This window comes from Phyllobacterium sp. CCNWLW183, assembly GCF_037203775.1.
GTDB lineage: Bacteria > Pseudomonadota > Alphaproteobacteria > Rhizobiales > Rhizobiaceae > Phyllobacterium > Phyllobacterium ifriqiyense.
Genome location: NZ_JBBCBN010000005.1, coordinates 1 through 115,343, shown reverse-complemented (window position 1 = coordinate 115,343; position 115,343 = coordinate 1). Strand labels below are relative to the sequence as shown.

The 115,343-nt window shown below is 54.3% G+C and carries 103 protein-coding genes and 1 pseudogene (1 of these 104 running past the window's edge); 57 read left to right on the top strand and 47 right to left on the bottom strand.

Going from position 1 to position 115,343, the window contains the following annotated elements:
- Positions 1-345: the beginning of a 4-oxalomesaconate tautomerase gene (locus tag V9K95_RS13025; RefSeq protein ID WP_115053720.1), read on the bottom strand. Its footprint begins 738 nt before the window's first position; 345 of the gene's 1,083 nt are visible here — the first part of the coding sequence; the start codon lies at positions 343-345; its stop codon lies off the left edge, out of view.
- A 108-nt stretch (positions 346-453) separates the two neighbouring features.
- Between V9K95_RS13025 and V9K95_RS13020 the strand changes: the two genes are divergently transcribed.
- Together V9K95_RS13020 and V9K95_RS13015 are read left to right on the top strand one after the other, a co-directional pair.
- Positions 454-1,362 (top strand): LysR family transcriptional regulator, encoded by a 909-nt coding sequence (locus V9K95_RS13020; RefSeq protein WP_115053721.1) that lies wholly within the window; start codon positions 454-456, stop codon positions 1,360-1,362.
- Between the two features lie 177 nt (positions 1,363-1,539).
- Complete coding sequence (locus V9K95_RS13015; protein ID WP_115053722.1) at positions 1,540-2,523, top strand: TerC family protein; 984 nt, start codon at positions 1,540-1,542, stop codon at positions 2,521-2,523.
- A gap of 268 nt (positions 2,524-2,791) precedes the next feature.
- Here the strand turns inward: V9K95_RS13015 and V9K95_RS13010 are convergent, their stop codons facing one another.
- From V9K95_RS13010 to V9K95_RS12975, 8 genes are all read right to left on the bottom strand, one after another.
- Positions 2,792-5,125, bottom strand: a complete 2,334-nt coding sequence (locus V9K95_RS13010; protein ID WP_336441963.1) for a penicillin acylase family protein — start codon at positions 5,123-5,125, stop codon at positions 2,792-2,794.
- An 18-nt stretch (positions 5,126-5,143) separates the two neighbouring features.
- Complete coding sequence (locus V9K95_RS13005) at positions 5,144-6,277, bottom strand: M20/M25/M40 family metallo-hydrolase (protein WP_336441964.1); 1,134 nt, start codon at positions 6,275-6,277, stop codon at positions 5,144-5,146.
- Entirely contained in the window at positions 6,274-7,455 is a 1,182-nt protein-coding gene (locus V9K95_RS13000; RefSeq protein WP_115053725.1) for an amidohydrolase, read from the bottom strand. The genes V9K95_RS13005 and V9K95_RS13000 overlap by 4 nt, the downstream gene beginning before the upstream one ends.
- Before the next feature lie 59 nt (positions 7,456-7,514).
- Positions 7,515-9,161, bottom strand: coding sequence for an ABC transporter ATP-binding protein (locus V9K95_RS12995; RefSeq protein ID WP_336441965.1), 1,647 nt, complete (start codon positions 9,159-9,161; stop codon positions 7,515-7,517).
- Between the two features lies 1 nt (position 9,162).
- On the bottom strand, positions 9,163-10,044 hold the full coding sequence (locus V9K95_RS12990) for an ABC transporter permease (protein WP_442958595.1): 882 nt from the start codon (positions 10,042-10,044) through the stop codon (positions 9,163-9,165).
- The gene (locus V9K95_RS12985) at positions 10,044-10,985 is read right to left on the bottom strand and encodes an ABC transporter permease (RefSeq protein ID WP_115053728.1); all 942 of its coding nucleotides are present in this window, start codon (positions 10,983-10,985) and stop codon (positions 10,044-10,046) included. The genes V9K95_RS12990 and V9K95_RS12985 overlap by 1 nt, the downstream gene beginning before the upstream one ends.
- A 90-nt stretch (positions 10,986-11,075) precedes the next feature.
- Complete coding sequence (locus V9K95_RS12980; protein WP_336441966.1) at positions 11,076-12,683, bottom strand: ABC transporter substrate-binding protein; 1,608 nt, start codon at positions 12,681-12,683, stop codon at positions 11,076-11,078.
- Positions 12,684-12,717: 34 nt separating this feature from the next.
- Positions 12,718-14,217 (bottom strand): M81 family metallopeptidase, encoded by a 1,500-nt coding sequence (locus tag V9K95_RS12975; protein WP_336441967.1) that lies wholly within the window; start codon positions 14,215-14,217, stop codon positions 12,718-12,720.
- Between the two features lie 126 nt (positions 14,218-14,343).
- On the opposite strand from V9K95_RS12975, the gene V9K95_RS12970 reads away from it, so the two are divergent.
- The gene (locus V9K95_RS12970; protein ID WP_336441968.1) at positions 14,344-15,195 is read left to right on the top strand and encodes an IclR family transcriptional regulator; all 852 of its coding nucleotides are present in this window, start codon (positions 14,344-14,346) and stop codon (positions 15,193-15,195) included.
- A gap of 215 nt (positions 15,196-15,410) precedes the next feature.
- On the opposite strand, the gene V9K95_RS12965 is transcribed toward V9K95_RS12970, so the two are convergent.
- Positions 15,411-16,763, bottom strand: a complete 1,353-nt coding sequence (locus tag V9K95_RS12965) for a formimidoylglutamate deiminase (RefSeq protein WP_336441969.1) — start codon at positions 16,761-16,763, stop codon at positions 15,411-15,413.
- Positions 16,764-16,855: 92 nt separating this feature from the next.
- Here V9K95_RS12965 and hutI point away from each other — a divergent pair, with 92 nt between their 5' ends.
- The 12 genes from hutI (at position 16,856) to V9K95_RS12905 (ending at position 29,439) form a co-directional block, all read left to right on the top strand.
- Positions 16,856-18,109 carry an imidazolonepropionase gene (gene hutI, locus V9K95_RS12960; RefSeq protein ID WP_336441970.1) on the top strand — a complete coding sequence of 418 codons (1,254 nt, stop codon included), beginning with the start codon at positions 16,856-16,858 and terminating at the stop codon, positions 18,107-18,109.
- On the top strand, positions 18,106-19,647 hold the full coding sequence (gene hutH / locus V9K95_RS12955) for a histidine ammonia-lyase (RefSeq protein WP_336441971.1): 1,542 nt from the start codon (positions 18,106-18,108) through the stop codon (positions 19,645-19,647). Before hutI ends, hutH begins: the two co-directional genes overlap by 4 nt.
- A 10-nt stretch (positions 19,648-19,657) precedes the next feature.
- Positions 19,658-20,479, top strand: coding sequence for an N-formylglutamate deformylase (hutG, locus tag V9K95_RS12950; protein ID WP_336441972.1), 822 nt, complete (start codon positions 19,658-19,660; stop codon positions 20,477-20,479).
- Positions 20,460-22,130 (top strand): urocanate hydratase, encoded by a 1,671-nt coding sequence (gene hutU / locus V9K95_RS12945; protein WP_336441973.1) that lies wholly within the window; start codon positions 20,460-20,462, stop codon positions 22,128-22,130. Before hutG ends, hutU begins: the two co-directional genes overlap by 20 nt.
- Positions 22,130-22,717, top strand: a complete 588-nt coding sequence (locus V9K95_RS12940; protein ID WP_336441974.1) for a HutD/Ves family protein — start codon at positions 22,130-22,132, stop codon at positions 22,715-22,717. Before hutU ends, V9K95_RS12940 begins: the two co-directional genes overlap by 1 nt.
- On the top strand, positions 22,714-23,466 hold the full coding sequence (hutC, locus tag V9K95_RS12935) for a histidine utilization repressor (protein WP_442958596.1): 753 nt from the start codon (positions 22,714-22,716) through the stop codon (positions 23,464-23,466). Before V9K95_RS12940 ends, hutC begins: the two co-directional genes overlap by 4 nt.
- A gap of 123 nt (positions 23,467-23,589) precedes the next feature.
- Positions 23,590-24,693 (top strand): ABC transporter ATP-binding protein, encoded by a 1,104-nt coding sequence (locus V9K95_RS12930; protein WP_336441975.1) that lies wholly within the window; start codon positions 23,590-23,592, stop codon positions 24,691-24,693.
- Positions 24,694-24,770: 77 nt separating this feature from the next.
- On the top strand, positions 24,771-25,907 hold the full coding sequence (locus tag V9K95_RS12925; protein ID WP_336441976.1) for an ABC transporter substrate-binding protein: 1,137 nt from the start codon (positions 24,771-24,773) through the stop codon (positions 25,905-25,907).
- 61 nt (positions 25,908-25,968) lie between these two features.
- Positions 25,969-26,790, top strand: coding sequence for an ABC transporter permease subunit (locus tag V9K95_RS12920; RefSeq protein WP_115053740.1), 822 nt, complete (start codon positions 25,969-25,971; stop codon positions 26,788-26,790).
- Positions 26,787-27,599 carry an ABC transporter permease gene (locus V9K95_RS12915; RefSeq protein ID WP_307275866.1) on the top strand — a complete coding sequence of 271 codons (813 nt, stop codon included), beginning with the start codon at positions 26,787-26,789 and terminating at the stop codon, positions 27,597-27,599. The genes V9K95_RS12920 and V9K95_RS12915 overlap by 4 nt, the downstream gene beginning before the upstream one ends.
- A 2-nt stretch (positions 27,600-27,601) precedes the next feature.
- Positions 27,602-28,645 carry a LacI family DNA-binding transcriptional regulator gene (locus V9K95_RS12910; RefSeq protein WP_336441977.1) on the top strand — a complete coding sequence of 348 codons (1,044 nt, stop codon included), beginning with the start codon at positions 27,602-27,604 and terminating at the stop codon, positions 28,643-28,645.
- A 20-nt stretch (positions 28,646-28,665) separates the two neighbouring features.
- A complete protein-coding gene (locus V9K95_RS12905; protein ID WP_336441978.1) occupies positions 28,666-29,439 on the top strand; it encodes a phosphodiesterase in 774 nt (257 codons plus the stop codon).
- Here V9K95_RS12905 and V9K95_RS12900 read toward each other — a convergent pair.
- Entirely contained in the window at positions 29,433-29,756 is a 324-nt protein-coding gene (locus tag V9K95_RS12900) for a helix-turn-helix domain-containing protein (protein WP_336441979.1), read from the bottom strand. The genes V9K95_RS12905 and V9K95_RS12900 overlap by 7 nt on opposite strands.
- Before the next feature lie 451 nt (positions 29,757-30,207).
- Here V9K95_RS12900 and V9K95_RS12895 point away from each other — a divergent pair, with 451 nt between their 5' ends.
- The 6 genes from V9K95_RS12895 to V9K95_RS12870 all read left to right on the top strand — a co-directional run bounded on the left by V9K95_RS12895 (position 30,208) and on the right by V9K95_RS12870 (position 35,595).
- On the top strand, positions 30,208-30,864 hold the full coding sequence (locus V9K95_RS12895) for a L,D-transpeptidase (protein WP_162802544.1): 657 nt from the start codon (positions 30,208-30,210) through the stop codon (positions 30,862-30,864).
- Positions 30,865-30,941: 77 nt separating this feature from the next.
- Entirely contained in the window at positions 30,942-32,138 is a 1,197-nt protein-coding gene (locus tag V9K95_RS12890) for an RHE_PE00001 family protein (RefSeq protein WP_336441980.1), read from the top strand.
- A gap of 277 nt (positions 32,139-32,415) precedes the next feature.
- On the top strand, positions 32,416-33,429 hold the full coding sequence (exbB, locus tag V9K95_RS12885) for a tonB-system energizer ExbB (protein ID WP_115053747.1): 1,014 nt from the start codon (positions 32,416-32,418) through the stop codon (positions 33,427-33,429).
- A gap of 10 nt (positions 33,430-33,439) precedes the next feature.
- Positions 33,440-33,892 carry a TonB system transport protein ExbD gene (gene exbD / locus V9K95_RS12880; protein ID WP_336441981.1) on the top strand — a complete coding sequence of 151 codons (453 nt, stop codon included), beginning with the start codon at positions 33,440-33,442 and terminating at the stop codon, positions 33,890-33,892.
- Positions 33,892-34,734 (top strand): energy transducer TonB family protein, encoded by an 843-nt coding sequence (locus tag V9K95_RS12875; protein WP_336441982.1) that lies wholly within the window; start codon positions 33,892-33,894, stop codon positions 34,732-34,734. Before exbD ends, V9K95_RS12875 begins: the two co-directional genes overlap by 1 nt.
- A gap of 60 nt (positions 34,735-34,794) precedes the next feature.
- A complete protein-coding gene (locus V9K95_RS12870) occupies positions 34,795-35,595 on the top strand; it encodes an ATP-binding cassette domain-containing protein (RefSeq protein ID WP_435530203.1) in 801 nt (266 codons plus the stop codon).
- Between the two features lie 65 nt (positions 35,596-35,660).
- On the opposite strand, the gene V9K95_RS12865 is transcribed toward V9K95_RS12870, so the two are convergent.
- Entirely contained in the window at positions 35,661-36,302 is a 642-nt protein-coding gene (locus V9K95_RS12865) for a LysE family translocator (protein ID WP_307275842.1), read from the bottom strand.
- Between the two features lie 78 nt (positions 36,303-36,380).
- Positions 36,381-37,502, bottom strand: a complete 1,122-nt coding sequence (locus V9K95_RS12860; RefSeq protein ID WP_336441983.1) for an LCP family protein — start codon at positions 37,500-37,502, stop codon at positions 36,381-36,383.
- 155 nt (positions 37,503-37,657) lie between these two features.
- Between V9K95_RS12860 and V9K95_RS12855 the strand changes: the two genes are divergently transcribed.
- A complete protein-coding gene (locus V9K95_RS12855; RefSeq protein ID WP_336441984.1) occupies positions 37,658-38,272 on the top strand; it encodes a flavodoxin family protein in 615 nt (204 codons plus the stop codon).
- A 139-nt stretch (positions 38,273-38,411) separates the two neighbouring features.
- Complete coding sequence (locus tag V9K95_RS12850) at positions 38,412-39,422, top strand: PAS domain S-box protein (RefSeq protein WP_307275835.1); 1,011 nt, start codon at positions 38,412-38,414, stop codon at positions 39,420-39,422.
- 17 nt (positions 39,423-39,439) lie between these two features.
- Here V9K95_RS12850 and V9K95_RS12845 read toward each other — a convergent pair whose 3' ends face one another.
- From V9K95_RS12845 to V9K95_RS12815, 7 genes are all read right to left on the bottom strand, one after another.
- Positions 39,440-41,260 carry an ABC transporter ATP-binding protein gene (locus tag V9K95_RS12845; RefSeq protein WP_336441985.1) on the bottom strand — a complete coding sequence of 607 codons (1,821 nt, stop codon included), beginning with the start codon at positions 41,258-41,260 and terminating at the stop codon, positions 39,440-39,442.
- A gap of 21 nt (positions 41,261-41,281) precedes the next feature.
- Positions 41,282-42,133: a sulfite exporter TauE/SafE family protein gene (locus tag V9K95_RS12840; protein WP_115053755.1), complete on the bottom strand. Its 852-nt coding sequence runs from the start codon at positions 42,131-42,133 to the stop codon at positions 41,282-41,284.
- A 52-nt stretch (positions 42,134-42,185) separates the two neighbouring features.
- Entirely contained in the window at positions 42,186-43,982 is a 1,797-nt protein-coding gene (locus V9K95_RS12835) for a gamma-glutamyltransferase family protein (RefSeq protein WP_336441986.1), read from the bottom strand.
- Between the two features lie 26 nt (positions 43,983-44,008).
- The gene (locus tag V9K95_RS12830) at positions 44,009-44,869 is read right to left on the bottom strand and encodes an ABC transporter permease subunit (RefSeq protein WP_115053757.1); all 861 of its coding nucleotides are present in this window, start codon (positions 44,867-44,869) and stop codon (positions 44,009-44,011) included.
- The gene (locus V9K95_RS12825; RefSeq protein WP_307275822.1) at positions 44,866-45,813 is read right to left on the bottom strand and encodes an ABC transporter permease; all 948 of its coding nucleotides are present in this window, start codon (positions 45,811-45,813) and stop codon (positions 44,866-44,868) included. The genes V9K95_RS12830 and V9K95_RS12825 overlap by 4 nt, the downstream gene beginning before the upstream one ends.
- A gap of 73 nt (positions 45,814-45,886) precedes the next feature.
- The gene (locus V9K95_RS12820; protein ID WP_336441987.1) at positions 45,887-47,389 is read right to left on the bottom strand and encodes an ABC transporter substrate-binding protein; all 1,503 of its coding nucleotides are present in this window, start codon (positions 47,387-47,389) and stop codon (positions 45,887-45,889) included.
- Complete coding sequence (locus V9K95_RS12815) at positions 47,386-48,165, bottom strand: FadR/GntR family transcriptional regulator (RefSeq protein WP_115053760.1); 780 nt, start codon at positions 48,163-48,165, stop codon at positions 47,386-47,388. Before V9K95_RS12815 ends, V9K95_RS12820 begins: the two co-directional genes overlap by 4 nt.
- 445 nt (positions 48,166-48,610) lie before the next feature.
- Here V9K95_RS12815 and V9K95_RS12810 point away from each other — a divergent pair, with 445 nt between their 5' ends.
- The 8 genes from V9K95_RS12810 to V9K95_RS12775 all read left to right on the top strand — a co-directional run bounded on the left by V9K95_RS12810 (position 48,611) and on the right by V9K95_RS12775 (position 58,483).
- On the top strand, positions 48,611-50,176 hold the full coding sequence (locus V9K95_RS12810; RefSeq protein WP_442958599.1) for an ABC transporter substrate-binding protein: 1,566 nt from the start codon (positions 48,611-48,613) through the stop codon (positions 50,174-50,176).
- 87 nt (positions 50,177-50,263) lie between these two features.
- A complete protein-coding gene (locus V9K95_RS12805) occupies positions 50,264-51,823 on the top strand; it encodes an ABC transporter substrate-binding protein (protein ID WP_336441989.1) in 1,560 nt (519 codons plus the stop codon).
- A 53-nt stretch (positions 51,824-51,876) separates the two neighbouring features.
- Positions 51,877-52,845 carry an ABC transporter permease gene (locus V9K95_RS12800; RefSeq protein ID WP_115053763.1) on the top strand — a complete coding sequence of 323 codons (969 nt, stop codon included), beginning with the start codon at positions 51,877-51,879 and terminating at the stop codon, positions 52,843-52,845.
- Positions 52,846-52,861: 16 nt separating this feature from the next.
- The gene (locus tag V9K95_RS12795) at positions 52,862-53,821 is read left to right on the top strand and encodes an ABC transporter permease (protein ID WP_336441990.1); all 960 of its coding nucleotides are present in this window, start codon (positions 52,862-52,864) and stop codon (positions 53,819-53,821) included.
- Positions 53,822-53,828: 7 nt separating this feature from the next.
- Entirely contained in the window at positions 53,829-55,022 is a 1,194-nt protein-coding gene (locus V9K95_RS12790; protein ID WP_336441991.1) for an amidohydrolase family protein, read from the top strand.
- Positions 55,019-56,512 carry an amidohydrolase family protein gene (locus tag V9K95_RS12785; protein WP_336441992.1) on the top strand — a complete coding sequence of 498 codons (1,494 nt, stop codon included), beginning with the start codon at positions 55,019-55,021 and terminating at the stop codon, positions 56,510-56,512. Before V9K95_RS12790 ends, V9K95_RS12785 begins: the two co-directional genes overlap by 4 nt.
- Positions 56,505-57,491, top strand: a complete 987-nt coding sequence (locus tag V9K95_RS12780; RefSeq protein ID WP_336441993.1) for an ABC transporter ATP-binding protein — start codon at positions 56,505-56,507, stop codon at positions 57,489-57,491. Before V9K95_RS12785 ends, V9K95_RS12780 begins: the two co-directional genes overlap by 8 nt.
- Positions 57,491-58,483 carry an ABC transporter ATP-binding protein gene (locus V9K95_RS12775; RefSeq protein ID WP_115053768.1) on the top strand — a complete coding sequence of 331 codons (993 nt, stop codon included), beginning with the start codon at positions 57,491-57,493 and terminating at the stop codon, positions 58,481-58,483. The genes V9K95_RS12780 and V9K95_RS12775 overlap by 1 nt, the downstream gene beginning before the upstream one ends.
- 10 nt (positions 58,484-58,493) lie before the next feature.
- Here the strand turns inward: V9K95_RS12775 and V9K95_RS12770 are convergent, their stop codons facing one another.
- Positions 58,494-59,171: a GntR family transcriptional regulator gene (locus tag V9K95_RS12770; protein WP_336441994.1), complete on the bottom strand. Its 678-nt coding sequence runs from the start codon at positions 59,169-59,171 to the stop codon at positions 58,494-58,496.
- Positions 59,172-59,298: 127 nt separating this feature from the next.
- Here V9K95_RS12770 and V9K95_RS12765 point away from each other — a divergent pair, with 127 nt between their 5' ends.
- The 3 genes from V9K95_RS12765 (at position 59,299) to V9K95_RS12755 (ending at position 61,350) form a co-directional block, all read left to right on the top strand.
- Entirely contained in the window at positions 59,299-59,928 is a 630-nt protein-coding gene (locus V9K95_RS12765; RefSeq protein WP_115053770.1) for a flavin reductase family protein, read from the top strand.
- Between the two features lie 20 nt (positions 59,929-59,948).
- Positions 59,949-60,689 (top strand): aspartate/glutamate racemase family protein, encoded by a 741-nt coding sequence (locus V9K95_RS12760; RefSeq protein ID WP_307275795.1) that lies wholly within the window; start codon positions 59,949-59,951, stop codon positions 60,687-60,689.
- 73 nt (positions 60,690-60,762) lie between these two features.
- Positions 60,763-61,350 carry a winged helix DNA-binding protein gene (locus tag V9K95_RS12755; RefSeq protein WP_336441995.1) on the top strand — a complete coding sequence of 196 codons (588 nt, stop codon included), beginning with the start codon at positions 60,763-60,765 and terminating at the stop codon, positions 61,348-61,350.
- Here V9K95_RS12755 and V9K95_RS12750 read toward each other — a convergent pair.
- Entirely contained in the window at positions 61,306-61,614 is a 309-nt protein-coding gene (locus V9K95_RS12750) for a hypothetical protein (RefSeq protein WP_336441996.1), read from the bottom strand. The genes V9K95_RS12755 and V9K95_RS12750 overlap by 45 nt on opposite strands.
- A gap of 369 nt (positions 61,615-61,983) precedes the next feature.
- On the opposite strand from V9K95_RS12750, the gene V9K95_RS12745 reads away from it, so the two are divergent.
- Positions 61,984-64,131, top strand: a complete 2,148-nt coding sequence (locus V9K95_RS12745) for a TonB-dependent siderophore receptor (protein ID WP_442958597.1) — start codon at positions 61,984-61,986, stop codon at positions 64,129-64,131.
- Positions 64,131-65,381 carry an MFS transporter gene (locus V9K95_RS12740; RefSeq protein WP_336441997.1) on the top strand — a complete coding sequence of 417 codons (1,251 nt, stop codon included), beginning with the start codon at positions 64,131-64,133 and terminating at the stop codon, positions 65,379-65,381. Before V9K95_RS12745 ends, V9K95_RS12740 begins: the two co-directional genes overlap by 1 nt.
- On the opposite strand, the gene V9K95_RS12735 is transcribed toward V9K95_RS12740, so the two are convergent.
- The 6 genes from V9K95_RS12735 to V9K95_RS12710 all read right to left on the bottom strand — a co-directional run bounded on the left by V9K95_RS12735 (position 65,359) and on the right by V9K95_RS12710 (position 71,456).
- Entirely contained in the window at positions 65,359-66,444 is a 1,086-nt protein-coding gene (locus V9K95_RS12735; RefSeq protein ID WP_115053774.1) for a sn-glycerol-3-phosphate ABC transporter ATP-binding protein UgpC, read from the bottom strand. The genes V9K95_RS12740 and V9K95_RS12735 overlap by 23 nt on opposite strands.
- Before the next feature lie 11 nt (positions 66,445-66,455).
- On the bottom strand, positions 66,456-67,268 hold the full coding sequence (locus V9K95_RS12730; protein ID WP_115053775.1) for a carbohydrate ABC transporter permease: 813 nt from the start codon (positions 67,266-67,268) through the stop codon (positions 66,456-66,458).
- 9 nt (positions 67,269-67,277) lie between these two features.
- Positions 67,278-68,180 (bottom strand): ABC transporter permease subunit, encoded by a 903-nt coding sequence (locus tag V9K95_RS12725; RefSeq protein WP_115053776.1) that lies wholly within the window; start codon positions 68,178-68,180, stop codon positions 67,278-67,280.
- A 72-nt stretch (positions 68,181-68,252) separates the two neighbouring features.
- Complete coding sequence (locus V9K95_RS12720) at positions 68,253-69,458, bottom strand: ABC transporter substrate-binding protein (protein WP_336441998.1); 1,206 nt, start codon at positions 69,456-69,458, stop codon at positions 68,253-68,255.
- A 65-nt stretch (positions 69,459-69,523) separates the two neighbouring features.
- Positions 69,524-70,420, bottom strand: a complete 897-nt coding sequence (locus V9K95_RS12715; RefSeq protein WP_307275771.1) for a sugar phosphate isomerase/epimerase family protein — start codon at positions 70,418-70,420, stop codon at positions 69,524-69,526.
- A gap of 13 nt (positions 70,421-70,433) precedes the next feature.
- Positions 70,434-71,456, bottom strand: coding sequence for a Gfo/Idh/MocA family protein (locus V9K95_RS12710; RefSeq protein ID WP_336441999.1), 1,023 nt, complete (start codon positions 71,454-71,456; stop codon positions 70,434-70,436).
- Positions 71,457-71,736: 280 nt separating this feature from the next.
- Between V9K95_RS12710 and V9K95_RS12705 the strand changes: the two genes are divergently transcribed.
- Positions 71,737-72,768, top strand: a complete 1,032-nt coding sequence (locus V9K95_RS12705; RefSeq protein WP_336442000.1) for a LacI family DNA-binding transcriptional regulator — start codon at positions 71,737-71,739, stop codon at positions 72,766-72,768.
- A gap of 34 nt (positions 72,769-72,802) precedes the next feature.
- Here V9K95_RS12705 and V9K95_RS12700 read toward each other — a convergent pair whose 3' ends face one another.
- The gene (locus V9K95_RS12700; protein WP_336442001.1) at positions 72,803-73,240 is read right to left on the bottom strand and encodes a helix-turn-helix domain-containing protein; all 438 of its coding nucleotides are present in this window, start codon (positions 73,238-73,240) and stop codon (positions 72,803-72,805) included.
- A gap of 71 nt (positions 73,241-73,311) precedes the next feature.
- Between V9K95_RS12700 and V9K95_RS12695 the strand changes: the two genes are divergently transcribed.
- From V9K95_RS12695 to V9K95_RS12645, 11 genes are all read left to right on the top strand, one after another.
- Entirely contained in the window at positions 73,312-74,520 is a 1,209-nt protein-coding gene (locus V9K95_RS12695; RefSeq protein ID WP_336442002.1) for an MFS transporter, read from the top strand.
- A 125-nt stretch (positions 74,521-74,645) separates the two neighbouring features.
- On the top strand, positions 74,646-75,233 hold the full coding sequence (locus V9K95_RS12690; protein WP_115053782.1) for an ANTAR domain-containing response regulator: 588 nt from the start codon (positions 74,646-74,648) through the stop codon (positions 75,231-75,233).
- A gap of 11 nt (positions 75,234-75,244) precedes the next feature.
- A complete protein-coding gene (locus tag V9K95_RS12685) occupies positions 75,245-76,501 on the top strand; it encodes a CmpA/NrtA family ABC transporter substrate-binding protein (RefSeq protein WP_336442003.1) in 1,257 nt (418 codons plus the stop codon).
- 345 nt (positions 76,502-76,846) lie between these two features.
- Positions 76,847-78,145: a CmpA/NrtA family ABC transporter substrate-binding protein gene (locus tag V9K95_RS12680; protein ID WP_336442004.1), complete on the top strand. Its 1,299-nt coding sequence runs from the start codon at positions 76,847-76,849 to the stop codon at positions 78,143-78,145.
- A 39-nt stretch (positions 78,146-78,184) separates the two neighbouring features.
- On the top strand, positions 78,185-79,048 hold the full coding sequence (gene ntrB / locus V9K95_RS12675) for a nitrate ABC transporter permease (protein WP_442958600.1): 864 nt from the start codon (positions 78,185-78,187) through the stop codon (positions 79,046-79,048).
- Between the two features lie 10 nt (positions 79,049-79,058).
- Entirely contained in the window at positions 79,059-79,856 is a 798-nt protein-coding gene (locus V9K95_RS12670; protein WP_115053785.1) for an ABC transporter ATP-binding protein, read from the top strand.
- On the top strand, positions 79,856-82,315 hold the full coding sequence (gene nirB / locus V9K95_RS12665) for a nitrite reductase large subunit NirB (protein ID WP_336442006.1): 2,460 nt from the start codon (positions 79,856-79,858) through the stop codon (positions 82,313-82,315). The genes V9K95_RS12670 and nirB overlap by 1 nt, the downstream gene beginning before the upstream one ends.
- Before the next feature lie 5 nt (positions 82,316-82,320).
- The gene (nirD, locus tag V9K95_RS12660) at positions 82,321-82,653 is read left to right on the top strand and encodes a nitrite reductase small subunit NirD (protein WP_336442007.1); all 333 of its coding nucleotides are present in this window, start codon (positions 82,321-82,323) and stop codon (positions 82,651-82,653) included.
- 8 nt (positions 82,654-82,661) lie between these two features.
- Complete coding sequence (locus V9K95_RS12655) at positions 82,662-85,313, top strand: nitrate reductase (RefSeq protein ID WP_336442008.1); 2,652 nt, start codon at positions 82,662-82,664, stop codon at positions 85,311-85,313.
- Complete coding sequence (locus V9K95_RS12650; protein ID WP_337345102.1) at positions 85,234-86,430, top strand: SAM-dependent methyltransferase; 1,197 nt, start codon at positions 85,234-85,236, stop codon at positions 86,428-86,430. The genes V9K95_RS12655 and V9K95_RS12650 overlap by 80 nt, the downstream gene beginning before the upstream one ends.
- Before the next feature lie 2 nt (positions 86,431-86,432).
- Positions 86,433-86,753 (top strand): hypothetical protein, encoded by a 321-nt coding sequence (locus V9K95_RS12645; protein ID WP_336442010.1) that lies wholly within the window; start codon positions 86,433-86,435, stop codon positions 86,751-86,753.
- On the opposite strand, the gene V9K95_RS12640 is transcribed toward V9K95_RS12645, so the two are convergent.
- On the bottom strand, positions 86,750-87,790 hold the full coding sequence (locus V9K95_RS12640) for an NAD(P)-dependent alcohol dehydrogenase (protein WP_336442011.1): 1,041 nt from the start codon (positions 87,788-87,790) through the stop codon (positions 86,750-86,752). The two genes, V9K95_RS12645 and V9K95_RS12640, sit on opposite strands and share 4 nt — an antisense overlap.
- Before the next feature lie 176 nt (positions 87,791-87,966).
- Between V9K95_RS12640 and V9K95_RS12635 the strand changes: the two genes are divergently transcribed.
- Positions 87,967-88,884, top strand: coding sequence for an AraC family transcriptional regulator (locus V9K95_RS12635; protein ID WP_336442012.1), 918 nt, complete (start codon positions 87,967-87,969; stop codon positions 88,882-88,884).
- A 27-nt stretch (positions 88,885-88,911) separates the two neighbouring features.
- On the opposite strand, the gene V9K95_RS12630 is transcribed toward V9K95_RS12635, so the two are convergent.
- The 3 genes from V9K95_RS12630 to V9K95_RS12620 are packed head-to-tail and all read right to left on the bottom strand — an operon-like array spanning position 88,912 to position 90,527.
- Positions 88,912-89,424 (bottom strand): nuclear transport factor 2 family protein, encoded by a 513-nt coding sequence (locus V9K95_RS12630; protein WP_336442013.1) that lies wholly within the window; start codon positions 89,422-89,424, stop codon positions 88,912-88,914.
- Between the two features lie 46 nt (positions 89,425-89,470).
- A complete protein-coding gene (locus V9K95_RS12625) occupies positions 89,471-90,205 on the bottom strand; it encodes an SDR family oxidoreductase (protein ID WP_336442014.1) in 735 nt (244 codons plus the stop codon).
- Positions 90,206-90,239: 34 nt separating this feature from the next.
- Positions 90,240-90,527 (bottom strand): Atu4866 domain-containing protein, encoded by a 288-nt coding sequence (locus tag V9K95_RS12620; protein WP_336442029.1) that lies wholly within the window; start codon positions 90,525-90,527, stop codon positions 90,240-90,242.
- A 202-nt stretch (positions 90,528-90,729) separates the two neighbouring features.
- Between V9K95_RS12620 and V9K95_RS12615 the strand changes: the two genes are divergently transcribed.
- The gene (locus tag V9K95_RS12615) at positions 90,730-91,626 is read left to right on the top strand and encodes a LysR substrate-binding domain-containing protein (RefSeq protein WP_336442015.1); all 897 of its coding nucleotides are present in this window, start codon (positions 90,730-90,732) and stop codon (positions 91,624-91,626) included.
- Here V9K95_RS12615 and V9K95_RS12610 read toward each other — a convergent pair whose 3' ends face one another.
- From V9K95_RS12610 to bglB, 7 genes are all read right to left on the bottom strand, one after another.
- Entirely contained in the window at positions 91,627-92,700 is a 1,074-nt protein-coding gene (locus V9K95_RS12610; RefSeq protein WP_115053795.1) for a sn-glycerol-3-phosphate ABC transporter ATP-binding protein UgpC, read from the bottom strand.
- Positions 92,701-92,710: 10 nt separating this feature from the next.
- Positions 92,711-93,763, bottom strand: coding sequence for a carbohydrate ABC transporter permease (locus tag V9K95_RS12605; protein ID WP_115053796.1), 1,053 nt, complete (start codon positions 93,761-93,763; stop codon positions 92,711-92,713).
- Positions 93,763-94,800: a carbohydrate ABC transporter permease gene (locus tag V9K95_RS12600; protein WP_336442016.1), complete on the bottom strand. Its 1,038-nt coding sequence runs from the start codon at positions 94,798-94,800 to the stop codon at positions 93,763-93,765. The genes V9K95_RS12605 and V9K95_RS12600 overlap by 1 nt, the downstream gene beginning before the upstream one ends.
- A gap of 84 nt (positions 94,801-94,884) precedes the next feature.
- The gene (locus tag V9K95_RS12595; protein ID WP_307275718.1) at positions 94,885-96,150 is read right to left on the bottom strand and encodes an ABC transporter substrate-binding protein; all 1,266 of its coding nucleotides are present in this window, start codon (positions 96,148-96,150) and stop codon (positions 94,885-94,887) included.
- A gap of 52 nt (positions 96,151-96,202) precedes the next feature.
- Complete coding sequence (locus tag V9K95_RS12590) at positions 96,203-98,686, bottom strand: hypothetical protein (RefSeq protein WP_336442017.1); 2,484 nt, start codon at positions 98,684-98,686, stop codon at positions 96,203-96,205.
- Complete coding sequence (kduI, locus tag V9K95_RS12585) at positions 98,683-99,519, bottom strand: 5-dehydro-4-deoxy-D-glucuronate isomerase (protein WP_115053800.1); 837 nt, start codon at positions 99,517-99,519, stop codon at positions 98,683-98,685. Before kduI ends, V9K95_RS12590 begins: the two co-directional genes overlap by 4 nt.
- Positions 99,516-100,616, bottom strand: coding sequence for a beta-galactosidase BglB (bglB, locus tag V9K95_RS12580; protein WP_115053863.1), 1,101 nt, complete (start codon positions 100,614-100,616; stop codon positions 99,516-99,518). The genes kduI and bglB overlap by 4 nt, the downstream gene beginning before the upstream one ends.
- Before the next feature lie 141 nt (positions 100,617-100,757).
- Between bglB and V9K95_RS12575 the strand changes: the two genes are divergently transcribed.
- Positions 100,758-101,801, top strand: a complete 1,044-nt coding sequence (locus V9K95_RS12575) for a LacI family DNA-binding transcriptional regulator (protein WP_336442018.1) — start codon at positions 100,758-100,760, stop codon at positions 101,799-101,801.
- A gap of 54 nt (positions 101,802-101,855) precedes the next feature.
- On the opposite strand, the gene V9K95_RS12570 is transcribed toward V9K95_RS12575, so the two are convergent.
- From V9K95_RS12570 to V9K95_RS12560, 3 genes are all read right to left on the bottom strand, one after another.
- A complete protein-coding gene (locus tag V9K95_RS12570) occupies positions 101,856-102,956 on the bottom strand; it encodes a porin (protein WP_115053802.1) in 1,101 nt (366 codons plus the stop codon).
- 565 nt (positions 102,957-103,521) lie between these two features.
- Positions 103,522-104,445 (bottom strand): hypothetical protein, encoded by a 924-nt coding sequence (locus V9K95_RS12565; RefSeq protein WP_115053803.1) that lies wholly within the window; start codon positions 104,443-104,445, stop codon positions 103,522-103,524.
- 116 nt (positions 104,446-104,561) lie between these two features.
- A complete protein-coding gene (locus tag V9K95_RS12560) occupies positions 104,562-105,173 on the bottom strand; it encodes a LysE family translocator (protein ID WP_336442019.1) in 612 nt (203 codons plus the stop codon).
- 110 nt (positions 105,174-105,283) lie between these two features.
- On the opposite strand from V9K95_RS12560, the gene V9K95_RS12555 reads away from it, so the two are divergent.
- The gene (locus tag V9K95_RS12555) at positions 105,284-105,745 is read left to right on the top strand and encodes an Lrp/AsnC family transcriptional regulator (RefSeq protein WP_336442020.1); all 462 of its coding nucleotides are present in this window, start codon (positions 105,284-105,286) and stop codon (positions 105,743-105,745) included.
- A gap of 470 nt (positions 105,746-106,215) precedes the next feature.
- Here V9K95_RS12555 and V9K95_RS12550 read toward each other — a convergent pair whose 3' ends face one another.
- Positions 106,216-106,872: a peroxiredoxin gene (locus tag V9K95_RS12550; protein ID WP_337345101.1), complete on the bottom strand. Its 657-nt coding sequence runs from the start codon at positions 106,870-106,872 to the stop codon at positions 106,216-106,218.
- Positions 106,873-107,774: 902 nt separating this feature from the next.
- Between V9K95_RS12550 and V9K95_RS12545 the strand changes: the two genes are divergently transcribed.
- Positions 107,775-108,245 carry a MarR family winged helix-turn-helix transcriptional regulator gene (locus V9K95_RS12545; protein WP_336442416.1) on the top strand — a complete coding sequence of 157 codons (471 nt, stop codon included), beginning with the start codon at positions 107,775-107,777 and terminating at the stop codon, positions 108,243-108,245.
- A 249-nt stretch (positions 108,246-108,494) separates the two neighbouring features.
- Here V9K95_RS12545 and V9K95_RS23700 read toward each other — a convergent pair.
- Both V9K95_RS23700 and V9K95_RS12535 read right to left on the bottom strand, forming a co-directional pair.
- Positions 108,495-108,737, bottom strand: a pseudogene (locus tag V9K95_RS23700) (1-aminocyclopropane-1-carboxylate deaminase); the annotation flags it as partial.
- A 1,109-nt stretch (positions 108,738-109,846) separates the two neighbouring features.
- A complete protein-coding gene (locus V9K95_RS12535) occupies positions 109,847-110,074 on the bottom strand; it encodes a hypothetical protein (RefSeq protein ID WP_336442415.1) in 228 nt (75 codons plus the stop codon).
- Positions 110,075-110,412: 338 nt separating this feature from the next.
- Here V9K95_RS12535 and V9K95_RS12530 point away from each other — a divergent pair, with 338 nt between their 5' ends.
- The 4 genes from V9K95_RS12530 (at position 110,413) to V9K95_RS12515 (ending at position 114,189) form a co-directional block, all read left to right on the top strand.
- Positions 110,413-110,709: a hypothetical protein gene (locus V9K95_RS12530; RefSeq protein WP_336442414.1), complete on the top strand. Its 297-nt coding sequence runs from the start codon at positions 110,413-110,415 to the stop codon at positions 110,707-110,709.
- Between the two features lie 67 nt (positions 110,710-110,776).
- Positions 110,777-111,079: a P-II family nitrogen regulator gene (locus tag V9K95_RS12525; RefSeq protein ID WP_336442413.1), complete on the top strand. Its 303-nt coding sequence runs from the start codon at positions 110,777-110,779 to the stop codon at positions 111,077-111,079.
- 279 nt (positions 111,080-111,358) lie between these two features.
- Positions 111,359-112,528 (top strand): cyclopropane fatty acyl phospholipid synthase, encoded by a 1,170-nt coding sequence (gene cfa / locus V9K95_RS12520; RefSeq protein WP_336442412.1) that lies wholly within the window; start codon positions 111,359-111,361, stop codon positions 112,526-112,528.
- A 434-nt stretch (positions 112,529-112,962) separates the two neighbouring features.
- The gene (locus V9K95_RS12515) at positions 112,963-114,189 is read left to right on the top strand and encodes an esterase-like activity of phytase family protein (protein WP_336442411.1); all 1,227 of its coding nucleotides are present in this window, start codon (positions 112,963-112,965) and stop codon (positions 114,187-114,189) included.
- A 287-nt stretch (positions 114,190-114,476) separates the two neighbouring features.
- Here the strand turns inward: V9K95_RS12515 and V9K95_RS12510 are convergent, their stop codons facing one another.
- Positions 114,477-115,196 (bottom strand): response regulator, encoded by a 720-nt coding sequence (locus V9K95_RS12510; protein WP_336442410.1) that lies wholly within the window; start codon positions 115,194-115,196, stop codon positions 114,477-114,479.
- Positions 115,197-115,343 lie beyond the last annotated feature (147 nt).

The window sequence follows — 115,343 nt, the reverse complement described above, 5'->3', positions numbered from 1 at the left end:
CGCCGCTACGAGCCCCGCCTCAATCGCAAAGGGTCCAACGGCTGCCAACATATTCCCGCAATTTGGCGAGGTATCGACCAATTGCTGATCAATCCGAATTTGCGCAAACAGATAATCAACATCCGCGCCAGCAATGCTGGAGGGTCCGACAATGGCCACCTTGCTCGTGACCGGATTGCCGCCCCCTATCCCGTCGATTTGAAGAGGATGTCCGGAGCCCATTAAAGACAGAAGAATCACATCACGCTCTGCGCTATTGGAAGGCAGGTCTGACGAAAGGAAGAAGGGTCCTTTTGAGGTGCCGCCCCGCATGAGAACACAGGGAATGGACATCAGGTCGTTCATTATTGCTTCACCTACCGATGTGATTTAGGTATCAATGGCCTTATTTGTTCCAGTAAACGGTATTATGATTGATATGTGAAATGCGAAAATCCGAGGGAATGATGCGTTATGAGCATTAATTGCGAAATTCTGGACTTGCGTGCTTTCCTGGCTGTTGTCGAACTGGAGAACTTCCATCGCTCGGCTGAGGCGCTCAATCTGTCTCAACCTGCATTGAGCCGACGCATTCAAAAACTCGAGCAGGCGATTGGGGGCCCACTGCTGGAACGTACGACGCGGCACGTTTCAACCACTGCACTTGGTGCTGAACTCATCCCACTTGTGCGCAGAATGCTGGAGGAGTTCGACACCTCACTTTTCGCAGTTCGGGATACGGGATCGCAGCGTAGTGGATTGGTGACCATTGCATGTCTTCCGACAGCCGCGTTTTACTTTCTTCCCACGGTAATCAAGCAGTTCAACTCGGAATATCCGCATATTCGTTTTCGAATCCTCGACCTGACCGCCACCGATGGATTGCAGGCAGTTGCGCGGGGAGAAGTTGAGTTTGGTATAAATATTATGGGGTTATCCGATCCCGATCTCATCTTTGAGCGCCTGATAGAAGACCCATTCGTGCTCGCTGCGCGCAACGATCATCCGCTGGCGGCAAAAACCGAATTGGAGTGGGGTGACCTGACGCCGTACCAGTTGATCACGGTTCACAGGTCCAGCGGCAATCGAACCTTGCTTGATGCAGCCCTTGCCAAATCCAATCTCAAGCTTCGCTGGTCCTATGAGGTGACGCATTTGTCGACATCGCTCGGGCTGGTTGAAGCCGGGCTTGGAATTTCCGTCTTGCCAAAATTGGCGACACCTCAGGAAGAACATCCCTTTTTGGTTACAAGACCAATCCGCAATCCAGAGATATCCCGAACAATAGGCATTGTACGTCGACGAGGCGGAACGCTGTCACCCGCTGCTGAGAGGTTTATGACGCTCCTTATCGGTACTTGGGCCGACCCTAACACCCCATAGCCCGTTGCGAGCAGTTGCACGCAATAGAAAATTTCTCTGCCTCCTGCCCTTGAATCGGGAACTGCGGCCGCCTAACTCTCCCCCAACCCGCTGGTCCGGGCCCCTCTGGCAAGTGCCCCGGCGAACTTGTGATGTCGGACCGTTTCCCGACAACGCACGCCGGTGGAGAAATCCTCAATGGAATTCGATTTTTTGTTCATCGACTGGCTGGGTAAGCCGGTCTGGATGTGGCTAAGCTTTTTTGGCCTCGTTCTCGCTATACTGGCATTCGATCTCGGCGTTCTTCACAAGGAAAACAAGGAGATCAATGTGGTTGAGAGCTTGAAGCTCTCTGTTCTTTATATTTCCCTCGGCCTCGCTTTCGGCGGGTGGGTCTGGTGGTATATCGGTGCTGATGCGGGTATGGCCTATATAACGGGCTTCGTCGTCGAAAAGACGCTCGCGCTGGACAATGTCTTTGTTATCGCCCTGATTTTCTCCTTCTTTGCCGTCCCCCGTCTCTATCAGCACCGGGTCTTGTTCTGGGGTATTCTCGGCGTCATCGTGCTGCGCGCCATCATGATCGGCGTTGGAGCAACGCTCGTTGCTGAATTTGCGTGGTTGCTTTATATCTTTGCGGCTTTCCTGATCTTCACCGGCCTGAAAATGCTGGTTATGGAAGAATCCGAGCCTGACATTGCCAATAATGCGCTGGTCCGCTTCATGCGCCGCCGGTTCAACGTGACCGAAACCCATCATGGCGAACATTTCTTCGTGCGGCAGGCGGACCCCAAGACGGGCAAGCTGATCTGGTTCATTACGCCGCTGTTCATGGCGCTTGTTCTGGTCGAGGTTGCCGATGTGATCTTTGCCGTTGACTCGGTACCAGCCATCTTCGCCATCACCACTGACCCGTTCCTAGTCTATACGTCCAATATCTTCGCCATCCTGGGGTTGCGCGCGCTTTATTTTGCTCTTGCGGCAATGATTCACCGCTTCCGCTATCTCAAACCAGCCCTTGCTCTGGTTCTGATTTTCATCGGTTCGAAGGTTTTCGTCGCTGATATGCTGGGCCTTGAAAAGTTTCCTGCCGCGCTGTCGCTGGGTGTCACCTTCGCGATCATAGCCGGCGGAGTGGTCTGGAGCCTGGTCAAGACCCGCAAGGATGAGGTTGAAGTATGACGAGCGACCAAGCCTCGAGCAGGCTTTGAGCGATGCAAATTGCGGGAGGGGGCGTTATGCCCCCACCTCTTGCCTGATCTCGTCCAGCACCTGTTCAATCCCTTCAGCCTTCCCGTGGGCATCAGCACCGTCAGCCTTGGCGGCTTTTACATGATCTGGCTGCTATTATGGGGAAGCTCATAAACTTCGCCCTGGGAATTATATTTTCGCTCCAGCAGGAGCAAGTCGCATGGAGCCGGCTGTTGGTGCATTGGCAGCCGGCTACGCCTCAAGCACTCAACAATATTGTCACTGTCGTCACTCTGTCTATTTGTTCTGCCGAGTACGATAATGGAACAGGGTCCCCGGCATGCCATGGCTTCAAGAGATCGATATAATGCGGAGAATCTGGCAATCCTGATTGTCCTGGATTATTGAGGAAAAAACTGTTGTCCCACGCTCCAACATCGATGACCATTCGAACCGATGGCCCTGAGATGACTGAGAAGTCGTTCAATCGGTAAGTGGCATAGTTAAGCGTGGAACTGCTCCCGCCCAAGGCGATTGGCCCAGTTGACCACTCTTTGTCCGTGAGCGCCTGTAGAGGATGGCGCAAGTGAAGCCTATGGATGGAACCCCACGGAGGGTTCGCGGCGCCCGCTTCCCCCAAGGCAGTATATTCCGTCCAAGCATCTCTAAGGCTTTGGCGAAGGGCTTTAGCAATCTCGGGACTATCCGGCGCTTTTTCCAGCCACGAAGCAATGCTTGGTGCATCAAATGGCATTAACAACGGAATAATTTCCGGTGCGGCCCCTGCCAGTCGAGCGACAAGAGGACCGAGATGCTTGCTGAACCATATCTCAAAAATTGCTGCGGGCGCGGAATGTGCAGCCAGATCGCCATCCCAATTCTGCAGAAGCCGCCACGCCTGTTCATTATTGTCATTGCCAAATACTCGTTGGACTCGCTTCAACACGCGGACGGCAATCGGTGACCGCGTTGAACTCTGAAGCGCTACGCAATCTTCGAGGGAAATCGGCTCGCTGCGGGAAAGCTCATTGTGGAGCGTGTCGTGCCTGCTGCTGTCGAGCCACTCATAGCCGATAGCTGGATTGGATGCGGTCCAAGCGACCGGTACATTCATAGCGTTGGCGGTCGCTATAAAACCGCGTGAAGGGTTAATCTCCAAGGGCCCCGATTGCGGTGACAGATAGCCATTCCATTCAAATCGCCCATCGCCAGGAACCGGAAGCAAGCCATCCCAATTGTTGCGAACTGGCGTGGCACCAGACGGCTTCCATGCAATTGTGTTGGCCGTATCAGCATAAATATGATTGACGGAAGGGCAGCCCCAGCCTTCCAGCGCGCTGGAATATTCAGTGTAGTTCGTCGCTTTCATCACGGAGAGGCTAGCCATATAGGGCGCCATGCCCGCGTCCATCCAAACAGTTCGCAAGCCGAAAGCGCGATGGTTTTTTTCATCCTCGTAGATGATCGGACCATGGCGGGTGAACTTTAATTCGACTTTTTGATCGGGGTATCCTTTGACGGGAATTGTCTCGGTGATGGTTTCGACCTGTTCCCAATCGTCTGCGTAGGCATATTGATCAGGATCATCTTTCTTCGTCTGATAGACATAGATATCCTCTTGGTCTGCACCGAAAATGGTAAGACCGAAGGCGATCTTGCCATTATGCCCCATCGATATTCCAGGAACCATCGGCTCACCTGCACCGATCACGTCTAGACCCGGCATGGTCAGGTGAACGACATATCGTATGGATGGCAAACTATGCGTGCGATGCGGATCGAGAGCGAGTATAGGGCGACCGGTTGTGGTTTTCTCCGCCGATATGGCCCAGTTGTTGGAGCCCTCTTCAAAAGAAGCGCGAACAATATCGCCAGTCGGAGCCACTGTCGTCCAAAGGGCTGCCTCATCCAATGTGGCAGCCAGCCGCTCTTTTGAAAATGTCGCGGGACTGATGGCAAGGTTGAAATCACGTAGCACCCTGTCCGTCATAATTGCCGGGTCAAAGCCTTCCACCGGCTTGGGCACAATGCCGTGGGACAAATCCTTGCGAAGCATGTCGAGCTTTGCGCCAAGCTCAATGCCCGCAGCAGCCATGACTTTGGAGCGTAAAAGTTCGGAGGATGCATTGCGCGTCAGCGAATGGGTGCGCACCCGCACAACATCTTCCGCCTTCCAGTGTTCTGGCCGATGACCAAGCAATAGGAACTCTGGCGGAAGCGCTATCGAGCCTGCATTGCAGGCATCGACATAAGCATTGATACCGCTCGCAAATGCAGTGCAGATTTCTTCAGAATCCTGCCCGTAAGCTCGCCATTCGGCCGCCATGTCGCCGCGGTAAAGCAACAACCGAGCTGCCCTGTCCTGCTCCAGATAGCCTGGGCCAAAATCACGCGCCAGCAGACCCAGCCCGCGTTTGCGGGCTGTGTCGATCTGCCAGAGACGATCTCGCGCAGCATTCCAGCCTTGCGCAACAAAGAGATCGTGAAGGTTGCTGGCTCTGATATGAGCCACCCCCCACTGATCCACATTAATCGTAGCGTCATCCTTCAGGCCCGGAATCTGGGCTTTGGTCAGTCGGCTTGCATCAGACATGGTAGGACCCGTTGCGCCTTATTCCAGCCGCAGGAACAAGCCTGCGTGAAGACGCGCGCGCTCGATCAGACTGTCTTCGAAGATATGCTCGCCCAAGGTGTGCAGACCATCACCACGCACGCCGATGGAATCAAGTGTCGGCACACCGAGCGCGCCGGTAAAGTTTCCATCGGAACCGCCACCCGAGCTTTGGGCCGTCATGGTAAATCCAACCTCTTTCGCAATATCATTAGCGAAGTTGAAAAGCTGCATATCTTGCGGCTGCCCGGGCTCCCAAACTGGCCGCGTCACCCCGCGCGTGACGATCAGTTCCACATCATCTTTCGCGCCCGCAAGAGCCATGATACGTGAAACACCCTCTTCGAGATCCTTTTGGGTTTTCGCCATGCTGAGCGCCTCGGCTTTGCAGCTTGATGAAACGCAATTGACCCATTGCCCGGCCTGAATAACACCGACAGAGAATGTACAATCTTCCGTCGTGAGTGCTTCGATCTCGATGATCTTTTCCGCCATGCGGCGGATGGCTGAGCGTCCTTCCTTGAGCAGCCAGCCAGCATGACTTGGCCTGCCAATAGTTTCGAGATTGTAGCGCGCAATGGCATAGCGCCCCACGACGGCGCCACCATCACGCCGTGCGGGTTCCGGTACCAGAACATATTTGTTCTTGAGCGCTTCCTGCTCAATCAGATCACGCGTGGAAGGCGTTCCCACCTCTTCGTCGGGCGTCAACAGAAAGGTGACAGGAAGCTTGGTTGCGAGCCCGTTTTTTGCAATCTGACGCATGGCCTCAAGCGCAACGAAATTGCCACCCTTCATATCCTGGATGCCAGGGCCATAAATCTTGCCATCATCCCGGCGAAACGGATTTACATCAATGACGCCAAGCGGATGGACGGTATCGAGATGCCCTGACACCAGAATGCCGGGCTTGCCATGATGTTCGTGCGGAAACCTTGCGCGCAAAGACCCGCCAAATCCCATTCGCCCCGGAATGAATTCAACGCTGGCACCTGCAGCAGCAAAGTCATAGGCGGCAATATCCACCATTCGATTGACCGCCGCTGCATCGAAAGTCGGGCTTTCGGTTTCGATCCAGGGGCGCAAACGCGCAATCATGTCATCAAGGTCAAATGGAAGTTCAAACGCGCTCATGCAGCCAATTCCTTGTTAACAGACAAGCGGGTTTCCACGATCCGAGCATAGATAGACGCGCCAATCGGAAGTACTTCCGGTTCGAGTGTAAATGCCGGATTGTGCAAGGCGGCCTTGCCGGCGTGCTGCACGTTAATGTAAGCACCTGGCACCCGGGCGAGCATATCGGCGAAGTCCTCGCTGCCCATAAAGGCTGGGCAGTCATCGCTGACATTTTCCTCGCCGAGCACATCGCGTGCAGCGGCGATATAGGCGTCGGAAAGCTCGTTATCATTACGCAAAACATCGAAGACGTTGCGAATATCGACATCAACGGTCACGCCGTAACCAGCTGCCACGCCTGCGCAAATTTCTCTCAGGCGGCTTTCCGCCACATCGTAGACGTGACGCTCGAAATAGCGGATCGTACCGGTGATCGTGGCGACTTCCGGCACGATATTATAGGCGCTGCCTGTGTGAAATTGGGTGCACGAAACAACGCAGGCTTCAGTCGCGGGGATATTGCGGGAAACGATGGTCTGAATCTGACCAACAAGATCGGCGCCGATTACCAGCACGTCACGTGAATTATGCGGCTGAGCCGCATGACTGCCTTTTCCCGTTAGTTTGATGTCGAAAAAGCTGGCCCCGGCCATGGCGGGACCCTTGCGTATCTGCGCTTTGCCGAGCGTACCTAATGGCTGATTGTGCATTCCGTAGATTTCGTCGCAGGGAAAGCGCTCGAACAGACCTTCGGCGATCATGGTACGCGCACCACCAAGACCTTCCTCAGCGGGTTGAAATACAAAAACCGCCGTGCCTTCGAAATTGCGCGTAGCCGCCAGATATTGGGCTGCGCTCAGCAACATCGTCGTGTGACCATCATGGCCGCAGGCATGCATACGGCCTGGGTTTTGCGATGTATAGGCAACGCCCGAAATCTCGTCGATCGGCAGTGCATCCATATCCGCTCGAAGGCCGATCCGGCGATTGCCAGGATTATGACCTTTCAGAATGCCGACGACGCCAGTCTTGGCAATATCGGTGTGAACTTCATCGAAACCCCACTTCTTTAGAAGACCAGCGACAACGCTGGAAGCGTGGTTCTCCTCAAAGCCAATTTCGGGATGACGATGAAGGTCTTCGAAAACCGCGCGCATCTCGCCGGCCTTCTCCTCAATAAACGGTATGATGGGCATAATTTCGTTCCTGTTTGAAGCATTGAAGATAATCGGGGCCGCAAGCAGCGGCCCTTCGATCAGGCGGTGGGACGTCCAGCCGCGAAATCCCAGAAGCGGCCGGGAGCCGCCTCAATCAATGAGCGCGTATATTCATGCGACGGATTGCCAAGCACGTCGGCAGCATTGCCATGTTCGACAACCTCTCCGCGTTTCATCACCAGCACGTCATCACATATCTGTGCTGCGACGCGCAGATCGTGAGTTATGAAAATAATGGCGATGCCGGTATCCTTCTGAAGCTGTGCGAGAAGATCAAGAACCTGTGCCTGTATCGAAACATCCAGCGCGGAGACCGCCTCGTCCGCCACGAGAATGTCGGGCCTGAGGGCAACAGCCCTGGCAATGGCAATACGCTGGCGCTGCCCGCCCGAAAATTGATGCGGATAGCGCTTTAAAGCATCCAGTGGCAGCGAGACAATCTTCAACAGACGTTTCGCCTCGGCCACGGCTTCTTCGTAAGGCACATCGTAGTTGAGTGGCCCTTCCGTCAGACTTTGCTCAATAGTCCAGCGCGGATTGAGCGACCGGAACGGATCCTGAAATACAACCTGCAGTTTTTTGCGAAACGGCTTCATTTCGCGTTTGCCAAGATGTGCAATGTCGCGTCCGCCGACAAATATCTCGCCTTCTGTCGGCTCAATCAACCGCATGATCGAACGAGCGACAGTGGTTTTGCCGGAGCCGGACTCGCCGACAATCCCGAGCGTGCGTCCGCGTGGAAGCTCGAAAGTTACGTTGCGTGACGCTTGAACACCCGGCTTGGTGATGAAAATACCGCGGCTTCGATAAGTCATGCCGAGATCGCGCACCCGGATCACAGCTTCGCCGCCTTGCGATGCGCGCGCCAGTCGGGGAATGAGACTTGGCACCGAACCAAGCAGATCTTTTGTATATTGCTTTTGCGGTGAAGCCAGAACTTGCCGAATCGTGCCGTGTTCTACGATTTCGCCATTGTGCATAACGCAGACACGGTCGGCAATTTCGGCAACCACTCCCATGTCATGCGTGATGAACAGAACCGCCGTGCCATGTTTTGCCTGCATTTCGGCAATCAATGACAGAATTTGCTTTTGCGTTGTCACGTCGAGCGCAGTGGTCGGCTCATCTGCGATCAAAACCACGGGCTCAAGTATGAGCGCCATAGCAATCATGATGCGCTGACGCTGACCACCCGAGAGTTGGTGCGGAAAGCTTTGATAGATGCGCTCAACGTCAGGCAGGTGCACCTGCTCCATAATATTGATGACTTTGACGCGTTTCGCGTCGGCCGACAAATTGGTGTGAATATCCAGAACTTCCATGATCTGCTCACCAACCCGCATAACCGGATTGAGCGCCGTCATTGGCTCTTGAAAAATCATCGAAATGCGTGTGGCGCGCATCTTCTTCATATCGGCGGGAGACAATTTCAGCAGGTCAATGCCGTCAAGTCGAATTGCTCCCGTTTTTACCAGCAAAGCATTCTTGGGAAGAAGGCCCATCGCCGTCAGTGAGGTCACCGATTTGCCTGAGCCCGATTCGCCAACGAGACAAACTGTTTCGCCTTTACGGATATCAAGGCTGACGCTGCGAAGAACCTGTGTGCCGCTGGGTAGCGCCACGACGAGATTCTCAATTTCGAGCACGACCGGTTCTGTCGTGAAATCACGATTGCGCAATTCCATTTCAGCCCTCCCGCTTTTTCAGGCGCGGATCAAGCGTATCGCGCGCCGCATCGCCCAGAAGATTGATTGAAAGGACGCAGAGGGTCAGCAGAAGCCCTGGCCAGAGCACAATAGACGGTTTGATGCGGAAAAACTGGCGGCCTTCGGCCATGATGTTCCCCCATGTCGGGATCTCGGTGCTGATGCCTGCCCCGAGAAACGATAGGATTGCTTCGGTCAGAATTGCCGATGCGACGATGTAGGTGCCCTGCACGATAAGCGGAGCCATTGTATTGGGCAGAAGATGCTGGAAAAGAATTTTTGGCGTGCTCGAACCAAGGGCCAGCGCGGCTTCGACGTAGGACTCTTCGCGAGCACTCAGGATTACCGACCGCACCAGACGCACGACGCGAGGAATTTCCGGAATGGTAATTGCTACGATCACCGAGCCAATGGATGGCCCGTTCAGTGCGACCAATGCGATGGCGATCAAAATGGAAGGCATTGCCATCAGCGCATCCATCATGCGCATGATGATCGCATCGGCGGTGCGGAAAAAACCAGCGACCAAGCCGATGAGAATGCCCACGCCAATTGAAGCTCCGGCAGCAAGAAGGCCTATCAACAGGGAAATACGCCCACCGAGAATCATGCGTGAGAAAAGATCACGACCGTAATTATCAGTGCCAAGCAGGTAGTCATCCGAAGGCGGCTTGAGCCGCATCAACGGATTCATGGCCAGCGGATCATGCGGAGCGATCCACGGTGAGGCAAGGGTGAGAATGAGAATTGCGGTAAGGAGAACGCCCGCAATCATCGGTCCGATGCCAACGCGTGTAACGCGCGGCAGCGAGAACAGGCGCAGCAACCAATGCATGCCAGTCGATGTCGGTTCAGAGGCCATCAATAGCGTATCCTTGGATCAAACAATGTGTAGGAAAGATCGATCAACAGATTGACGAAGACGTAGAGCGCGCTCGTCAAAAGGATCATGGCCTGAATGACCGGATAGTCGCGCGCCAGAACCGCATCAACCGTCAGACGTCCGATGCCGGGTATGTTGAAAATGCTTTCCGTGACCACGACGCCCGAAATGAGTAGCGCGAACCCGGTGCCAATAATGGTGACGACCGGCACAGCTGCATTCTTCAAAGCATGTACGAACAGGAGACGACGATCACTAACGCCTTTTGCCCGTGCGGTGCGAATGTAATCCTCGCCCAAAACATCCAACATGGCTGCGCGGGTCATGCGGGCGATGAGCGCGATATAGATCGAAGCCAGTGTCAGTGCGGGCAATATGGCTCGCTCCATGAAACTGCCAAAGCCCGACGAAATTGGTTTGAAACCCTGAACCGGAAGCCAACCCAGATTGACCGAAAAAATGAGCAGCAACACATAACCAACCAGAAAAACTGGAACGGAAAAGCCCAGAACAGAAAAACTCATGACGAGATAATCAATCCACGAACGATGCCGCCAGGCCGCGATCACACCCATCGGAATTGCCGCGAGAACAGCAATAATGATGGTGAGAACCGCTATGGAAATCGTCGGGCCGATACGTTGCGAAACCAGATCGAGCACCGGAACGCCTGATATCAGCGAAACGCCAAGATCTCCCTGCATTATATTGCCCATCCAGACGAAATATTGCGTCAAGATGGGTTTGTTGAGCCCCATAGCCTCCCGAATGCGTTCGAGTTGTTCGCTTGTGGCGGCATCGCCTGCCAGAATTGCCGCCGGATCACCCGGCGTAAGTCGCAGGAGGAGGAAGACAAAAATCGATACCAGCAGCAACACCGGTACAAGAGCAAAAATACGTTTTAAAAGGTAGATAGCCATATGCGCGTCCCGCGAGAGACGGAACCGATACCGAACCGGTTCCGTATTGAATTGGGAGCCATCACGTCAAACGCGATAGCGGCGGGCAGATTATTCTTCGGTCTTTTTTACGTTCCAGAACACCGGGACGGGAGAGCCGAGCATATCGACGACGTTGGAACGGCGGCCCTGTGGCGGATTATATTCGCCAAGCGGAATATAGAGGACGTTCTCAAGCGTATGGGCCTGGATTTTCTCAATAACGGCTTTCTGCTCTTCCGGTGTTTTCCCGGCAATATATTCCTTCTTAAGCGCTTCGATCTTGTCATCCTTCGGCCAACCGAACCAGCCCTGATCGCCGCGACCATTGAGCATGACGGAGTTTAGCGGTGTGGCAATTTCCGGAATCTGCCAGTTTGTGAAGAAGATATTCCAGCCACCCTTTGACGGCTCATCCTTTGAGGCCCGACGACCGACAAGCGTCTGCCAGTCCATTGGCTGCATGTCCACAGTAAATCCAGCTGCACGCAACTGCTGTGCTGCCACAACCGGTTGAGGAGAGAGACTGGAAACGTCTGTTGGCTGCATCAGTACAACCGGCTTTCCATCATAACCGGCTTTTTTGAGCAGTGCTTTTGCTTCTTCAATATTGCCTTTCCCGACAATGCTGTCAGCGCCGACATTCGTGGCATTAGGCGTGCCGCAGCCGAAAATAGCACCGCAAACCCTGTAATATTTGGGATCGGCCATAAGTGCGGCAAGCACTGGTTCCTGCGACATGGCAAGAAAAGCTGCACGGCGAATGTCCGGATTGTCAAAAGGTGGATGCTTGAAGTTGAGGCGCCCCATGGTCTGATAGCCGAGCGGGTCGCGCTGTTCGAGAACCACCGTGTCATCGCCTTCAAACAGCGACACCAGATCGACCGGCACCTGCTCCATGTAGTCGACTTCACCGCTTGCAAGAGCGTTAACCGCCGTCTGCGCATCGGTCATCGTGACCCAGCGAACCTTGTCTACATTTACGACTTTACCGCCTGCCATCCAATTGGCTGGTTCCTTGCGCGGTATATACTCTTCGTTTTTAACATAGCTTACGCCAACGCCGGGCTGGAACTCTGCCGGCACAAACTTGAATGGGCCGGAACCAATATGCTCTGTAATGGCGGTATCGGCAGGCGTTGTGGCGATGCGCGCGGGCATGATGAATGGAGGCAGGGCGGCCTGTTTGGAAAGCGTGTCAAGGAAGGGGGCAAATGGCTCCTTGAGTGTCCAGACCAGCGTTTTATCATCGGTCGCCTTCAGGGATTCCGTAATATCCATGATAAGCTGACCGCCAGCATCGCGCTTGGCCCAACGCTCGAGCGAGGCCACTGCGTCAGCGGCTGTTACCGGCGCACCATCGTGGAATTTAAGACCATCGCGCAGTGTGAATGTATAGATCTTACGATCGTCCGAAACGGTCCATTCTGCCATCTGAGGCTGTGGCTTGAAGTTTTCATCGACCGCGATCAGCACGTCGTAAATCATGTAAGCATGATCGCGGGTGATATGTGCTGTGGTGATGATCGGATCAAGGATGCGCAGGTCTGAATGCATGACTGCGGTAAGCGTTGTTTCCGCCCATGCAGCGCTCGTACCAAGCGCGATCAGTGAGGCTGCAATTCCATATTTTAGTTTACGAAGGGTCGGGCTAGGTTGGTGAAAACTGATAAACTTCATCTACTTAGTTCCTCTGGAGGTTGTTCTTATTGTTCTAGTTGAATTCCTGTCCGAGCGGCTCAAGCCTTATGCCCGCCCGCAAGCGCTTCCATGGCAATTGCGCCGGGCTGAGCGGCATCGCACCGGGGGCAATGCAGACAAGAAGCTTTTCCGCGATTGGTGCGAAGTCGGCTCGAAAATGGACGGAGCTTTTATTAACGAGGATAGCTTCCTGTTCGGGTTGAATCCCAACCATGCGATAAAGTTCACGATCTGCCATTTGGGCAAGATTGGTCGTAACAACGATACGCGTCCCGCCAAGTCGAAGGCAGGCAGATGGACCCATATCCAACCATGTGCCACCATAATAGGGACCTGTTGCATGGACCTTGCCGTCAGAGAGTTTCTCGACGGTGAATCGGGCCTTGAACGGCTCGTCGTTCTCGATCCCCGATTTGCCGCCAAGCGAAATCTCGATCTCAGCCTCCTCGCCTGCTTGATGTGCAAGCCTTGCGGCTTCAGCGTCGTGAATACATCCAATGGCTGCACGTTCGGCGCCGCTGGCAACAAGTGCGCGAAGCATCCCGGTCGTATCCGAACTGCCACCCGCTCCGGGATTGTCTTGAGTATCCGCAATGACGACCGGGCGAACGGCGCTCCGAGCCAGCTCAATCGCCTTTTCAATCCCCTCCTTTGGCTGATAGGCTGTGCCGACAAAAGAGGATTCAGCCGCCGAAAGAGCCGTCATGATATTATCGGCGCACGCATCTACCGCCTGCTTGTCCCAACCATAGGCGAAGACCGAAGGCCCGCATTCGGCAAAGTCAGCAGCGGGGAAGCCCATGAAGAGCGAGGCCGTCAGCACATTCTCAGGCAGATCGACCGTCATGCCATATAGGCCTTTTGCGGGCTCTTCCTGCGTGCACTGCCATGCAATCGGGATCAGATAATCGCCCTGTCGCATCGCCTTCTGCCAGCCATCAGGCCTGTCCATCAATGCCTGCAAAGCCTGTGCCGACCGATAACCGGTTTCGGCCATATCGACGTGCGGGTAAGTACGAAAACCGACCATGACATCCGAAAGGTCGAACATACGCCGCGTAATATTTCCATGCAGGTCTAATGCGACGGCAATCGGTTCCGATGGGCGGATGGAACGAACCCGTTCAAGAAGCTCGCCTTCGCCGTCATCCACGTGCTCAGCAACCATTGCGCCATGCAGATCGATAAAAATGCCATCCAAAGGCCCGCAATTGCGCAGCCCTTCGACAATCTCGGAAACGATTGTTTCATAGGCGTCTTTGGTCACCGGCGCGGAGGGGATTGCCCCTGCCCACAGGATGGGCACGATTTCCCAGCCGGCCTGTTGCGCAAAGTTCAATGCCCCGACAATACCGAGGTTAACATTCTGCGCATTCTCGAAAATCGCGGTTCCACGGGAGATGGGGATGTATCCGCCACCCTGAACAAATGCTGCCATGGTTGCCGGCGCCGCGGCAAACGTATTTGTTTCATGCAAAAAGCCAGCGACAGCCACGCGTTTTGACACGAGCATACTCCCATTTTTGATTTGCCCCCTCGGGCTGATATGTGTATCTCTCAGCGATACATCTATATTGTTTTTATGATAGGAACCAATTTTGATGCTTGTCAATCCTCCAATGTCGATTAGAGATTTTTCATGACCACATTTCGAGATCTTCGCGGCATATCCAGTTTCGACCCTGATGAAGGAGAAGCTTACAAGGACGATCCGTTGTTTATGCGTTCGGTCGCAAGAACGGTCGCTGTCATGTCAGCATTTCAGAGCGCGCGTCATCCGTTATCGCTCAGTCAGGTTGCGACAGCTGCTGGTGTGGATCGCAGCGCTGCGCAACGGATCGTTCACTCACTCTTGAAGCTGGGTATGCTCACCCGCGACCCTGAGGATCGCGGCTACCTGCCCGGTCTGCGTGTGCTCGACATGACGCACGATTTGTTGCGACTTAACCCAATGCTCCAGCGCGCAAATCCCGTCATGTTGGAGCTACGCCGCCGTGTCCGTGAGCGTGTCGATCTTTCGCTCTTTGACGATGTGCGCGTCGTCTATGCTTTGCGCATGCCCTCAAAGCATGAAATCTTCAGCGCGACCATTGTTGGACATGCGGTTCCGACTTACTGCACGGCGGGCGGCATTGCCATCCTATCGCTCCTCCCTGACGAGAAGGTCGCCGACATTGTGAAACGCTCGGATTTGACACCTTTTACCAGTCACACCATCCGCACTCTTGATGAAGTTATGGTGCATGTCCACGCCACGCGTGAGCGGGGGCATTCCGTATTATGCAGGCAATTGTTAAATCATGAAGTGGCCATCGGCGCTCCGATACGAGATTCGAGCGGTGCTCCTATTGGCGCAATCCACGTCGCGGGAAGTCTGCAAGAGTGGACGGCCGAAAGCTTCAGTGACAGCTTCGGTCCGCTGGTGCAAAACGCGGCGCAAACAGTTTCGGAAAAAGCTCCCATCGGGATCCGAAAAGGGATTCAAGAATAGGTCAATGCCCAATAGTCGGCGGCTCTGCTGCCTCTGCTGGCTAAAGCAACCACTTCCAAAACCGTCCATCAAACAGGATCATCATGAGGAAAACAGCCGGGTTGGTACTTTTCAACGGTTCCTCAGCAAACGCAATAGTCGGGGCCTGACCACGTTTGCCCGGAGCGATGAGCGAAGGGCATAAGTTCTAAACGGAGTGGCCGCAGGCATATCTTTTACGGATTTGCCGAAATGAGTTCTTTCATGACTTTACCGAACTTATGTTCGATCTGATCGCGAAGCCGGTGGCGGCCGTGATCAACCTGCTTGATGCCCGTTACCCAAGTCGAATCTACTTTGGCACCATTGGCAAAAATCCATGAGTCCAACGCAACGTCACCGGAAAACAGATCCGGCGTCTGGAGCTGGATGCTGATGAAATCCGCGGGTTTGCCAATGGCAAGGCCTGTCTCGACCCCGAGGGCAGTGCCACCGCCGCTGACAGCGTGGTCGAACAGCGCCCTGCCTGTCGATCCGCCAGCCGGTGCAAGCACATTGCGCGAGCGATGCGCCAGACGCTGCGAATATTCCAGCTGACGCAGCTCATCGCCAATTCCTATCAGAACATTTGAGTCCGAACCGATGCCGAAGCCACCGCCCGCTTGCGTGAATAATTGTGCTGAAAATGTTCCATCGCCCAGATTGCCTTCCGTGATTGGGCAGAGACCGGCAATTGCACCGCTGCGGGCCATGGCCTGGGTCTCGTCATCTGTCATATGTGTCGCGTGTATAAGACACCAGCTTTTGTCCAGATCAGCGTTTTGGAGCAGCCATTCGACGGGACGCGCACCCGACCAGGCGATGCAATCGTCAACTTCCTTTATTTGCTCGGCGACATGGATATGTTTCGGATTTTTTCCGGCGATGGCCGTCACGGCTTCCAGTTCATCCGGCGTCACTGCTCGCAGACTATGGGGCGCTACGCCGACTTTCGCATCGGGTAAGTCCTTGACTGCCTGCTGGCATCCGGCATGAAGCTTTTCATAAGCGTCCAGCGTGTTGATGAACCGGCGCTGTCCCTCTGAGGGGGCAGCGCCGCCGAACGTGGAATGCGCGTAGAAAACAGGCAGTAGGGTAAGTCCTATCCCCGTCACGTTTGCAGCGGCTGCAATCCGCTCACCCATCTCGGCAATATTTGCATATTGCCGCCCGTCAATATCGTGGTGGAGGTAATGGAACTCGCCGACACGTGTAAAACCTGCCTCCAGCATTTCCATATATAGCTGCGCTGCGACTGCTTCCATCTGCTCGGGCGTCATTGTCAGAGCAAAGCGATACATGACATTGCGCCAGCTCCAAAAACTATCGGCACCAGGACCGCGGCTTTCTGCAAGTCCTGCCATGCCGCGCTGAAATGCGTGGCTGTGAAGATTTGGCATGCCGGGGAGAATGATCGAATGGCGCTCATCGTCGGGAAGCGGAGCGCTGTCCGGCTGCATAGCGGTAATGCCAGTGCTGGCAAAACTTATGCGGACGTTCTGTTGCCAGCCGGAAGTCGTCAATGCTGCCTGTGCAAATATATGCGTCAATGGTGAATCCTCCCGAAGCGACAGAAAAACCGTTTGCGTTGATCTCAATTATGTCTATACATATTAGCAGGAGATGAAAAGGCGTAAAGCTCATGGGCGGAAATATAATTTCAGACGAAAGTGAAGCTCGGCATGCAGATGTGGAAGTGTGGCGCAATATGCGCCTGCTTACCTGCCAGCGCGATGCAACCGCTATCATTGATCAAGCGGCGATCCTCGTAAAGTATGGGCGTGTTGTTTTTGCGGGCGCGGAAAAAGACCTTCCGGCGGAAGCGCAAGCGGCCACATCCCATGACCTTGAAGGCAGATTGGTGACGCCATCTCTGATCGATTGTCACACGCATCTTGTCTATGGCGGCAACCGCGCGCGGGAATTCGAAATGCGGCTTGAAGGGGCAAGCTACGAAGACGTTGCGCGCGCAGGCGGTGGAATTGTTTCATCCGTCAAGGCCACCAATGCGTTGAGCGAAGATGAACTGATCGCGCAAAGCCTGCCGCGCCTGGATACGCTGCTGGCAGAGGGCATTTCAACCATCGAAATCAAATCGGGCTATGGGCTGAATATTGAAGCCGAGCTGAAAATGCTGCGTGTTGCGCGGCGATTGGCGACCATGCGGCCGGTGCGGATTTATACCAGTTATCTTGCTGCCCATGCGGTGCCGTTTGAATATCGTGGCCGCGCCGATGATTATATTTCTGAGGTCGTGCTACCCGGGTTGGAAGCTGCTCATGCGGAAAAGCTGGTCGATGCGGTCGACGGATTTTGCGAGGGCATTGCTTTTTCTCCAGCGCAGATCACCCGTGTGTTCGACAAGGCAAAGTCTCTCGGCCTTCCCGTCAAGCTTCATGCAGAACAACTTTCCAATCTCGGCGGTGCCGAGCTTGCGGCATCTTACGGCGCGCTTTCCGCCGACCATCTCGAATATCTTGATGAAGAGGGTGCGAAAGCCATGGCAGCGGCTGGAACAGTTGCTGTTTTGCTGCCGGGCGCTTTTTATACTCTACGCGAAGAACAGGCTCCGCCCGTCCAGTTGCTCCGAGAGGCAGGCGTTCACATTGCCGTGGCAACCGATTGCAATCCCGGTACCTCACCGCTCACTTCGCTGCTTTTGACGATGAACATGGCTTGCACGCTTTTCCGCCTGACAGTTGACGAGGCGCTTTCGGGTGTAACGCGCGAGGCGGCGCGTGCGCTTGGCATATTGAATGACACAGGCACGATCGAAGCGGGTAAATCAGCCGACTTCGCGGTCTGGAATGCGACGAGCCCGGCTGAGCTTGTCTACCGTATAGGGTTCAACCCTCTCCACATGCGTATTTTCCGCGGACAAAGGATTACTCGATGACCATTATACTTCATCCGGGCAGTGTTTCGCTCAGCACGCTTGAGACGATTTACTGGCAAGGAGCGCCCGTCAGGCTGGACCCGTCATCCCATGCCGGGATTGAGGCCGCCGCGCGGCGTATTGCTGAAATTGCTGCTGGCAATGTGCCCGTTTACGGGATCAATACGGGCTTTGGAAAGCTGGCTTCTATCAAGATCGATGCTGCCGATGTTGGAACGCTGCAACGCAATCTGATCCTTTCGCATTGCTGCGGTGTCGGCAATGCTTTGCCGGAAAATATTGTTCGTCTGATCATGGCTCTGAAGCTGATATCGTTGGGCCGTGGCGCTTCCGGGGTGCGTTTCGAGCTGATCACGCTCATTGAGGCAATGCTGGAAAAGGGCGTTATTCCGGTCATTCCGGAAAAGGGTTCAGTTGGCGCTTCCGGTGACCTTGCTCCTTTGGCACATATGGCTGCAGCGATGATCGGCGAAGGCGATGTCGTTTTCGATGGCGCGCAAATGCCTGCCGGAGATGGTCTTGCCAAGGCGGGTCTGAGGCCCGTCGTGCTTGCGGCCAAGGAAGGGCTTGCGCTTATCAACGGCACACAAGTTTCCACTGCACTGGCATTGGCTGGGCTGTTTCGCGCCCATCGCGCTGGCCAGTCGGCATTGGTCACAGGTGCATTGTCGACAGATGCGGCGATGGGCTCATCGGCTCCTTTCCATGCGGACATACATTCGCTTCGGGGCCATCGCGGCCAGATCGATACAGGTGCTGCATTGCGGCGCCTGCTTGAAAACTCTCCTATTCGCGAGAGCCACATTGAGGGCGACGAGCGGGTACAGGATCCTTATTGCATCCGCTGTCAACCACAGGTTGACGGGGCATGTCTTGATCTGCTCCGAATGGCGGCGCGCACCCTGGAAATCGAAGCCAATGCGGTGACAGACAATCCGCTGGTCTTGAGCGATGGCTCGGTGGTTTCGGGCGGTAATTTTCATGCCGAACCCGTGGCTTTTGCCGCCGATCAGATTGCGCTCGCCATCTGCGAAATTGGATCGATAGCCCAGCGCCGCATTGCCTTGCTGGTCGATCCGACCTTGAGCTATGGCTTGCCGGCATTCCTGGCTCGCAAACCGGGACTAAATTCAGGGCTCATGATTGCTGAAGTAACGTCAGCCGCCTTGATGTCTGAGAACAAGCAGATGTCGCATCCGGCCTCTGTCGACTCGACACCCACATCGGCCAATCAGGAAGACCATGTTTCGATGGCCTGCCATGGCGCGCGCCGTCTCTTGCAGATGACGGATAATCTTTTCTCGATCATTGGCATTGAGGCTCTGACTGCGGCACAGGGAATTGACCTGCGTGCACCGCTGCAGACCAGCCCGGAACTCACGCGCGCTCATGGCGTTATTCGAGCAGCGGTGCCTACATTGGAGGAGGATCGCTATATGGCTCCTGATCTGAAGGCTGTTTCAGAGGTGGTTGCTTCCGGCAAGCTGAACGCTGCCATCTCACCCGACATCCTGCCGCTGCTCGATACAAGCTTGTGAGGATCGGTCAATGAGCGCTGTTGAAGTAAAACAAGGTACATCTCCAATTATTCTCGGTTTTCCGCATACGGGTACGGAAGTTCCGGTCGATATCCATGCGCGTCTCAACGAGAATGGCCAGATGCTGGCGGATACGGATTGGCACATTGATCAACTCTATGATGGCCTGCTGCCAAACGTAACTACGGTGCGTGCAACATTCCATCGATATGTCATCGATGCCAATCGCGACCCCGATGGAAACAGTCTTTATCCCGGCCAGAATACAACGACACTGGTTCCGGAAACAGACTTTGACGGCAAGCCGATCTGGCGCGACAAACAGCAACCCACGCCCGCCGATATCAAGCTGAGGCTGGAGGCTTTTCATCGTCCCTATCACGATGCTTTGTCAGCGGAAATCAAACGGGTTCATGATATGCATGGACTGTGTATCCTCTACGATTGCCATTCCATACGCTCGCACATTCCCTTTCTGTTTCAGGGCAAATTGCCGGATTTCAACATTGGTACAAATGAGGGCAAAAGCTGCTCGCCGGAAATTGCTTCGGCAGTGGGGCGTATTGCCTTTGCCGCTTCCGGATATGACGCGGTCATCAATGGACGTTTCAAGGGCGGCTGGACAACCCGCCACTATGGTCAGCCGGAGAAAAACATCCACGCCATACAGATGGAGCTGACGCAATCTTCCCATCTAACGACTGAGGCCCCTCCTTTCGACTATGATGAAGCCAAGGCGGAAAAACTGCGCAAGCACCTCAAAGATATTCTCGAAATTCTTGAACAGACTGCAATCAAACTGGGAAGCAGATATGAACAATCCAAGGCATAATATCCGCGAAATCCGCAGCCCTCGCGGCAATGAACTCAATGCAAAATCGTGGATGACCGAAGCGCCCTTGCGCATGTTGATGAACAATCTCGATCCCGATGTTGCAGAGAATCCGAATGAGCTGGTTGTCTATGGCGGCATAGGCCGCGCCGCCCGCACATGGGATGATTTTGACAAGATTGTCGCCACGCTGAAAACGCTGAACGAAGATGAGACATTGCTGGTGCAATCCGGCAAGCCTGTCGGCGTGTTCAAGACCCATTCAAATGCACCGCGCGTTCTGATTGCAAACTCCAATCTTGTGCCGCATTGGGCGACCTGGGATCATTTCAACGAACTGGATAAGAAGGGTTTGGCCATGTATGGCCAGATGACTGCCGGTTCATGGATTTATATCGGTACACAAGGTATCGTTCAGGGCACCTATGAAACCTTCGTCGAAGCCGGTCGTCAGCATTATGGCGGTAGCCTCAAGGGCAAATGGATATTGACCGGCGGCCTTGGCGGCATGGGCGGCGCGCAGCCGCTGGCTGCTGTCATGGCAGGTGCGTGCTGTCTCGCTATCGAGTGCAACCCGGACTCAATCGATTTCCGTCTACGCACCCGCTATGTCGATGCGAAAGCTGAAACGCTGGATGAAGCGCTCGAAATGATTGACCGCTGGACCAAGGCGGGTGAAGCAAAATCGGTTGGCCTTCTTGGCAATGCCGCGGAAATATTGCCGGAGCTGGTTCGTCGTGGCGTCCGCCCGGACATTGTGACCGACCAGACTTCGGCGCATGATCCGATCAATGGCTATCTTCCTAAAGGCTGGACCATGGCGGAATGGCGCGCCAAACGCGAAAGCGACCCGAAAGCTGTCGAGAAAGCCGCCCGCGCCTCCATGCGTGAGCATGTCGAAGCGATGATTGCTTTCTGGGAACAGGGTATTCCTACGCTCGATTACGGCAATAATATTCGTCAGGTGGCCAAGGATGAAGGTTTGGAAAATGCTTTCGCATTCCCCGGCTTCGTGCCTGCCTATATTCGCCCCTTGTTCTGCCGTGGTGTCGGCCCGTTCCGTTGGGCTGCGCTTTCCGGTGATCCGGAAGATATTTACAAGACCGATGCCAAGGTCAAGGAACTGACGCCCGGCAATACGCATCTGCACAATTGGCTCGACATGGCGCGTGACCGCATTGCTTTCCAAGGTCTGCCAGCACGCATCTGCTGGGTGGGTTTGGGCGATCGCGACCGGCTTGGTCTCGCGTTCAACGAAATGGTTCGCACCGGTGAATTGAAAGCGCCAATTGTTATCGGTCGTGACCATCTTGATTCCGGTTCCGTTGCTTCTCCCAATCGGGAAACGGAAGCGATGAAAGATGGCTCGGATGCCGTATCGGACTGGCCTCTGTTGAACGCGCTTCTCAATACCGCATCGGGTGCAACATGGGTGTCGCTGCATCATGGCGGCGGTGTGGGCATGGGCTTCTCGCAACATTCCGGCATGGTGATCTGCTGCGATGGCACGGACGACGCTGCGGAGCGCATCAAGCGGGTTCTGTGGAATGATCCGGCGACCGGTGTTATGCGTCACGCGGATGCGGGCTATGAGATAGCGCTGGATTGCGCCAAAGAAAAAGGTCTCAACCTGCCGGGCATATTAGGCTGATGCATATATTGCGCGCCAGTGATCACAAACAGATGCCCTGGAAAAACGGCGGCGGTGTCACGACGGAGATTGCCGTAGCCCCCGCCGGGGCAGGTGTTGGTGAGTTTCATTGGCGCGTCAGCATGGCGACAGTTGCCTCCGATGCACCATTCTCCTCCTTCGAGAATATTGATCGCATCCTTACGGTTTTGGACGGAGAAGGTATGAATCTCGATGTGGCGGGAATGGAGCCCATTCGCCTGACAACTGCCTCCGAGCCCTTTGCCTTTCCCGGCGATGCCGAAACATCTGCAACACTGGTCTCCGGCACCATCACTGATCTCAATGTCATGACCCGCCGAGGTCAATGGCATGCGACGGTCGAGCGATTGACAGTCAAAGAACCCTGCATTGTAAGAACTGGTTCCGGCAGCAGCATCATTTTTTGCGTCGAGGGAACGCTCGAACTGGCGGATCGATCGGTCCTCACGAAACATGATGCGTTGTTTGTCGGCGAAGCAGATGGTATGGCCACGATTGCTGTTGGGGGCTCTGCGGTTATCTTGATTATTCGCCTTGCGCCCAGTTCGTTGACGAGGCCAATTTGAACAAAGCCACCCTCCCCTCACCTGTTGACCCTGACCAATCCAAAGGCCAGCTGTCTGCACGTATCCGCAGCGATATTGAGCGGCGCATACTTTCAGGGGAATGGGCGCCGGGATATCGCATTCCGATAGAGCGTGAACTGATGGATACTTACGGTTGCGCACGCATGACTGTAAACAAGGCGCTTGTGGCGCTTGCCGCTTCAGGACTGATCGAGCGCCGTCGTCGTGCGGGCAGTTTTGTTTCACAGCCACTTGTCCAATCTGCCGTCATCGAGATTTCAGACGTGAAGGCTGAGGTTGAGGCTATCGGTCAAGTCTATCGGCTGGAGGTTGTCTCGCGTCGTCAAAGGACCAGCACGGCAGCGGATATGAAGCGTCTTGATGTGCAGACCCCTCGCCCCGTTCTGGCCGTGCTGTGCCGGCATTTGGCGGGCCGCCGCGTGCATGCCTTTGAAGATCGTCTTATTGATCTGGTAAGCGTACCCAATGCCAGCGACATTGCTTTTGAAAATGTCCCGCCCGGCACCTGGCTGCGCGAGCATGTGCCGTGGTCTGAAGCGGAGAACCGCATAAACGCATTGAATGCCGATGCGGCCTTGTCCGCCCATTTGGGAATCAAGGAAGGCGCTGCCTGCTTGCAGGTCGAACGTTCGACCTGGCGCGGGACGCAGCCGATCACTGCCGTGCGCATGTATTATCCCGGCGACAGCTATCGCCTCGTCGCGCATTTCAGCCCGAAGGGTAATTAATCGGTCTTGAGCGTGCCGGTTCTCGCATCTTTTTAGCGGGACAAAAAATTTCGCTTGTCATCCCGCTGTTATAAACAGACAGTACAAAGAAAAAATTGCGCAGCTGTGCAATAGGGGATGAAAATGAACGGGCAGGCTTTCCTTAAAGTGGCTGGAATGAGTGTTGGCTATGGGCCGACGACTGTTCTGGACAATCTTGATCTGGACATTGCCAAGGGGGAGTTTGTTGCTCTCCTTGGCTCTTCGGGCTGTGGCAAAACAACTTTGCTGCGCACGATTGCCGGTTTCGCAAAGCCGTTTTCCGGGCGGATCGAAGTTGCCGGTCGCAATGTAACGGAACTGCCGCCCGACAAGCGCGGCATGGCACTCGTGTTCCAGTCCTATGCGCTGTGGCCTCACATGACTGTTGCGCAGAATATTGGCTACGGCCTGAAGCTCCAAAAGCATTCGCGCGAAACCATCAATAGCCGCGTTGCCGAGATGCAGGAACTGCTCGGGCTCTCTGGCCTCGGTAACCGCAAGCCCGGCCAGCTTTCGGGTGGACAGCGTCAGCGCGTCGCCCTTGGCAGAGCTTTGGCAATTGACCCGGAAATTCTCCTGCTTGACGAGCCTCTCTCCAATCTCGATGCGCGCATTCGCCTGACTGTTCGCCATGAAATTCGCGTCTTGCAAAAACGCCTCGGCATCACGGCTGTTCATGTCACCCATGACCGGGAAGAAGCGATGGTCATGGCCGACCGCATCGTCATTATGAATGCGGGGCGGATCGAACAACAGGGACCACCAGAGGAAGTTTATAACAAACCGGCCTCGCCTTTCGTTGCCGCTTTCATGGGTGCCGAGAATCTTCTGCCGATGCAGGTGCGCGTGCAAGGCGATCTGATTGAGCTAGCTGAAGGCGAGTATAACCAGACCTCGATTACATCACGCTCCGGCCGCCCATTGACCACCGGTCCTGTGGAATTACGGTTTCGCGCGGAAGCTGCGCGACTTGCGCGCGTTCAAGACGTTGCGATGCAGGGCACCGGTCATCTCGAATTGCGGGGGCAAATTGCAAGTGTAAGTTATCCCGGTGGCCATTGGCGTCATGCTGTGCGCCTTGGAGACCGCGAAATACTCGTCGATGCCGACGCGCCGTACAATCAGGGTGAAACGGTAAAAGTGCAAATACCGGCGGACTCGCTCTTTATCTTCAATACCTCAACAAATACGGCGAAAATAACATAAAAGCGAAGCGAAACTGCGCTTAGCTTCTGCTGTGCCTTATACCACTAAAATTAACAATCTTGCTCAGGGAGTTACATATGAAAACGCTTCTACAGGCTTCTCTCATTCTGGGACTTGCTACAGGCCCAGCTGCCGCTGCTGATCTTACTGTTTTGACCGCAGGCGATCAGAACATGGTCGACTATATAAATGACTATCTTGGCCCCCTCTTTGAAAAGGAAAACCCTGGAACGACAGTCAGGGTCGTGGGCACGGGTCCGGGCGATGCCGGGTCGCAGAAAATCGTGGAACGTTTCGACGCGCAATCAAAAGCCAACGTCGAAAAGTGGGACGCAGATGTTGCAGTTGTCCACGAAAAATTCGCTGGTCCAATGGTAAAGAACGGCTATCTGGAATCCTATCGCTCGAAGATCGCATCGGGCGAGATGGTGACAAGTGAAAAAGCCAAGATGGCGCTTGGCTCGAATGTCGATGGCTATGTCATGCCCATGTTCTCCAGCCAGACGGCAATCGCCTATAATCCTGCGCTCATACCGACACCGCCAAAGAGCTATGAAGAGCTGGTGAGCTGGGCAAAGGAAAATCCCAAACAGTTCGGCTATAACGGAATCAAGGGTGGCGCTTCCGGCGTCAGCTTCGTCATGGGCTGGATCTATGCGTTTGGCGATGGCGATGCGGCCAAATTGATGAATGGTCCGTTCGATGAAGCCGAAACCAAGAAATGGGACAAGGCATTTGCCGGCCTGAAGGATTTCACGACGAACGCGACCCTTACGCCGGGCAATGCCGGCACTTTGGACATGCTGAGCCGGGGTGAAATAGCCATGGGACCGGTATGGGTGGATATGTTCTATTCCTGGCAGGCTGATGGCAAACTGCCGCCGGAAATGAAGCTCTTCCTGCCTGCACCCGGCATGCCGGGCCAGCCAATGCATTACGTCATTCCGGCAAAAAGCCCGAACACTGAATTGGCCGAAAAGTTCGTTGCGCTGGCAACCAGCCCGAAAGTTCAGGCTGAAGGCATTGTCAAGCGCTTCAACTGGTATCCAGGCATTGATGCCAAGTTTGTACAGCCGGAGCTGGACAAGGCCAGTTGGGACAAGCTCTTTGTCGATATCTCACCGGAGGATCTTGCAACCAAAGCCAAGCCTTTCCCGATCGCCCCCTATAATTCGGCGATTTTGGAAGCCTATGAGAAGAACGTAGCAAACTAATTTTTGAAGCAGGGGCTTTCGCTTGCGAAGGCCCCTCCCCTTTCCTGTGCAGGTAATATCCATGCGGAAAAACCTCCTCGCCATACTTCTCGTCCTGCCAGCGCTGGTGATGATAGTGCTGTTCTTCATCGTGCCGCTGATTGCATCCATTCTGGGTGCATTCGAAGTGGGCGATGCCTGGGGACTGGGTAATTTCCGCAAATCTTTCGAGCTTTACTCCAGCGATATGATTTTCACGGTGGTCATCGTCACCGTTTCAACGGCTTTAATCGGCCTGTTTTCAATAGCAATCGGCGGATATCTGACGCTTGGGGAAAACCCGCGCGCTGTCGCGATTTTGCGCTGGCTTTATCGCTGGCCCATGTTCATTCCATTCATTGTAGTTGGGCAAATATTGCGGACCTTTCTCGCCAAGAATGGCCTGATGAACAATATCCTAGTCAGCCTCGGCATCCTGACCCCGTTACAAACGGTTGGTTTCCTCGATTGGCGCGGGATTGTCATTGCCTTTGTTTGGAAACAGACACCTTTCGTTACGTTACTTGTGGCTGGCGCCATGGCTTCATTGGATCGAAGCACCATCGAGGCAGCGCGCAATCTTGGTGCGTCGCGCCTTCGCATATTGATTGAAATCGTTCTTCCACAGATTGCCGGAACGCTTCTGGTGGGTCTGATCCTTTCCTTCGTCACCATGATGTCGGTCCTGTCGGTGCCTTTGATGATCAATGCGCAATCACCAACCATGCTAACCGCCGATATTGCTTTCCGGATCAATGCCCATGGTGACTACGGCGTGGCTAACGCGCTGGGCATGATATCGCTGATCCTGACCACTGGCGTCGCTCTGATATATCTGAGGCAGACGATGAAGGAGCGTTCATGATGATGCGCTTTGATTTCTGGTGGTTGCCGCGTGCTGTTATTTTGGGCCTTCTGGCCTTCATCATTTTTGGCCCTCTGACCAATCTACTGCTTTGGACCGTTGCCGAGAAATGGTACTTCCCTCACATGCTGCCGCTGGAATACGGTTTCAGCTTTTGGGAGCGCGTATTCTCGCCGCGCGGCAATGCTATGGGTTCTCTGGCGACAAGCATAGTCGTGGCTTCCCTTACAGTCGTCGCGTCGCTGGCCTTGGCCATTCCAGCTGGCTATGCCCTGTCGCGCCTGAAACTGCCCTTCCGCGGGCTCATCCTGCTTGCTTTCCTTATTCCTCAGGCATTCCCCAACCTTCCGGTCTATGTAAATATTGCGCGGTTTTTCTATCAGATCGGGCTGAACGGCACTATTGCCGGTGTGGTGATGGTCCATGTAACCCATGGGCTCGTCTATGCGGTCTGGATTGCGACGGCTGCATTCTCAGCGGTTCAGATTGACCTTGAAGAAGCGGCACGATCCATCGGCGCTGGACCATTCCGGGCCTTTCGCGACATCACCCTCCCCCTCGCCGCGCCGGGGCTTTTAGCAAGCGCAATCTTTGTATTTCTTGAATCCCTGGATGAGTTTACCGGCAGCTATTTTGTTGGCGCGCCTGATGTTAATACCCTGCCGCTTTTGCTTTATACTGCGAGCTCGGGTGGAAATTATCAGATTGCATCCATAACAGCCTTGCTGTTGCTCATACCATCGATAGGTTTCATGCTGGTGGTAGAGCGATTCTTGCGCGCCGACGTGCTTTCGAAAGTTGGACATTGAAAATGACATCCAAGAAGAAAACCTTCGACAAGGAAAGCAACCAATATGTAAGTGCCTTGCAAGTGGCCAAGCGTGCTGGTGTTTCACGTTCTGCCGTATCGCGCGCGTTCACACCGGGAGCCAGTGTTTCTGCCAAGAAGCGCGAAAAGATTCTGGAAGCTGCGGAAGCTCTTGGCTATCAGGTCAATGATTTGGCGCGCGGCCTTTTGGCCCGTAAAAGCCGGCTCGTGGGCCTTGTCGTAACCAATCCTGAATTGGGTTACCGTTCCCATCTCGTTGCTGCACTGACCAAGGCCTTGATCCATCGCGGCAGCGTTCCTATCGTCATCAATACCGGCCGCACGGAGGAAGAACTGACGGCGGCGCAAAAGACCCTGTTCGGGTATCGCGCCGAGGCGACCATCATACTATCAGGATCCCCGCCCTCTTCTTTCGTTGAACTGGCCAGCCGCAATGGCCAGCCGCTTATCGTACTCGGGCGATCGGAAACGGGTGCCGACGATGTTAATATCGATAATGAAGGTGCCGGACGCGCAGCGGCTCGTTTCTTTCTGGATAACGGCCTTAAGAACTTGGCTTTCGCGGCCACGGTGGTGCGTACGCCCACGACAATCGAAAGAGAGTTTGGGTTTCGGGACGAGGCGGAAAAGAACGGCGCTACTGTTTTGTCCGGAGAAGGCACCAATTCAGACTATCAAGGCGGGCAGGCCGCAGCACGAAAGCTTTTTGGTGGAAGTACGCGGCCTGACGCCGTGTTCTGCGTGAATGACCTCGTGGCATTCGGATTGATTGATTACATCCGCCACAACACGGCGCTTTCCATTCCGGAAGACGTCTCGGTTATCGGCTTTGACGACATTCCTGAAGCCTCCTGGGATGCATATAACCTTACGACATTCCGGCAGGATGCCGCCATCATGGCGCAGCATGCTGTTTCACTGCTGGAGAAACGTGAAGCAGACCCTGCTCGCCCGCCTGCGCATGAGCGGCTGGCCACAAGTCTTATCCTGCGGGGCAGCACGCGCCTGCCCGTCAACCGCTCCTAAAACCCGGGACAGCAACAGCGATGAAGATCATTCAAGTGACCGACCTGCACCTCGTCCAGCCGGGTAAACTCCTTTGCGGGTTGGACCCGCTTGATCGGCTTCAAAGATGTATTGAAAATATCAACGAACATCACGCCGATGCAGATATGGTAATTTTCACCGGAGACCTAAGCGATACGGGCGATGAAGAAACCTATCAGCTGCTTGCAACAGAGCTGAACAAACTCGTCATTCCTTATCACCTGATGTTGGGCAATCACGATAATCGCGACGTATTCTTGAGAGTTTTCCCGTCTATCGTCCCGGAAGATGGCTTTGTTCATAGGGTGGTCGATACTGATGAGGGCCGGTTTATTCTGCTTGATACTCTGGAGATGGGAAGGGTGGAAGGCCGGCTAGATGGCACACGCCTCGCTTGGCTGAAACAACAGTTGCAGGATGCGAGGGGCATGTCGGTCTATGTGTTCACCCATCATCCGCCTTTCCCCATTCATATGCCTCATCTGGACCCGATAGGCCTTATTGAAGCTGGCGAACTTTTTGAGCTTTTGAAAGAGCACGGGAATGTTCGGCATGTTTTCGCCGGACACGCGCATCGACCTGTTGCCGGAAGTTGGCGCGGCATACCAGTGAGCGTATTGCGTGGCACCAACCATCAATCGGCGCTTGGCTTCGCGCCTGACAAGCTTGCCGTGACGCATGAGCCACCGGTGTATGGCGTGATCTTTATTGATCGCGAGACAGTTATTGTCCACTCACACGACTTTCTCGATACGTCAGCGGCCTATTATTGATTTGTTTCCGCAGGGATGTTCGGCTGTGCTTTACCTTGCCGTATCTCGTGCGAAGGCGTTTGAGCATGAAACCTGCTGTACAATTTCGAAAAGCGCGTGGGGTTGGAAAACTGCAGCTGTGCCGCAACCTGTCTAACGGACAGAGCTTCACCATTCAGGATCATTTCGCGGGCGAGGGCGATGCGCTTTTGTAATAAGACCTGCGTTGGGGTCGCGGCATAGGTTTTTCGAAAAAGCCGCTGCAATGCCCGCACATTAATCCCGGCTGCTTCTGCTATGTTTGATGCTGCGACTGGGTTGGAAATATTTGCCTGCATGAAGGATTCAGCGAGGGTGAGGGGATCTGCGAGAGCCACTTGCTGGTCAGTGTCGAAGCTTTCGGCGTGTGAGGGTTCTTTTAAAGCCATGAATGAAACTCGTATAATACTGATAAAAACAATTATGGGTTGTGGTGCAAAAAAATTTAAATCGAGAATAGCATTACGTAATTATCGCAACTGCCGTAGGATTGAAATTAAACCTTTGGCTAAGGGAAACCTTGCGCGTGTTGACAGCTGACAACGAGGTTAAACTGCAAACAGAGTTGACAGCTGTCAACCGATAGCACCTGTCATCCATTCACTTTTTATAAACCACATTTCCTTACTATTTAAGAAATTGCACTTTTTGTAAGCGAGTACGGTAGTGTCCCAGCGTCCCAAGGCAGTTTCTTCCCATTTGTCTATTCCAGCCATTTCACGGCGGCACCTGCTGCTTGGAGTTGGTTCAATGGCGGCGCTCAGTGCTTCGGGTTGCACACAAACATCGTTTGGTCTGCCGGAGCTGGATGTCGACCCTATCTCCACCAGTGGAGTGCGCCCGCAGATCAGCATCGATAAATCAGTTACCGTTCCCGATGTCATGTATGCCGCGGTGCAGGAGGGGCCTTATCACCTTCCTGCCGTGCCCTATCAAAAAGTGCCGGCGCAATTTCGCAGACAGGTTGTTCTCGACCCTACCGGCGAGCAACCGGGTACTATTGTCGTGCATCTGCAGCAGCGTTTTCTCTATCTCGTCCAGCCCGGCGGTGATGCAATCCGTTATGGCGTGGGCATTGGCAAGGCCGGTTTCCTTTGGAATGGCCGCGCCAATATCCAGTATAAGAAAGAATGGCCGCGCTGGACGCCGCCTCGCGAGATGATCCAGCGCAAGCCGGAGCTGGTGAAGTACCAGAACGGACAAGAGCCGGGACCAGACAATCCCCTGGGAGCACGCGCTTTATATATTTTCAAAGATGGGGTGGATACTGGCTACCGTATTCACGGCTCACCGGAATGGTGGTCGATTGGGCAATCCATGTCGTCGGGTTGCGTCCGCCTTATCAATCAGGATATAATAGATTTGTATAACCGCGTACCTGGCAAGGCGACCGTCGTCGTCGTTTAAAGCATTAAAGGGCTCGGAGCGAAGAGAAGCTAAAACCCTACTATCTTCTGTTTGTCCAATCATTTACCATAAATACAATGGTTTATGATTCTACCGACTTATCCATCAATGACCTGTTTCGCCCGGTTGTCGCCGCCGAGGATGCTCTGGCGCGTCTTGACGAGCGGATTGCGCGCAAGAGCGACCTGAATGAGTCTTCTCGTCGTTACGGAGATGGATTGACGCGCGAGAACGAAGGCTGGATCGCGCGCTCGCATTTCATGGAAGCCTGCAATGCATTGTGGCTCGCTGGTGAACTTGTGCATGTGGAGGATCTTGTTCTCCATGATGCCCGAATGGATATACGGGCGCCGACTCACGAACTGACGCGGGCACATAATATCTTGCGCGTGCGGCGGCAGATTGCTTCAAACCCACCGGCATGGGCTTTGAGCGCCAAGGGTCTTGCAAGCCTGAGAGGACGTTGGTTTACCGATCCCGTAACGCCGGAGGTAATTTCTGAGCCGGTCAGCAATCCGGAATTCCTGAACGAAAGCAAGACAGATGCCGAGAGCGCATTTGAGGACGAACTTGCACGTTTCGATGCGTTGCTGGACCGGACGAGCCATAGATTGCCGACGCCAGCCAATGCCCCCGCGCCTGTGAGAGGTGAGGGGAGGCTGGAGAGGAAATCTGTTTCGTCAGAGGTAAGTTCGGATGGTGATCCTTTGGTCTACGATCCCGATTGGGACGAAGATGAACGTATTGGTCGATGGTTGGTTGTGCACGACATGACCCGCGATTTGCCGCCGCTTTTGGCAGCGGCGCTGTTATGGGATGCATGGGAAGATATTGAACCACTTCAGCATCAGCACTGGCTTGGACCTATGCTGGTTTCTGCGATGTTGCGGGAACGGGGGAAAACACGATCGCATTTGGCCGCGTTTAATTCAGGCCTCCGCAACGTGCCGCGGGACCGCCGCCGGGCACGAGACCGGGCAACCCGCCTTGCAGCATTTCTCGGAGCGGTTGAGGCGGCCAGCATCGCAAACCTCAAGGAAATAGAGCGATTGGGGCTCGCCAGAATACAGATGGAACGCAAACTAAAGGACCGGCGGTCAACATCCAGCCTGCCCGGAATGATCGATCTCGCGCTATCCCGCCCCATGATTTCCGCAGGTCTGGTGGCCAAGGAATTGAAGGTTTCGCAGCGCGGCGCCCTCAATCTAATCGGGGAACTCGGCCTGCGGGAAATGACGGGCCGGGGGCGCTACCGGGCCTGGGGTATTATCTGATTACTACTCAGCACAACCAAATTACACGCTGAGTTCGCAAATTTTCAGCAAAATTTGATGATTCTTCGGCAATTTCTCCCGAATTTTCCCATATCTGTGCAGGCTTGGCTGTTTTTTCAAATGAGAAGGCAATCCTTTGTCGAGAGGATTGATTTTCGCCAAATAATACTTGATTATTAAACTCATAAATATTAAGCCGCCATGCGACTGCGCTCTGCGCATGAGATACGTCCGGCAATCCGGACGAGCCGCAGGACAAAATAAGGATACCGATAAGATGCGAGCAATGGCCACGATGCCTCTATCATCAGGTTCAATATTGTATGGTCTGAGAACAAGTGCTCTTGGTCTGGCAATCGTCTTTGGTGGTCTCGTTCCGTCCATTTCGACAGCGCAGGAAAATCCGGCACCGGCAGCGCAGCCTGCACAGCAGGTGCAACCTGCTGCACCTCAGCCCTCCACGCCAGCTGCCGAGCCAGCGCCCTCAATGCAGATAACTCCGCCGGCTAGCACTGCCGCACCAGCCGTAGAGCCAACCGCTCCGGCAGCCGATGCCAAGGCAACTTTGCCGCATAATCTTTCGCCATGGGGCATGTTCATGGCTGCTGACTGGGTGGTCAAGGGCGTCATGATCGGTCTGGCTTTCGCCTCGCTGGTGACATGGACAGTGTGGCTGGCAAAGACCCTCGAACTGGCCGCCGCAAGAATGCGTGCCTATCGCGCCCTCAATGCCATTGGCAGTGCGCGCACACTTCAAGATGCCGAGCGGGCGCTTGAGGGGAGGGGAGGGCCGGGCGCTCTGCTGGTCAATGCCGCACGCGAGGAAGTGCGTCTTTCTCAAGAAGCGCAGGCGCACACAAGTGCGGATGGTTTGAAGGAACGCGTTGCATCGCGTCTTTCGCGCATCGAAGCCCAGGCCGGCCGCCGCATGAGCCGCGGCACCGGCGTGCTCGCGACCATCGGTTCCACCGCACCCTTTGTCGGCCTGTTCGGTACGGTCTGGGGTATCATGAATTCCTTCATCGGTATTTCGCAATCCCAGACGACCAACCTTGCCATTGTTGCACCGGGCATCGCCGAGGCGCTGCTGGCAACGGCCATTGGGCTGGTTGCGGCTATTCCCGCCGTTGTCATCTATAATGTCTTCGCCCGCTCAATCACCGGCTACCGCCAGCTCCTTGCGGATGCTTCGGCAGGGGTCGAGCGTCTGGTCAGCCGCGACGTTGACTATGCCTGCGTGCCTTCCGCTGCCACAGCGGCAAGGCAGCTGCGTCACGCAGCTGCCGAGTAGGAGCACAAAAATGGCTGGCGGTATCAGGCACAATGTTTCCGACGACGAATTGCAGGAAAACCACGAAATCAACGTGACACCCTTTATCGATGTCATGCTGGTCCTGCTCATCATCTTCATGGTTGCCGCACCACTGGCAACGGTCGATATCAATGTCGATCTTCCCGCCTCGACGGCAACACCCGTACCGCGGCCGGATCAGCCGCTTTATCTTACGCTCAAAGAAGACAAGACAATCTCAATCGGCAATAATTCGGTGACAGCTGACACGCTTGGCAGCTTCGTTGATCAACAAACCGAGGGCGACAAGGAAACCCGCGTTTTTCTGCAAGCAGACAAGTCGGTTGACTATGGTTCGCTCATGGACCTGATGAACAATCTGCGTTCCAACGGCTACCTCAAGATCGCGCTGGTCGGTCTCGAAAGCGCACCGCTCGCTGCACCAGGCGGAAACGCGCAGTAATGACAAACAGGCCGAGCACCCTCATGGGCGGATTGTTGCACCCCAACTGGTCTGAAGTCGGACGCTGGACGATAGCCGGTATTGTTGTGGTTGCCGTCCATGCTGGGGCCGCCTTGGCGATTCACACCTATCAGCCGGAAGATGAAGGCGGTGATATTGCCGCGCCGATCATGATCGACATGGAGCCGATGCCGGCACCGGTTGTTGCTCAGCCGGTGAAGGAAGAGCCCGCAATCGAACCGGAACCGGTAGAGCCAGAGGTTGCCGAACAGGAAGCGGCAACGCCGGAAGTTGAGCCGGAGCCGCAGGTAGAACCTGTCGAAGAAGTAGCTGAAGCGGAGCCGGTACCTGAAGAGGTCGAGCCACTCGAAGAGCAGACCGAAGAACTGGTTGAACTGCCAGAGGTTGAAGTGCCGCTGCCGGTTGTACGTCCCGCGCAGGAAAAGCCAAAAAAGCCTGTTGAAAAGAAGATTGTCCGCAAGGTTGAAAAGCCTGTCACTGCCAAGGTGATAAATGATAAGCCGGTTGAAGAAAAACGCCAGGTAGCGTCGTCAAGCGCGTCGTCGGCTCGCCAGGCGCAGAAGTGGAGCACACGGGTTCAATCTTATCTCGTGCGCCGTACAAAACGCGCAAAAGCAGATGGAACAGGGGTTGTCACTGTCAAGTTCGTTGTTTCGCGTTCCGGCGATATTGTTGCATCAAGCGTTGTTGGCAGTTCCGGATCCGGTCAATTGGACCAGAGCGTGCTCAATGCTGTTCGCAACGCGTCGCCGGTTCCTTCCGCTCCTGAAGAAGTAACGGTTTCGCAGCAGAGTTTTACAGTGCCTTTCCGTATCCAGTAACGCTGCCGAACAATAGCTTTAAGGAAGTGGTCAATGACCGAAATTGCCGGACAGAACCAGATGCATTCAGCCTCGCAGGCGGTGGATGAGGCTTTGCTGGAACTTGGCGATGTGAGCTTTGCCATCGAATCGCGAACATTGCTGCAGCCGCTTTCGCTGAAATTGCAGTCGCGCCGCGTGACCGGTCTTATCGGTCATAATGGATCTGGAAAATCCACACTGGTAAAGATCCTCGCCCGGCAGCAGCCACCAAGCTCGGGCACCGTATTGTTTGAAGGCAAGGCCATTGAAGAATGGGGCGCTCGTCCCTTTGCCCGCAAGGTCGCCTATCTTCCGCAATATACGCCGCAAGCCGATGGCATGCTGGTTAAGGAACTGGTGGCGCTGGGTCGATATCCCTGGCATGGCGCACTTGGCCGCTTTAGCAAGCAGGATCGTGAAAAGGTCGAAGAAGCCATTGAACTGACCGATATTGGCGGCTTTGCTGATCGTCTGGTCGATACGCTTTCGGGCGGCGAACGCCAGCGCGTCTGGTTGGCTATGCTGGTGGCACAGGATGCAGAATGGCTGCTGCTCGACGAGCCGATCTCCGCATTGGACGTGGCACATCAGGTTGAAATCCTGTCGCTGGTGCATCGCCTGTCGCGCCAGAAAGGGCTTGGCGTCGTGGTCGTCCTGCATGATGTGAACATGGCCGCCCGCTATTGCGATGAAATCATTGCGCTGCACTCCGGCAAGCTGATCGCTCGCGGTACGCCTGATGAAATCATGACATCGGAAAGCCTTGGTGCAATTTATGGCATTGAGATGGATGTCATCCGCCATCCATCGTCAGGTCTACCAGTCAGCTTTGTAAGATAAAGGGCCGTCAAGACGGCCCTTTCGTTCTGCAAATGAAATTGCAATGATACTGATTGCGATGCCAATCAGATCTTGCGATTGAAGGCCTCGACAATCAGCTTGATGCCCAGGAAGCCCATGACAGTGCCCGCGGAGTAATCCAGCCATTTTTTCAGGCGGCTGTAGAGGGCGCGCATGCGGAAACCGGAAAATGCCAGGGCGACGATTGTATACCACCCCGCTTCCACCAGAAACAACGAAACCGGGATTGCAAAAAGCAGCCATTTGGCAGGATCAGCGGGCAGTACGGCAGCAAAGATACTGGCGTAAAAGATCGATGTTTTCGGATTGCTGAGCTGGGTAATCAAGCCGGTGAAAAATGCCCGATACACGGTCATTTCCTTGGAACCACGCACCGATTTACCCGTGTCTAGCGGCGCTGAGGCGCCCCGGCAAATACGGTAGGCCATATAAATCAGATAGCCGCCGCCGATTATCTTGAAGGCAAGGTAGAGCCATTCGAACTGCATCAGCAGCGCTGTCAGTCCCAATACGGCCAAGGAAGCGAAAATAAATCCGCCAACACCCATGCCCAGCGCCGAAGCCAGACCATGGGCGCGAGAGCTGGAAAGGGCAATGCGCGACACGAGCACAAAGCTCGGACCGGGGCTCATGGCACCGATCGCCATTGCCGCGATGATACTGACGAGAATTGCAAGTGCGTCCATAATTTCCTCCAAGCTTGTTGGCGCAAACCATCATAGCGTTGTGAAGCGGTGGCTTGTCAATTCAGAATTGCAAGCAAGTTAGGAGCAGGGCTCGGGCGGTATGGCGGCTGGAGATGGAGCGGGAGCAGCGTTCTTCTGTTCCGGCATCTGTTCTGCGGGCGGTGTTATTGCCGGTTCGGATTTTCGAAGGTCGTTCCGGTTGAACGGTTCCTCCTGCGCAATTGCGCGGAACAGCCTCTTTGCCGGACCCTCCAGCAATTCGACGCGGCCGGGATAATTGGCGGAATCATGCCATGGTGCCGTTAGAAACCGGATATTATCAGACGATATCACGCGCACGGCGAGGGCAAGTTTTATCATCAGGCCGGGCGTAAACTCCGGATCGGTCGTGACGGATCCACTGGCCACGCCCACGAAATGGAGCAGCTTGACAGGATTGAGCAACATGCCGCCACCCATGATCTTTTGCCCTAAGGCAGACAGGAAGCGTTGCTGCCGCTGGATGCGCCCGATATCGGTTCCATTGCTCAGGCCATGGCGCACCCGGACATAGCCGAGAGCCTGTTCCCCGCGCAGAAGTTGCAAACCGGATGGCAGGTCGAGGGGAACATAGGTATCGTGGATCGGTTCGGGCAGACAGACCTCGACGCCGCCGGCCGCATCCACCAGCGTTTTGAACCCCGTGAAATCGACAATGACGAAATGATCAATATGGATGCCGGTGAGCGTTTCAATGGTCTTCCAGATGCACCCGATGCCCCCGGTACTGAATGATGAATTGATAATGCCGCGCTGCGCCCTTTGTCCCGGCAGGCCATTGCGCGCGACGCATCCGGGCAGCCGAACTCGCAAATCCCGCGGAAAGCTGATGATGGTCAGTTCACTGCGGTCGGCAGGCAGGTGCACCAGCATGATTGTATCCGTGCGCTCGCCAAAACGAGCCGCATCATTTCCTTCCCGGCGATCCGACCCTACCAGAAGGATATTTATCGCCGATGGTGACGCTTTGGCAGGACGGTTTTCGCCCAGTTCATCGGACGTGACCTTGATGTGCCTGACATTGGAGATCATCGTGAGATAGGTGATGCCAATGCCAAGGACCAACAATATTATAAAGGCAGCAGCAGTCAGGATCGACCAAAGGATCCAACGGGGCATCCGCTTGGGCGGATTCTTTTCAGAAAGTGATTCATCGGTCAAATTTATTGCCCATATTAGATGGTGTTAAGATACATCGGGGCGTTGCAGTTGCAATCCCCATCCGGCCCTCGCCACCGTGATAAATTGAGCTAATTCGGAACCTTGGACTGTATGGACGGTTTCCTTTCGGACAACCACCAAAAGGTTCTGAAATCATGACGCTTAAAGCACTTGCCATTAATTGCACGCTGAAGGTCGATGGACAGTCGTCAACACAAAGGATGATTGATCTGATTGCCGAATCTCTTGAGCCCTTTGACGTTGAAACCTCATCGCTTCGTCTTGCCGAATTCAACGTCAAACCCGGCGTGAAATCCGATGAGGGTGAGGGGGACGACTGGCCCTCCATAAGAAAGAGACTGCTTGAATCCGACATACTCATTCTTGGCACGCCGATCTGGATGGGCCAGCCTTCAAGTGTTTGCAAGCGCGCGCTCGAACGCATGGATGCCTTTCTGGAAGAAACGGATGATCAAGGCCGCATGCTCACCTATGGCAAGGTTGCAGCCGTGGCTGTTGTTGGCAATGAAGACGGGGCGCATCATGTCTCTGCCGAACTTTATCAGGCCTTGAACGATGTGGGTTTTTCGCTTGCACCAAATGCCGTGAGTTACTGGGTGGGGGAGGCCATGGGCAGCGTCAATTTCGTGGATTTGACAAAGGTGCCTGATGTCGTCACCAATACATTGGCGATGCTGGCACGAAACACCGCACATCTTGCCAATCTTCTCAAAACCAATGCATATCCAGGTGAAAAAACCGAGGCATAACCGGCTTGTTGCTTTTCGCATCGGCAGATGGGGTTTCGTGTGGCTTACCAGAAACCTTGTCTTGCTAATGCGAAGCCAGTTGATACTGTACCGAAGCTGACCATTGCATGTTCTGGCTGATCTTGTGGAGAATGGATAAGTGAATGCGGACGAAGAACACCATCTGGTAGCCGCCAGATTAGCTGCCATCGTTGATAGTTCATTTGATGCAATCATCAGCAAGGATCTAAACAGTATCATTACGAGCTGGAACCCGGCGGCCGAGCACTTTTTCGGCTACAAGGCGGAAGAGGTCATCGGCAAGAGCATTCGCATTCTCATCCCCGAGAGTCATCAGAGCGAAGAAGACGAGATAATCTCCCGTGTCCGGGCTGGTGAGGTGGTTGAAAGCTTCGAAACTCTTCGTGTCAGAAAAGACGGCTCGTTCATTCCCGTCTCGCTCACTGTTTCACCCATCAAGGACGAGAATGGCAGGATTGTCGGCGCTTCAAAAATCGCGCGTGACATCACTGTTTCGCGTGACAATGAGCGGCGCATTCGGCTTTTGCTTCGCGAAGTCAATCATCGCGTGAAGAACCAGTATGCGGTCATGATGTCCATCATTCGTGAAACCGCAAAGCGAACGCAGAGCGTTGAGGAGTTTCAACGTCAGATAAATGAACGCATAGCATCGCTCGCCAGCTCGCATGACGTTCTGGTTTCAACAGATTGGAAAGGCGGCGATCTGAGAACGCTGATCAATGATCAGCTGAAACCGTTTAAACATGATGGGCTCATAACCGTTGACGGGCCTCAATTGATCCTCGCAGCGCCCGCAGTCTTGCATATAGGAATGGCCATGCACGAGCTGGCGACGAACTCAGCAAAATACGGCGTCCTCGCATCCTCGCAGGGCATGATCACTATTTCCTGGGCGATTGAGGGCAGCGTCGACGAAGAGCTTTTAAAACTCCGTTGGGACGAAACCAACAATGCGCCTACTGTTAAAGTCGAACAGAAATCCGGCTTTGGATATGTTGTATTGCAGCGTGCCACGCCGCTGGCGCTGCGTGGCACTGCTCAAATTACGGTGAATGACGAACGCCGCATGTGGGAGCTGGTCGCCCCGCTGAAGGAATGCGTTTCGGATATGGTAGACAACGAACTTTAGACCCTACGGGGCGGCGATCAACTCCACTCGGCTCCCCACTCCTGAACCATATGGTCAGGCCCCACTTGCTTGAATTGGCGGATCGGAACCTGATAATCGACAGCGCGGATCGGGCTCTTCAATTCATCATTGACCAACCGCTTTTTGCCGGCGCGCCGGCTTGGATCAGCCATGGGCACCGCAGAGAGCAACCTGCGTGTATAGGGATGCTGCGGATTGCCGAACACGCTTGCACGCGTTCCGATCTCCACAATCTCGCCAAGATACATCACTGCCACGCGGTGACTTATGCGTTCAACCACGGCCATATCATGTGAAATGAACAGGAAGGCCAGTTTCAACCTTTCCTGCAGGTCCAGCATCAGATTGATCACCTGTGCCTTGATGGAAACATCGAGCGCGGAAACCGCCTCATCGGCAATGATGAGCTGCGGTCCCAAAGACAGGGCGCGGGCGATGCATATGCGCTGGCGCTGGCCGCCGGAGAATTCATGCGGGTAGCGGTCATAGACATCGCCGCTCATGCCGACGCTCTTCAAAAGCTCGCTCACGCGTTCGCGCGCACGTTTCGGTGTTTCGGTGCCATGGGCAATCATTGGTTCGGCTATACTCTCGCCGATGCGCATACGCGGATTAAGGCTGGCATAGGGGTCCTGAAAGATCATCTGCATGCGCTTGCGCATGTCGCGGAACGAGGATTTTTCGATATTCAGAATGTCATCCCCGGCAAGCCGGATCGAGCCGCTTGTCGGCGCGGTCAGCCGTACAATCGAGCGGCCCGTTGTTGACTTGCCGCAGCCGGACTCGCCAACCAGAGCAAGCGTTTCGCCTGGATATATATTGAACGAGACATTCTCGACCGCATGCACGCGGCCAGCCAGCCCACGCAACACGCCTTTGCGGATGTCGAAATATTTGGTCAGGTTTTTTACTTCTAGAATTGGCTTTGTAGCCTCAACCGTATCAATGCCCTCGGGTGGTTCAGCGGCTATGCCGGTTTGCTGATCGACCAGAGGAAAGCGAAGCGGCCGTGTCTTGCCGATCATGGAGCCAAGCTTCGGCACGGCAGACAAAAGCGAGCGCGTATAGGCATGCTGGGGATTGGCGAAAATATCGGCGGTATCGCCGCTTTCGACAACATCGCCGCGTAACATCACGATAGTGCGGTCGGCAATTTCGGCAACCACACCCATATCATGCGTGATGAAGAGGACGGCCATTCCATCCTCATCCTGCAAGTCCCGGATGAGTTCGAGAATTTGAGCCTGAATGGTAACATCGAGCGCGGTGGTAGGCTCATCCGCAATCAGCAGTTTCGGCTTGCACGCGAGCGCCATGGCGATCATGACCCGCTGACGCATCCCGCCGGACAGCCGGTGCGGATAATCATTAGCGCGCGATTTTGCAGAAGGGATGCGCACACGATCCAAAAGCCGGATGACTTCAGCCTCGGCTTGGGTCAGGCTCATATTGCGGTGGCGCATCAAGGCTTCAGCGATCTGAAATCCAATGGTCAGGCTTGGATTGAGACTGGTCATCGGCTCCTGAAAGATCATGGCAATTTCGTTGCCGCGCACATTGCGCATCTCCCGCTCCGGCAGGTCCAGAAGCGATCGCCCTGCCAGTGCAATATTGCCCTCGACCTTGCTGTTGCCACCCGGCAGCAGCCGCATGATGGACAATGCGGTCATGCTTTTGCCCGAACCGGATTCGCCGACGATAGCCACCGTCGTCCTCGGCGCGATGTCAAATGAGATGTCGCGAATGACCGGCGTCCACGCCCCATCATTGTAAAAGGAGGTACGCAGCTTGGTGACGGAAAGAATGGGAGGGGTCATTTTGTATCTCTCGTCTGAAGCTTAGAAAAGAACACTGGCAAGGAAGCGAAGGCAGATCAGCAGAAGGAAAATGCCAAAGGCCATTTCCAGCTTTGACTTGGACCAGGAATGCGCAAGCCTCACTCCGATCGGGGCAGTCAGAACCGTGGTCGGGATGAAAAGGGCAAGCCCCAGCAGCGAAACATAGCCGATGGCAATGGGGAATTGCAGGGCAACGACATCGGGAAACTCCGACGCGCGCGGCCAGCCTGCATACATATAGCCAAGCGTTCCGGGAATTGAGATCAATATGCCAAGGCCTGATGATGTCGCCACCGCCTGATGAATAGGGCGGCCATAGAACGTCATGAACAAATTTGACAATTGTCCGCCGCCAATACCCATGAGTGATGAGAGAACGCCGATCAAAAGCCCGTAAAAGCGCATGAGCCAGCCAGCCGGAAGGTCATCGGCAAGACGCCATTTGTCATTGCCGAACAGCAGGCGGATCGCCGAAGCGCCTGCAACCACCACAAAGACGATCTTGAAGAGATCGGCGGGAGCATAGCGCGCGATAAAACTGCCAAGAACCACGCCGAGCACGACAGGCACAGCCCATTTACCAAGGATTGTCATATCCACAGCGCCCTTGGCCTTATGGGCATAAAAGGAGCGCAGCGAGGTCGGGATGATGATGGCGAGCGAAGTGCCGATGCATAGCGGCATGCGGACTTCTTCCGGTACTTCCATGAAACGGAACAATTCATAGAGAACCGGAACAGCAACCGCGCCGCCACCGACACCGAACAGACCGGCAAGCAGGCCGGTTACTGCGCCGGCAACCAGCAGTCCGACCACCAGCAAAGACAACTCAAAAACAGGAATACCGAACATATTGTTTCCTTAACTGGAGACCGCCAAGTTTCGACGCCGGAACGCCGATGCTTCAGCGCCCGATTGCGTAGGCCTGCATGAGGCGCGGCGTTGCAGCTGCCCGCAAAATGCCATCCGGGTCCCGCTCGGCGGCGGTCAACCGCCCGACCGACCATTGGGGAACAATCTCGACATCGTGGCCACGTGCTTTGAGCGCATCGATTGTTTCCCGGCCAAAGCTCTCCTCAACGACAAGGCGGCCCGGGATTGCCTCGCGCGGATAGAAGGAGGAGGGGAAATGCATGGTATGGAACAAGGGCAGGTCAATACTTTCCTGCAAATTGAGGCCGTGATGGACCCGGCGCAGGAACATTGCCAATTGCCACTGGTCCTGCTGATCGCCGCCCGGCGTTCCGAAAACCAGACGCGGCTTTCCTTCATAAAGCGCCAGCGATGGCGTCAATGTGGTGCGGGGACGTTTAAGCGGGGCCATGCTGGCTGGCAAGCCGGGTTCCAGCCAAAACATTTGCGCCCGCGTGTTGAGCGCAAAGCCAAGCTCGGGAATAACTGGTGATGATTGCAGCCAACCACCCGACGGCGTGGCGGAAACCATATTGCCCCATTTGTCGATGACATCGATATGAACAGTGTCGCCGCGCTTTTCAGTGCGCAAATGCGCCATTGTCGGCTCACCGGCACCCGGTGCAATATCACCGCTGGCACTGGCATAGCGAACTTGTGACATTGCCGTCTTGAGCTGTGCCTCAAAACCCGGAATCGTGCCTGGGCGCAATTCCATCGATGCTTCATTGGTGATGAGCGCACGCCGCTGATCGCTATATGCATCAGACAGAAGCGCTTCCATTGGAACATCCACGAAATCCGGATCGCCGTAATAAACCTCCCGGTCAGCGAAAGCGAGTTTCATGGCCTCGGTTACGGTATGTATGAATTCGGGGCTGTCCGGCTTCATGGCGGCAATATCAAGCTTTTTGAGCAGCGCCAATGTTTGGAGGAATACCGGGCCTTGTCCCCAAGGGCCTGTCTTGGCAACAGTCCAGCCGTGGTAATCATAGGTCAGCGGAGTTTCATAGGTAGCGCTCCAGCCTGCCATGTCCTCGCCGGTCAAAAGACCCTTATGGCGGCGACCGCTGGTATCCATGGCTTCGGTCTGGCGGCAGAAGCGATCGATCGCCTCAGCGACAAAACCACGATAAAATGCATCGCGCGCTTTCTCTATTGTGGCTTCACGATTTCCGCCTGCTGCTTCAGCCTCGTCGACAATGCGCTGATAGCTATCGGCAAGGACAGGATTGCAAAACAGTTTCTTGGCTTCAGGAGCTATGCCGCCGGGCAGCCAGGTTGCCGCTGAAGTCGGCCATTCCTTGGCGAAGAAATCGGCATTGTCCTTGATGGTGTTGGCAACGCGCGGAAGCAGCGGATGCCCGTGCCGGGCATAATGGATCGCAGGTTCCATCACATCCCGCAGCTTCATGGAGCCGTGATCACGCAGAAGAACCATCCATGCGTCAAACGCGCCGGGCACAACGGCGGCCAGAAGTCCGGAACCAGGGACGAGATCAAGATCCAGCGCCTTGTAAGCTTCGATGGTTGCCGCTTGCGGCGTCACGCCTTGCCCGCAAAGGACTTCCGTCTTTTGTGTCTGCGCAGAGTAAAGAATGATAGGCACTTCACCGGAAGGCCCGACAAGATGGGGCTCTACAATCTGCAACACAAAGCCAGCGGCTACCGCAGCATCGAAGGCATTGCCGCCGCATTCCAGCATGGCCATTCCCGCTGCCGAGGCGAGCCAATGCGTCGAGGTCACGACACCAAAGGTGCCCAAAATTTCCGGTCTCGTCGTAAACATTTATTGTTCCTGCTTTGTATGAATTCTTAGTATTCACGCGGGTCGATTGCGTCGCGCAGGCCATCACCAAGAAGGTTGAAGCCCAAAACGGCGAGGAAGATTGCAGCCCCCGGCCATAGCGACATCCAGGGTGCCTGCGAGATGAAGTTCTTGGCGGTATTCAGCATTGAACCCCAGGAAGGATTGGGTGGCTGCTGGCCAAGGCCGAGAAAAGACAGGCTGGCTTCTGCGATAATAGCCGCCGCGATCGTCAGCGTAGCCTGTACAATGACGGGAGGAATTGAGTTCGGCAGGATATAACGCAGGATGATGCGCGGGTGCCGCAGGCCGATAACCTGTGCTGCCTCCACATATTCCTCCGCCTTGACCGATAGAACCTGTCCTCTAGTGAGGCGGGCAAAGATCGGCGCGGCTGACAGGCCAATGGCGATCATGGCGTTGGTCAGGCTGGCACCGAGGAATGCCGCGAGTGAAATCGCAAAAATGAGGAAGGGGATGGCCAGCATTGCATCGACCAGACGCGAAATAACGCCATCGATCCAGCCGCCGAAATATCCGGCAAGCAGGCCAAAGGGCACACCGACAATGACCGCAATCACGACCGATACACCGCCCGCCATCAAGGATGCGCGTGCGCCATAGATCATGCGCGAGAAAATATCGCGTCCAAGCTCATCCGTCCCAAGCCAGAATTGCGCGGAAGGCGGCTTGCGTATCGTGGTGAAGCTCGTCTGAAAAGGATCATAGGGAGCAATCAGGGGCGCAAAGATCGCGAGGACCACGAAGATGCCGACAATAATGGCCCCGGCAACGGCTGCCTTGTTGCGCGTGAATTTGGACAATTGGCGGCTGAAAGAGCTGCTGCGATGGGAAGTGATGGCACTCATGATGCATCTCTCAGGCGTGGATTGACAACGATATAGAGAATATCCGCGAGAAGGTTCATCAGGATGAAGCCGACGGCCGTGCAAAGCACCACGCCTTGCACCACGGCATAATCACGGGTGAAGACGGCATCGACGATCAATTTTCCAAAGCCGGGAATGGTGAATATCTGTTCGGTCAAAACAGCGCCCGCGAGCAATTCACCAAACAGCAGCGTCGATAGGGTGATGATCGGAACCAGCGCGTTTTTCAGCGCATGGCGCAGGATCACTGTCTTTTCATTGAGCCCCTTGGCTCGCGCCGTCCGCACATAGTCGGAGCGCAATACACCGAGCATGGCGGATCTGGTGTGGCGCATGAGAACACCGGCAAGTCCGGTTCCCAGAACAAAGGCCGGCATTATCATCGTGCGCAGGTTCTGGCCGAGATCTTCCAGGGGCGAGGTGTAGCCGGAAGCCGGAAGCAATTGCCATTGCACCGATACCAGCAAAATGAGCATGAGGCCAAGCCAGAAATTGGGAATTGAAAGGCCGGACAATGCCACGACATTGATTGCATAATCCGTGGCCGTGCCCTTGCGTATCGCAGAAATAATGCCTGCGGGCACGCCGATTATAAAGGCTATGACCATGGCAAATGCGGCCAGCTGGATAGTGACAGGAAGTTTCTGCGCAATCAGACTAAGGACGGGCTGCTCGGTGCGCAAAGAAATTCCAAGATCGCCCCGCAAGATCTGTCCGAGCCAGGCGACATATTGGACGGGGATCGGATCATTGAGACGATATTTCTCCTGCAGATAGGCTATGGTTTGCGGATCCCGGTCCTCGCCTGCCATGGTGAGGATTGGATCGCCGGGAAGAAGCTTCTGCATACCGAATACTATAATGGACACGAGAAGCAGCGTGGGCAGGACGACGATGCATCGTCTGAAAACAATCTCGATCATGGGGCAACACTTTAAAACTGGAAACGGGAAGGCAAGGGAGCGGCCGCGGATGGGCCGCCCCAGCCCATGAAGATCAGCCTTCGGTTGAAACGCCCTTCAGGCGGATCATGCCATCAGGATAGGCCGTGAAACCCTTTACATTGGCACGTGCCGCAAATGGCCATGGCTGGTAATAAAGGTAGACGATGGGCAGTTCGTCCTGGGTAATCTCCTGGACCTGATCATAAAGCGCCTTGCGCTTGACCGGGTCGGTCAGGCTGCGGGCCTCTTCAAGCAGCGCATCCACTTTCTCACTGCAAAAATGAGCGTCATTGAGATTGCCCTTGCAGCTTACAAATGCGTGGATATTACCATCCGGATCGGCGCGACCTGACCAGCCGCTCTGACCGGCTTCAAAGGAGCCGTCCTTCAGCGCCGATTGCAGCGCGGCAAATTCTGTCGGACGCAGCGAGATATCAAAACCGACCTCGGCCGACATCGCCTGAATCAGCTCATAGATTTGCTGCGAGGCGGTGTTATTGCCGAAAGCGATTTCCAGCTTGACGCGCTCATGACCAGCTTCGGCGAGCAAAGCCTTGGCCTTGGCCACATCGCGCTGGCGGCTTTCGAACTTCTTGTCATAGGCAAAGCTGGTTGGTGGAAATGGCTGATAGGCAGGCTGGAAGATGCCCTGACCGACGACCTCGTTGATGACGTTGCGATCGATAGACAGTTCAAAAGCCTGACGAATGCGTTTGTCATGACCGATCGGAAACGTATCCTTGTCACCCTTCTTCATGTTGAAGGTCAAAGCCTGATAGCCGGTTCCGGTGACTGGATAAAATGCCAGATTGGAATCGCCCTTTACGGCTTCGATATCAGAAGGGGCAATACGCTCGATAAGATCAAGATCGCCCGAGCGCAGATTTGCCAGGCGCACTGTCGAGTCCGAGATCGGAATGAAGGTCAGCTTGTCATATTTGTAATTTGCCGCGTCCCAATAATCCGGGAATTTCTGAAGAACGATGCGGTCATTCTGAATGCGCTCGACGAACTTGTAAGGACCCGAGCAAACAGGGTTTTCGCCAAAATCGCCACCCTCGAAAGCTTTGGGTGACAGGATCATGCCCGCACGATCCGAGAGCTGCGACAGCAGCGATGCGTCCGGCTTGACCAGGTGGATCACGAGCGTTGTCGCATCGACCGCATCAACCGAAGCGATGGAGGCGACTTCACTCTTGCGCAGTGATTCCGGCAGCGTCTTCGCCCGTTCGAGATTGGCTTTTACAGCGGCGGCGTCAATTGTTGTGCCATCATGAAATTTGCCATTGTCGCGCAGCTTGACGGTAAGCACCTTGCCGTCTTCCGACCAGGACCATTCCTTGGCGAGTTGAGGCTGGATCTCCAGCTTTTCGTTAATGTCGAAAAGCTTGTCGCACATCGAGGTGAAGACGATGCGCCCGACGAAAGTGCGGGCGCGGTGCGGATCCAGAATATCCGCATCATCCTGCAGACCTATGCGCAGGTCGGCAGCAAAGGCTGCGGAGGCCGAACCAACAATGGCGGCGGTTAAAAGGAGTTTCTTGATGCAGTTCATTGGATTCCCTCTGTAGTTGAACTTTTTTTACTGCTGATTTTATCATTGGGCGCTACGTCCCAAACTGGCGCCACGCTGTCTGTAAGCTGCATGGCTTCAATGACTGCGCTGCGAATGGAGAGCAGATGCTTGCGCATGGCAGCCTCTGCCTCGGCAGGATCGAACCGGCGAATAGCCTCAATCACCGCGTCGTGCTGCTCTACTGAAAGGGTTGTGCGACCCGAGGACCGGGTCCGTTCACGAAAGTGACGCCAGGCATCGTTCTGGCGAATCTGGTCGATCATTCCCATGAAGAGAATGAAAAGTTGATTGCCCGCAGATTCCGCGATCTTGCGATGGAACGCGCCGTCCCAAAGCTCCCAGGAATCAATGTCGGTGGCATCTTTTGCCTTGGATGCGAGCCTTTCCAGCTGCTGTATAAGAACGGGTGTGGCTTTCGTGGCAGCGATGCGTGCGAGAACCGGCTCGATTTCAATGCGCACCTCCATCACCTCAAGCGGATTGGTAAATTCTGCCAGATTGCTGACCCGCAGCGTGCTTGAGACCTGTTGGGAACCGGCAAAAGTTCCTTTGCCCTGCTGACGCCAGATAAGGCCTTCATCTTCCAGAACCTCAAGCGCTCGGCGAAGAGCGCGCCGTCCCACACCGATTTCCTCGGCCAATTCACGCTCCGGTGGAAGGCGCAATTCGCCACCCAGCGGAACAGAACTCAGCAATATGCGCAGGCGCTCAAGGGCGTGCCCGGAATTTGCAGCAGGTTTGGCACGAACGGGCATGGGAAACCTTCAGAAGCGGATCAATATGAAGAATGGTTCACAAATGTGAGACGCATGCCTTGGTGTATAAATGAGAGTATAAAGCGCGTCTCTAAGGCTTGTCGCACTTTCCACTAAAATTTAGCCTATTTAACAATAAACAACGACGCAACCAATTTCTTTTATGGTTCACTTTATTTGCGGCAATAGGGTTAAGGTAGGTCAAACCAAGATTTGTTCGCCGCGAAAGAACTGCCGGAATGGTATAGATTCGAGCAGCGGCTTTGCTCCCAACCAAAACGCGCCCGCTCAAAGCGATGCTCTGGCTTGTCAATCATATTGGTGCCAATCCCTCGTAAAATTGTCGACAATATCGTTGACAAAGAGAAATCCTTATGGCCCTATGCTTTCAATAAATCGCGGTCAAGCTTGCAAAAGGCACTCGCGGAAGAGGGAAACATTGATGATGCGAATGCGAAAATCCATTCTGATGGCGGTGACATCAATCCTGTTATTGGGAACAGCCGCAGAGGCGGCGACGCTTAAATGGGCAGGGCAGAGGGACATATTCTCCCTGGATCCCTATTCCTATGGCTCGACCTCAAATCTCGCCTTTCTGAACCATATTTACGAAGGTCTGGTGCGTTACACGCCGGAATTTGAAGTCGTTCCGGCATTGGCCACCGAGTGGCAGCTGATCGACAATAAATATTGGCGTTTCAAGCTGCGCCAAGGCGTAAAGTTTCATGATGGTTCGGATTTTGACGCCGATGACGTCATTGCTTCGCTCAAGCGGGTCAGCGCGCCATCATCGCCCTTGAGAGGAAATATTCCGCTCTATGCCGGCTCGAAGAAGGTCGACCAGTACACGGTCGATATCGAGGTTTCAGCGCCATCGCAGTTGTTTCTCAATGATATGACAAACATCTTCATGTTCGACGCGAAGTGGCTTGCGGATAATAAGAGCGAGCAGCCCACCGATGTCGGCGCTAAGGTTGAAGGTTATACAACCTACCACGCCAATGGCACCGGGCCTTTCAAGCTGGAAAGCCGCGTGCCGGACAGCAAGACGACGCTCGTCGTGAATGAAGGCTGGTGGGACGAGAAGAAGCACAATCTCGATCGCATTGAATTCACCCCGATCACTTCAGCGGCAACGCGTGTCGCAGCGCTATTATCCGGCGAGGTCGATCTGGTGGATGCGGCTCCCATTCAGGATATCAGCCGCCTTGAAGCAACGCAGGGCATAAAGGTCGACAAGCGCTCCGATTTGCGCACGATTTCGATTGCCTTTAACCGCCGCGAAAAATTGACCGATGGCCGCGACAATCCATTCAATGATTTGCGGGTCCGGCAGGCATTTGATCACGCCATTGACCGGAACCTGATCAACAAGAAGGTCATGCGCGGACTGGCGCATCCGGCAGGCGTTTTGGTTGCACCCGAGATCCCCGGTTATGATGCCACGCTTGACGTGCCTGCAACCTATGATCCGGAATTGTCCCGCAAGCTCCTTGCCGAAGCGGGGCAGACTGATCTGGCCTTTACCTATCTTTGCATGAACGACGAAAGCGTGAACGAGGAGGACGTTTGCTCAGGTGTCGTCAACATGTTGAGCCGGGCGGGATTCAAGCCAACGCTCGATATAGGACCGCGTGCTGTGCAGACGCCCAAGCGTTCGAGCGGCAAGTCCGATGTTTATATGGTCGGCTGGGCAAATGAGCCTACGCTTGATGCCTATTCAATATTGGTTCAGGTGCTTTCCACCCGCCGCGGTGCCGATGGCGTGGCGAATTACGGTGGCTGGTCCTATCCCGAACTCGACAAAATGGTGAAAGACGCCGCCTTGGAGCAGGACCGGGAAAAGCGGCTGGCAATTGAAACTGCGGCACTGAAATTCGCCAAGGATCAGGCAATCATGATCCCTTTGCATCAGCAGCCAATGGCATGGGCCACAAGCAGCAAGATTGAGAGTGTCGTAATCCGGGCTGATAACAAGCCACGGCACTGGCTGACGCGCATGAGCGAGTAATTGGTAGCGCTTCGGCGCTATCCGATAAGCAAGGGAAGACCTCCGTTCAAGGGGGCGACCAACATCCAGAAGCGGAGCACAACCAGAATGTTTAAGCAACTAGGCCTAGCGGCCACGGTGGCATTGACCCTCATTTTACCCAGTCATGCCGAAACTTTGAAATGGGGCGCGCCCCGTGATATCTACTCGCTCGATCCCTATTCCTACGGGGATAGTTATACGATCGCCTTCCTGAACCATGTTTATGAAGGCCTCGTCAGATATGACGCGAAATTGCAGATTGAGCCTGCTCTTGCGACCTCATGGGAAGTTGTCTCGGATAATGTCTGGCGCTTTCATCTGCGTCAGGGCGTCAAGTTCCACAATGGCGCAACGTTTACATCTGCGGATGTGCTGGCCTCGTTGACACGCGTGAGCGACAAGACATCGCCGCTTCGCGGTAATCTGCCGGCCTATAAATCAGCCAAGGTAGTTGATGACTATACGATCGATATTGAATTGACGGGGCCTTACCCGCTGCTCCTTAACGATCTTACCAATATTCACATTTTCGATGAGACTTGGCTGACCGACAACAATTCGCTGAAGCCAACCGATGTGGGTGCGAAGCTGGAAGGCTATGCAACCTACCATGCGAATGGAACCGGACCCTTCGTCGTCGAGAGCCGGGTGCCCGACAGCAAGACCATTCTGGTGAAGAATACGCAATGGTGGGACAAGTCCGACGCCAATGTCGACCGCATCGAGTTTACACCCATCGTTTCGGCAGCAACCCGCGTTGCGGCGCTGCTTTCAGAAGAGATCAATTTCACGGACAATGCTCCATCGCAGGATATTCCGCGCCTTGCGGCTCAGCCAAACCTTAAAGTCATGGAGCGTACCGATCTTCGGACCGTGATGATCGGTTTCAACCGCAAGGCCAAGCTCGACAATGGCACGGAGAACAAGTTCAACGATCTGCGCGTGCGTCAGGCATTTGCTCATGCGCTCGATCCGCAACTGATCCAGAAGCGCATCATGCGCGGCAAATCGCGAACAGCCGGAGCAATCATTGCACCGGAAATTCCAGGCTATACGGAAGCGCTCGACAAGCCCGTACCATTTGATCCGGAACTGTCCAAAAAGCTACTGGCAGAAGCTGGCGCGACCGATTTACCCTTTACCTTCGTCTGCACCACCGACGCCTATGTCAATGAGGAAGAACTGTGCCAGGGCATGATCAATATGCTCAGTCGCGGTGGTTTCAAGCCTCAGCTCGATATTGCGCCAGCAGCCGCACAAACGCCGAAACGCGCAAATGGCAAGGCGGATGTTTACCTGATCGGCTGGGCAAATGAGCCAATGCTCGACAGCTATTCCATCCTGCTTCAGATGATCCAGACAAAGACGGATAATGCCGGAGTCTTCAATTGGGGTGGATGGTCTTATCCTGAAATCGACAAGCTGATCGTTCAGGCGTCGACCGAGATGGACAGGCCCAAGCGGTTGGAACTGCAGACCAAGGCCCTGCAAATGGTCAAGGATGAGATCATCATGCTTCCTCTCCATCAGCAGCCCATGGCCTGGGTAATGACGGGCAAGGTCGATAGCATCGTTCAGCTGGCGGACAATAAACCTCGCCATTGGCTGACACATATTGCCAAATAAGTCTGGCGGTCGGCTTCGTTAGTTGCGAGGCGGACGGATAGGGAGCGCACTATATGCTGGTTTTTATTGTGAGGCGTTTAGGAAACGCAATTCTGGTTATGCTCGCAGTAGCCATGCTCGCCTTCCTGATTTTCCGGCTCGCAGGTGATCCGGTTGAGTTGATGGCGAACGAACAGATGACGCAGGCAGACAGGAACGAGCTGCGCGAGCGGCTTGGTCTTAATGATGGTTTGCCAACGCAATATGTTCGCTTCGTCGTCAATGCAGCGCAGGGCAATTTCGGAATTTCCTACCGCAACGGACAGGATGTTCTGACGCTGATTGCCGACCGTTTTCCAGCAACGCTTGAGCTTGTGCTGGTGGCAACATTGATATCTCTTGTCCTTGGAATACCACTTGGCGTGCTGACAGCTATCAAGCGCGGCAAGTGGTACACTGAGGGATTGCAGTTCATTTCCATTGTAGGCGTGTCGTTACCGAGCTTTGTTGTCGGTATCCTGCTTATTCTGGTCTTCTCGGTCAGTCTCGGCTGGCTGCCCGCTTTCGGGCGCGGCGACGTGGTCAAGCTTGGCTGGTGGTCGACGGGGCTTCTTACTCCATCGGGGCGTCTGGCGCTTATCCTGCCATCAATCGCGCTGTCGCTTTACCAGATTACACTCATAATGCGGCTGGTGCGCGCCGAAATGCTGGAAGTGCTGCGCTCTGACTTTGTAAAGTTTGCGCGGGCGAGGGGTATCCCCCGTTGGCGGATTTATTTCCGGCACGCCTTGAGAAACTGCCTGATGCCCGTTGTCACCATGACCGCCATGAATATTGGTTCATTGATTGCTTTTGCCCTGATCACCGAGACCGTGTTCCAGTGGCCGGGAATGGGTATGCTGTTTATTCAGGCGGTGACATTCATCGATATTCCGGTCATGGCCGCATATCTGTGCATCATTTCTTTCATTTTCGTTGTTCTGAACATGCTGGTGGATATTGCTTATGCAGTGATCGATCCCCGCTTGCGCAGCACACGCTAGAGCAGAGACCGGATCAATGACCATTGATGCAACCAAGCCACCCAAATTGCCAAGACCGGCGCGACCGCCTTTGCACAAGCGCATTCGCAACAGTGACCTGTGGTGGTCGTTCAAGCATAGCAAGGTTGCGATTGCGGGCGCGGTCATATTGGCAGTGCTCATTCTGACAGCGGTTTTCGCGCCGCTGATCGCCATGCAAAATCCCTATGATGGTGCGCAGCTCGACATGTGGAAAGCAGAGCTTCCACCCTATTGGCAGGAAGGTGGCGAGTGGCCCTATCTGCTCGGAACCGATACGCAGGGCCGCGACATGCTTTCGGCAATTTTGTACGGGACGCGGATTTCCATTTTCATCGGCATAGCATCCGTGGCGCTCTCCTTGCTGATCGGCATGAGTGCGGGTCTGGTCGCGGGCTATTTCGAAGGCTTTATCGACAATCTTCTGATGCGCATTGGCGACATAACGCTGTCCATTCCCACTATTCTAGTTGCCATACTGGTTTCGACAGTGGTGAGGCAGATGTTGCCAGCGGACCTTCGCGAGATGGGCGCCTCAGCCGTGTTGGTGTTTGCGATCGCCCTGTCCGCATGGGTGCAATATGCGCGAACCGTACGCGCCCAGACGATTGTGGAATGCGGCAAGGACTATGTGCACGCGGCACGGCTGATCAAGGTTCCTGCGCGCAGGATCATGGGCAAACACATTCTCCCAAACACGCTCACGCCGGTGCTCGTCGCCGCCACCTTGAATTTCGGCATGGCCATTTTGACGGAAGCCACGCTGTCCTTTCTGGGTATCGGCATGCCGCCAAGCCAGCCTTCACTCGGAACTTTGATCCGTATCGGCAATCAGTTCCTGTTTTCCGGTTCCTGGTGGATCGTGCTCTTTCCGGTGCTTCAGCTATGCCTGCTTGTCGTTGCAGTTAATCTGCTCGGCGATTGGCTGCGCGATGCCCTGAATCCAAAATTGAGATAGGTGATTTATGACCGATTTGCTGCTTCGCAATGTGCGACCCATGGCTGGCGAGACCTGCGACATCCTTGTCGAGAACGGTGAAATTTCCGGTTTCGGTCGTTTCGAGCCCAAGCCTGGCATGGCGGTGGAAGATGGGGGCAACTCTATCGTTATCCCCGGACTTATCGATGCGCACACCCATCTCGACAAGACCACATGGGGCATGCCCTGGCATGTGAACAATCGCGCGGCGATCCTGCGCGAGCGTATCGACTTTGAGCGGGAAAACCGCAGCGAGATCGGGATTGATCCGCATCGCCAATCCATGCGTCATGCGATCGGCCTGGCAGCGCACGGCGCAACCCATATACGCAGCCATGTCGATATTGATCCCACCCATGGGCTTTCCATTGTCGAGGGCGTTTGGGAAACGCGCGAAAAACTGCGCGATATCATCGATATCGAGATTGTCGCATTTCCGCAGTCCGGCCTTATGGTCATGCCCGGAACGAAGGAACTGCTTGATGAAGCGCTTGCGCAGGGCTGCGAAGTTCTCGGCGGTATTGATCCTTGCGGTATCGACCGCGATCCGAAAGGTCAGCTCGACACGATATTTGCGCTGGCCGTCAAGCATCAGCGGCCAATCGATATCCACCTCCATGAGACAGGCGATCTTGGCGCCTTCACGATGGAGCTGATTTTCGAGCGTATCCGTGCCAATGGCATGCAGGGAAAAGTGGCCATAAGTCATGCTTTCGCGCTCGGCATGAATGATTATCTGCGCGTCGGCAAACTGATTGATGAGCTAGCCGCGCTGGATGTGGCAATCCTCACAACCGGCGCGCCATCGGCGGCAGTGCCATCCGTCATGAGGCTCAAGGAAGCAGGCGTTCGGGTTGGCGGCGGATGCGATGGCATTCGTGATACATGGGGGCCTTGGGGTCAGCCTGATATGCTCGACCGTGCCAAGATCATCGGCATGAAAAACGGAATGCGGAAAGATCACGAGTTGGAGCATGTCCTGCACATTGTCTCGCAGGGTGGTGCTGATGTCATGCGGATCGAAGGATATGGCCTGAACATTGGATGCAATGCGGACATGACATTGCTGACGGGCGAGACGCTTGCCCATGCTGTTGTTGACGTGGCGCCGCGTCCATTGGTTATCAAGCGCGGGCGCGTGACAGCCCGCGCCGGTCAAGCCATTGTGGATATGCCATGACAGGAAATCTGGATAGTTTGCAACTCGGCGTCAGGTCGGCAGGCAGGACATTGCTGACCGCCGATTGGGTGCTTGGTCACAGCGATGGCACTCATCGCCTGTTCCGCAAGGGAGAGGTTGTGTTCGAAGATGGCAAGGTGCTTTTCGTCGGCCATAATTTTGCGGGCGAGGTGGCTCGCCGCGTCGATTTTGGAAAGGCTTTGATCAGCCCGGGACTGATCGATCTGGACGCCTTGTCCGATTTGGATACGACTATTCTGGGTATCGACAACCATCCCGGTTGGGCGAAGGGCCGTGTCTGGCCGCGATCCTATGTTGAAGCCGGTCCCTATGAAATGTACACGCCGGAGGAACTGGTTTTTCAAAAGCGGTTTGCCTTTGGACAATTGCTTTTGAACGGCATAACGACGGCGGCTCCCATCGCTTCGCTTTTTTATCGTGAATGGGGCGAAACAGTCGCCGAATTTGAAGCGGCAGCGGATGCAGCGGAGGAAATGGGTCTGCGGGTCTATCTCAGCCCTGCCTATCGTGCTGGCGGCATGGTGCTGGAAAGTCCGGGCCAGATCATTCCCGTCTTTGATGAAGAACGCGGGCTACGCGGTTTGGACGATGCAGTGCGATTTATCGCAGAGCATTCGGGGCGGGGCGGCGATCTTGTGCGCGGCATGCTTGCGCCGGATCGGGTGGAAACCTGTACAATAGAATTGCTCAAGCGCACGGACGCTGCTGCGCAGGAACTTGGCTGCAAGATACGCCTGCATATGGCGCAGGGCATAATGGAAGTTGAAACAGTGCGGGCGCTGCATGGCACGACGGCACCCATTTGGCTTGCCAAGCATGGATTGCTGAGTGAGCGGCTGATTGCGCCGCATGCGACCAACGCAACTGAAGAAGACTTGCGCCTCTATGCGGAAAACAATGTTTCCATCGTTCATTGCCCGCTGGTTTCAGCGCGTGGCGGAAACACGCTCAATTCCTTCTCTGCCTGCCGCAGCCGAGGCATCAATATCGCAATGGGTACCGATACGGCGCCGGCCGATATGTTGATGAATCTGCTGGTCGGTTTGATAACCTCCCGCATCAATGATGGCGTGCCGGACCGTGTGCGTTCTGCTGATCTTTTTGATGCGGCGACCCTTGGCGGGGCAAAAGCACTGGGCAGAACGGATATTGGCCAGCTATCACCGGGGTCGCGGGCGGATATTGCGGTGTTTGCCCTTGATGATGTGATCATGACACCGGCAATTGATCCGATCACAACCATTGTCACAGGCGGATCAGGCAAGATAACGCGCGCGACCTTTGTCGACGGACGACTTTCAATGCTTGGCGGCAAGGTTGCAGGTATCGACATGCAGTCCGCGCAGCTACAGGCGCAGGAACAGTTCGACCGCCTTGTCGCAAAATATCCGGAACGAAGCTGGGCGCATCCGCCGCTATCCGAGATATTTCCTTCCAGCTATCCAATGGAGAGCAACGCAAATGGGTGAAGCAGCCGGTCAACTCATTCTTGACGTTCGTAACCTCAGGGTGGAATTTCCCGGCCGCCATGGCACGGTCACCGCGCTTTCGGATGTCAACCTCGACATAAGGGCTGGCGAAATCCTTGGTGTGGTAGGCGAGTCCGGCGCAGGGAAGTCGATGGCCGGTCTGTCCATATTGGGACTGCTGGAACGGCCCGGCCATATTAGCGGCGGCGAAATCTGGCTCGAACAACGGCGGATCGACACGCTCGACGATTATGAGATGGAGAAGATTCGGGGGCGCAAGATTGGCGCGATCTTTCAGGACCCGCTGACCTCGCTCAATCCTCTGTTCACGGTCGGCGCGCAGTTGACCGAAACAATCCGTCAACATCTGGATATGAACAAGGCACAGGCGAAAGCACGGGCGATTGAACTGCTGGGCGAGGTGGGCATTCCTTCACCTTCCGAGCGTGTCGATCATTATCCGCATCAGTTTTCCGGCGGCATGCGGCAAAGAGTGGTTATTGCCTTGGCGCTTGCCGCATCGCCCCGGCTGATCATTGCCGACGAACCGACAACGGCGCTTGATGTTTCCATTCAGGCGCAGATCATTTCCCTGTTGCGCCGACTGTGCAAGGAAAAGCAAACCGCGATCATGCTTGTCACCCACGATATGGGCGTCATTGCTGAAGCCGCGGACCGGGTAGCGGTCATGTATGCGGGGCGGCTGATCGAGGTCGGTCCGGTGGAACAGGTGCTGCACGCATCAAAACATCCCTATACGCGCGGCCTTATGGCTTCCATTCCGGCGCTTGCTGCCCGGGTCGAACGGCTCAACCAGATCGATGGCTCCATGCCACGGCTTGATGCCATTCCTGATGGCTGCGCCTTTAACACACGCTGCAAATCGGCTGGTCCGCGCTGTACCCGCGAGCAGCCGGTTCTGATCCCGGCCGGTGCTGGTGCGAGCGCCTGTTGGCTGAATGCGGGAGGAGTTGCATAATGGATATTCAACAAAAAATGCCGGCCTTTACCGCAGAGCGCCTTGTCAAAACATTCGATGTTTCCGCGCCATGGCTCAGCCGGGTTCTGGAGAGGAAACCGCGCCAATATCTCCATGCCGTCAATGATATCAGCTTTACCGTGCCTGCCGGCGGATGCCTGAGCATTGTCGGCGAAAGCGGTTGCGGCAAATCCACCGTTGCACGCCTTGTGACGGGACTGCACCGGCCAACCAGCGGCGCGCTTCGCTTTGCACCCGGAGCGCAGGGCGCGCCACTTTCCGTGCAGATGATTTTCCAAGACCCGTTTGCATCGCTCAATCCGCGTTGGCGCGTCAAGAACATTGTCGCCGAGCCCCTGCGTGAATTGAAGTTGCTGAAGACACGAGCAGAGATTGCGGACCGCGTTGAGGAATTGCTTCAGATTGTCGGCCTGTCGATCTCCGATGGCGAAAAGTTTCCACATGAGTTTTCGGGCGGACAGCGACAGCGCATATCGATTGCGCGCGCGCTCGCCAGCGAACCGGAATTTCTCGTATGCGATGAACCGACTTCTGCGCTCGATGTGTCTGTTCAGGCCCAAGTTCTCAACCTCATGCGCAAATTGCAGGACGAACTTGGCCTGACTTATCTTTTCATCAGCCACGATATGAGTGTCGTCCGGCACATGTCGGATCGCATTGCCGTTATGTATCTCGGCCGGATCGTGGAAGAGGGCGATACGGAAAAGCTTTTCGCCGACCCCCGCCATCCCTATACGCAGCTTCTGCTGCAAACGATCCCGAATGTGCAGAACCCGAACAGAAATCGCGCACCCGCCAGCGGTGAAGTGCCAAGCCCGCTCAAGCCGCCTTCAGGCTGCACATTTCATCCGCGCTGTCCGATTGCAACAAAGCGATGCTCAGTGGAAATTCCCGAAGTGCGCATGTTGAGCAATGGTACCCGCATTGCCTGTCATCTGGTCGATGAACGCGAAGCCGCCGTGGCGCTATGAGACAGGGTATTTATGCCAGGGCGGACTTCAGATCATGAGACTGGTCGCGGATTTCGCTCAGGTCAAGCTCGGTTTCGACATGTTCCAGATGATGCTCCATAAGCTTTGTCGCAGTCTCTGGATCGCCACGGGCAATCGCTTCAACAATATCCGCGTGCTCGTCCGGGCCGCAATTGAAGCGATTGGTATTGCGGTAGACCGCCGTAATCAGCGAGCTTCTGGAAATCAGATCGCGCATCGTAGCAAAGAGGAAGTCGGAACTGGCAACTTCGGCAAGCAGCAAGTGAAAGCCGCCGGACAATTTGATAATATCGGTCGTGATGTTCTGGGCGTTGGCGGTTCTTTCCTTGGCAACGTGGGTTCGCAGTCTTGTGACATTGGCCTTGGAGATGGATTTGCAAAGCCGGTCTACGATGCACCTTTCGACCGCTCTTCGTACGAAGAATACGTCGCGTGCTTCTTCCACCGAGGGCTGGCAAACGAAGGCACCGCGATTGGGGATGATCGTGACAAGACCGTCGCGCTCCAGCGCGGCAAGAGCCTGGCGGACGCGTGCGCGGCTGACATCAAAAATCGCTGCGAGCTGGCCTTCTTTAAGCTGGACGCCTGGACGAAGCCGCCGCTCGGCGATGGAAAGCCAGACACGTTCAACAATATCCTGTGCAGAAACCCCTGTTTGTTCAGTCATTTGCGCGCCTCCTCTTGAACACAGACATTCGCGATCAAACGAAAAATGTCAACTTATCTTGTCTGCATAATTGTAGACAATTCATACTAGAAATTGTACACGATAATTATAGAGAGGGGAGGTTGCAATGCAGTTTGACTTTACAACATTGGAACCGGACAGCCGGTATCGTCTGCTGACCAACTTTATCGGCCCGCGACCCATTGCGCTTGTGACCACCCGCTCGCAGGCTGGACACAGCAATGCGGCGCCCATGAGCTTCTTCAATGTTTTCTCCCATGATCCGGCTATCGTGGTTCTTGGTGTGCAACCGCGCCAATCTGGTGAAGAAAAAGACACCATGATCAATATTCGCCGCACTGGCGAGTTCGTCGTCAATATGGTTGATATGACCATTGCCCAGCAAATGCTTGTTTGCGGCTTGGGCTTTGACAGCGAGATCGATGAATTGGAAATGGCGGGCCTTCAGGCGGAAAAATGCGCCAAGCTCGATGCCAATTATGTGGCCACGGCCCCATGCTCACTAGAATGCCGTGTGGAACGCCTGATCGAATATCCGCGCCGCGTGCTCATTCTCGGTGAGGTCGTGCACATGCATGTCCGCCGCGATTGTCTCGATGCCGAAGGGCGTTATGTCAATCCTGAAGTCTATCAGCCCATCGCCCGCCTTCACGCTGACAATTACATCACATCTGACCGACAGTTCGTTCTCGAACCCCCGTCAATCTCTGATTTCATTAAATCCCGGCGCGACTGACGCGGTGAAGGAACTGAACCATGCATATTCATCTGATTAATCCAAATTCAACGGCCTCCATGACTGCCCAGGTGCTTGAGAGCGCAATGCGGGTTGCCAACCCGACAACACGCGTGACTGCCGTCAATCCGCTGGATACACCCGTCAGCATCGAGGGCGGCACAGACGAGGCAATGGCGGTTCCGAGCATGTTGTCGGAAATTGTCAAAGGCGAAGCGCAGGGTGTCGACGCCTATGTCATCGCGTGTTTTGATGATCCGGGGCTGCATGCGGCACGGGAAATTGCGCGTGGTCCTGTTGTGGGCATTTGTCAGGCTGCGGTGCAGGTGGCAATGACGATCAGCCGCCGATTTACAGTCATTACCACCTTGCCCCGCTCCATCCCTATCATTGAAGATCTCGTTTCAGCCTATGGCGCTGATCGCCATTGCCGCAATGTTCGTGCAATCGACCTGCCGGTGCTTGGGGTGGACAGTGATCCTGCCGAGGCAGAGCGGCTTTTGACCATTCAGATTCATAAGGCGAAGCTGGAAGATCGCGCCGAAGCGATTGTGCTTGGCTGCGCCGGAATGTCAGCCTTGTGCGAGCGGCTAAGCATTGCGACCGGTCTTACCGTCATTGATGGCGTTACCGCCGCAGTCAAACTCGCCGAGGCGCTGGTGGGGGCGGGATATGCGACCTCGAAAGTAAACGCCTATGACTTTCCCCGGATCAAAACACCATCTCCAGCCAAGATTGTCGAGCAAGCCTTGATCAGGTAACAGGCATGCTGCCCATTATTATTGACAATATATCGATAAAATGATGATATAAAGTCATTAAAAGGGGGCAGATATGATGGCCGGGCCGCAGGATAATGATGACGCAGAGAAAGAGCAATTTGCGACAGCACTGCCAAAGCATCTCAAGCCTGTAACGTCAATCGGCCCCATCGTGTCTTCGGCACATCTTGCCGATGGTGGTTCCCCTGGTCTTTCCGAAGTAGAATATGGTTTGATCCTCGCTTCCCATGCCTTTTCGCGCTGGATGGTTCGATGCATGGCCGCTGCCGGACTGCCGGGGCTTTCAGCAACAGAAATTCTCATACTCCATTCGGTACGCCATCGAGACCGGGAAAAGAAGTTGGCGGACATTTGCCTGGTGCTCGATATTGAAGACACCCATGTTGCCACCTACGCTATTCGCAAACTGGAAGCTGCCGGCTTGGTCAGCACCGGTAAAATTGCCAAAGAAAAAACTATCAGGATTACGGAAAAAGGCTCCGACGCCTGCGCGCGTTATGCCCAGATACGGGAACGCTTATTTGTAGCGTCAACGATCAATGCGCGCCCTGCAGAAGAAACCCTTTCGGAGATAGCCGCAGTTCTGCGTTTCCTTTCAGGCGCCTATGATCAGGCATCGCGCGCTGCCACCACGCTGTAAGGCTTCCTGTTTTGCGGCGGACGAATCTGATCCGGCCGGGTTGATGAAGAAGGTCGTAACCGGTCGCCCGCGTGTTTTGCCCGAATGGATGACCCGGCCCACGACCAACTCCTCATCGATCAATCTGCGAAGAAGCAACCCAATCGATACGGGATGCAATGACAATCGGTCGGCCAGTTGTTGGCGGGTAAGACCATCGCTGCTTTCCAGAGCCTTCAAGCATTCCAGAAACCGGCCATGATGCAGGGTATTTGCTACTCTCAATAGTCTTCTCGTTACATTGATGAATCACAGGGAAGGGCGGAAAGGAGGCATCAGTGCCTTACCAACGCGTTCCCGCTTTCGGGTCAGGCATCGTTCGGACAAGTTAAACGCTTGTCTGTGAAGTCCATGTGACACGCTCCAAATTCGCGGCGCTTCAGACGCGCAAAATACCCTGCCGGAACCTTTTAAAAAGCGGAACCTGTGCCAATCCCCAAAAAGTCTACCACTACTGTCCACTTATAGTTGCAAACTCAACCGGCTTGTCTTAACGAAAAGATGAGTGGAAGAGTCAAGATTACATTGCGCTTCCAGTAGACGTGGAAAAAGCGAGGCAGTGCCCCGCAAGACGTGAATGATAAAGGGTCCCAGATGACTGATCTGAACGATAAGACGGGATGCGGCTGGCTCGCATCAACCGCCCTTGGCAGCGTGCTGCTGCTGGCATCCGGTGGTATGGTGCAGGCGCAAACGACGAATGCGGCACCCGGAACGCAACCGGCGGCCAATGGCTCCATCACGCTGGATACGATCGTCATTGATGGCAGCGCCGAAGGCGTCAACGGCATTATCGAATCCGATGGTTATGTGGCTAAGTCTGGCCGAACCGCGACAAAAACCGATACGCCCGTGGCGCAGGCACCGGTTTCACTTTCCACAGTCACCCAGAAGCAGTTGCAGGACATCAAGCCGCAAAATCTCGTCGAAGCGCTGAATTATACGCCCGGTGTACGCGGCGGCCTTTTCGGCGCTGAACCGAGATTCGATGCTTTCAAGATTCGCGGCATGGATCTGACCTATACGGGTGTATTTCGCGATGGTTTGCGCCAGATCAGCAGTCCCAATGGGCTGTTCCGGCTCGAACCCTATGGTTTGGAGGCGATCACAACCTTGAAGGGGCCGGCAGCTTCAATCTATGGAGCGAGCAGTTCGGGCGGGATAGTGGATGTTGTTTCGAAACGACCGACAGAAGAAAGACTGCGCGAGGTCGAGATCCAATATGGTTCCTATGGCCGGGTGCAGGGTGCCTTTGATTTTTCAGGGCCGGTCAATGCGGACAATACGCTTCTCTACCGCCTGACTGGCGTTGCCCGTGACGCGCGAAATGAGATCGATGCGGTCAAGGACGACCGGCTGTTCATAGCGCCTGCTTTGACATGGCAACCGGATGACGGCACGAAACTGACCGTTCTGGGCGAATATATGGATAGCACGACCGGTGGAACGTGGGGCTACATCAATAAATATGGTCCGGGCGGCACTTCCATAGGCGCGACGCCTGAATATGGCGGCGATGCCCGGTTCAATGATTTCAGCCAGAAGCAATGGCGCATAGGCTATGAGCTGGAACAGGCACTCAGCGATTCGGTGACACTTTACCATAAGCTGCGCTACTCAGACCTTTCCACGCGTCAGGAATGGGTCTTCGAGAATTTTCCCGGTCTTGGCTATGAGGACAATAGCGGCCTCGCGACCGACACTTATCTGAAGAGCGATTTCGACACCGGAGCGCTCGAGCATCAACTGGTTACCGGTATTGACTACAGCTATATGAAATATACCGCCCGGCAGGGCAGCGGGCCGGATAACTTCACCGACGATCATACCTATGTTCCGGAAATCACCTATGAGGAGATGCAGCGGCAGCGGTCCGTCGGCATTTATGCCCAGGACCAGATCGCTTATGATGCCTGGCGGCTGACAGCCGGAGTGCGCCATGACTGGGTGGACAGCGAATATACACCCGGCGGCGACAGCTATGCACGCGACGATAGCGAAACAACCGCACGTATCGCGCTGGCCTATGTCACACCATTCGGGCTGACGCCCTATGTCAGTTATGGCACATCATTCGTGGCCAATCCCGGCGTGATCCAAACCGTGGGCAGCGTTGCACAGCAGGCGCGCCCGACATTGGGCGAGCAGGTGGAAGTCGGCGTAAAATATGCCGTGCCCGACACCAATATCCTGCTGACCGCTGCGGTGTTCAACATCGACCAGAAGAATGCCACGGTTTACGAAACCTCGTCGGGCACCAATCTGCTCAGGCAGCTCGATCTCAAATCCCGCGGCTTCGAGCTTGAGGCGACAGCGTCGATGGATAATGGGCTGAGCTTCATCGCCGCCTATTCCTATAATGATGTCGAGATAACCCGGCTGACGCCGGAGACGGAGGGCAAGACGCTTAATTCCTCCCCCTATCACACAGCCTCGCTTTGGGTGAATTACGACTTCCAGGATGGGCCGCTGGACGGGCTCGGAGTCGGGGCAGGCGTGCGCTATGTCGGTTCGAGTTTCGGCGATAATGTCCATACGCCGGTGCTCGACAACAAGGACCGAACCTTTGTCGATGCCTCCATCCGTTATGATTTCGGCAAGCTGGATTCAGCCCTCGAAAATGTTCGCCTGCAGGTCAATGCGACCAATCTCCTCAATGAGGTCAAGCAAATCTGCACCACCGGTTTCTGCTATTTCGATGAAGGCAGGAAGGTTGTTGCCAGCATGCGGTATCGTTTCTGATGGCGAAATTATCCAATCCTTCTCCGGTACTGGTCTTTGTTGCAGTTGGCGGCCTTTATGTGGCGCAGAGCGTTATTGGCGGGTTGACGATGCTGGGACTCCCGGCGGTGTTGCGGGACCAGGGTCTACCGCTTGACCAGATCGGACTTTTATATCTGACGGTCCTGCCATGGGCGTTAAAATTCCTTTGGTCACCCTATGTAGAGCGATACAGACTGCCGCCAGTCGGGCGCAATCGATCGCAATTGATCGTGCTCGTCGGAGGACTCCTCTGTGCGGCCGGTCTTGCCGCCATGGGGCTGATCGGACCTTCACCGCTGATGCCGGTATTGTTCTGCCTGACATTCATTGCCTTCATAACCTCAACCGTGGACATAGCCTGCGATGGCTATGCGGTGGAATCGCTGGCAAAGGAACATCATGGCTGGGGAAACGCCGCCCAGGTTGGCGGCGCCTATCTCGGTTCCGCAATCGGAGCAGGGCTGTTTCTCGTTCTCGTTGACAGGATGGGCTGGAGCCCAGCGGTATATCTTATGGCGCTTGGGGTGCTTGTTCTCGGCCTGCCTTTCATTTTCGGGCCACCCGCGCGTTCGGTCGTCGAGATTCGCGATCATGCGCCGTCATTGATGGTGGCGCTGCGACGCCCGCAGATCAGAAAGGGCCTTCTGATCGCGGCGATTTACGTTGCCGCACAGAAATGGGGACTATCCATGCTTGGTCCCTTCCTTATCGATTATGGTTTCGATCTTGCGACGATAGGGGTTTTGAATGGCCTTGGGAGCATGCTGGTTGGTTTCGGCGGGGCTCTTCTTGGCGGCGCGCTCGTTCGACTATGGGGAGCAAGCTTTGTGTTGATCCTGACGATCCTCGTGCAGGCCGCTCTGCTTTTCGCCTTCGCTTTCTTCAATTTCGGTGGCACTGCATCAAAGCCCGTTATCATCGCGGTTGCCATTGCCAGTTCCTCCGGCGTGATGTCGGTCGGTTTCGTAGCCCTCTATTCGCAGTTCATGGGCTGGTCTGATCCGAAACAGGCTGGCGTCGACTTTACGCTTTTCCAGTGCATGGACGGGATGGTCAGCATGGTAGGAGGCCTCGGTGCCGGTTGGATCGCCGAGCATCTGGGCTATACGGTCTTCTTTTCGATCGCAGCGGGGATTGCCGTCGCTTCTGCTCCGGCCATATTCTGGCTAATGAGCAAAAGCGACGTGGCTATTCCAAGGCTCGCCTTCAAGTCGTCCGGGTCGACGTGATGGCCAATTCTGTCTCGTAGTCAAAGAGGTGGAGATTGTCCGCAGAAATATGCAGGCGGACTTTCTCACCTTTGCCGTTTCCGGGTCTGCCGCTATGGGCCATGATTACCGGCTGGTCAGCAACATCGAGGACGACGAAAGTCATGCTGCCGGTGGATTCGATGCCGGTTACAACGGCATCAATTGCCACATCGTTCGAACTCGCGTGAAGTGAGAGATGTTCGGGTCGCATACCGACCCATAATTTCCGGCCCGCCTCGATATGGAAGTTTGATTGGATAGACTGCGTGCTATCCTTGTTGAAGACGATCTTGCCATCAGCCTCTGCCGTCGCCGGCAGGAAATTCATGGCGGGCGAACCGATGAACCCGGCAACAAATTTATTGCCAGGGTGATCGTAAAGATCCAGAGGGCTGCCTTGCTGTTCGACCACGCCGGAGCGCATCACCACAACATGATCGGCCATTGTCATTGCCTCGACCTGATCATGGGTGACGTAGACAGATGTCGCCTGCAGCCGCTCATGGAGCTTGCGGATTTCCCCGCGCATATGGACCCGCAATGCGGCATCAAGATTGGAAAGCGGTTCGTCGAACAGAAAGACCTTCGGATTGCGAACGATGGCCCGGCCCATGGCTACGCGTTGCCGTTGTCCTCCCGACAGCGCCTTGGGCAAACGGTCCAGAAGACCGCCAAGCCCCAAAGTATCGGCGGCAGCGCGTGTCCGCTCCGAAATTTCATCCTTCGGGCGGCGTTTCAGGCGCATCGAATAGTTCATGTTGCGCTCGACATCCATATGCGGATAGAGCGCATATGACTGGAACACCATGGCGACATCGCGCTCGCGCGGCGGTTTGCCGACAACGCTGGTTCCAGCAATGCGCACATCGCCGGAGCTGATCTTTTCAAGCCCCGCCAGGGTGCGCAGCAATGTCGACTTGCCGCAGCCGGATGGCCCGACCAAGGCGACGAACGAACCCTGCTTTATGGCAATATTGATGTCCTTGAGTGCATGAAACCCGACATAATGCTTGTTCAGGTGGTCGATCTCGATCTGGAGCATGGTGGTTGACCTCACTTGAGCGCGCCGGCGGTGAGACCGCTGACGATACGTCGTTGCAACAGCATGAATGCGATAAGGATCGGCGTCACATAGATGGCCGCATATGTCATGATGCCGTTCCAGTCATTGGCCTCCGGACCCATGAAGGTCTGCAAACCCACGGTCGCAGTCTGTAGCTCATTCTTGGCGATCAGCGAGCGCGCATAGACATATTCACCAAAGGATTGCAGGAAGATCAGCACGGAAGTGATCAGGATACCGTTGCGGGCCAATGGCAGCATGATGCGGAAGAAGGCACCGATGCGCGATGACCCGTCGACGAGCGCTGCTTCTTCCAGTTCTCGTGGTACCTGCACGAAGGTTGCGCGGCACAGCACGATATAAAGAGGCAGCATCTTGGCGGTCTGCGCAAGAATGACTGCAAATCTTGGACTGGCGAGAAGCCCGATCTGATTGAACATCACGAATATGGGCGTCACCATCAAGGATGAGGGCAGGACCTGCATCATCAGGATCGCAAACAGGGCCAGATCCATCCAGATATTGCGCACCCGGGACAGCACATAGGCGCAGCCCGTTCCAAGCATTGTAACGAGAAACGTCACGCCCATGGCGATCAAAAGGGAATTCCAGATATAGCGGCCCATATCACGGCTCTTCCAGACATTCAGGAAGTTCCATTGCGGATCGCTCGGCCAGAAGGTTGGTGGATAGCGGAAGATCTCCGTACCGCCTTTCAGCGCTGTCAGATACATCCAGTAGAGCGGGAAGAGATAGATCGCCGTTATAAACAGGCCAATGAGGAGGAGAATCGTGCGTTTCATCTTTCCGTCCTAATAGCTGTGTTCGTGACGGGTGGAGCGGACATAGACTGCCGCTACGATGATGACGAAAATGATCATGAGGACGGAGACGGCGCTGCCGAGCGAGATTTCATAGGTCTGGAAGGAAAGCTGCCAGGACCAATATTGCGCGACATTGGAACTGTCTGCGGGGCCGCCCTGCGTTAGTGCCGCGATCAGGTCGAATTGTTGCAATGTGAAAATGACGCCGAGAGAAATGACTGCGCCGAGCTGGGCACGCATCAGCGGCAATGTGATGGATCGGAACCGCTCGAAAGGTCCCGCGCCATCAAGTTCGGCGGCCTCGTAGACATCACGCGGTATGCTTGCAAGCCCCACCGAAAGCAGCAGCATGTTGAACGGGATACCGAGCCAGACATTGGCAATAATAACGGCATAGAGAGTGACATCCGGGTCGGAAAGCCAGAAGATGCGCTCGTCCGCAAGCCCCAGCGCGGTCAACGCATAGTTGATGACGCCGAAGTCACCGGCGAAAAGCCATTTCCAGATGGCACCAACGACAAGAGCCGGCATGATCCATCCGGCAAGAAACAAGCCGCGCAGATAGGTGGCGCCGGGAAAATCCTGCTGGAAGAAGAGGGCGAGACCGAACCCGATGGATAATTGGAAAACAATCGACAGCACCACAAATTTCAGAGTGTTCCAGAAGACAGAACCGGCGATGGGCTGCGAGAAAATATCGTAATAATTTTGCAGGCCGACAAAAGGCCGGTTGAACGAAGTGATCGTGAACATGTCCACGGTCTGCAGCGACATGATAATATTGTAGATGATCGGAAAAGCCGAGAAGGTGATCAGATAAATGAGGGCTAGCCCGAGCAGCAGGATATCAAAACCGCTGCCGTCCCGGATGGTTCTCATAATGCCTTGCATAGCGTCCTCCGCTCGCCGCCGAACAAATAGGCTTCGCTCTTTCGCATGAAGGAAAAAGCGAAGCGCAATTTATCAGTTCAAAATACTGTCGATCTGGGTTTGCGCAGTATCGAGCGCCGTCTTTGCATCGCTTTTCTTGGTCAGCGATGACTGGATTGCAGTGTAGATGGCCTTGGAAATCTTTGGCCATTCAGGGTGCGGTCCGCGATTGCGAGCATATTTCATGCTCTCTTCGAAGACCCCGTAAATCGCAGGCGTATTGGGATTGTTGGACTTGATATTTGCTGCCGGCAGAAAGCCGAAACGGTTCCAGACATCGGGCATTTTGCCATAGAGGAATTCGAGGAGAATGAATGCTTCTTTCGGATGATCGCTATTGGCAAGGATGACATTGACGCCTTCACCCAATGCAGATGCGCGTGTGGCGCCTTCCTGCGGGACCGGGAGCAATGCCGCCCGATAGTCAAACTTGGCGTCGCGGCTCATGCGCGGCAATTCCCATGGACCAGAGATCGCCATGGCGGCGTTGCCGGAATTGAACGTACCGGTTGAGTCATATTGGCTGCGGATCAGCGTATCCGGCGAGGCAAGCTTCTCATCAAGCAGCTTGCCCCAAAAGTCGAGAACCTTGACGCCGCCTTCAGTATTCACCTTGTTGTAGTCGCCGCCCGCCATTTGCAACCAGGGCAGAAACTGAAACGTGCCTTCCTCGGTGGCCACGGCCGAAAACGCCAGACCATAGACGTTCTTGGCCGGGTCGCTCAGCTTCTTGGCTGCATCGTAAAGCTCATCCCACGTTTTCGGCGGATTATCGGGATCAAGCCCCTTGGCCTTGAACATGTCGGCATTGTAATAGAGCGCGATTGTATTTGCGCCGCGCGGCACACCATAGATTTTCCCGTCCCAGCTGACCGAGGAAAGCGGCCCGGGGAAAATATCCTCCTTCTTGATGACTTTCGATTCATCAAGCATCGGCGTGAGATCAAGCAGCAGACCGCGGGAGGCAAAGAGAGCAACCTCGGGATTGTCGATATAGGTCACGTCCGGAGACTCGCCCGTTGCCGTTGCCCGCGCCAGATCATTGACCATGTCGCGGAACTGGACTGTCTTGACGTTCAGCTTGATATCGGGATGGGATTTTTCAAACTCATCCTTCACCAGATACATATACTGGTCCGGGCGGTCGATGGTCCATACGTCCAGCGTTACCGGCTCGGCTCCGGCCGCGCCGGTCATAAGCAGGGACGCGGCTGTTATCCATTTTAGAATAGGCTTCATTGCTTCCTCCTCTTGGGGTTGGTCCGGCTTCCCTGCTTCTCAATGGCGGGGTTGGCCAGTCGAATTCAGGGATTGGCGATATATGAACCGCCACGGCTCTGTTTCAGATAATTGAGCGAATGGACCTGGCCGGTCATTTCCAGCGCATCGCGATATACGGGATCATGCCAGCCTTCGATGTCGATGGAACCCGACCAGCCGGCCAGGCGCAATTCGGAAATGACGTCCACCCAATTTGTGTCGCCGAAACCCGGCGAGCGCATGAAGACGAATTTTTCCTTGCCGAAAATGCCGTGCTCGCGAATGACTTCCCAGCGGATCGTCGCATCCTTGCCGTGCACGTGAAATATCTTCGATGCCCATTTGCGGATTTGCGGCAATGGGTCGATCAGATAGACCATCTGGTGGCAGGGCTCCCATTCAAGTCCGATATTTTCCGCGGGCACTTCATTGAAAATCATTTCCCACGCATCGGGATTATGGGCGATATTCCAGTCACCACTTGCCCAATTGCCATCCATGGCGCAGTTTTCAAAGGCGATCCTAACGCCTTTATCGGCTGCTCGCCTGGCAAGCTCAGACCAGACCCGCTTATATTGCGGCAGGCTTTCCTCGATCGGCTTTCCACGAATACGACCCGTAAATCCGGCAATGGTCGTTGCGCCGAAATGATGGGCATTATCGATCAATGCCTCCCAGCCTTTGAGCGTTTCCCGGTCTATTTCCGTATCTTCCAGCGGATTGCCAAACATGCCCAGCGTTGAAATGGTAACATCGGCATCACCGATGGCGTCTTTCAATTGCGCCGCCAGCGTTGGCAGGTCCTTGTTCATCACTTGCCAGAAAAACGGTTCGATACTCTCAAAACCATGCGGCAAGATATTTTTCACATAGGCCGCAGGGTCGGGCGCATTGCCCTTGATCATTGTACCGATGCGAATGGCTGTTGCTGGATTACTCAATTCTCATATTCCTTCAGAACGTAATTTCGACGCGCCGCCCGGACTCGGCGCTATCGATAGCGCCGAAGACCATGGCAAGGCTTTTGATATTCTCTTTTCCGGCGGTTTCCGGTCGCGGGCCACCGCGGGTCGCCGCGATGAAATCCTGCATCACTCCGAGGTGACCGCCGACGCGATCAGACGTATCGAGGGGAGGTATCTCGACTGCGGTCACCCCGGAAAACAGGCCGTCTTTGCCGGAGGTGACGGCTTCGGCCCGTATGTCATCATGTCCATCCCAGACAATTGATCCTTTGCTGCCAATGATGCGCCAGCCACTTTCCCAGCTTGTGCGCATGCCATCGGCGCACCAACTGCCGCGATAGGTGAAAATGGCTCCATTGGAGAATTCAAAGATTGCGGCAGCGGATGATCCCTGAGCGTACCAGGAATTGCTGGGTTCCCATTCGCGCGCATAGACCGCATCGGCGGCGTCATCGGCAAGAAAGCGTGCTGCGTCGAAAGTATGGATTGCCATGTCAAGAAACAGGACATGGCGCATTTCCTCGCGGAAGCCGCCAAAATGGGGAGCAAGAAAGAAGTCGCAATGAAGGCTTGTCACTTCGCCAATAGCGCCGGATTGGATCAACCGGCGGATGCGGCGAATTTGCGCGAGATATCGCCTGTTCTGCACGATGGCATGGATGCGTCCGGCGGCCTCGGCACGATGAACGAGATCGCGTGCCTCGTTCATTGTTTCCGCCATGGGTTTTTCGGAAAGCACGTGGCAACCGGCTGCAAGTCCCGCTGCTACGGTGGCATGACGGGCGGCCGGAACAACAATGTCGAAAAGCAAATCGGGTTTGGTGCGCGCAAGCGTGGCTGCCAGATCGCTGGATGCATTTGCCGAGGTCAGGTCAAATTCTGCGATACGTGCTTGCGCACGCTCTGCAGCAAGATCGACCACGCCGACGATCTCAATGTCGCCGATGGTGCGAACCGCCTCGAACCACGCTTTGCTCATGGCTCCGCAACCGACTAAAACGGCACTTTGCATTCCTGCTCCTCCCTACAGAAACTCGCCATAAACCGAGAAAATCGGTTGTAAAACGCTTCCGTAAACGTTTACGATCTAAGAATGGCGAATTATTTTTGTCAATCCCTTATTTCGGTGTTTTATGTGGGAAGGACCCTCACATCGAATCGTTGGTGGAGTGAATTTGACATTTGCATCCGGTGCGTCTGCAGGCACTTGCGCCAATGTCAGGCTCGCAAACTTCACCGAAAAATATATGCCTGCCAGGGGTCTTGTTAATTTCTTTAGCCGGGAGAAAAGCGTGAGCATTCGGGACCTTGCCCGCCATCTGAATATTTCCATCGGGACGGTCTCGCGCGCGCTGAACGGCAAGAGCGATGTTAATCCGGAAACCCGTGAGCGCGTGCTTCAAGCTGCCAAGACGCTTGGCTATGTGCCGAACCAATCCGGACGCAGCCTGCGACAGGGAACGACGAATACAATCGGATTCATGATCGAATCGACGGTTGAAACAGCGGAAATCGGCGATAGCTTCTTTTTCATGCCGGTATTTGGAGGCGTGCAATCGGTGTTCCGGCGGCATCAGCTCGATCTTGTCGCGCTGTTATGCGGGACAGATGAAGATCCGGGTGTTTATCTCAACCGGGTGGTCGGACGGCGCTTCGTGGATGGCTTGATCATATCGGCAACGATGCGGGAGGACCCGCGCATCCCATTTCTGCTGGAGCGGAAGATTCCATTTGTGGCGCTGGGGCGCAGCGCTGCTGATGGCTCATTTCCGTGGATCGATCTTGATTTTGAGGGCACGGCCATCACCGCAGTTACGCGTTTGGTGGGCTTTGGACACAAGCGCATCGCCGTTGGTGTTCCCAATAGCGATGTCAATCTTGGCCATGTATTTCTGAGCGGCTACAGGCAAGGGCTGGCAAAGGGCGGCATCGAGTTCAATCCGGATCTGGTTCTGGCCGCGCCCAGCAATGAGGAAGGCGGCTATCAGGTCGCCTGCGCTATGCTTGAGCAAAAACCCATGCCGACAGCCGTCGTTCTGGTCAATGAAAACATGGCGATAGGGCTCTACCGGCGCTTTTACGAGATGGGTATTCATCCGGGGCGGGATATTGCTGTCATAGGATTTCGCGAAAGTACGCAAAGCCGCTTTCTATCGCCAACGCTGACCTGTTTCCGCCTATCGCTTCGCGATCTTGGCATCAAGCTGGCCGAAACATTGCTTTCGACAATGCCTGCTTTTGAAGACAATTATCCCGCGGTCAAATCCGGCATCATATGGCCAATGGAACTGGTGGTTGGAGAAAGTGACCGCCCAGCGCCGTAAGGTTCGTCACGCGATCTGAGAGCCAACCATTTTGTCAGGCAGCTCTAGGTTCCTTGCGCTTCTGCTTGCGTATGCGGGACTGATATTTGGTTCCCACGCGCAGCAGCTTTTGAAATGTGGGGCATTGCAAATGTGACGGGGCGGAGCATTCTGCCACGTGGCGCATGATCCCCGCCAAAGCCTTTATCTCCTGCGCCTTTTTATCCAGAGCATCGGCGCGCGTTCGCAATTCGTCACGCGGGATCGCAAGTTCGCTGTTGCGGCCCAGAATATCTGCCACATCACTAAGCAGAAATCCCGCTGTGCGGGCCATATTGATCAGAGCAAGCCGCTTGAGCACGTCCGACTCATATTGGCGTCGCAATCCGTGTCTGGCTACGGAAGCGATAAGGCCCTGTTCCTCATAATATCGTAGCGTCGAGGCGGGCAATCCGCTTGCGCTGGCAACCTCGCCAATGTCGAGAAATTTCATGCTTGACCTCAAGTTGACTTGAATTCGTATGATGCGCGTTCCTGATTAAAAAGACAATGGAGACGATAAAAATGCAGCTGACAAATGAACTTGAAGAACGGCCGATCCGCCGCGATCCGCGCGCTGTGGCCTTGATGTTGGTTGCATCGCTTACAGTGATGACCGCCGCTACGATCAGCCCCGCTTTGCCCGGTCTTGAAACGCAGTTTGCGGGGGATGAAACTTACAGCTTTTTGATCCGCCTGCTGGTTCCCGCCCCATCCCTGGCGGTCGTGCTCTTCGCGCCGTGGTGCGGTGTAATTGCCGATAGAGCGAGCCGGCGATCAATGCTTCTGGCGGGGTTGATCCTGTTTATCATTTCGGGAAGCGCCGGACTGTTCCTTCCGACACTGCCATTGATCATGGCCAGCAGATTGTGCCTTGGTATTGCACTTGCCATGATCATGACCGCGCAATCGGCATTGCTGGGCGATTATTTCTCCGGCAAAACGTTGCATATTGTTACGAGCGCCCAGGTTTCTGCCCGCAATCTTGGTGGTTTTGTCTTCATCATGATCGCTGGCCTGCTTGCCACAATGGGACCAAGGTTTCCCTTTGCGGTCTATGCGCTGCCTATACTGGTCATGCCATTCTTCTGGCGGGTCATTGTCGATCCACCGTCCAGCATGCCGGCTGAACAAAACCTTTCTTCGATCAACGCAGGGAAGACCCAGCCGCTTATATATCTGCTTGCTCTTGGTCAAATGGTCGTGACCATGCTGTTCTTCGTCATGCCCACGCAATTGCCCTTCTTTTTATCAGGGCAAGGTTATTCATCGCCCGCCATGACCGGGGCTGCGCTGGGGACGCTCATGCTGGCGGGCGGGGCGGCGGCTCTCTATTATCCGCGTCTTCGTGAGGCGATTGGTTATGCTGGCAATTGGGCCTGCGGCTTTGGTCTGATGGCTATGGGTTTTGCCACCCTTGTGACAGTTAAAGCCGGAATGGCAGTCTTTTTCGGCTGTGCAGCCATTGGCGCGGGCTACGCTCTGGCCATTCCAGGATTCGTGGCGATTTCCTTAAGCGCAACCTCTTCCAATAAACGGGGAAAAACCGGTGCGCTGCTGACAGGATCGGTCTTCCTTGGCCAATTCCTGTCGCCTCTGATCAGCACCCCGGCAATATCGGTATGGGGCTGGCGCGCCAGTGGCATCGGACTTGCCGTAATATTGGGTGCCCTGGCGCTGATTTCAGGGCTGGCATTCCAGCGGTCGCGGCTCGTTGCGCTAAGGAAGAATTGAGGAAACCGCTTGGGATTTCGCAACTTAATGGCATCACGCACCTTCGAGCGCGACTGCCCTTAAACTTTAGTGCTGCGTCCTAATGTCAGACTTGCACAATTTTCAAGCATGCGCAAAATTCAGGCATGATTGCCGCTTTGTCCATAATGATCTTCGACGAGAATCGCATCCGCGCCTCAATTATTGAGGAAGGATTGCGCGAAGCCGGGCATGATAAGGTTGTTGTTTTGCATGATATTGTCGGTCTTGCCCGGCAGATCGAGATTATCGGGCCCGATGTTATTGTTATCGATATCGAGACGCCGAACCGTGACATGCTGGAGCATCTTTTCCAGCTGACCCGATCCGTTCGCAAGCCTATTGCCATGTTTGTGGACCGGTCCGATAGCTCCTCCATTGAAGCAGCGGTAGAGGCGGGTGTTTCCGCCTATATTGTCGATGGGCTGAAGAAAGAGCGGGTAAAGCCCATTCTTGATATGGCAGTCAGCAGGTTCAAGGCATTCAGTCGATTGCAGCAGGAATTGGCTGAGGCCAGGAGCGCCCTTGAGGAGCGAAAAATCATTGATCGCGCCAAGGGCATTTTGATGAAATCCCGCTCAATGTCGGAGGATGAAGCCTATTCATTGTTGCGGCAAACCGCGATGAACGAAAAGCGGAAGATTGCTGATATCGCGCAGAGCGTTGTCACAGCGGCCGCGCTGTTAGGATCTTAGGAAGGGTTACAATGAGTTTCATCCGCACCGGTATCGATAATGGCGGCTTGGCAGCGCCGGCTACTATCGCCAGTCCGGGTTCGAGGCTGGTTCGCGCGGGGTTCATCCCTTTGGTTGATGCTGCGATCCTGATCGCGGCAGCCGAATTTGGTTTTGCTGCGCGCGAAGGCATTCAACTCAGCCTGATCAAGGATGTGTCATGGGCCAACATCCGCGACCGTCTGGCCTTCCGGCAGTTCGATGTTGCCCATATGCTGGCACCGATGCCGGTGGCGGCCAGTCTGGGCCTGGGTTCCAATCCATCTCCTGTCATAGCGCCCTTTATTCTTGGGCGCGGAGGAAACGCCATCACGCTTTCGCTTGGCTTGTACAGGCGCATGCAGACTATGGCGGACCTGTCCGGCAAGCAGGACGCTCTGGTCAATGCAAGGGCGTTGAAGCGCGTGATCGAGGTTCGCAGGAATGAGGGGCTCGACCCGATTACGCTGGGCATAACATATCCCTTCTCATCGCATAATTACGAGCTGCGATATTGGCTGGCGGCCGGTGGCATTGATCCTGACCTTGACGTGAAGCTTGTTGTGGTGCCGCCGCCCATGACTTCGGACGCATTGTCGGCGGGCGTTATTGACGGGTTCTGTGTCGGCGCGCCCTGGAACATGGTGGCGGTCTCGCGCGGCGTTGGGTGTATTGTTGCAGTCAAAGAAGACATTTGGGCACCCAGCCCGGAAAAAGTCATCGGCATGCGCCCGGACTGGTTTGAACAAAATTCTGAGACGGGTTCGCGCCTGATCGTTGCGCTGGACCGTGCCGCCCGCTGGTGCGATGACGGGGAAAACCGGCGGGAACTGGCGCAGCTCTTGTCGGGCCCCAATTATCTTGATGTGCCGTTTGATCTTTTGCATCGCGTGCTGCTTGGGCAATTCACAATTGATCCGGATGGCGCCGAACGTACGGTTCCTGACTATTTCAATTTCCATCGGGATGCAGCGAACTTCCCATGGGTTAGCCAGGCGCAATGGATTTACAGTCAAATGGTTCGTTGGTCCCAGGTGGACTATAGCCCATCGCTTGCCGGTCTGGCGGGCGCAGCCTTTCGCCCCGACCTTTATCGCAATGCCATTGGGGTCCGCCCTGATACGCCCGTTAATGATACGCGCGTGGAAGGAGCGGGCACCGCTGATGCATTCCTTGACGGGGCAGTTTTCGACCCTGCAAATATCACGCGCTATCTGCAAAGTTTGGGCTCAACCAAGGGAGATGAATAGATCAGGTAGCTGCTTATTTCTTGTGCATCGCACAAAATATCCGCAGAAACTGCGCTGACAACGACAATGTTCTTGTATGCGCATGCATTCAGAAGAATAACAGAAATTAAAAAATACATTTAAATTCAATAAGATAATAAAATACCTCTCTAATTGGCACGCTTATTGCTTTGATAAATATGTTCCGTCAATGAAGACAGGAACCGCGAGCACCGCATCGGGTGCTTTCAAAAGACACAGACGTCGCTTGGCTCAATTCATTCCAACGGTTCTACCGGGAGTGAATGTGATCCGGCGGCGTTTTTTTTTCGATCAGCCTTTATGGCCAATATTGCAGGGAAGCTTATGGATCAGAAACGTTCGAATGGCATAGCGAGACGCAAATTCCTGAAGGCGGGCGGTGCGCTGACCCTGCTTGCCGCTGCAAAAGCGGCGTTTCCCGGCGGGGCTTTTGCTGCCGCTGCAGGTCCCGAAACGACCAAAGCCGTCCTTGGCTTTATCGCCCTCACAGATTCGGCGCCGCTCATCGTTGCTAAGGAAAAAGGTTTCTTCGCCAAACATGGGATGCCGGATGTCGAGGTCGTAAAACAGGCATCATGGGGAACAACGCGCGACAATCTCGTCTTGGGTTCTCAAGGAAACGGCATAGATGGCGCGCATATTCTGACGCCTATGCCCTATCTGATAAGCACGGGCAAAGTTACCCAAAACAATCTGCCTTTGCCGATGGTTATATTGGCGCGGCTGAATCTCGATGCTCAGGGCATTTCTGTCGGTTCGGCCTATGCGCAGAACAAGGCGGGTGTCGATTCCGGAATGTTGAAGGAAGCATTCGCCAAAAAGAAGGCTGAGGGAAATGCGGCCAAAGCCGCAATGACATTCCCCGGTGGAACGCACGATCTCTGGTTGCGCTATTGGCTCGCTGCGGGCGGTATCGATCCCGACAAGGACGTTGAAACAATCGTCGTGCCACCGCCCCAGATGGTTGCCAACATGAAAGTTGGAACGATGGACTGCTTCTGCGTGGGCGAACCGTGGAACGCCCAGCTTGTCAATCAGGTCATCGGTTATACTGCCGTCAACACGGCTGAAATCTGGGCGAAACATCCGGAAAAATCTTTCGCCATGCGCGCAGATTGGGTCGAAAAGAACCCGATCGCCACCAAAGCCCTTCTCATGGCGATCATGGAAGCCCAGCAATGGGCCGACGAGATGGCCAATAAGGAAGAGTTGGCCGAAATGGTGGGCAAACGGGCATGGTTCAACGTTCCTTCGAAAGACATAGTGGGACGCTTGAAGGGCGATTACGACTATGGCTCCGGACGGCAGGAAACAGCTAGCCCGCACCTCATGAAGTTCTGGAAGGACAATGCTTCCTATCCGTTCCAGAGCCATGAAAAATGGTTCCTTACAGAAAATATCCGGTGGGGGAAATTTGCCCCGGATACGGATATTTCAGCGCTGGTCGGACAGGTGAATCGCGAAGATTTGTGGCGGGCGGCTGCCAGCGAGCTTGGTGTCGCGGCGGCGGATATTCCCGCCTCCAAATCGCGCGGTATCGAAACATTCTTCGATGGCAAGGTTTTCGACCCAGACAATCCGCAGACCTATCTCGCCAGCCTCAACATCAAACATTCTGCGTGAGGAAAACGAATGACCGCCAATCCTGTCCGCCTGAAATCCATGGAGCCTGTTAAACCACAGGCCGATATAGTTCCCCTTGCGGTTGCCAGGCGAAATCCTGCGGGCAGGGCACTGCGTAAATGGTTTGCATCGGCGATGTCGCACGTCCTACCGCCGCTCGTGACGCTTCTGTTTCTGCTGATCTTCTGGGAGATCGTCTGTTCTTCCCCCACTGCAAGCGTACCGCCACCCTCGCGTGTCGTTTCAGAAACCTGGGAGCTTATTGTTCACCCATTTTATGTGGGGCAGGGCGTCGATCAGGGATTGTTCTGGCACATCTTTGCAAGTCTCAAGCGCGTTGCACTTGGCTATTGCCTGGCCGCATTTGCGGGCATCGCGCTTGGAGCACTGGTCGGCCAAAGTGAATGGGCCATGCGCGGTCTCGACCCGATCTTTCAGATTTTGCGAACGGTCCCGCCACTTGCCTGGCTGCCTCTGTCTCTGGCCGCTTTCAAGGATGGCAATCCATCTGCAATCTTTGTGATTTTCATCACCGCGATCTGGCCGATCATCATCAATACTGCGGTGGGTATCCGCAATATTCCGCAGGATTACCAGAATGTGGCGAAGGTGCTGCGGCTTAATCAGCTGGAGTATTTTGGAAAGATCATGATCCCCGCTGCAGCACCCTATATATTCACGGGCCTTCGCATTGGTATCGGGCTTTCCTGGCTCGCTATTGTTGCCGCTGAAATGCTGATCGGCGGGGTCGGTATCGGGTTCTTCATCTGGGATGCATGGAACTCATCGCGCATCAGCGACATCATTCTCGCGCTCATCTATGTCGGCATCGTCGGATATCTCCTTGATCGCCTCATTGCCTTCATCGCCAAGGCTGTCACCCGCAACACGGCAAGTGCCTGAGGAGCTCATCATGGCAAAACCTTATCTTTCGCTGGAACAGATCGACATGGTGTTCAGCCGTGGCGGTGCCACCACGCAGGTTCTCAATCAAGTATCGCTGACCGTCGAGAAAAACGAGTTCATATCGATCATCGGCCATTCCGGCTGCGGAAAGTCGACACTGCTCAATATTGTTGCGGGGCTGACGCAGGCAACGCGCGGCGTTGTTTTTCTTGAAGGCAATGTGGTCGACAAGCCCGGACCGGACCGGGCCGTGGTCTTTCAAAACCATTCGCTTCTGCCATGGCTGACAACCTATGAGAATGTGAAGCTGGCGGTCGACAAAGTATTCTCGTCAACCAAGAGCCGCGCGGAGCGGCATGAATGGACTATGCGCAATCTTGAACTTGTGCAGATGGTCCACGCCAAGGACAAGCGCCCTTCGGAAATATCGGGCGGCATGAAGCAAAGAGTGGGCATTGCTCGTGCATTGGCCATGGAGCCGAAGGTGCTTTTGCTTGATGAGCCTTTCGGGGCGCTTGATGCGCTGACGCGCGCGCATCTTCAGGATCAGGTGATGCAGATTCATGCGGAACTCGCCAATACAGTTCTGATGATCACCCATGATGTCGATGAGGCAGTTCTCCTTTCAGACCGTATCGTGATGATGACCAACGGACCCTCGGCCAGGATCGGCGAAATTCTCGACGTGCCATTGGAACGGCCGCGTCGCCGCATTGAGCTGGCCTCGGATGCAACCTATATCCGCTGCCGCTCGGCAGTGATGAAATTTCTTTACGAACGTCATCGTCTTGTGGAGGCGGCATAATGGCAGCGGTAAAACAAAAACTGGTCGTCATCGGCAATGGCATGGCTCCGGGCCGCGCGCTGGAGCATTTGCTGGAACTGGCGCCGGATGCCTATGAAATTGTTATCTTCAACGCCGAGCCACGGGTAAATTACGACCGCATCATGCTTTCTCCAGTCCTTTCGGGTGAAAAGGATTTTGAAGAAATCATCATCCATGGCGATGGCTGGTACATCAAGCACGGCATTACCCTCTATAAAGGCCACAAGGTTATCAATATTGACCGCGAAGCGAAGACGGTTACCTCCGATGCTGGCACGACGGAAAGCTATGACAAGCTTCTCATCGCCACCGGCTCGGTGCCTTTCATTCTGCCACTTCCGGGCAAAGACCTTCCGGGCGTTTTGACCTATCGTGATCTTGATGATGTCAACGCCATGCTGTTGGCCGCGCAGTCACGGGCAAAGGCAATCGTTATTGGCGGTGGTCTGCTTGGACTGGAAGCGGCGGCGGGTCTTGCTTCACGCGGCATGGAAGTGACCGTGCTGCACGTCATGCCGACACTGATGGAGCGGCAGCTTGATCCGGCGGCAGGCTACCTGCTTGAAAAGGCTGTAGAGGCACGTGGCATCAAGGTGATCACCAAGGCCAATACCAAGGAAATTATCGGCGACGGCAAGGTGGAAGGCGTTTTATTGGCCGATGGCACCACATTGCCAGCCGATCTCGTTGTCATGGCAGTCGGCATCAGGCCGAACGGAAATTTGGCGAAGGATGCAGGATTGGAAATCAATCGCGGCATCGTCACAAATGCCGGCATGCGGACTTCGGATCCTGACATTTATTCCATAGGCGAATGCGCGGAAGTGGGCGGCCAATGTTACGGGCTTGTCGCGCCATTATATGAAATGGCACGCGTGGTTGCCGCGCAACTTGCAGGCGATACAAGCGCAGCCTTTGTTCACAGCGAGACGCCGACAAAATTGAAGGTGACAGGGATCAATCTGTTCTCGGTGGGTGATCTTGCAGAGGGTGACGACCGGCAGGAGATCGTGCTGCGCGACGCTGCCGCCGGTGTCTATAAGCGCCTTGTCCTGAAAGATGACCGCATCATCGGAACCGTGCTTTACGGTGAAACCTCCGATGGCGCATGGTTCCATGACCTCACCAAGAAACGCACCGACATTTCGGAGATGCGAGAGACCCTGATTTTTGGCCAATCCTATCAGGGAGGGTCCCCGTTGGACCCTATGGCGGCCGTTGCAGCATTACCGGATGATGCGGAAATCTGCGGTTGCAACGGCATATGCAAGGGAAAAATCACCGGCGCGATTACATCCAAGGGCTTGAGCTCTCTTGATGATGTTCGTGCCCACACCAAGGCATCGGCCTCATGCGGCAGTTGCACGGGTCTTGTCGAGCAGCTGCTGACGCTGACGCTCGGCGACAAGTATAATCCATCAGCCGTCACGCCCATGTGCGGCTGTACCGATCTTGGTCATGATGATGTGCGCCGCCTGATCAAGGCAAAGGGGTTGAAGTCGATCCCCGCGGTCATGCAGGAACTGCAATGGAAGACATCCTGCGGCTGTGCAAAATGTCGGCCCGCATTGAACTATTATCTCGTTTCCGATTGGCCGGATGAATATGCCGACGACTATCAGTCGCGTTTCATCAATGAGCGTGTGCACGCCAATATCCAGAAAGACGGCACTTATTCGGTCGTTCCCCGCATGTGGGGCGGTATGACCAACTCATCGGAATTGCGCGCAATCGCCGATGTTGTCGACAAGTTCGCGATACCTGCGGTCAAGGTCACAGGCGGCCAGCGCATCGACATGCTGGGGGTCAAGAAGGAAGACCTGCCCGCCGTTTGGGCCGATCTCGGCAAGGCCGGTTTTGTATCGGGCCAGGCCTACGCAAAGGGCCTGCGCACGGTCAAAACCTGCGTCGGGTCCGATTGGTGCCGCTTCGGTACGCAGGATTCAACGGGCCTCGGCATCCGCATTGAAAAGTTCATGTGGGGATCCTGGACTCCGGCAAAGCTGAAAATGGGCGTATCCGGCTGTCCGCGCAATTGTGCGGAGGCCACCTGCAAGGACATCGGAATTATCTGCGTGGATTCCGGCTATGAAATTCACTTCGCCGGTGCAGCGGGTCTGGATATCAAAGGAACGGAAGTGCTTGGTCTCGTCAGGACAGAAGACGAAGCGCTGGAGCACGTCGTTGCTCTGACGCAAATGTACCGCGAGCAGGCGCGCTATCTGGAACGCATTTACAAATGGGCCAAACGCGTCGGCCTCGATGAAATACGCCAGCAGATCATGAATGACACGGACAAGCGCAAAGCGTTTTTCGAGAGGTTCGTTTTCAGTCAGAAATTCGCACAGGTCGATCCGTGGTCGGAACGTGTATCGGGAGTGGACAAGCACGAGTTCCGGCCGATGGCGACGATCGGCTATGCGCAGGCAGCGGAGTAAAGGCGATGAGTGATTGGATTGCGATAGGTTCGATACACGATATTCCACGTCGCGGCGCCCGCTGCGTCATGACTCCGCAGGGAAAGATCGCAGTCTTCCGCACCATGGAAGATCAGGTTTACGCCATTGATGATCACTGCCCGCACAAGGGCGGCCCTTTGAGCCAGGGCATTGTTCATGGCGCATCGGTGACATGCCCACTGCATAATTGGGTCATTTCGCTGGAAACAGGAAAGGCGCTTGGCGCCGATGAGGGTAGCGTCAGAACCATTCCGCTCAAGCTGGATGGGGACAACATCCTCGCGCATCTGCAAATCACGGCTGTTGCGGCGGAATAATGCAGACAGTGACAGCAACAACTCGCACCACATGCCCCTATTGCGGGGTAGGGTGCGGCGTTCTCGCCACCAGGGAGGAGAGCGGAGCCATCGGCATCAAGGGTGACCCCTTGCACCCTGCCAATTTCGGGCGTCTTTGCTCGAAAGGTTCCGCTCTTGGCGAGACCGTTGGGCTGGAAGAGCGGTTGCTCCAGCCCAAAATGTTTGGCGAAGAAGCGGGCTGGGATGAAGCATTGGGGCTGTTGGCGAGCCGCTTTTCCGATGCGGTTCGCCAGCATGGGCCGGACAGTGTTGCATTTTATGTTTCGGGCCAGTTCCTGACAGAGGATTACTACGTTGCCAACAAGCTGATGAAAGGCTTCATCGGCTCGGCCAATATTGATACGAATTCGCGCCTGTGCATGTCTTCTTCAGTTGCAGGTCATGTGCGCGCTTTCGGTTCAGACACAGTTCCCGGGACCTATGAGGATTTGGAGCTGGCCGATCTGGTCATCCTCACCGGCTCAAACCTCGCATGGTGCCATCCCGTTCTCTATCAGCGATTGATTGCAGCCAAAACAGAACGACCGGAAATGAAGATCGTCGTTATTGATCCACGCCGGACAGTGACCGCCGATATTGCTGATATGCACCTTGCCATCAGGCCCGATGGCGATGTTGCGCTGTTCCTCGGTCTGCTCGGTTTTCTGGCGGATTCGGCAAATCTGGATCATGATTATATTGAAAGGCACACATCCGGCTTTGCGATGGCTGTCGCTGCCGCGCGTCAATTAAGCATTGATGAGCTGACCCGAAGAACGGGTCTGGATACGCAGCAATTGGAGGCTTTCTACACACTCTTCATTGCCACGCAAAAAACAGTCACTTGCTATAGTCAGGGTGTAAACCAGTCTTCTTCGGGAACAGACAAGGTAAACGCCATTATCAACTGCCATCTGGCAACGGGCCGTATCGGCAAGCCGGGCATGGGGCCGTTTTCGCTGACAGGCCAGCCAAATGCCATGGGCGGGCGGGAAGTCGGCGGACTTGCCAATATGCTCGCTGCCCATATGTCCATCGCCAGCGATGAAGACAAAGACAGGGTGGCGCGGTTCTGGGGCGCGCCACGCATCGCTTCCAAACCCGGCTTGAAGGCGGTTGACCTGTTTCAGGCCGTTGCCGATGGCCGGATCAAGGCCATCTGGATCATGGCGACCAATCCCGTTGTCTCCATGCCCGATGCGGATGCAGTCAAAGCCGCGATCAAGGCCTGTCCATTCGTGGTCGTGTCTGATGTGACCCAAACCGATACAAGCCGCCATGCGCATGTGTTCCTGCCCTCGCTCGGATGGGGCGAAAAAAGCGGAACTGTCACCAATTCCGAACGCAGAATTTCACGGCAAAGGTCATTCCTGCCCATTCCCGGCCAAGCGAGGGCGGATTGGTGGCAATTGACCGAAGTGGGCCGGAGAATGGGCTTCGAGGCCGCTTTCCCATATAATTCGCCCGATCAGATATTTGCAGAACACGCCGCTCTTTCTGCTTTTGAGAATGACGGCACCCGCGATTTTGACATTGGCGCCTTTGCGCAAATTGACGGGCAAGCCTACGACGCGCTTTCTCCCGTGCAGTGGCCACAGCCACAATCAGGGTCAGGTGGGGCAGAGAGGTTTTTTAGCAATGGCGGTTTCTTCCATGCCGACCGGAAGGCGCGTTTCATCGCAGTAGAGGCTGGAAATGTGGAACGGACAGCTAGCGCCTTTCCGCTGGTCCTCAATACGGGCCGTATCCGCGATCAATGGCATACAATGACAAGAACCGGCAAAAGCGCTCGCCTTGCAGCGCATATTGCCGAGCCCTTTGCGGAAATTCATCCCTTTGATGCAAAGGCGATCGGAATTGAAAGCGCCGATCTGGTGGAGCTGGAAAGCCCCTATGGCACGGTTATCGTCAGAGCATCGGTGACGGATCGGCAGGCGAAGGGCAATATCTTTGTTCCCATGCACTGGAATGATAATTTTGCCGCCAGAGCCCGTATTGATAGCCTGGTCGCGCCTCTGGTTGACCCATTTTCCGGACAGCCGGCTTTGAAAAGCAGCGCCATTGCAGCGAGAAAATTTGCAGTAGCTCATTACGGTTTCGCCGTCTCCATCGCTAAGCCGGATGGTATCGATCTGCCTTATTGGGCAATGGCAATAGCGCAAGGTGGCTGGCGCGTTGAATTTGCCGGAAACGATGTTGCTGACTGGACCGAGTGGGCGCGGGCAAAGTTCGGCATTCCGGCAGGAATAGAACCATTGGGCTATCATGACGGGCAATCGGGCGATTATCGGCTGGCGTTTTTTGACGAGGGCAAATTGTTGGCCGCCATGTTCATTGCAGCCAAGCCCGTAGCGGTTTCGCGCAGTTGGATGATTGAGCAGCTCTCCTGCGATCATGCCGATTTGTCAACGCGGTTTTCCATCATTGCAGGCCGTCCTGGAGACAGAAGCGCGGATCGGGGTGCTATTGTCTGCTCCTGCTTCAGCGTTGGCCTGAACCAGATTGTTGCAGCTGTTCGCAGCGGCTGCGGCAGTGTCGAAGCTGTGGGAGCGACCACGAATGCGGGAACAAATTGCGGTTCCTGCCGCGCTGAAATCAGAGGGATCATCGATGGATGCAACGTTGTCGCCGCTGAATAAGCGGCAGGAAAAACAAATGAATGCGCGGGTTACCGATTTGGCGAAACTGCCGGTTTTCTGGGATTTGAAAGGAAAGCGTGTCGTTATTGCCGGTGGGTCGGACGCAGCGGCATGGAAGGCCGAGCTTCTGGCGGCATGTGGCGCAATTGTGCATATTTATGCGGAAGAGCTATCAGGCATCTTCGCCAGTTTGGTTGATGTATCCCAGGCTTCGCAGCGGCGCCGTTATATCCACCATGCAAGGCCTTATACAGCCGCCGATATGAAAGGTGCCTCGCTCGCAATTGGCGATTTTGAAAGCGAGGCCGATGCGGATATTTTCTTTAACGCGGGTGTTGCTGTGGGCACCCCTGTCAACGTGATCGATAAGCCGGCTTTCTGCCAGTTTCAATTCGGTTCGATCGTCAATCGCTCACCCGTGATCGTGTCTATATCCACCGACGGCGCTGCACCCGTTCTGGCTCAGGCAATACGGCGCAGGATCGAGGCGATATTACCCGCTTCGTTGCAGCTTTGGGGACAAATGGCGCAAGGTCTTCGCAGCAAAGTAAATGCCCGGCTGGAATCGGGGCAAGCGAGGCGACGTTTCTGGGAGGGTTTCGTCGACCGTGTTTTCACCGGGGTGCCGAATAGCACCGCGCTGGCGGAGCTGCTTGCTGATGCAGCAAAGGGTGACAGCCGCGTCGCCCGCGTCGGCAAGATTACATTTGTTGCTGCTGGGCCTGGAGACCCCGAACTGCTGACGCTGAAAGCCATTCGTGCATTGCAGGCAGCCGATATCGTTCTTTTCGGATCGCAGGTATCAAACGAAATCCTCGAATTCTCAAGACGGGAGGCGCGCCGGATACAAGTTGACCGGTTTGCAGACCAAACGGTCGATAGTATTGCAGCGTTTCTGGATGAGGGAAAAAATATTGTCCGCGTTGATTTGAGCGGCACGCTGGAAGGCCGCCGGTTTCGCGAGGAAATTACCCGGCTCAAAGCAAGCGGGGCGCGCGTAAGCACGGTTCCTGGTGTAACGGAAAGTGCCGAAGTGCTGCACTATGCGCTTACCGCTGTTCCCTTTGGGGGATACGCCAATGCAGGGCATGGCGAACAGTTTGGGAGCGCAAGATAAGTATGGATCAGTTTGCTCCGTTCCTGCTAAGCATGATCATATGCCTTACCTTGCCGGGTGTTCAGGGTATCTTTAACACTGGAACGAATGCGGCATTGCTCACCACTGTTCAAATGACAGTGGCAACCGCTCTGGCCATATCAAGCATTGGCCTGGCTTTGAGCGGCCTCGCTCCGGCGCATGCAAGCATTGTTATATTGCTTGGCATTTTGTCAGCGCCGGTCGCAAGTCAGTATGCGCATAAGCCTTTATTCAGGCTTATGGCATCTTGTGTCATGTTTCTTTTATATCTGCGCCTGGGACTTCCGCAGGCAGGATTTTAGAGCGTGGCCATATCGATGACGAAACGGTAGCGCACGTCGCTCTTCAGAACCCGCTCATAGGCTTCGTTGATGTCCTTGATGTCGATGGTTTCGATCTCGGCAACAATATTGTGCTTGCCGCAGAAATCCAACATTTCCTGGGTTTCCTTGATCGAGCCAATCATGGAGCCGGCAAGGGTTTTGCGCCCGCCAATCAGGGAGAAGGCATGCACGGGAACCGCATGTTCCGGAACGCCCACCAGCACCATTGTGCCATCAAGCTTCAGCAGCGTGAGATAAGCATTCCAGTCAATCGTGGTGCCGACAGTGCAAATGATCAAATCCAACGTGCCTGCCAGACTTGTAAACGTCTCAGCATCGCTGGTTGCATAATAGTGGCTGGCGCCAAGCTTCAACCCGTCTTCTTTTTTCGACAGGGTTTGGCTGAGGACTGTGACCTCGGCACCCATGGCGTGTGCGATCTTGACGCCCATATGGCCAAGCCCGCCCATGCCGACAATCGCGACTTTTTTGCCGGGGCCAGCTTTCCAATGATGAAGCGGCGAGTAAAGGGTGATGCCCGCGCAGAGCAAGGGCGCAGCTGCATCCAGCGGCAGGTTCTCGGGGAACGAAAGAACATAGCCTTCTTTTACGACGATCGAGTCCGAATAGCCGCCATAAGTCGGGGTGGTACCATCTGCCTCGTAATCATTATAGGTCTGGACGAGACCGGGCATATATTGCTCCAGATCGACGTTCCGTTCGGCGCATTTCGTGCAGGAATTGACAAAACAACCAACACCGACGCGATCACCAGTCTTGAATTTTGTCACTTTGGAGCCGACCGAAGTTACAATACCTGCCACCTCGTGGCCGGGAACCATGGGGAATATGCCATTACCCCATTCGCTGCGAGCCTGATGGATATCGGAATGGCAAACGCCACAATATTTTACCGATATGACAACATCGTCTTCGTTTGGCTCACGGCGTTCAAAGGTGAAGGGTGTAAGAGGTTGTGACGCATCCGTCGCAGCGTAGCCTTTTGCAATAGCCATGGGTATTTCCTTTTTGGGGATGTAGAGCGCTACTATGCAGCCCATCGGAATTGGAGCGGTAGAGCAATCCTGCAAGCTTATTGCACAATCCTGCAAAAGTGATGGGGCGGCATGATGCGGAGCCGCTCAAGCGTGGTATAAGTTCTGTCTCTTGGCAATCCGGAACCCAACACTATATGACACTACCATTCTCTCCCTATCAGGAAATTGCTTCGATCATTGATCGTTTTACCGGCGCGGACGGTAATTTTTCGACAGCGATCAGCAATCTCAGTTTTTATCGACACAGTGCCCCGACGATGCCCCACCATAGTGCTTATCGACCCGGCTTCGCCATTGTCGTGCAGGGCGCAAAAAGCTTGACCGTAGGGCAGGAGATTTATCGCTATGGCGCGGGTCAATATCTTTTGACCTCACTGGACCTGCCGGTTGAATCGCATGTGACGGAGGCCACTCCGGAGTCGCCTTATCTGTGCCTTACCTACACGATTGACAGCGCCCGTTTGAGCGACATGATTGCTCGTGTCAGTATTCCGCGTCAGGCGACAGCAGAGGGCATAAGGGGCTGGGCCGTGAATATTGCATCGCCGGAAATTCTTGATGCGTCAGTGCGGCTGCTGCGGCTTCTCGACAGGCCCGACGATATTGAAGCCGTCGCCCCGTTGATAGAACAGGAAATGCTCTACCGCCTTCTCTCCGGCCCTGACGGGCCGCGTCTGCTCCAGATTGCAATGTCCGAAAGTCAAAGCAACAAGGTTGTCCGCGCCATTTCATGGATAAGGGACAATTTTGCCGAAACATTACGGATTGAGGATCTGGCGGGACGTGTCAATATGAGCGTTTCTTCGCTGCATCACAATTTCAAGGCTGTCACTGCAATGACGCCTTTGCAGTATCAAAAGCAGCTTCGTTTGCATGAGGCGCGTCGGCTTATTTTGGTGGATCGGCTGGATGTCGGCATGGCTGGACACAAGGTCGGCTATGACAGCCCGTCTCAATTCAGCCGCGAATATAGCCGTCTCTATGGCTCGCCTCCACTGCGCGATGCCGAGCGGATAAGGGGCGCTACCGGCGACAGCAAATCATTGCCTTGATCGCTGGCGGAAGCGCCCCTCATTCTTTTAGTTGGATTTGGCGGGAACTCTGCGGAGCACGTCGTCATAAGGTGCAAGGTCGAGAAAGGCGGTTACTTCGACGGCCTTTCCATCCCGCATATGGAATATCCAGGCATAGCTATTGCTGTAAGGAACGCCATCTCCCGCCACGGCAACACCTTCCCAATTGATTATCACGTGGTCTCCATCGGCCCATATCTTTTTGCTGACCGGTGTGACCGGTTTGGACAGGCGGGATACGAATGGGCGAACTGCCTGCTCAAGGAATGTTTCGCGCCCCCGAAACAGGCCAGCGCTTGGCCCGGACCCTTCGATCCTCCAATTGACTTCCGGTGACAGCATATCGGTAAAGAAGCTTTGTCCACCGGCAGCCCAGGCATCGAATGCCTCGGTTACGATCTGCTTGTTGCGCGAGGTGACATCCTGAGACGCTTGCGCCTGCGTGGTGGGCAGAAGGGGGAGCGTCAGCAAAGCCACTGTCAATGCCGCGCTGCGGATCAGGGATAATATTGATTGCATCATTTTACTCCTTCAGATCTGTGATTAAGCGGGTTTCAAAAGGCAATCAGTGGGGGCTGGCTGTCGGGCGGATAATGATTTCGCTCACATCCACCTCTGCTGGCTGGCTGATGGCATAGAGAATGGAGTTCGCGATGGCTTCCGGACTGATCGTGACGGCGCGAAAGCCTTTCATCGCGTCACGGGCAATAGGGTCACTGATTGTGTCGGCAAGTTCCGATGTTGTTGTGCCCGGTGAAATGACGGTAACCCGAATTTTATCGTTCTCTTGCCGCAAGCCATCGGAAATGGCGCGCACAGCAAATTTTGTAGCGCAGTAAACGGCGGCCGTCGGCGACACGGTGTGGCCGCCAATCGAAGAGACATTGATGATCTGGCCGCTTTCCTGTTGCTTCATGATAGGAAGCGCTGCTGCAATGCCGTAAAGTACGCCTTTAATATTGACGTCAACCATCCGGTCCCATTCGTCGACCAAGAGAGCGTCCATTGGTGATAAGGGCATGACACCGGCATTATTGATCATCACGTCGAGACGACCGAATTCCGAGACGGCAAAATTTACAAAACTGCTGACGTCCTCCCTGTCGGTGACATCCAGTTTTTTGGTCAGAACCGAACCGCCATCAAGCGCGATCTCTTCAGCCAATCTGTCGAGCCGGTCGGCACGCCGCGCACCGATGACAATATGCGCGCCAGCCTTGGCAAGAACCCGGGCCGTTGCTTCGCCAATACCGCTACTCGCACCGGTAATGGCAATGACTTTTCCTTGAATATCAAGCATTTCAAACTCCATGGTTTCTTGAGATTATTGGATATTATTTGCGGCGCAGGATCATCCCGCCGTGGTGAAGCGTGTTTTCGTCCACGAAATCGCCATCGGCGGTAAAGCCTGTGTCGTCCCAATATTCGATATGATTGCCGGTCACTTCGTAACGGCCCTGATAGGCACTTTCGCGATTACCGCGTGCCTCGTCATAGCGGTTATTGGGAAGCAGTTCATGGCGGACCCGGCCATCATCGGTGACCCACATGCCAACATATGCGTGTTGCAACATTTGAACCTCTTTTGTTTTGCTATTTTCTGTGTCGACGGATTTTTGCATCTTTTCCGATGCCCCGCTGAAAGAACCAGACATCGATGCAAGAAGAGCAGTCATGACGCCTGCTGCTATTTTGGAGCTGTGCATTGGCATGAGTTATTTCCTTTCGAGCCGGTGTGAATTCTATGTACAGGACGAAAATACGTGGTCGTATTAGGATTATAAAGTTGCCAATAGCGGATGAGCTGGTTAGTAATGCTTACTAATGATGGATGATCTTGAAGGTATCCCGGTATTTCTGGCGGTTGCTGAAGCGAAGAATTTTCGCATCGCAAGCGAGCGTCTCGGCGTTACGCGCTCTGCGGTCAGTCAGGCGCTTCAACGTCTCGAGGATCGTGTCGGCGTGGCGTTGGTACAACGAACGACCCGGAGCGTAAGGCTGACGGAAGCCGGCGAATTATTCTATGACGCAGTGCAGCCTTCTGTTTCGCAAGTCCGACAGGCCGTTGAGGCTGCGCGCGAGATTCAAGGCAAGCCCAGCGGGCTGCTGAGGATTGCTGTTTCGTCAATCGCAGAGAGCTTCCTGTCTGGCCCGCTGCTTGCGGGATTCATAGAGCGCTATCCTGACGTGACGCTCGACATCACTGTTACCGATGAAGAGTTTGATATTGTCAGCACCAGATTTGATGCCGCCGTGCGGCTTGGTGAAGTCATCGAACAGGATATGATCGCTGTTCCTGTATCATCGCAGCAAAGGCAATGTGCTTTCGCCTCGCCGGAATATCTGGAAAAAAATGGCAGTCCCACGCATCCAAGCGAATTGCCGGACCATATTTGTATCGGCTGGAGGCCCCGCCCGGACAGTGCGCCCTATCGCTGGGAGTTTACAGAAAATGGCCGCGACTTTGATGTCGCCGTCAATCCCGAAGTGACCACCAACGACATGCAGTTTATGATACGCATGGCCTGCGCCGGTGCCGGGATTACCTTTGGCATGGTCGATACATTTCAACCATGGGTTTCACGCGGCGAACTTGTGCCGCTTTTGGGAGCTTTCGGACCACCGTTCAACGGCTTTTATCTCTATTATCCAAGACGCCACAGGCAACCCATCAAGTTAAGGGCGCTGGTGGATCATATACGTGCCGCACGTCATGGCTGATCAGATGCGATGCCCATCCTTGTCGAAAAGATGGATCGGAGCGCTAGACAGCGAGAGGTCAATATCCATGCCTGAGGCAAGGTCATGCTGTCCGGGGATAACGACCAGGAATTTTTGCCCCGCGACTTCCGTGTGAAGCACCGTTTCGGAGCCAAGCGCTTCAACGAGCTTGATTTTGGCTTTAATACTCTTGTCACCTGAACCGAAAGTGACATGCTGCGGACGAATGCCCAGGGTGATCCGCGCGCCCTGCTCAAGACTTGTCTCGCGAGCAGGAATCGCAAGCTGATAGCCATCGGCCAGCGCGACCACCAGATTTCCCGATTGGACGGAACTGACAGTTCCCTCCAGAAAGTTCATATGGGGAGCGCCGATGAAGCCCGCTACAAACCGGTTTGCCGGCGTATTGTAGAGTTCAAGCGGTGTGCCAACCTGTTCGATTTTTCCGGCGCGTAGTACGACGATCCGGTCAGCGAGGGTCATCGCCTCCACCTGATCGTGGGTTACGTAAATCATGGTGGATGAAAGGCGGGCATGAAGTGCGGCCAGCTCGGCCCGGGTGGAAACCCGCAGCTCAGCATCCAGATTTGACAAAGGTTCATCCAGCAGAAAGGCGACGGGGCGGCGCACGATAGCCCGGCCGATTGCAACTCTCTGTCGCTGGCCACCGGAAAGCTGACCGGGCCGCCGGGCCAAATAGGGCTCGATCTCAAGCATGCGGGCGGCTTCCGTTATCCGCTCGTCAATCTCGGCTTTGGGCATCTTGGAGTTCTCAAGGCCAAAGGCAAGATTTTGGCGCACACTCATATGCGGGTAGAGTGCGTAGGACTGGAATACCATGGCGAGGCCGCGATCAGCAGCTGTCACATCGTTGACCGGTTTCCCGTCAATGGCAATCTCGCCGCTGGTGATTTTCTCCAGCCCGGCAATGGCGCGCAGCAAGGTAGATTTTCCACAACCCGACGGGCCGACGAAAACAACAAGTTCACCATCGTTTATGTCGAGGTTGATGCCATGCAGGACATCGATATTTCCGAAGGATTTTTTGACATTGGAGAGTGTGATCTGGCCCATATGAGTTTCCTTATTTTAGGCCCGTGCCGGCGATGCCAGTGGTGATGAAACGCTGCAGGAAGATGAACACAAGCACCACCGGGATCATGGTGACGACGGTCATCGCCAGGATGAAGTGCCATTGCACATTAAGTTCGCCGGAATAGATGCTCAGGCCAACTTGCAGTGTGTAAAGCTCTTTGCGCGATAGAACGATCAGTGGCCAGAGGAAGTCATTCCACCGCCAGACGACCGAGAAGATTGCAAGCACTGCAAGCGCAGGCGCAGTCAGTGGCAGGACGATGCGCCAGTAAATCTGCCACTCGGACGCCTTGTCCATCCGCGCCGCATCGATAAGCTCATCGGGAATGGTCAACATGTACTGGCGCAGTATGAAAACGCCGGTGGGCGTTGCGACTGTCGGTAAAATCACGCCCCAGAGATTGTTGAACAGACCGAGCGCCGAGATAATTGAATAGAGCGGCACCATGATGACCGAAAGCGGAACCATGAGCGTGGCAAGAATGATCAGCATCGCCACCGAGCGGCCTCGAAACTCGTATTTCGACAGGGCGAAGGCGGCCATTGAATTGACGATGAGCGTAATCAGCGTTGCCATGACTGTGACGAACACCGAATTCCACAGATAGCGGAAGAAGTCGAAATGCACGAATGGTCCGGTGTAATTCTCCGTGGCGAAGGACAATTCCTGTACAGGTTTGCGGCTATTGATATTGACCCGAATGGTTTCGTCAGGCTTGGCGGGATCAACCATCTGGCTGAAAAGCCCGATGCGGCGCACTTCGGCAAGCTTCTTCGTCGTGCCATCTGGCAGTGTCACATCATAGAGAGTCAAAGGCTTGTCATGCCCCTCAACACTGACCTGCTGGCTGGTATAGGGCAGGATTGATGGAGGGAATTCCGCCAGTGCCGCCGGTGTCTTGAAAGAAGAGAACATCAGCCACAAGGCGGGGCCGAACATGATGAACAGTCCGCCTATGAGCCAAACCCAAGTGACGATATCGGTCCAATGCCAACCCTTGCCGCCCCTGCGGCGCAGAATGAAAGCTGCGGCTCTTCCCATCAGCGTTTCCCCTTCTTTTCGCCGCGACGGCCAAGGCCAAGCTGCACCAATGTGAGCACGACAAGGACGAGGCCCATGAGTATGGATGCTGCGGCTGCAAGCCCGGGATTGCGTGGCTGCGAGACAAAGCCCGTTTCATAAATATACTGGGTGATGAACAAGGTGCTCGTTCCCGGGCCGCCGCCGGTGAGTATGTACACCTCGTCAAAGACCTGTACGGAGCGGATCAGCGCAAGGACAATAACGACGACGAGATTGGGCATAAGAAGCGGCAGGGTGATACGCCAGAAGACTCTCGCCGGTTTAGTGCCGTCCATATCGGCGGCTTCATAAAGATCTTTCGGGATTGCCTGCAGGCCAGCCAACAGGATCAAGGCGTAAAAGCCCATATGCGCCCAAAGCGAAACCCCAACCGCGGCGGCGAAGGACCAGGTGCGGTCTGTCAGCCAGGTATAGGGGTCAATGCCAAACGGATAGAGAATGAAATTCAAAAGACCTTGCCGCTGAAGAATCCATCGCCAGATGAGCCCGACAACCACGGGCGAGAGCAAAACCGGAAAGAAGAATACCGCGCGCCAGAAAGAACGGGCCGCAAGGTTGCGGTTCAAGATCAGCGCAGTCACCAATGCTGCGCCGATCATCAGGGTTACCTGCAAAACCACAAACCAGAATGTATTGCTGACGGCGGTCCAGAATGCATCTTCCTGACAGGTGAGAGGGTCAAGATAATTGCTGCAGTCGAAAAGACGCTGATATTGATCTGCGCCGACATATGAGCGCTCCGGCAGAAATAGCGCGGAGCCGCCGGTCGTTGAATAGACGAAGTTGATGAACAGCGGCAACAGCACGAAAATGCCGAAAATCAGCATATTCGGCGCAAGGAAAAAGATTGCCATGCCGCTGAGACCGGTCATTCTCTGCAATGCACGCAAAGGGCGGTCGATCAAGCCCATGACAAGCCGGACCGGGGCAAGCGCAATAGCGCCCAAGTGCTGGACTGCCGATGGTTTTGATGCAGTTTCAAGCGGCGCCGTCATTGCGCATCTCCTGTGCCGAGGTGTCAGGATTATGCGGCTTGTCTTCGATTATGAAGGGGAGAACAAGCCGCATTCCCAGTTCTGTCAAAGGCCGGAGTCCTTGACCTTGGTCGCAACGTCAGAATCGATACGGGTGAAGGCGTCGTCGAGCGGCAGCTCGCCGGCAATCACCTGAGCCACACGGGTAACCAAGGCGCCATAAACCGTGTCAGCCCAACGCCAGCCGGGCATTTTCTGAGCGGCGGGCGCAGTCGTCTTGCTGGCTTTGACGAATACATCAAGCGCTGCTTTGACCTGTGGGTCTTCGGTCTTGAAGTTGAGATCGCCCTTGTCGAGAATTCCCTTATGGGCCGGGATGAAAAGCGTTCGCTCGGAAAATTCTTTGACGACTGCTTCGCTTGCCAGATAGTCCATGACCTTGGCAACGTCTTTCGGGTTCTTTGTATATTTTACCGCAACCAGACCTGCCCCTCCAGGCATGCCGGTGCAAGCAGCCGGGCCACAAGGGCTGCCGGTTGCAACCCAATCAAAGCCATTGCCGATTTTGGTCGCGAAATTAGGGATCTGCCATGAACCGGAATAGTAATAGGCAAGCTGCGCGTTGATAAAGTCGTCGGCGGCAGCGCGGTAGGTCTGGCCAGCAGCGGAAACCCACACATCCTTGCTCATCACCCCGTCATTCGTCCATCCGACAAATTTGGTGATGAAGTCCTTTGCGCCTTTATCCAGCGGCGCGGGTTTGCCATCAGCTCCGATGTAATTTGCACCGAAAGCAATATTGGGCGCCGTGATGCGATGGCCGGAACGGTCCAATGCCATGGCAAAAGGAATTTGCTGACTGTCGGCGACCTTCTTTGAAGCCGCCGCCCAATCGTCCCATGTTGCATCAGGGCCGGGCAGGGGAACGCCTGCCTGTTCGAACAGGGTCTTGTTGGCAAAGCCACCGGTCAAAGTGACCTGCGTCATGAAACCCGAAATCTGGTTGGAGCCATCAGGCCGCATCCAGTCGGCCTGAGCGCCGAAATTGGCGTCCCAATAGGCTGCGTCCGATATAAGGGGGCGCAGATCCAGCCAATGCCGGCTGAGGTCTTTCAGCGCCGTTACACGCGCAATATCCGGACCATGACCTGCTTCGAGTTGAACCGGCAATTGTTCCTTGATGACACCAAAAGCAACATTGTCGATCGTCACTTTGATATCCGGGTTTTGGTCCATGAAGCGCTTCATGAGGTCAGCCAAGACCTCACCTTCAACACCATCGGAATACCACATGATACGTACATCGCCAGCATAGGCCGTCGATGTCAGAAGCGCGAGCGTAGCGCCCGCCAGAAGCGATCTCAATTTCATGCCTGTTTCCTCCTCCAAGGACAAGGCGAGCCTCCACCCGCCGGGTTTATTCTTATGATTGGTCCAGCATTTTCGCTTCGCCCTTTACGCTATAATCGGCTCTTGTAAGAACGCGGCCTTCAGCCTCAATGCTGCCATCGGCACGGAAACGGACAGTCCCATATTCGGGATCGTCAATGATAATGGTCCCGTCACTTTCCTCACGGGCATCAAGGCGACCAAAGCGTTCTTCGACAGATGCCAAATCATTCGAGGTGCAGACGCGCACAAACCAGCGTGTTTTCATGCCATATTGGCGCAATTCCACATTCGCAGACGGGCCTTCCGTAACCTGCAACAGTGGTTGGCTGGCATGCAGCAAAACGGCTCCCGTTCCCGAGCGGGCTACAGCTAGATTGCCCGAGACATGGCTTTCATCAAACTCGGCAATCGGAAACCAGGCATGGGTAAAGTCTGGTTGTTCTTCGTGGATCGAAAAGTCGAGAACAGCCAGACCGCGATATTGCTGGGCGCGGGGAATGGTACCGCATCCGCCCCAGTAAGATGGCCGTCCATAACCGAACTGGATCGTTTCGCCCGGATGATTGATCCAGATCGCCGCCTCGGGCTTTTCTCCCAGGCGCAAATGTAGAATGGTTTCCTGATAACCCCATTCACCCCAGCGATAATGAGCGGCTGATCCTATGGCGAAATCAGCACTCTTATAATGGTAGAGCGCGGCAAAGGCGTTTTCGCCTTGCGCAAAGCGCCATTCCTGATGCTGGTCTTCCCGGTAATCGGCGATCTTGGAAAGAGCTGCGGGAATTGCAAGGCCGTGATCACGCAGGCAGACGGCGAGTTGCGGAAGGGCATGAACGCGGCGGCCATACCAGCCCTTGCCCCAAAGGAGACGAGCCACACCCGACAATTCGAGCGAACGCCCTGCACAAAGCGTGTGTTCGTAAGAACGGCCCTGCGCTGCCGTCACCATGCCATGATGGGCAGAGCGGGCAATGATTTCACAAAGCCGGACAATACCTGCCTTGGCGCGTGTGGCAATATCATTATCGGGAGCCAGAGCGGCAAGCGCCGTCAGACCCTTCAGATCAATCGGGAAATAGGGCGCGGAGTTGAATTCCGCCATTTCCCAGTTTTCGAAATGATCGAGCCATGCGCGTACCCGCTCCGCACCGATCCTGCTCTGCTCGGATCCCGTACGGCCCGAGCGGACAAAGGTGCTGTCCGAGAGAAGATGGCCGGCAAGATAGGCTGATGTATGAAAAAGCAGCGCGTGGTTTTCCGAGAAATACCACTGGACATCATTGCCCGGCTCATCCATCCAATAGCGGTAATTGAGAATGGCGGCATCAATCCGATCGCGCGTTTTGCTGTTGATGTCCTTGCCCCAGACTGTGCGCGACCAGATGAGCGGAACGAGCGAGAAGTCTGCGCAATCATGGCAATCTTCGATGGAGGGGAGAATCTCCTCAATCATCGCATCGGTTTGCGCACCGGCGCGACCGCTGGCAAGACGGGCAAAGGCCCGAACAGTGTCCCGTTCCGAATGTTCCGAAATTTCATCAAGCGTTTCGGCAATGCGGCTTTCAAGCGTTGCCCCGGCTTTACCTTGTCGTTCGGCATGACAAATCTCGACACCCAAGGAACGTGAGGCGACAAAACCGCCAGCGTGCAAGGTGATGCGGAAATGGCGGAAATCGGCAGGAGCTTCTTCTGACGGTCCAATCAGCAAGCTGGTTGCGCCAGCCGCAAGCTCGAAATCGAAATCAAACCGTTCGCGTGACATGAAGTCACCTTCGACGGCAACATTAACCTTGACGTCAACCGGTAGCGGCTGTGCGAGCAGGAGAGTAATATCGCCGCCAAAATAATGCGGACGATCAAGAGACATTCCGTCAAGCGCCGCTTCGAGGCTATCGGCAATCGATCCGGCAACCGGCACGGGCAGTGCTATCTTCGCCGCCGGACCAGAGAGATAATCGAACTGGAAGAAATAGCGGGCGTCACGCTCGGCCAGATCATCGAAGAAAAGCGTAATTTCATTTATGCCTTCGATGAGGGGGAGTTCGAATTCCTGTTTTGCTTCGAGATTTCGGCTATAGGGCGCCATCCAGCCAATCTCAGCCCCGTTAAGCCAAAGAACTGCGCCGCCACAGGTTCCCAATTGAATTGTTGCGGTTCCGGCGGTTTCAGCGTCGATATAGGTCCGGGTCCAGGTGGCAAGACGCGTTGGCCGGAACCAGAAGCCGGATAAATCCAGCCGGGGCGAACCGAAAGGCAGCCACCATTTTGCAGCGTCAAATGTGCCGCGGACATCCGGGCGTTTGCCACGATAGGTATCGGCAAAAATCGTGCGGCATGGATATTCATGCGGAATGAAATTCTTGACCTTGGTCAGGAAGAAGAACGGGTCCATCTCACCCTGCATAGGGGCATCAGCCACATCGAAGCGTTCTTCGGAAAGAGCGCTGACCTGCCAGTAGCGCAAGGGTTCTCCCGGCTTGAGGGGCTTGCGCATCCAATGAGTTTCCGCGTTCATTTCAAATCCGCCACGGCAACCGGTGCCACATCATTATATTCCTGATTTTCTCCCGTCATGCCCCAGACAAAGGCATAAGGACCTGTGCCAGCGCCCATATGGATGGACCAGGCCGGAGAGACGAGCGCTTCCAGATCGGCAACCACGAGATGGCGCGTTTCATCGGGACGGCCCATGAGGTGGATAACGCGATCTTCAGGAGCAAGGTCGAAATAGCAATAGGCTTCCATGCGCCGTTCATGCAGGTGGGGTGGCATGGTATTCCAGACACTGCCATCGGCAAGATCGGTAATACCCATCAAAAGCAGGCAGGACGGGGCGACTTCCGGATGAATATACATGCGCAGCTTGCGCTTGTTGGATCGTTGTTCGGCACCAAGTTCGAGCAATTTGGATTCTGATCTGCGGATCAGGCGATGCGGGATATCGCTGCCTGCGGGAACAGAATTCATGTAGAATCGGGCAGGTGCATCGCCGGACACGCTTGATAGCGAAATTTCTTTTGCGCCACGCCCAATATAAAGCACGTCGCGGTTTTCCAGGGTGAAGCTTTTGCCATCAACAGTGATCGTGCCGCTGCCACCCAAATTGGCGACGCCCATTTCGCGAGCGGAAAGCAGATAGGGCGTGCCGATATCATCGCCAGTCCCAAATACGAGTTGTTTTGTTACCGGCACTGCACCACCCAAGATCAGGCGATCCACATGGGTGTAGGTAAAGCTGACTGCGTCCGGCTGAAACAGATCCTCAAGAAGGAACTCAGCGCGCAACCGCCCCGTATCGAAAGTCTTCGTATCCTCGGGGCCTGCCCCGTAAAGAACTTTCATTGTCATGCTGCCTGTTCTCCTGCTTCCACATGCTGCAACGCTTCGGAAAGGCAGAGAATGGAAAGTGCCTGTCCGTAGCCTGTCGGCTGAATGGGAATGTCTTTATAAAATTGCAGATCGTGGCCCATGCGTGTGCCATATGAGACGTTGAGCACGGTACCGGTTTCGTCGATATTATTCAGAACTGCCTTTACGGCTTTCAGCCCAGCCTTTCGCCATTCCGGTGTGCCAAGCCCGATGCGATATCCCTTCAAAAGGCCATAGCCAATACCGGCGGTAGCGGAGATTTCTTCGTAGGAAGACGGATCGTCGAGCAAAGTGCGCCATGCGCCCGATGCGGTCTGCAAGGGTAGCAATGCATTGACCTGCGCAACCAGCACGCCCATGAGAAAGTCCTTCACGGGTTTGGGCATATCTGCGAGATCAAAAAGATCAAGCATTCCGGCAGTTATCCAGGCATTGCCTCGCGCCCAACGAGCCTGCGCGAAATTATGACGTCCTCTGAAAGTCCAGCCATGGAACCAAAGGCCGGATTTTGTGTCAGCAAGATAACGGGAGTGAACAAGGAACTGGCGTGCAGCTTCATCGACCAGCTCTCGGCGGCCGCTTGCCTGCCCGTAAGAAGCAAGGAACAGGGCAACCATATAAAGTGTATCGTCCCAGAGTTCATGATCGTTCACCTTGTCTGAGACATGGTGTTCGAAGGCACCTTCTTCGGTGCGGGACATTTGCGACATGACCTGATCAGCCCAATCATCCAGCGGCTTTTTCCAGCGCGGATCGCGCGTTTCCTTCCAGAGAACAGACAGAGCCAGCATGGGAGCAGTGGTATTGACGTTGAGCGCAGGAAGGCCAGCCGCAATGCGAGCGGTGTACCAATCTTCAATCAAGGTCTTGAGGTCATCACGGCCAGTGAAAAGCCATAGACGGACAAGCCCATAAAGCCCGACGCCTTGCGGCCATTCCCAACTTTCGAATGAGATGTAGTCGCCCGCAGTGCCGTCGAGATTAGGTTCATCGAAGCGGCCATCATTGTGGAGTCCGGTCATGCCGGCCACGATCAGATCCAGCTGGTTGCGGATATTCTGGCCAGTAAGGCCCATCTGCTTTCCTCCAAGTCCCGCCATGCAGATGCATGACTGCAATCTACGCTTCTCCCGAGCGATAAGACTATGGAAGCACCAGAAAATAATTTGCGCAATATGAAAATTTTTTGCAGTGTGGGTTCAGCGGAGAAAAGTTTCATGATCGTAAAACCCGAACCCGGGAAACGGGGAAAACAGAGCAGGCGTGTCAGACTTGAGGATATTGCCGAGAAAGTCGGTGTTTCGCTGAGCACTGTGTCGCGGGCGCTTTCCGGTGAAAAAGGCGTGCGTGCTGATATACGCGAAAGGGTGGTGGAGGCCGCCAAGGCCGCCAATTACACCGTGCCGACGCCGGTTGCAGGCAAGAAAGTTATTGTTGCCGCCTCAAGCGCTGCGATGATTGATTATGTGCGCAACCAGTTCACTCTTTACGTGCTCGAAGGATTGCGGGACCGGGCACAGGTGCTTGGACTGGAGATCATCACGCGCGCCGTGGCCGGGCAAGCGGAAGAAAACGCCATGCTGGAGGAGGCGCTGGCCGATCCGGATGTGGCAGGTCTCCTGTTTCTTACTGTCGACGACGAATCGATCCTTGCGGCGATGCGGGATTTCGGCAAACCGGTTGTGATGATCAATGGCGACGATCCGCTTATGCGGCTTTCAAGCGTAACGCCCTGCAACCGATCCGCTGCGCGTGTGGCGGCGGAACATCTGATCAAGCTTGGCCATGAACGTATTCTCTTCCTTATGCGTCCGGGCCGTCACACAATTGAGAGGCGGCGGGAGGGATGGCGGGATGCGCTGGTGCATCACAATCTTCCCTATACGGATGATCTGGTTGTCCCGGTTGAGGACTGGTTGCCGGAGCTTGCAGCTCAGGCAATCACCAAGCGGCTGAGTGAAAAAGGCCTGGATTTTACAGCAGTGCTTGCTGCCGGAGACAGTCTGGCAGTTGGTGCGATGATGGGCGTTCAGCAAGCGGGCTATTCGGTGCCGGGTAACGTCTCGGTCATGGGAATGGATGACCTGCCACAAGCAGCTTTCCTCAATCCGCCATTGACCACCATGCATATTCCCATGCGTGAATTGGGTTATGTGGCGCTGGATCTGTTGCGGGACAGTCTGACAAGTGTTCCGATGCCACCCCGCCGTGTCGAGCTCGCTTGTCATCTTGTGTTGCGGGCTTCTACTGCCAGCAGATAAAAGCGAAGGCGGCGAGTTTTCACCCGCCGCCTTGCAATCTTGTTATGGCAAGGATTAGAAATTGCGCTGGAAGCGGATGATGCCGCCAAACGCGTCATCGCTGCCGCCATTGGCAATCGAGTCGTCCTTACGTGCGCCGTCAAACTTGGTGTAGTTGATTTCCGGCGTGATCTTCAGGCCTGGAACCAGTTCATAAGCCACGTTAACTGCGAAAGCGTAGGTGCCTTCTTCTTCATAGGCTGCCTGTGCATTCAGGACTGCCTTTTCGGAGAGCTTGGCGGCAACGCCACCCCAGACAGCATAATCACCCTGGAACTGGGCAAACCAGTTGGTGTCATGATCGTAGAAGCTTTCGCGTCTGAAATCTGACTGGTATGCACCCATGACCCATGCGGAGATGCGGTCAGTGATGTTCACGTCAAGGCGAAGATTGACTGCAACATCTTCGACTTTGGAGTCGTAGCCGACAGTACCGGCGATCTTACCCCATGCCTGCTCAAACTTCGCACCGGCAAGAACGTGAGGCATGTAATCATCGATCACATTGTCGCCGAACTCATCCGAGCCCTGTTCAGCTGCGATAATTGCAGAGAAGCCATTGCCCGCTGCGAATGTATAGCTGATCTGGTTGGACTTACCCGACTGATAGTTGATCACATCGTCCTGAATGATATCGCCGGCATAACCGACCCAGGCGCCGAAGATTTCGTCGGCGACACCAACGCGGAAACCGCCAAGTTCGATATAGGCTTCAGGAATGGTGGCGTCGGAATTATCGCCGTCATCATACTGGAAGCGGGTTGCGATGTAGGAGCGCAAGGTTCCGAGTTCTGTCTCGGAACGGGCATCGAAGGTAACCTGCGCACGGGTACGGATATGATAGCTTTCATCATTCCGGCCTGACTCGTTTCTGCGGCCCGAATTCGAACCATCATAGGGATCATCGCCCCCCTGCAGGTCGAAACGCAAATATCCACCTACCTTGAGGCAGGTTTCTGTGCCTGGCAAATAAAAGAACCCGGCGCCATATGTATCGCAGACGCGAACATATTCAACCGGTTCAGGTTCAGCGACGACGACAGCGTCGGCGGCGCGGGCTCCTGATACCGCTGTCAGTGCAGCGGCGGAACCAATAAGAATGCTTCTAAAATTCATCTGGAATCTCCAGTAAAGATCATGAGTGAGGGATCACATTCAAGAGAGTGAATGCCTCCACTATGTCTTACTTTCGGGCCGTTCAGGTCAAAGGACAAAACCGGTTGCTTCTTACAAGCGCCATAGTGTTGCTTAATTGGCACGAATGAATATTTGAGTGAGGCCATTCTGTGGATAAATCTGCTTGAAAACATGGATTACGGGCGTGAAGCGCACATATTTATTCACGATTCCGTGAGCGGTCTTGAAATCATAAGTCGGAGTTACGGTGTCTAAAAGCCGTTGAAATAGTATTAACTACTACATATATCGATAAAATTAGAAAAAAATACCGTATGGAAGCAACTGATTATGTCCTTTGACGCCCGGGGCATTTCATTGCAGATTGTCTGCGCGTCCTAGAACCTTTTGATGTTTCATAAGAAATCAGGACGATTGAGTTTACTTGATCTCCAGTCAATGCTCAAAGACCCCGCCCTAACCGGTGGGGTCAAGTCTTTTTATGTATTTGTTGATTGGAGTTCCCAAATAATTCAAAATTTGAAATATAAATGACGATATAAAATCAAGCACAAAGCTCAGCAGGAAGAAGATCGTAGTCTTCATTTGCAAGGTGAATATCGAATTGCACCTTGGCGATATGGGAGGCGACAATATTGTTGAACACCTCTTTCAAGGGCGGCAGCAATTCGATGTGTCGTCCACCAGCATCAATAAGCCGGACCATGCCTTCGGTCTCGGCCTTCTTCATCAAACGCCGGATATGGGTGCGCGACACACCATAAAGATGGCCGATCTCATCAAAGGGCAGGCTAACGACATTCTGGTCGCGTTCGGTCCGTCCTGCCATCAGCTTGCAAAGCAGCATTTCCCCGCTGTCGCTCGTGGCGAACAGGCGTGAACGGCGATCCTCAATGATCAAGGGTTCTATATCAAACAGCGAATGCAGGCTGGTGGCGAAATAGCGCTCAAGAAAACCGGACGAACTGTCGAGCAGAGCGCGATAGCGCCGCAAGGGGAAAAGCCGGTCTGCCGCAGAAAGGCAAACCGCAATAATATCGTGCAGAACTGAAACCAGTTGCCCTGTGGGCTCGATAAGGTGGCTGCGGTGGTCCGCCTCGTCTTTGACCCGTGTTACATGACCGATATTCTCAAGCAGATTAACAGTAGCCGCTGTGGTGCTCTTGCTGCAAAGACCAAGTTCCGTGGTGACGTGCTGAAGATTTGAAATGGACGCACCGTGATGCACCTCATCGCGTCCGTAATGCATGGCGGCAATTGCCATGCAGATAACTTGCCGTGCAGCATTGGCCATGACTTTATTGGCCATGTACTGGCCTTCGAAAACCCCGACAATGCCATGGGCATATTCAAACGAGGCCTGGCAGAAATTCGGATTATTGCGAAGGATTGCAACACGCTGTCGCAGCCAAAGAGAACGGGCCTCATTGCGTCCACACGATGAGATCTGAACTGCGCTGCCGTCCATGCGATTTATCCTGACTGATATGCCCCGCTTTTATATGGGCATGGGCCGACTCAATTTAAACCGGTCGGTTCGATTTCAATAGAATTATTTTTTGCGGCGGTTTTAGGGTCGAGAGCCTAATGTCCTGCCATGAAGGTGGCAGCAATAATCAGAAGCCCTCCCGCGCTGGCTTCAATGGTCCGTCGGCGCCTGTCATTGAAACCGCTACGGTGCCCGGCTTTGCCGATGGCGATGCTCAAAAGCGTGTAGACCACCGCGCACCAGCACACAAAAACGGCAGAAAGGATGCCGGCTTGTAAGGCGCCATTGCTTCCCTCACGCATGAATTGCGGCAGGATAGCTATGTAGATCATCATGCCCTTCGGGTTGAAAAGTGCCGTCAGAAATCCGCGCTTGAGTTGTCCCGAAGAGGATTTTGCCGCGATGCTTAAAATACCGGGCGTAAGAGAGGAGCGTATCAGCCGGCACGCAAGGTAGATCAAATATGCAATGCCCAGCCAGCGCAGGCCTTCGAACAAAAGAGGTGAAGCAGCAATGATGGCGGCAACACCGCATGCGACAAGTACGGAATGGATCAAGTAGCCGAGGCAAATGCCAGCAGTGGCTCGCAGGCCAGCAATGGTGCCTGCGGACAGAGCCTGCGATGCCACGAAAAGCATGTCCGGCCCCGGAGTGCAGATCAGCGGCAGCACGGTTGCAGTGAAAAGGGCTATCGTTTGAAATTCCATATTGAAATATTAAGATAGTGCTGCCGCAATTTGCTTGCAAAGATTGCTGGAAATTGGAAAAACTTAGCATCAAATAATGATTGTAAGCACTTATATGGCATGGAACTCCAATGGTATTCGATGAGATCGACAAGCGAATTTTGAAGGCGCTGCAGCGGGATGCGCGCATGCAGAATGTAGAACTAGCGCAGCAGGTCGGTCTGTCGCCCTCCCCATGCCTGCGCCGTGTCCGCTTATTGGAGGAGGCGGGTATAATTGATCGTTATGTTGCCGTTCTTAATCCAGCCAAGCTCAATCTGGCACTTTCCATGTTTGCCCGCGTGTGGCTGACGGCGCAGGACGCGGAAACTATCGAGCATTTCATGGATGCCATGAAGAAGCTTCCCCAAGTGGTCGAGTGTTACATCATGCTGGGTGAAAGCGACGCTCTGTTGAGGGTAGTCGTTGCCAATCTCGATGAGTACCGGCGTTTTCAGTCAACGCACCTGACGAAGATCAATGGCATACAGAACGTTAAAACTGATGTGCCCAGCCAGATCGTTAAACAGACCTATGCCTTGCCGATTGATTAGAGCCGTGTTCTGGCGAGTTTTCGCAGGTCGGAGGAATTGGAGGTGCCATATTCCGAATTGTCTGGCGAACACACTTCTTTCACCGATGACCAGTTGCAGATATAGGCACCACATTCCCGGCAATGCACGGGGGCTTCGTCAAACGATTCCTCCGGAATTTGCAGGAATATGGTTTTGCATTCCACACAGGTAAGTGGCTGCTTGAGCTTAAAGAAATCCGACAAATAACGCGACAATGATCCCGCTCCAATCTCGGAGCATTCACGCTCGATTCAACTAAAGATGAATTGCATCACATTTTAATAAAATTAGAAATGAGTCAATTGTTGTTTTATGGCGCAAATGTTCAATCGGCAGAAAGATCGATTTTCCCGTCGGCATCAAACGAATTCGATCCAATAAGTTGAAAAAATTGCGGTCTCCGCGGGCTGTGCGGAGACCATCTTGACGGTGTGCAATTGTAGCGGTTGCTATGTCGGCTGTTTGGTTTTGCGCAGATAAGGCAAGATGCGTTCAAAGCCGCCAAAGCGGGCATTTGCATCTTCGTCTGATACACCGGCGGTGATGATGACGTCCTCGCCCTGTTTCCACTGAGCAGGCGTTGCCACCTGATGCTTGGCCGTCAATTGGATACTGTCTATGGCGCGCAGTATCTCATCAAAATTGCGCCCGGTCGTCATCGGATAGGTAAGAACCAGCTTTATCTTCTTGTCAGGGCCAACAACGAAGACTGAACGAACAGTGGCATTGTCTGCAGGCGTACGGCCATCAGACGAATCTCCAGCCTCTGCTGGCAGCATGTCATAAAGCTTGGCCACTTTAAGGTCGTGATCACCGATCAGAGGATAATCGACCTCATGACCCGTTGCCGTCTTGATATCTGCTTTCCATTTTGCATGGCTTTCGACGGGATCAACAGAAATGCCAATGATCTTGGCATTGCGTTTTTCGAATTCAGGCGCAAGCCCGGCCATGTAGCCAAGTTCTGTGGTGCAGACGGGTGTGAAATTCTTCGGATGACTGAACAGAACGGCGTAGCTATCCCTTATCCAATCATGGAATTTGATCTCGCCTTGCGTGGTTTCGGCGGTAAAATCCGGCGCAACATCATTTATTCGTAAGCCCATTTTGTTCGCTCGCTCATTATTTGAATGTAAAACTTCGAGGGAAGATTAGAAAATTCTATTATCTGAGAGCAACTCTCATGTAAGAAAATAAGGCTACAAATGTAATGCCGGTTGTTCCAGGGGTTGCTAGTACAGCAAATAGTTGAGTGCATTGATCGTGATGACTGAAGGAGTGCGTTTCCGCTTCCTCAGATATTAGCTAGTCTCGATGCATTGGGGTTTGCCGAATAAAAGTCGGTGTACAACATCAGGTTGAAAAAGCTACTGAGCTCCGAAACGCCCAGGGATGAGGGGGGGATTTTCTCCGAGCCAGGAACGCTTGGCGACTGCTCGCCAACAAGCACCGCTTGGCGTTTCATTGACTTTGAGGAAGCAAGCGATGTCGAATGCATGAGGTTCGAGGGGCAATCTCTGCCGCAGACGTGTTCTTTTGGCTTTCTCGTTCCGTCCGACATGTCCGGTCGTATCGCGTAATTCAAACGACGTCTCAAAGCTCTAACAGCGCTAAAAAATCATGGTGAACTTCTGCGGATGTTCGTAGACCCGCGTCTCAAAACAGTCGAATTGGAATGCTTCGCCTGCTCCAAATGCTAACGGCACAAGCGCCCCACGACCGGATGTATTGTCCACGCCCCAAGCCGGGGCTTCCTGGGAAATGCCAACGTCAAATAACGCTTAGTAATGCCATGTCGATCACTCCATAGTCCCCCGATCACATTACGCAGCGACAGGTGGAAACACGAGTCATTCTCAACGGAAATATTATCGATACCGGGTTGGTTCCAGGCAGAAATCAGCATCCATGGCGCCTAAGAACTAGAGACCGATCTTGCAGAAATAAATATCGCGATATTTATTTCTGCAATTAACTACGCTATATCTAACTGACAAAGGAGCATGCCATGACCCAAAAAAAGATAAACAACCCTGTACCACTCGATGATCAGCTTTGCTACGCAATCTACTCTGCCGGCATAGCGATTCAGCGGGCGTACAAACCGCTGCTTGGAGAGTTGGGGCTGACGTATCCTCAATATCTGGTACTAAATATCCTATGGCGCGAGCACGAAGAATCTGTGGGAAGCATCGCCGATAAGCTTGCGCTTGAATCAAGTACGCTGACGCCGGTTCTCAAGCGACTCGAGAGTGCCGGTTTGATACGCCGCACACGCAATCCGCAAAATGAGCGGCAGGTAGTGCTAACATTAACGGATGATGGGCGTAACCTCAAGTCCAAAGCGGGTTGTTTGGGCGATGAACTCCTGATTGCATCGGGACAAACGGCCCAACAACTCGGGATATTGAACAAAGATGTTCGCGAGCTTCGTGATGCAATCTATGCACATAGCGGGAAATGGAACGCGCCAGCATAATGTATGCTGCGTTGGTAGACTGAAAAGTCTGTATGAGTTTCCTACTTGATGGATATTGGAGCGACACTACTCCAGCTGTCGATTCAAGGAAAGTAAAGCATTGAGTGAGCGTTTGTTATGTGTTTTCCTGGGGGCAGTGCTAGCCGTTTCTCCAGACCTTCAGGTGCCTTGTTTCTGTCATCGGATAATTCGAGTGAGGCAAGGAAAAAGCGGTGGCTTGGCGCTCAAATTGAAGTTCCGATCAAAGCCTTAGCCATCTTTGTAATAATAGCTGTAGCTGTTCAGTGCAGCGCTCCACCGAGATGAATGTAACGTATTTGACCCTCCCAGAAAAAGCCCGTGCGTGTCAGATCAATCATTCCTTGCATGGATTTACCTTCATGTACCGGATCGAGTGATCATCGCTTCGGTACGGGCAGCAAGCCTTCTCGCGTCATTGATTTCTTCAGACGGAACCCCATAAGTAGGGTAAGCGTAATCGGGATTGATGACGATTTCGCTCTCGCCGATTGTGTGCTCCAGCGTGCCGAATGCGTCGGTGCCAATTACGCGATCAGCACGACCCTGGGTTGCGAAACGACGCACACTACAATGCCGACATATACAAGTGCTTCACATTTGTGGACCGAAGCGTCTGCAGTAACCTGCCTCAGGCAGTAGTCCCGAGCGAGACAAGTGTATTGTTGAAAGCTCTCAACCATGAGACTTCAGGCAGAAGTTCAACTCGTCTGGTCATAAACAAATGTATCATGGGAAACTGTAGTGTCGATTGCACTTGGTAGTGTCCTCGTGATGCCAATTTTCAGTGCCGGAATCCGCGCATCAATGACACCCGACCAGGTACTTGGAGAATATGATTGGGTAGATTCTAAATCATCTGGCCAAACGTGTCGGGTAAACAATGACAACAAGTCCCGCTGTCGTTGGCTTGCGATCGACCTCTGACTAAGGCAAAGCCCTTTCATTGTCGCCTTGACATGCGCTACGTGGCATTTTCGTGCGCTGGAATGTCAAAACGCAGCACAATGCTCTCTTCAACCAGGCCCGGCAGCTGGTCATGGAAGTAACTTTCCAAAGGAACTCACGATTTTCCAATTGCGATTTGATTGCGCAGAACGAAGGAAGCATCTCCTTGGTCTGATTACGCAACCAGGTAACATATTAACAAGTCCACTATCATTGTAGAAATCCAATTAACTTGCATAAGACTTCCCACAAGCTGTAGGGTGACTAGTATTCAGGGCGGCCGAGTTGAAGGACACAAGTCCATCAAACAAACAGGGTTTCGCCATCAGCTGGGGTAAAGAGCTTATGTTCAAAGCCATTGGCCAACGCAAACTGGCGTAGTGCGGCGCGCGTTAGTGTGCGGTGATTGATTGATCCTCTCCATATGAGAGGCGACATTATCGTTTCGGGAGCAACCTTGCGAACAGCAGCCACATCCGGGGTGCCCACAAGGATGGCGTCCGCAATACCCACAACTTTTGTACAGCCTGTATTAAGTATCGCGATATCAGGCTTATGTGTGGCAAGCGCCCTCGCAATATCATCGTTCCAGATTGTATCGCCTGCGACATAGACAGTCTTATCGCCTGAGCGGGCTAGTACAATACCAGAAACGTCTCCGGGACACCGCCAATGACGTCATAGGCTGCATCGGTGCTATGGCGGCCACTGATCTTGATGAGACGGATACCAGCCAGTTCTGATTTTTCAGAAAGGACTCGCACATTGCTGAACCCTTGGGAACGGATGATTGTAGCATCTGTTTCGTTTTGCACGTAAAGCGGCACACCCTTCGAAATGGCGGCCTGTGCGGCTATGCCCATTGGTCCGGATGGATATAGATCACGATTACCTGTTGACCGTGCCTTAAAGCCTGGCCAACTATGGGATCAATCAGGAACCGGACACCGGCGGACTAAACACGTTGAGGTGAAGTCAACAGGATCTTCTATCCAGCCCGGCGCGTCGTCGTTGTTGAGCGCCCACTAGATGGCTACACCAAGGATAGCTGCACGCGACCTCACATATTTCCATTGCAACCACATTTTCGGATTTAGAAATCCGATTGGTTTCCGGACAACTACCATCAGCAAATACATAATACGCCGTGCAGGATGAAATTTAGCCGCCACAAATGCAACCAAGATTGAGGAGGGGAATGGTGGCCAACCACCCATTGATGACTCGATTGAAACTCGTACTGACCATGCTGAAAAGTGCATGGATGTGGTATTCTCACCACACGTATTTGCGCAATGCGATCGCCCCATCTGTGCAAGCAAAACAATTGGCGCTGGCCGACATTGGCATCCGGCGGAATGAGATAGAGATGGCTGTCCGCAACAAGCGCACTTCTCATCCCACGAGCAGTTGTTGCGGCGTCGAAACCGGACTTAAACCACGTGGCGAGGGTGTCGGAGTGTTGTCGGGGCCGGCATTGCGAAATCAATATTGCTGATTATGCAGCAAAAAATCAGGTCGCAATTAAAGCGGCATTAGAGAACAGAAGCGGAAGCTCACGCGATATGAAAAAAATCGAAGCAATAATCAGGCCGTTCGTACTGACTGATGTGAGGAAAGCACTTGAGGTATTGGATGTTCAGGAAATAACTACATTCGAGGCCATGATGTATCCATTCCAGAATAGCTACAAGGAGCAGCATCGCGGTGCGAGCTATGAAATGGACTTTCTTCCCATGATCAAAGTGGAAATTGTTGCCGATGAAAACCGTGTCGAGGCCATTATCGAAGCAATCGGTGTTGCGGCTGCTATGAATCAGGCTGGCGGGGGCAAGGTCGATGTCCTAAATATTGAAAGGGTCGTATGAGACCAAGTCAGAGTGTTGGTGTGATCCGACTTTCAAGCTAGCGACTCGTATGACACATCGCGATGCGATGTTACGGGGAACCCATGTTACGCTCTGAGCTCTTCTCGCAGTACACTACGCCCCTCCATTGTTTATTTAATGATTTGCGACGTAAAAAATACTTGCGCTTAACTGGTGTGGATTGCTCTCAAGTGACATTTGCAACAAAAAAAGGGGGGGGTGAAACTCCCCTGTAGCCCTGATCATAAATGGTATTTTTTGACTCTCAAGAGGGATATGATGTTGGAACCGTTACAAAACCAAAGAGGCATAGCTCTTGACGAGCGGCCCAAGGCTGCTGCTGCCATAGGAAGAATCCTAGAATCCGCGGATATTAAGCTAAATGGACGAAATCCTTGGGATGTTCAAATTCTCAATGTTCGGGCACTCGACCGAGTAACAGGGGAGGGCAGTCTGGGGTTGGGGGAAAGTTACATGGATGGCTGGTGGGAATGTGAATCGCTCGACCAGTTTTTTGACCGGATTTTTCGGGCCGATCTCAATAAAAAAATAAAAATACACGACCTCATCCTTGGAATGATGTCGCGGTTTCGCAATCTGCAAAGCAGAAGACGTGCTGTTCAGGTTGCGAATTCTCATTATAATATTGGCAATGACTTTTTTGCTTCGATGTTAGACTCGAGTATGACTTACACCTGCGGGTATTGGAAGCAGGCGAACAGTTTAGAGGAGGCGCAAATTGCAAAGCTGGACCTTGTTTGTAAAAAACTCGGTCTTGAGCGTGGAATGCGGGTTTTGGACATCGGTTGCGGGTGGGGGAGTTTTTCAAAATATGCTGCTGAGGAATATGGCGTCAGTTGCGTAGGAATTACAAACTCGAAAGAGCAGGCAAGCTTGGCCACCCAGCGAACGAGCGGCCTGCCAGTCGAATTTAGGTTGACTGACTATCGCGCCTTTAACAAGAAAGGTGATGAGAAATTCGATCGGGTATGTTCAATCGGGATGTTTGAAGCCGTAGGTCACAAGAATTTCAAAACGTTTTTTCAGATGGCGCGTCGAAGTTTAACAGATGACGGAGTCTTTTTACTTCATACCATTGGACGGAAGCGCTGGAAGTTTGCACCGGATCCTTGGTTTGACCGGTATATTTTTCCAAATGGCGAATTGCCCAGCCTTGATCAGATCTCCCGCAGCGCAAGCGATTATTTCGTCATCGAGGATCTTCACAATTTTGGAGCAGACTACGATCGTACTTTGATGGCCTGGTATGAAAAATTTGAGGCATCGTGGCCCCGTTTTTGCGACCAGTATGGCGAGCGGTTTTATCGGATGTGGAAATATTATCTGTTGGCCATGGCTGGATGCTTTCGTGCCAGAGAAACACAGTTGTGGCAGATCGTGCTCTCGCCAAATGGCATCGGCGGAGGGTATTGCCGCCCCGAACAATAAAGGCTGGATTGCGGATATCGCATTTGCCTTCCGAATAATAAATGTGAAACGCTCGATGATGAGCACGCTTCCAAAATTTTTTAGTTTCCATCTCTTGGCAGGTCAGAATCGGCGGGCGGTTCGTATTGGATTCATCCGGAAAATGCGGATCAGCGGGTCGAGATGATCTTGGTTTCATTTATTCGAAGGTTCGGCAGTCAAGCCGCTCCTTATTGAGATGGTTCATATAATTGCACAATAGATACCCGGCTACGCTATAACACGGTGCCACCGCGGCCCGAGCAACTCGACATCTAACTGCTCAATGTATAGCGCATATGTCTCCAATGACTGCTTTCATTTGAAACGATCTCGCCAAATTCTGAAATCCAGTTAGAGATGGCGTGATGATAATCTGCACCATTCAGAACGAATGAAGCAGGAGAGGTAATGTGATGAACGCGCAGAAGAATTATTTTCCGGTACGGAGAAGGTGGGCGCAGGTGATCAAACCCTTGGTTCGAGCCTTTACCGAATATCTACCAATCAGGCGTTTTCAAGCCACCGCAACTTTTTTGCTCATCTCCAGCAGCGCTGTTGTTCATGCTACCGAAATCGGTACCACGATTGAAACGCCATGTCCTTACGGCGATTGCTCTGCAGGTATATCCTTATCTTATCTCGGCGAATTTGTAATACCGACCGGCAAGACGGCAAATGGTATAGAGTTTGGTGGCATCTCCGGCCTAGATTTCGATGCATCGACCGGTCGATATATTGGCCTCAGCGATGACCGGGCCGAACGAGGGCCGGTTCGCTTCTATGAGCTTGATATAGATATCAGTGCAGGAAGCTTAAAAGAGATTACCGTAGTCAGGCATGTGGACCTTTTGGACAAGAATGGTGAACCCATTGGCATTCATACGGCGGACCCAGAAGCCCTCCGCATTGGAAATGACGGTATTTATTGGTCAAGTGAAGGTGATGGCAAAACGCTCGCCGCTCCGTTTGTCCGAGTTGGGAAGCCTGATGGGAGCTTTCTACGTGAGTTCAGACTGCCTGACGACTTTACCCCCACAGCCGACCAATCAAGCGGTATCCGCGACAATCTTGCTTTCGAAAGCCTAGCAATATCACCCTCTGGCGAGGTTTTTGCTGGTGTCGAGGGGGCACTTTACCAAGATGGCCCGGTTACCAGCCTCACCATCGGAGGGCTAGCGCGCATCATTCGTTACAACGGCTCAACAGGCGAGCCAAAAGCCCAATATCTTTATCCCGTCTCTCCCATTCCGCAGGCAGCAGTCAAGGCCGAGGGTGACGCGGATAACGGGTTGGTGGAAATGGCTGCTCTGGATAATCGCCGTTTACTTGCACTAGAACGTAGCTTTTCCCAAGGCTTCGGCAATCACATCAAGCTCTTCATGATTGATCTCGACGGTGCCACCGATATCGCCGACATTGCTTCGTTAGCACGATATGATCAACGGGTCGTTCCCATCCGCAAAAGTCAGATACTGGATCTGCGTGCCATTGGATTGATGCCGGACAACATCGAAGCCATGGCTATCGGAAAGACAAAGGATGGCACCGATGTCCTGATCCTAGGAGCGGATAATAATTTCTCTTCCCGTCAGAAAACACAATTTTTTGCATTTAAAATCAACCGCCGCCCTGGAACTTGACTTGGGCATCCGCCTGCCTACTGCCGCACATTCCCAAATGTTACGTCTGTTCTGCTACATTCGACAGATCTTACACCATCTTTTGAATGGATTTCATAGTGACAATAACAACGAATATGGTTGTCAACAGCTCCTTCGAGTTACCTGGCAAGAGTATCAATTTCAGACCGAAGAAAAAAAGAAACATCCGTATCATGTCCTAGGCCAAGACGATCGCAGAAAAGCATGTCCAAGTAGCCCGACTAGTGTGAGTTACACGCTTTCAGAACAAGCTTTCCAGGATGTTTTCAGGCTCGTGTTACCGGAATCGCGAAGGTATATCCGATACCACGTTCAGTCTTGATTACCTTAGGCATACTTGCATCCGCTTCGAGCTTGCGGCGCAGACGCAATATCTGGACATCAATACTCCGGTCAAAGACGTCTTCGTGAATGCGTGTGGCTTGAAGGAGGTATTCCCGTGACAAAGGTCTTCCTGCTGCTTCGATAAATGCTAACAGAAGTGCGTACTCGCCTTTGGTTAAAGCAACCGGCATGCCCTCAGGATCCAGCAGTTGTCGGGTTTTTACCCGCAACTCCCATCCACCAAAGCGCCATTTACCCCTATTTGTCTGGCGTCGTACATTAACAGTCTGCCGGCGCATGATTGCCCGAATTCTTGCCAAGAGCTCGCGCATACCGAAGGGTTTGGTTATATAGTCATCAGCTCCAAGTTCGAGGCCGACGACTCTGTCGCTTTCCTCAAGCTGTTGACCTGTCATAATAACCGGCACATCTCCATTGGAACGCAGATCACGCAGAACGTCCAACCCGTCGCCGTGATGAAGTTTCAGATCGAGAATAATAATATCCGGATCCAACTTTTCGTAAATGGACAAAGCCTCAACGCGGGTTGCCGTCAACTCGGCTAACATGTCGTTGCGTTCGAGGTACTCTGCTATCGTCCTTCCAAGGGCATGGTCATTTTCGACGATCAACACACTCGGCATGTTGTGGGTGCTTGTCATGGCGAACTCCAAAGGTTGCGAGTAGGATTGGCGGTCCATTTTGATCACGACGGCCACTTGTTTATTGGCTGGCTCAATTTGTGTTTGCTGCGGCGTTTAAGGCAGGCGAGATTTGAGGTTCGCCTGCCCATGTTTTTTACGAAGTGT

What these genes read in the sequence shown, in the direction of transcription:
- V9K95_RS13020 (WP_115053721.1), top strand. Translation starts at nt 454, where the DNA reads ATGAGCATTAATTGCGAAATTCTGGACTTGCGTGCTTTCCTGGCTGTT.
- V9K95_RS13015 (WP_115053722.1), top strand. Translation starts at nt 1,540, where the DNA reads ATGGAATTCGATTTTTTGTTCATCGACTGGCTGGGTAAGCCGGTCTGG.
- V9K95_RS13010 (WP_336441963.1), bottom strand. Translation starts at nt 5,125, where the DNA reads ATGTCTGATGCAAGCCGACTGACCAAAGCCCAGATTCCGGGCCTGAAG.
- V9K95_RS13005 (WP_336441964.1), bottom strand. Translation starts at nt 6,277, where the DNA reads ATGAGCGCGTTTGAACTTCCATTTGACCTTGATGACATGATTGCGCGT.
- V9K95_RS13000 (WP_115053725.1), bottom strand. Translation starts at nt 7,455, where the DNA reads ATGCCCATCATACCGTTTATTGAGGAGAAGGCCGGCGAGATGCGCGCG.
- V9K95_RS12995 (WP_336441965.1), bottom strand. Translation starts at nt 9,161, where the DNA reads ATGGAATTGCGCAATCGTGATTTCACGACAGAACCGGTCGTGCTCGAA.
- V9K95_RS12990 (WP_442958595.1), bottom strand. Translation starts at nt 10,044, where the DNA reads ATGGCCTCTGAACCGACATCGACTGGCATGCATTGGTTGCTGCGCCTG.
- V9K95_RS12985 (WP_115053728.1), bottom strand. Translation starts at nt 10,985, where the DNA reads ATGGCTATCTACCTTTTAAAACGTATTTTTGCTCTTGTACCGGTGTTG.
- V9K95_RS12980 (WP_336441966.1), bottom strand. Translation starts at nt 12,683, where the DNA reads ATGAAGTTTATCAGTTTTCACCAACCTAGCCCGACCCTTCGTAAACTA.
- V9K95_RS12975 (WP_336441967.1), bottom strand. Translation starts at nt 14,217, where the DNA reads ATGCTCGTGTCAAAACGCGTGGCTGTCGCTGGCTTTTTGCATGAAACA.
- V9K95_RS12970 (WP_336441968.1), top strand. Translation starts at nt 14,344, where the DNA reads ATGACCACATTTCGAGATCTTCGCGGCATATCCAGTTTCGACCCTGAT.
- hutI (WP_336441970.1), top strand. Translation starts at nt 16,856, where the DNA reads ATGGGCGGAAATATAATTTCAGACGAAAGTGAAGCTCGGCATGCAGAT.
- hutH (WP_336441971.1), top strand. Translation starts at nt 18,106, where the DNA reads ATGACCATTATACTTCATCCGGGCAGTGTTTCGCTCAGCACGCTTGAG.
- hutG (WP_336441972.1), top strand. Translation starts at nt 19,658, where the DNA reads ATGAGCGCTGTTGAAGTAAAACAAGGTACATCTCCAATTATTCTCGGT.
- hutU (WP_336441973.1), top strand. Translation starts at nt 20,460, where the DNA reads ATGAACAATCCAAGGCATAATATCCGCGAAATCCGCAGCCCTCGCGGC.
- V9K95_RS12940 (WP_336441974.1), top strand. Translation starts at nt 22,130, where the DNA reads ATGCATATATTGCGCGCCAGTGATCACAAACAGATGCCCTGGAAAAAC.
- V9K95_RS12930 (WP_336441975.1), top strand. Translation starts at nt 23,590, where the DNA reads ATGAACGGGCAGGCTTTCCTTAAAGTGGCTGGAATGAGTGTTGGCTAT.
- V9K95_RS12925 (WP_336441976.1), top strand. Translation starts at nt 24,771, where the DNA reads ATGAAAACGCTTCTACAGGCTTCTCTCATTCTGGGACTTGCTACAGGC.
- V9K95_RS12920 (WP_115053740.1), top strand. Translation starts at nt 25,969, where the DNA reads ATGCGGAAAAACCTCCTCGCCATACTTCTCGTCCTGCCAGCGCTGGTG.
- V9K95_RS12915 (WP_307275866.1), top strand. Translation starts at nt 26,787, where the DNA reads ATGATGATGCGCTTTGATTTCTGGTGGTTGCCGCGTGCTGTTATTTTG.
- V9K95_RS12910 (WP_336441977.1), top strand. Translation starts at nt 27,602, where the DNA reads ATGACATCCAAGAAGAAAACCTTCGACAAGGAAAGCAACCAATATGTA.
- V9K95_RS12905 (WP_336441978.1), top strand. Translation starts at nt 28,666, where the DNA reads ATGAAGATCATTCAAGTGACCGACCTGCACCTCGTCCAGCCGGGTAAA.
- V9K95_RS12900 (WP_336441979.1), bottom strand. Translation starts at nt 29,756, where the DNA reads ATGCAGGCAAATATTTCCAACCCAGTCGCAGCATCAAACATAGCAGAA.
- V9K95_RS12895 (WP_162802544.1), top strand. Translation starts at nt 30,208, where the DNA reads ATGGCGGCGCTCAGTGCTTCGGGTTGCACACAAACATCGTTTGGTCTG.
- V9K95_RS12890 (WP_336441980.1), top strand. Translation starts at nt 30,942, where the DNA reads ATGGTTTATGATTCTACCGACTTATCCATCAATGACCTGTTTCGCCCG.
- exbB (WP_115053747.1), top strand. Translation starts at nt 32,416, where the DNA reads ATGCGAGCAATGGCCACGATGCCTCTATCATCAGGTTCAATATTGTAT.
- exbD (WP_336441981.1), top strand. Translation starts at nt 33,440, where the DNA reads ATGGCTGGCGGTATCAGGCACAATGTTTCCGACGACGAATTGCAGGAA.
- V9K95_RS12875 (WP_336441982.1), top strand. Translation starts at nt 33,892, where the DNA reads ATGACAAACAGGCCGAGCACCCTCATGGGCGGATTGTTGCACCCCAAC.
- V9K95_RS12870 (WP_435530203.1), top strand. Translation starts at nt 34,795, where the DNA reads ATGCATTCAGCCTCGCAGGCGGTGGATGAGGCTTTGCTGGAACTTGGC.
- V9K95_RS12865 (WP_307275842.1), bottom strand. Translation starts at nt 36,302, where the DNA reads ATGGACGCACTTGCAATTCTCGTCAGTATCATCGCGGCAATGGCGATC.
- V9K95_RS12855 (WP_336441984.1), top strand. Translation starts at nt 37,658, where the DNA reads ATGACGCTTAAAGCACTTGCCATTAATTGCACGCTGAAGGTCGATGGA.
- V9K95_RS12845 (WP_336441985.1), bottom strand. Translation starts at nt 41,260, where the DNA reads ATGACCCCTCCCATTCTTTCCGTCACCAAGCTGCGTACCTCCTTTTAC.
- V9K95_RS12840 (WP_115053755.1), bottom strand. Translation starts at nt 42,133, where the DNA reads ATGTTCGGTATTCCTGTTTTTGAGTTGTCTTTGCTGGTGGTCGGACTG.
- V9K95_RS12835 (WP_336441986.1), bottom strand. Translation starts at nt 43,982, where the DNA reads ATGTTTACGACGAGACCGGAAATTTTGGGCACCTTTGGTGTCGTGACC.
- V9K95_RS12830 (WP_115053757.1), bottom strand. Translation starts at nt 44,869, where the DNA reads ATGAGTGCCATCACTTCCCATCGCAGCAGCTCTTTCAGCCGCCAATTG.
- V9K95_RS12825 (WP_307275822.1), bottom strand. Translation starts at nt 45,813, where the DNA reads ATGATCGAGATTGTTTTCAGACGATGCATCGTCGTCCTGCCCACGCTG.
- V9K95_RS12820 (WP_336441987.1), bottom strand. Translation starts at nt 47,389, where the DNA reads ATGAACTGCATCAAGAAACTCCTTTTAACCGCCGCCATTGTTGGTTCG.
- V9K95_RS12815 (WP_115053760.1), bottom strand. Translation starts at nt 48,165, where the DNA reads ATGCCCGTTCGTGCCAAACCTGCTGCAAATTCCGGGCACGCCCTTGAG.
- V9K95_RS12810 (WP_442958599.1), top strand. Translation starts at nt 48,611, where the DNA reads ATGCGAATGCGAAAATCCATTCTGATGGCGGTGACATCAATCCTGTTA.
- V9K95_RS12805 (WP_336441989.1), top strand. Translation starts at nt 50,264, where the DNA reads ATGTTTAAGCAACTAGGCCTAGCGGCCACGGTGGCATTGACCCTCATT.
- V9K95_RS12800 (WP_115053763.1), top strand. Translation starts at nt 51,877, where the DNA reads ATGCTGGTTTTTATTGTGAGGCGTTTAGGAAACGCAATTCTGGTTATG.
- V9K95_RS12795 (WP_336441990.1), top strand. Translation starts at nt 52,862, where the DNA reads ATGACCATTGATGCAACCAAGCCACCCAAATTGCCAAGACCGGCGCGA.
- V9K95_RS12790 (WP_336441991.1), top strand. Translation starts at nt 53,829, where the DNA reads ATGACCGATTTGCTGCTTCGCAATGTGCGACCCATGGCTGGCGAGACC.
- V9K95_RS12785 (WP_336441992.1), top strand. Translation starts at nt 55,019, where the DNA reads ATGACAGGAAATCTGGATAGTTTGCAACTCGGCGTCAGGTCGGCAGGC.
- V9K95_RS12780 (WP_336441993.1), top strand. Translation starts at nt 56,505, where the DNA reads ATGGGTGAAGCAGCCGGTCAACTCATTCTTGACGTTCGTAACCTCAGG.
- V9K95_RS12775 (WP_115053768.1), top strand. Translation starts at nt 57,491, where the DNA reads ATGGATATTCAACAAAAAATGCCGGCCTTTACCGCAGAGCGCCTTGTC.
- V9K95_RS12770 (WP_336441994.1), bottom strand. Translation starts at nt 59,171, where the DNA reads ATGACTGAACAAACAGGGGTTTCTGCACAGGATATTGTTGAACGTGTC.
- V9K95_RS12765 (WP_115053770.1), top strand. Translation starts at nt 59,299, where the DNA reads ATGCAGTTTGACTTTACAACATTGGAACCGGACAGCCGGTATCGTCTG.
- V9K95_RS12760 (WP_307275795.1), top strand. Translation starts at nt 59,949, where the DNA reads ATGCATATTCATCTGATTAATCCAAATTCAACGGCCTCCATGACTGCC.
- V9K95_RS12755 (WP_336441995.1), top strand. Translation starts at nt 60,763, where the DNA reads ATGATGGCCGGGCCGCAGGATAATGATGACGCAGAGAAAGAGCAATTT.
- V9K95_RS12745 (WP_442958597.1), top strand. Translation starts at nt 61,984, where the DNA reads ATGACTGATCTGAACGATAAGACGGGATGCGGCTGGCTCGCATCAACC.
- V9K95_RS12740 (WP_336441997.1), top strand. Translation starts at nt 64,131, where the DNA reads ATGGCGAAATTATCCAATCCTTCTCCGGTACTGGTCTTTGTTGCAGTT.
- V9K95_RS12735 (WP_115053774.1), bottom strand. Translation starts at nt 66,444, where the DNA reads ATGCTCCAGATCGAGATCGACCACCTGAACAAGCATTATGTCGGGTTT.
- V9K95_RS12730 (WP_115053775.1), bottom strand. Translation starts at nt 67,268, where the DNA reads ATGAAACGCACGATTCTCCTCCTCATTGGCCTGTTTATAACGGCGATC.
- V9K95_RS12725 (WP_115053776.1), bottom strand. Translation starts at nt 68,180, where the DNA reads ATGCAAGGCATTATGAGAACCATCCGGGACGGCAGCGGTTTTGATATC.
- V9K95_RS12720 (WP_336441998.1), bottom strand. Translation starts at nt 69,458, where the DNA reads ATGAAGCCTATTCTAAAATGGATAACAGCCGCGTCCCTGCTTATGACC.
- V9K95_RS12710 (WP_336441999.1), bottom strand. Translation starts at nt 71,456, where the DNA reads ATGCAAAGTGCCGTTTTAGTCGGTTGCGGAGCCATGAGCAAAGCGTGG.
- V9K95_RS12700 (WP_336442001.1), bottom strand. Translation starts at nt 73,240, where the DNA reads ATGAAATTTCTCGACATTGGCGAGGTTGCCAGCGCAAGCGGATTGCCC.
- V9K95_RS12695 (WP_336442002.1), top strand. Translation starts at nt 73,312, where the DNA reads ATGCAGCTGACAAATGAACTTGAAGAACGGCCGATCCGCCGCGATCCG.
- V9K95_RS12690 (WP_115053782.1), top strand. Translation starts at nt 74,646, where the DNA reads ATGATTGCCGCTTTGTCCATAATGATCTTCGACGAGAATCGCATCCGC.
- V9K95_RS12685 (WP_336442003.1), top strand. Translation starts at nt 75,245, where the DNA reads ATGAGTTTCATCCGCACCGGTATCGATAATGGCGGCTTGGCAGCGCCG.
- V9K95_RS12680 (WP_336442004.1), top strand. Translation starts at nt 76,847, where the DNA reads ATGGATCAGAAACGTTCGAATGGCATAGCGAGACGCAAATTCCTGAAG.
- ntrB (WP_442958600.1), top strand. Translation starts at nt 78,185, where the DNA reads ATGGAGCCTGTTAAACCACAGGCCGATATAGTTCCCCTTGCGGTTGCC.
- V9K95_RS12670 (WP_115053785.1), top strand. Translation starts at nt 79,059, where the DNA reads ATGGCAAAACCTTATCTTTCGCTGGAACAGATCGACATGGTGTTCAGC.
- nirB (WP_336442006.1), top strand. Translation starts at nt 79,856, where the DNA reads ATGGCAGCGGTAAAACAAAAACTGGTCGTCATCGGCAATGGCATGGCT.
- nirD (WP_336442007.1), top strand. Translation starts at nt 82,321, where the DNA reads ATGAGTGATTGGATTGCGATAGGTTCGATACACGATATTCCACGTCGC.
- V9K95_RS12650 (WP_337345102.1), top strand. Translation starts at nt 85,234, where the DNA reads ATGCGGGAACAAATTGCGGTTCCTGCCGCGCTGAAATCAGAGGGATCA.
- V9K95_RS12645 (WP_336442010.1), top strand. Translation starts at nt 86,433, where the DNA reads ATGGATCAGTTTGCTCCGTTCCTGCTAAGCATGATCATATGCCTTACC.
- V9K95_RS12640 (WP_336442011.1), bottom strand. Translation starts at nt 87,790, where the DNA reads ATGGCTATTGCAAAAGGCTACGCTGCGACGGATGCGTCACAACCTCTT.
- V9K95_RS12635 (WP_336442012.1), top strand. Translation starts at nt 87,967, where the DNA reads ATGACACTACCATTCTCTCCCTATCAGGAAATTGCTTCGATCATTGAT.
- V9K95_RS12630 (WP_336442013.1), bottom strand. Translation starts at nt 89,424, where the DNA reads ATGCAATCAATATTATCCCTGATCCGCAGCGCGGCATTGACAGTGGCT.
- V9K95_RS12625 (WP_336442014.1), bottom strand. Translation starts at nt 90,205, where the DNA reads ATGCTTGATATTCAAGGAAAAGTCATTGCCATTACCGGTGCGAGTAGC.
- V9K95_RS12620 (WP_336442029.1), bottom strand. Translation starts at nt 90,527, where the DNA reads ATGCAAAAATCCGTCGACACAGAAAATAGCAAAACAAAAGAGGTTCAA.
- V9K95_RS12615 (WP_336442015.1), top strand. Translation starts at nt 90,730, where the DNA reads ATGATGGATGATCTTGAAGGTATCCCGGTATTTCTGGCGGTTGCTGAA.
- V9K95_RS12610 (WP_115053795.1), bottom strand. Translation starts at nt 92,700, where the DNA reads ATGGGCCAGATCACACTCTCCAATGTCAAAAAATCCTTCGGAAATATC.
- V9K95_RS12605 (WP_115053796.1), bottom strand. Translation starts at nt 93,763, where the DNA reads ATGGGAAGAGCCGCAGCTTTCATTCTGCGCCGCAGGGGCGGCAAGGGT.
- V9K95_RS12600 (WP_336442016.1), bottom strand. Translation starts at nt 94,800, where the DNA reads ATGACGGCGCCGCTTGAAACTGCATCAAAACCATCGGCAGTCCAGCAC.
- V9K95_RS12595 (WP_307275718.1), bottom strand. Translation starts at nt 96,150, where the DNA reads ATGAAATTGAGATCGCTTCTGGCGGGCGCTACGCTCGCGCTTCTGACA.
- V9K95_RS12590 (WP_336442017.1), bottom strand. Translation starts at nt 98,686, where the DNA reads ATGAACGCGGAAACTCATTGGATGCGCAAGCCCCTCAAGCCGGGAGAA.
- kduI (WP_115053800.1), bottom strand. Translation starts at nt 99,519, where the DNA reads ATGACAATGAAAGTTCTTTACGGGGCAGGCCCCGAGGATACGAAGACT.
- bglB (WP_115053863.1), bottom strand. Translation starts at nt 100,616, where the DNA reads ATGGGCCTTACTGGCCAGAATATCCGCAACCAGCTGGATCTGATCGTG.
- V9K95_RS12575 (WP_336442018.1), top strand. Translation starts at nt 100,758, where the DNA reads ATGATCGTAAAACCCGAACCCGGGAAACGGGGAAAACAGAGCAGGCGT.
- V9K95_RS12570 (WP_115053802.1), bottom strand. Translation starts at nt 102,956, where the DNA reads ATGAATTTTAGAAGCATTCTTATTGGTTCCGCCGCTGCACTGACAGCG.
- V9K95_RS12565 (WP_115053803.1), bottom strand. Translation starts at nt 104,445, where the DNA reads ATGGACGGCAGCGCAGTTCAGATCTCATCGTGTGGACGCAATGAGGCC.
- V9K95_RS12560 (WP_336442019.1), bottom strand. Translation starts at nt 105,173, where the DNA reads ATGGAATTTCAAACGATAGCCCTTTTCACTGCAACCGTGCTGCCGCTG.
- V9K95_RS12555 (WP_336442020.1), top strand. Translation starts at nt 105,284, where the DNA reads ATGGTATTCGATGAGATCGACAAGCGAATTTTGAAGGCGCTGCAGCGG.
- V9K95_RS12550 (WP_337345101.1), bottom strand. Translation starts at nt 106,872, where the DNA reads ATGGGCTTACGAATAAATGATGTTGCGCCGGATTTTACCGCCGAAACC.
- V9K95_RS12545 (WP_336442416.1), top strand. Translation starts at nt 107,775, where the DNA reads ATGACCCAAAAAAAGATAAACAACCCTGTACCACTCGATGATCAGCTT.
- V9K95_RS12535 (WP_336442415.1), bottom strand. Translation starts at nt 110,074, where the DNA reads ATGGGCATAGCCGCACAGGCCGCCATTTCGAAGGGTGTGCCGCTTTAC.
- V9K95_RS12525 (WP_336442413.1), top strand. Translation starts at nt 110,777, where the DNA reads ATGAAAAAAATCGAAGCAATAATCAGGCCGTTCGTACTGACTGATGTG.
- cfa (WP_336442412.1), top strand. Translation starts at nt 111,359, where the DNA reads ATGTTGGAACCGTTACAAAACCAAAGAGGCATAGCTCTTGACGAGCGG.
- V9K95_RS12515 (WP_336442411.1), top strand. Translation starts at nt 112,963, where the DNA reads ATGAACGCGCAGAAGAATTATTTTCCGGTACGGAGAAGGTGGGCGCAG.
- V9K95_RS12510 (WP_336442410.1), bottom strand. Translation starts at nt 115,196, where the DNA reads ATGACAAGCACCCACAACATGCCGAGTGTGTTGATCGTCGAAAATGAC.